This is a genomic window from Methylobacterium sp. Leaf361 (assembly GCF_001424445.1).
Lineage (GTDB): Bacteria > Pseudomonadota > Alphaproteobacteria > Rhizobiales > Beijerinckiaceae > Methylobacterium.
This window is the reverse complement of record NZ_LMPY01000045.1, coordinates 1-111,673: the sequence shown is the minus strand read 5'-3', so window position 1 is coordinate 111,673 and position 111,673 is coordinate 1. Positions and strand designations below refer to the sequence as shown.

106 protein-coding genes and 3 pseudogenes (1 of these 109 cut by a window edge) are annotated in these 111,673 nt (G+C 71.1%); 57 read left to right on the top strand and 52 right to left on the bottom strand.

All coding sequences use genetic code 11. The features are described 5' to 3' along the window. On the bottom strand, positions 1-11 hold the beginning of the coding sequence (locus tag ASG32_RS24260) for a bifunctional ADP-dependent NAD(P)H-hydrate dehydratase/NAD(P)H-hydrate epimerase (protein ID WP_056531534.1). It extends 1,492 nt beyond the left edge of the window; only the first 11 of its 1,503 coding nucleotides appear in the window; the start codon lies at positions 9-11; its stop codon lies off the left edge, out of view. A gap of 194 nt (positions 12-205) precedes the next feature. Here ASG32_RS24260 and ASG32_RS24255 point away from each other — a divergent pair, with 194 nt between their 5' ends. Further along, a complete protein-coding gene (locus ASG32_RS24255) occupies positions 206-544 on the top strand; it encodes a P-II family nitrogen regulator (RefSeq protein ID WP_003600526.1) in 339 nt (112 codons plus the stop codon). Between the two features lie 183 nt (positions 545-727). Then, on the top strand, positions 728-907 hold the full coding sequence (locus ASG32_RS24250; protein WP_056531532.1) for a DUF2735 domain-containing protein: 180 nt from the start codon (positions 728-730) through the stop codon (positions 905-907). Positions 908-1,173: 266 nt separating this feature from the next. Here ASG32_RS24250 and ASG32_RS24245 read toward each other — a convergent pair whose 3' ends face one another. Further along, entirely contained in the window at positions 1,174-2,208 is a 1,035-nt protein-coding gene (locus ASG32_RS24245; RefSeq protein ID WP_012322031.1) for a glutamine synthetase beta-grasp domain-containing protein, read from the bottom strand. Positions 2,209-2,540: 332 nt separating this feature from the next. On the opposite strand from ASG32_RS24245, the gene glnA reads away from it, so the two are divergent. Further along, a complete protein-coding gene (glnA, locus tag ASG32_RS24240) occupies positions 2,541-3,950 on the top strand; it encodes a type I glutamate--ammonia ligase (RefSeq protein WP_012322030.1) in 1,410 nt (469 codons plus the stop codon). 218 nt (positions 3,951-4,168) lie between these two features. Then, a complete protein-coding gene (locus ASG32_RS24235) occupies positions 4,169-4,807 on the top strand; it encodes a VOC family protein (protein WP_056531531.1) in 639 nt (212 codons plus the stop codon). A 164-nt stretch (positions 4,808-4,971) separates the two neighbouring features. On the opposite strand, the gene ASG32_RS24230 is transcribed toward ASG32_RS24235, so the two are convergent. Next, on the bottom strand, positions 4,972-5,595 hold the full coding sequence (locus tag ASG32_RS24230; protein WP_020090768.1) for a ribonuclease D: 624 nt from the start codon (positions 5,593-5,595) through the stop codon (positions 4,972-4,974). A gap of 99 nt (positions 5,596-5,694) precedes the next feature. On the opposite strand from ASG32_RS24230, the gene ASG32_RS24225 reads away from it, so the two are divergent. Both ASG32_RS24225 and ASG32_RS24220 read left to right on the top strand, forming a co-directional pair. Next, positions 5,695-6,123 carry a cupin domain-containing protein gene (locus ASG32_RS24225; protein WP_056531529.1) on the top strand — a complete coding sequence of 143 codons (429 nt, stop codon included), beginning with the start codon at positions 5,695-5,697 and terminating at the stop codon, positions 6,121-6,123. A 95-nt stretch (positions 6,124-6,218) separates the two neighbouring features. After that, positions 6,219-7,445, top strand: a complete 1,227-nt coding sequence (locus ASG32_RS24220) for a glycerophosphodiester phosphodiesterase family protein (RefSeq protein ID WP_056531528.1) — start codon at positions 6,219-6,221, stop codon at positions 7,443-7,445. A 220-nt stretch (positions 7,446-7,665) separates the two neighbouring features. Here the strand turns inward: ASG32_RS24220 and ASG32_RS24215 are convergent, their stop codons facing one another. The 4 genes from ASG32_RS24215 to ASG32_RS24200 all read right to left on the bottom strand — a co-directional run bounded on the left by ASG32_RS24215 (position 7,666) and on the right by ASG32_RS24200 (position 10,851). Beyond that, positions 7,666-7,905 carry a hypothetical protein gene (locus tag ASG32_RS24215; RefSeq protein ID WP_056531526.1) on the bottom strand — a complete coding sequence of 80 codons (240 nt, stop codon included), beginning with the start codon at positions 7,903-7,905 and terminating at the stop codon, positions 7,666-7,668. 21 nt (positions 7,906-7,926) lie between these two features. Next, positions 7,927-8,403 (bottom strand): hypothetical protein, encoded by a 477-nt coding sequence (locus tag ASG32_RS24210; protein WP_107351999.1) that lies wholly within the window; start codon positions 8,401-8,403, stop codon positions 7,927-7,929. A 420-nt stretch (positions 8,404-8,823) separates the two neighbouring features. Beyond that, positions 8,824-9,552 (bottom strand): acetoacetyl-CoA reductase, encoded by a 729-nt coding sequence (phbB, locus tag ASG32_RS24205; RefSeq protein ID WP_020090774.1) that lies wholly within the window; start codon positions 9,550-9,552, stop codon positions 8,824-8,826. 114 nt (positions 9,553-9,666) lie between these two features. Beyond that, complete coding sequence (locus tag ASG32_RS24200; protein WP_056531524.1) at positions 9,667-10,851, bottom strand: acetyl-CoA C-acetyltransferase; 1,185 nt, start codon at positions 10,849-10,851, stop codon at positions 9,667-9,669. 325 nt (positions 10,852-11,176) lie between these two features. Here ASG32_RS24200 and phaR point away from each other — a divergent pair, with 325 nt between their 5' ends. Then, on the top strand, positions 11,177-11,773 hold the full coding sequence (phaR, locus tag ASG32_RS24195; RefSeq protein ID WP_056531522.1) for a polyhydroxyalkanoate synthesis repressor PhaR: 597 nt from the start codon (positions 11,177-11,179) through the stop codon (positions 11,771-11,773). A gap of 93 nt (positions 11,774-11,866) precedes the next feature. Beyond that, positions 11,867-12,181: a hypothetical protein gene (locus tag ASG32_RS24190; protein WP_056531520.1), complete on the top strand. Its 315-nt coding sequence runs from the start codon at positions 11,867-11,869 to the stop codon at positions 12,179-12,181. A gap of 19 nt (positions 12,182-12,200) precedes the next feature. Here the strand turns inward: ASG32_RS24190 and rpmF are convergent, their stop codons facing one another. Next, positions 12,201-12,389, bottom strand: a complete 189-nt coding sequence (gene rpmF, locus ASG32_RS24185; RefSeq protein ID WP_003601373.1) for a 50S ribosomal protein L32 — start codon at positions 12,387-12,389, stop codon at positions 12,201-12,203. A 225-nt stretch (positions 12,390-12,614) separates the two neighbouring features. Here rpmF and ASG32_RS24180 point away from each other — a divergent pair, with 225 nt between their 5' ends. Beyond that, entirely contained in the window at positions 12,615-12,974 is a 360-nt protein-coding gene (locus tag ASG32_RS24180; RefSeq protein WP_056531519.1) for a helix-hairpin-helix domain-containing protein, read from the top strand. A gap of 3 nt (positions 12,975-12,977) precedes the next feature. On the opposite strand, the gene ASG32_RS24175 is transcribed toward ASG32_RS24180, so the two are convergent. Next, a complete protein-coding gene (locus ASG32_RS24175; RefSeq protein ID WP_056531517.1) occupies positions 12,978-13,694 on the bottom strand; it encodes a hypothetical protein in 717 nt (238 codons plus the stop codon). Next, positions 13,691-13,993: a hypothetical protein gene (locus tag ASG32_RS24170; protein ID WP_056531515.1), complete on the bottom strand. Its 303-nt coding sequence runs from the start codon at positions 13,991-13,993 to the stop codon at positions 13,691-13,693. Before ASG32_RS24170 ends, ASG32_RS24175 begins: the two co-directional genes overlap by 4 nt. A gap of 243 nt (positions 13,994-14,236) precedes the next feature. Between ASG32_RS24170 and ASG32_RS24165 the strand changes: the two genes are divergently transcribed. Next, positions 14,237-17,116, top strand: coding sequence for a phosphoenolpyruvate carboxylase (locus ASG32_RS24165; protein ID WP_056531513.1), 2,880 nt, complete (start codon positions 14,237-14,239; stop codon positions 17,114-17,116). 9 nt (positions 17,117-17,125) lie between these two features. On the opposite strand, the gene ASG32_RS24160 is transcribed toward ASG32_RS24165, so the two are convergent. Next, the gene (locus ASG32_RS24160; protein WP_056531510.1) at positions 17,126-17,581 is read right to left on the bottom strand and encodes an NfeD family protein; all 456 of its coding nucleotides are present in this window, start codon (positions 17,579-17,581) and stop codon (positions 17,126-17,128) included. A 5-nt stretch (positions 17,582-17,586) separates the two neighbouring features. Beyond that, on the bottom strand, positions 17,587-18,567 hold the full coding sequence (locus ASG32_RS24155) for an SPFH domain-containing protein (protein ID WP_056531508.1): 981 nt from the start codon (positions 18,565-18,567) through the stop codon (positions 17,587-17,589). Between the two features lie 330 nt (positions 18,568-18,897). On the opposite strand from ASG32_RS24155, the gene ASG32_RS24150 reads away from it, so the two are divergent. The 3 genes from ASG32_RS24150 (at position 18,898) to ASG32_RS24140 (ending at position 22,225) form a co-directional block, all read left to right on the top strand. Beyond that, a complete protein-coding gene (locus ASG32_RS24150; RefSeq protein WP_056531507.1) occupies positions 18,898-19,992 on the top strand; it encodes a glycosyltransferase family 4 protein in 1,095 nt (364 codons plus the stop codon). A gap of 107 nt (positions 19,993-20,099) precedes the next feature. Then, a complete protein-coding gene (locus tag ASG32_RS24145; RefSeq protein WP_056531505.1) occupies positions 20,100-21,194 on the top strand; it encodes a glycosyltransferase in 1,095 nt (364 codons plus the stop codon). Next, positions 21,191-22,225 carry a glycosyl transferase gene (locus ASG32_RS24140; RefSeq protein WP_056531503.1) on the top strand — a complete coding sequence of 345 codons (1,035 nt, stop codon included), beginning with the start codon at positions 21,191-21,193 and terminating at the stop codon, positions 22,223-22,225. Before ASG32_RS24145 ends, ASG32_RS24140 begins: the two co-directional genes overlap by 4 nt. Before the next feature lie 72 nt (positions 22,226-22,297). Here ASG32_RS24140 and ASG32_RS24135 read toward each other — a convergent pair whose 3' ends face one another. Then, entirely contained in the window at positions 22,298-22,480 is a 183-nt protein-coding gene (locus ASG32_RS24135; RefSeq protein ID WP_020090787.1) for a hypothetical protein, read from the bottom strand. 177 nt (positions 22,481-22,657) lie between these two features. Between ASG32_RS24135 and ASG32_RS24130 the strand changes: the two genes are divergently transcribed. From ASG32_RS24130 to ASG32_RS24115, 4 genes are all read left to right on the top strand, one after another. After that, positions 22,658-23,941 (top strand): efflux RND transporter periplasmic adaptor subunit, encoded by a 1,284-nt coding sequence (locus ASG32_RS24130; RefSeq protein ID WP_082558052.1) that lies wholly within the window; start codon positions 22,658-22,660, stop codon positions 23,939-23,941. 21 nt (positions 23,942-23,962) lie between these two features. Further along, complete coding sequence (locus ASG32_RS24125; RefSeq protein WP_056531500.1) at positions 23,963-27,100, top strand: efflux RND transporter permease subunit; 3,138 nt, start codon at positions 23,963-23,965, stop codon at positions 27,098-27,100. A 119-nt stretch (positions 27,101-27,219) separates the two neighbouring features. Next, positions 27,220-27,777 carry a DUF4337 domain-containing protein gene (locus ASG32_RS24120; RefSeq protein ID WP_020090790.1) on the top strand — a complete coding sequence of 186 codons (558 nt, stop codon included), beginning with the start codon at positions 27,220-27,222 and terminating at the stop codon, positions 27,775-27,777. A gap of 123 nt (positions 27,778-27,900) precedes the next feature. Further along, positions 27,901-28,428, top strand: a complete 528-nt coding sequence (locus ASG32_RS24115; protein WP_056532064.1) for a phosphate-starvation-inducible PsiE family protein — start codon at positions 27,901-27,903, stop codon at positions 28,426-28,428. Between the two features lie 187 nt (positions 28,429-28,615). On the opposite strand, the gene ASG32_RS24110 is transcribed toward ASG32_RS24115, so the two are convergent. Further along, on the bottom strand, positions 28,616-29,134 hold the full coding sequence (locus ASG32_RS24110) for a TspO/MBR family protein (protein WP_056531498.1): 519 nt from the start codon (positions 29,132-29,134) through the stop codon (positions 28,616-28,618). Positions 29,135-29,265: 131 nt separating this feature from the next. Here ASG32_RS24110 and ASG32_RS24105 point away from each other — a divergent pair, with 131 nt between their 5' ends. Both ASG32_RS24105 and ASG32_RS24100 read left to right on the top strand, forming a co-directional pair. Further along, positions 29,266-30,468, top strand: coding sequence for an aminotransferase class V-fold PLP-dependent enzyme (locus ASG32_RS24105; protein ID WP_056531496.1), 1,203 nt, complete (start codon positions 29,266-29,268; stop codon positions 30,466-30,468). Between the two features lie 92 nt (positions 30,469-30,560). Further along, a complete protein-coding gene (locus ASG32_RS24100) occupies positions 30,561-31,040 on the top strand; it encodes a hypothetical protein (protein ID WP_056531494.1) in 480 nt (159 codons plus the stop codon). Between the two features lie 15 nt (positions 31,041-31,055). Here the strand turns inward: ASG32_RS24100 and ASG32_RS33510 are convergent, their stop codons facing one another. After that, positions 31,056-31,205 carry a hypothetical protein gene (locus tag ASG32_RS33510; protein WP_199866158.1) on the bottom strand — a complete coding sequence of 50 codons (150 nt, stop codon included), beginning with the start codon at positions 31,203-31,205 and terminating at the stop codon, positions 31,056-31,058. 95 nt (positions 31,206-31,300) lie between these two features. Between ASG32_RS33510 and ASG32_RS24095 the strand changes: the two genes are divergently transcribed. Next, the gene (locus ASG32_RS24095; RefSeq protein ID WP_020090796.1) at positions 31,301-32,230 is read left to right on the top strand and encodes an AEC family transporter; all 930 of its coding nucleotides are present in this window, start codon (positions 31,301-31,303) and stop codon (positions 32,228-32,230) included. Positions 32,231-32,343: 113 nt separating this feature from the next. Beyond that, entirely contained in the window at positions 32,344-33,573 is a 1,230-nt protein-coding gene (locus tag ASG32_RS24090; protein WP_056531492.1) for an acyl-CoA dehydrogenase, read from the top strand. Between the two features lie 151 nt (positions 33,574-33,724). On the opposite strand, the gene addB is transcribed toward ASG32_RS24090, so the two are convergent. Together addB and tcuA are read right to left on the bottom strand one after the other, a co-directional pair. Beyond that, a complete protein-coding gene (addB, locus tag ASG32_RS24085; RefSeq protein WP_056531490.1) occupies positions 33,725-36,889 on the bottom strand; it encodes a double-strand break repair protein AddB in 3,165 nt (1,054 codons plus the stop codon). A 117-nt stretch (positions 36,890-37,006) separates the two neighbouring features. Further along, a complete protein-coding gene (gene tcuA / locus ASG32_RS24080; protein ID WP_056531488.1) occupies positions 37,007-38,503 on the bottom strand; it encodes an FAD-dependent tricarballylate dehydrogenase TcuA in 1,497 nt (498 codons plus the stop codon). Between the two features lie 116 nt (positions 38,504-38,619). On the opposite strand from tcuA, the gene ASG32_RS24075 reads away from it, so the two are divergent. Further along, positions 38,620-39,273: a GntR family transcriptional regulator gene (locus ASG32_RS24075; protein WP_056531487.1), complete on the top strand. Its 654-nt coding sequence runs from the start codon at positions 38,620-38,622 to the stop codon at positions 39,271-39,273. A 13-nt stretch (positions 39,274-39,286) separates the two neighbouring features. Here the strand turns inward: ASG32_RS24075 and ASG32_RS24070 are convergent, their stop codons facing one another. The 11 genes and pseudogenes from ASG32_RS24070 to ASG32_RS24030 all read right to left on the bottom strand — a co-directional run bounded on the left by ASG32_RS24070 (position 39,287) and on the right by ASG32_RS24030 (position 49,732). Further along, on the bottom strand, positions 39,287-40,594 hold the full coding sequence (locus ASG32_RS24070) for an MFS transporter (RefSeq protein WP_056531485.1): 1,308 nt from the start codon (positions 40,592-40,594) through the stop codon (positions 39,287-39,289). A gap of 24 nt (positions 40,595-40,618) precedes the next feature. After that, the gene (locus tag ASG32_RS24065) at positions 40,619-42,001 is read right to left on the bottom strand and encodes a 2-hydroxycarboxylate transporter family protein (RefSeq protein ID WP_056531483.1); all 1,383 of its coding nucleotides are present in this window, start codon (positions 41,999-42,001) and stop codon (positions 40,619-40,621) included. Positions 42,002-42,309: 308 nt separating this feature from the next. Continuing rightward, a complete protein-coding gene (locus tag ASG32_RS24060; RefSeq protein WP_056531481.1) occupies positions 42,310-43,905 on the bottom strand; it encodes a porin in 1,596 nt (531 codons plus the stop codon). Between the two features lie 860 nt (positions 43,906-44,765). Then, positions 44,766-45,980, bottom strand: a pseudogene (locus ASG32_RS24055) (porin); the annotation flags it as partial. 1 nt (position 45,981) lies between these two features. Next, positions 45,982-46,254: porin (locus ASG32_RS34725; protein ID WP_206780038.1), on the bottom strand; the 273-nt coding region annotated here is incomplete at its 3' end. Positions 46,255-46,295: 41 nt separating this feature from the next. Continuing rightward, positions 46,296-46,680 (bottom strand): annotated as a pseudogene (locus ASG32_RS35360) (porin); the annotation flags it as partial. 1 nt (position 46,681) lies between these two features. Further along, positions 46,682-46,938 (bottom strand): porin (locus ASG32_RS35355; RefSeq protein WP_244492169.1); only part of this gene is annotated, 257 nt, incomplete at its 3' end. A gap of 384 nt (positions 46,939-47,322) precedes the next feature. Next, positions 47,323-48,012, bottom strand: a complete 690-nt coding sequence (locus ASG32_RS24045) for a hypothetical protein (protein WP_056531477.1) — start codon at positions 48,010-48,012, stop codon at positions 47,323-47,325. A 121-nt stretch (positions 48,013-48,133) separates the two neighbouring features. After that, positions 48,134-48,457, bottom strand: coding sequence for a LysR family transcriptional regulator (locus ASG32_RS24040; RefSeq protein ID WP_199866160.1), 324 nt, complete (start codon positions 48,455-48,457; stop codon positions 48,134-48,136). 62 nt (positions 48,458-48,519) lie between these two features. After that, entirely contained in the window at positions 48,520-49,128 is a 609-nt protein-coding gene (locus ASG32_RS24035; RefSeq protein WP_056531475.1) for a HupE/UreJ family protein, read from the bottom strand. A gap of 112 nt (positions 49,129-49,240) precedes the next feature. Next, positions 49,241-49,732, bottom strand: a complete 492-nt coding sequence (locus tag ASG32_RS24030; RefSeq protein WP_244492167.1) for a PilZ domain-containing protein — start codon at positions 49,730-49,732, stop codon at positions 49,241-49,243. A gap of 440 nt (positions 49,733-50,172) precedes the next feature. Here ASG32_RS24030 and ASG32_RS24025 point away from each other — a divergent pair, with 440 nt between their 5' ends. The 6 genes from ASG32_RS24025 to ggt all read left to right on the top strand — a co-directional run bounded on the left by ASG32_RS24025 (position 50,173) and on the right by ggt (position 57,338). Continuing rightward, a complete protein-coding gene (locus ASG32_RS24025) occupies positions 50,173-51,660 on the top strand; it encodes an ABC transporter substrate-binding protein (RefSeq protein WP_056531473.1) in 1,488 nt (495 codons plus the stop codon). Next, positions 51,660-52,604: an ABC transporter permease gene (locus tag ASG32_RS24020; protein ID WP_056531470.1), complete on the top strand. Its 945-nt coding sequence runs from the start codon at positions 51,660-51,662 to the stop codon at positions 52,602-52,604. The genes ASG32_RS24025 and ASG32_RS24020 overlap by 1 nt, the downstream gene beginning before the upstream one ends. Continuing rightward, positions 52,601-53,530, top strand: a complete 930-nt coding sequence (locus tag ASG32_RS24015) for an ABC transporter permease (protein ID WP_056531468.1) — start codon at positions 52,601-52,603, stop codon at positions 53,528-53,530. The genes ASG32_RS24020 and ASG32_RS24015 overlap by 4 nt, the downstream gene beginning before the upstream one ends. 8 nt (positions 53,531-53,538) lie before the next feature. Continuing rightward, the gene (locus tag ASG32_RS24010) at positions 53,539-54,555 is read left to right on the top strand and encodes an ABC transporter ATP-binding protein (protein ID WP_244492165.1); all 1,017 of its coding nucleotides are present in this window, start codon (positions 53,539-53,541) and stop codon (positions 54,553-54,555) included. After that, positions 54,552-55,475, top strand: a complete 924-nt coding sequence (locus tag ASG32_RS24005) for an ATP-binding cassette domain-containing protein (protein WP_056531460.1) — start codon at positions 54,552-54,554, stop codon at positions 55,473-55,475. The genes ASG32_RS24010 and ASG32_RS24005 overlap by 4 nt, the downstream gene beginning before the upstream one ends. Before the next feature lie 261 nt (positions 55,476-55,736). Continuing rightward, positions 55,737-57,338, top strand: a complete 1,602-nt coding sequence (ggt, locus tag ASG32_RS24000) for a gamma-glutamyltransferase (protein ID WP_056531458.1) — start codon at positions 55,737-55,739, stop codon at positions 57,336-57,338. Between the two features lie 181 nt (positions 57,339-57,519). Here the strand turns inward: ggt and prfB are convergent. Then, positions 57,520-58,648 (bottom strand): peptide chain release factor 2 gene (prfB, locus tag ASG32_RS23995; protein WP_107351995.1). Its coding sequence is split into 2 segments (ribosomal slippage): positions 57,520-58,578 and positions 58,580-58,648, totalling 1,128 coding nucleotides; the frame shifts between segments, so codons are not numbered across the junction. A 244-nt stretch (positions 58,649-58,892) separates the two neighbouring features. Here prfB and ASG32_RS23990 point away from each other — a divergent pair. Next, positions 58,893-59,228 carry a DUF3140 domain-containing protein gene (locus ASG32_RS23990; RefSeq protein WP_056531456.1) on the top strand — a complete coding sequence of 112 codons (336 nt, stop codon included), beginning with the start codon at positions 58,893-58,895 and terminating at the stop codon, positions 59,226-59,228. Positions 59,229-59,249: 21 nt separating this feature from the next. On the opposite strand, the gene ASG32_RS23985 is transcribed toward ASG32_RS23990, so the two are convergent. The 4 genes from ASG32_RS23985 to ASG32_RS23970 form a co-directional block, all read right to left on the bottom strand. Beyond that, entirely contained in the window at positions 59,250-59,609 is a 360-nt protein-coding gene (locus tag ASG32_RS23985) for a hypothetical protein (protein ID WP_020090817.1), read from the bottom strand. A 113-nt stretch (positions 59,610-59,722) separates the two neighbouring features. Then, positions 59,723-59,935: a hypothetical protein gene (locus ASG32_RS23980; protein WP_020090818.1), complete on the bottom strand. Its 213-nt coding sequence runs from the start codon at positions 59,933-59,935 to the stop codon at positions 59,723-59,725. A 134-nt stretch (positions 59,936-60,069) separates the two neighbouring features. Continuing rightward, on the bottom strand, positions 60,070-61,287 hold the full coding sequence (locus ASG32_RS23975) for an LL-diaminopimelate aminotransferase (protein ID WP_026604561.1): 1,218 nt from the start codon (positions 61,285-61,287) through the stop codon (positions 60,070-60,072). A 110-nt stretch (positions 61,288-61,397) separates the two neighbouring features. Beyond that, positions 61,398-61,784, bottom strand: coding sequence for a hypothetical protein (locus ASG32_RS23970; protein WP_244492163.1), 387 nt, complete (start codon positions 61,782-61,784; stop codon positions 61,398-61,400). 156 nt (positions 61,785-61,940) lie between these two features. Here ASG32_RS23970 and phaC point away from each other — a divergent pair, with 156 nt between their 5' ends. After that, positions 61,941-63,782, top strand: a complete 1,842-nt coding sequence (phaC, locus tag ASG32_RS23965; protein ID WP_107351994.1) for a class I poly(R)-hydroxyalkanoic acid synthase — start codon at positions 61,941-61,943, stop codon at positions 63,780-63,782. A gap of 99 nt (positions 63,783-63,881) precedes the next feature. Here the strand turns inward: phaC and ASG32_RS23960 are convergent, their stop codons facing one another. Beyond that, a complete protein-coding gene (locus ASG32_RS23960) occupies positions 63,882-65,195 on the bottom strand; it encodes an OmpP1/FadL family transporter (RefSeq protein ID WP_056531452.1) in 1,314 nt (437 codons plus the stop codon). A gap of 414 nt (positions 65,196-65,609) precedes the next feature. Here ASG32_RS23960 and ASG32_RS23955 point away from each other — a divergent pair, with 414 nt between their 5' ends. The 3 genes from ASG32_RS23955 to bioB all read left to right on the top strand — a co-directional run bounded on the left by ASG32_RS23955 (position 65,610) and on the right by bioB (position 68,871). Beyond that, complete coding sequence (locus ASG32_RS23955; RefSeq protein ID WP_056531450.1) at positions 65,610-66,494, top strand: fumarylacetoacetate hydrolase family protein; 885 nt, start codon at positions 65,610-65,612, stop codon at positions 66,492-66,494. 189 nt (positions 66,495-66,683) lie between these two features. Beyond that, a complete protein-coding gene (locus ASG32_RS23950; RefSeq protein ID WP_082558036.1) occupies positions 66,684-67,826 on the top strand; it encodes a methyl-accepting chemotaxis protein in 1,143 nt (380 codons plus the stop codon). Between the two features lie 31 nt (positions 67,827-67,857). After that, the gene (bioB, locus tag ASG32_RS23945) at positions 67,858-68,871 is read left to right on the top strand and encodes a biotin synthase BioB (RefSeq protein ID WP_020090825.1); all 1,014 of its coding nucleotides are present in this window, start codon (positions 67,858-67,860) and stop codon (positions 68,869-68,871) included. Positions 68,872-68,906: 35 nt separating this feature from the next. On the opposite strand, the gene ASG32_RS23940 is transcribed toward bioB, so the two are convergent. The 4 genes from ASG32_RS23940 to mnmA all read right to left on the bottom strand — a co-directional run bounded on the left by ASG32_RS23940 (position 68,907) and on the right by mnmA (position 73,238). After that, positions 68,907-70,394, bottom strand: a complete 1,488-nt coding sequence (locus tag ASG32_RS23940) for a HAMP domain-containing sensor histidine kinase (RefSeq protein ID WP_056531448.1) — start codon at positions 70,392-70,394, stop codon at positions 68,907-68,909. Positions 70,395-70,604: 210 nt separating this feature from the next. Beyond that, positions 70,605-71,408, bottom strand: a complete 804-nt coding sequence (locus ASG32_RS23935) for a TVP38/TMEM64 family protein (protein WP_056531446.1) — start codon at positions 71,406-71,408, stop codon at positions 70,605-70,607. Beyond that, positions 71,405-72,058 (bottom strand): class I SAM-dependent methyltransferase, encoded by a 654-nt coding sequence (locus tag ASG32_RS23930; RefSeq protein WP_056531444.1) that lies wholly within the window; start codon positions 72,056-72,058, stop codon positions 71,405-71,407. The genes ASG32_RS23935 and ASG32_RS23930 overlap by 4 nt, the downstream gene beginning before the upstream one ends. 25 nt (positions 72,059-72,083) lie before the next feature. After that, entirely contained in the window at positions 72,084-73,238 is a 1,155-nt protein-coding gene (gene mnmA / locus ASG32_RS23925) for a tRNA 2-thiouridine(34) synthase MnmA (protein WP_056531442.1), read from the bottom strand. 239 nt (positions 73,239-73,477) lie between these two features. Here mnmA and ASG32_RS23920 point away from each other — a divergent pair, with 239 nt between their 5' ends. The 8 genes from ASG32_RS23920 (at position 73,478) to ASG32_RS23885 (ending at position 81,632) form a co-directional block, all read left to right on the top strand. Continuing rightward, positions 73,478-75,034, top strand: a complete 1,557-nt coding sequence (locus ASG32_RS23920) for a flagellar hook-length control protein FliK (protein ID WP_056531440.1) — start codon at positions 73,478-73,480, stop codon at positions 75,032-75,034. A gap of 89 nt (positions 75,035-75,123) precedes the next feature. Continuing rightward, on the top strand, positions 75,124-75,810 hold the full coding sequence (locus tag ASG32_RS23915; protein WP_020090831.1) for a flagellar hook capping FlgD N-terminal domain-containing protein: 687 nt from the start codon (positions 75,124-75,126) through the stop codon (positions 75,808-75,810). Positions 75,811-75,901: 91 nt separating this feature from the next. Further along, the gene (locus ASG32_RS23910; protein WP_007569077.1) at positions 75,902-76,177 is read left to right on the top strand and encodes a DUF1153 domain-containing protein; all 276 of its coding nucleotides are present in this window, start codon (positions 75,902-75,904) and stop codon (positions 76,175-76,177) included. 369 nt (positions 76,178-76,546) lie between these two features. Then, positions 76,547-78,178 (top strand): flagellar basal-body MS-ring/collar protein FliF, encoded by a 1,632-nt coding sequence (fliF, locus tag ASG32_RS23905; protein ID WP_056531438.1) that lies wholly within the window; start codon positions 76,547-76,549, stop codon positions 78,176-78,178. Positions 78,179-78,203: 25 nt separating this feature from the next. Beyond that, on the top strand, positions 78,204-79,262 hold the full coding sequence (gene fliG, locus ASG32_RS23900) for a flagellar motor switch protein FliG (RefSeq protein WP_020090834.1): 1,059 nt from the start codon (positions 78,204-78,206) through the stop codon (positions 79,260-79,262). Then, a complete protein-coding gene (locus ASG32_RS23895; protein ID WP_020090835.1) occupies positions 79,259-79,870 on the top strand; it encodes a FliH/SctL family protein in 612 nt (203 codons plus the stop codon). Before fliG ends, ASG32_RS23895 begins: the two co-directional genes overlap by 4 nt. A gap of 10 nt (positions 79,871-79,880) precedes the next feature. Continuing rightward, positions 79,881-80,213, top strand: coding sequence for a flagellar motor switch protein FliN (gene fliN, locus ASG32_RS23890; RefSeq protein ID WP_012321962.1), 333 nt, complete (start codon positions 79,881-79,883; stop codon positions 80,211-80,213). 57 nt (positions 80,214-80,270) lie between these two features. After that, positions 80,271-81,632 carry a sigma-54 dependent transcriptional regulator gene (locus ASG32_RS23885; RefSeq protein WP_020090836.1) on the top strand — a complete coding sequence of 454 codons (1,362 nt, stop codon included), beginning with the start codon at positions 80,271-80,273 and terminating at the stop codon, positions 81,630-81,632. A gap of 112 nt (positions 81,633-81,744) precedes the next feature. Here the strand turns inward: ASG32_RS23885 and ASG32_RS23880 are convergent, their stop codons facing one another. Continuing rightward, positions 81,745-82,029, bottom strand: coding sequence for a hypothetical protein (locus ASG32_RS23880; RefSeq protein ID WP_020090837.1), 285 nt, complete (start codon positions 82,027-82,029; stop codon positions 81,745-81,747). Positions 82,030-82,132: 103 nt separating this feature from the next. Then, on the bottom strand, positions 82,133-83,443 hold the full coding sequence (locus ASG32_RS23875) for a capsule polysaccharide transporter (RefSeq protein WP_020090838.1): 1,311 nt from the start codon (positions 83,441-83,443) through the stop codon (positions 82,133-82,135). A gap of 191 nt (positions 83,444-83,634) precedes the next feature. On the opposite strand from ASG32_RS23875, the gene ASG32_RS23870 reads away from it, so the two are divergent. The 3 genes from ASG32_RS23870 to fliP are packed head-to-tail and all read left to right on the top strand — an operon-like array spanning position 83,635 to position 85,986. Beyond that, complete coding sequence (locus ASG32_RS23870; protein ID WP_056531436.1) at positions 83,635-84,075, top strand: hypothetical protein; 441 nt, start codon at positions 83,635-83,637, stop codon at positions 84,073-84,075. 55 nt (positions 84,076-84,130) lie between these two features. Next, complete coding sequence (locus tag ASG32_RS23865) at positions 84,131-85,198, top strand: lysylphosphatidylglycerol synthase domain-containing protein (RefSeq protein ID WP_056531434.1); 1,068 nt, start codon at positions 84,131-84,133, stop codon at positions 85,196-85,198. Between the two features lie 29 nt (positions 85,199-85,227). Beyond that, on the top strand, positions 85,228-85,986 hold the full coding sequence (gene fliP, locus ASG32_RS23860) for a flagellar type III secretion system pore protein FliP (RefSeq protein WP_020090841.1): 759 nt from the start codon (positions 85,228-85,230) through the stop codon (positions 85,984-85,986). A 19-nt stretch (positions 85,987-86,005) separates the two neighbouring features. Here fliP and ASG32_RS23855 read toward each other — a convergent pair whose 3' ends face one another. The 4 genes from ASG32_RS23855 to ASG32_RS34595 all read right to left on the bottom strand — a co-directional run bounded on the left by ASG32_RS23855 (position 86,006) and on the right by ASG32_RS34595 (position 90,983). Continuing rightward, positions 86,006-86,485, bottom strand: coding sequence for an AAA family ATPase (locus ASG32_RS23855; RefSeq protein WP_056531432.1), 480 nt, complete (start codon positions 86,483-86,485; stop codon positions 86,006-86,008). Beyond that, positions 86,482-89,826: a hypothetical protein gene (locus ASG32_RS23850; protein WP_244492161.1), complete on the bottom strand. Its 3,345-nt coding sequence runs from the start codon at positions 89,824-89,826 to the stop codon at positions 86,482-86,484. Before ASG32_RS23850 ends, ASG32_RS23855 begins: the two co-directional genes overlap by 4 nt. 188 nt (positions 89,827-90,014) lie before the next feature. Next, positions 90,015-90,704: an invasion associated locus B family protein gene (locus ASG32_RS23845; protein ID WP_056531428.1), complete on the bottom strand. Its 690-nt coding sequence runs from the start codon at positions 90,702-90,704 to the stop codon at positions 90,015-90,017. A 102-nt stretch (positions 90,705-90,806) separates the two neighbouring features. Next, positions 90,807-90,983, bottom strand: a complete 177-nt coding sequence (locus ASG32_RS34595) for a hypothetical protein (RefSeq protein WP_020090845.1) — start codon at positions 90,981-90,983, stop codon at positions 90,807-90,809. Between the two features lie 377 nt (positions 90,984-91,360). Between ASG32_RS34595 and ASG32_RS23840 the strand changes: the two genes are divergently transcribed. After that, complete coding sequence (locus tag ASG32_RS23840) at positions 91,361-92,806, top strand: saccharopine dehydrogenase NADP-binding domain-containing protein (protein WP_056531426.1); 1,446 nt, start codon at positions 91,361-91,363, stop codon at positions 92,804-92,806. A gap of 181 nt (positions 92,807-92,987) precedes the next feature. Here ASG32_RS23840 and ASG32_RS23835 read toward each other — a convergent pair whose 3' ends face one another. The 3 genes from ASG32_RS23835 to ASG32_RS23825 all read right to left on the bottom strand — a co-directional run bounded on the left by ASG32_RS23835 (position 92,988) and on the right by ASG32_RS23825 (position 95,512). After that, complete coding sequence (locus ASG32_RS23835) at positions 92,988-93,881, bottom strand: transporter (RefSeq protein WP_020090847.1); 894 nt, start codon at positions 93,879-93,881, stop codon at positions 92,988-92,990. Between the two features lie 141 nt (positions 93,882-94,022). Further along, positions 94,023-94,874: a metallophosphoesterase gene (locus ASG32_RS23830; RefSeq protein ID WP_199866157.1), complete on the bottom strand. Its 852-nt coding sequence runs from the start codon at positions 94,872-94,874 to the stop codon at positions 94,023-94,025. A gap of 32 nt (positions 94,875-94,906) precedes the next feature. Continuing rightward, positions 94,907-95,512, bottom strand: a complete 606-nt coding sequence (locus ASG32_RS23825; RefSeq protein ID WP_056531423.1) for a cation transporter — start codon at positions 95,510-95,512, stop codon at positions 94,907-94,909. A 189-nt stretch (positions 95,513-95,701) separates the two neighbouring features. On the opposite strand from ASG32_RS23825, the gene croR reads away from it, so the two are divergent. From croR to ASG32_RS23790, 7 genes are all read left to right on the top strand, one after another. After that, a complete protein-coding gene (gene croR / locus ASG32_RS23820; protein WP_020090850.1) occupies positions 95,702-96,175 on the top strand; it encodes a 3-hydroxybutyryl-CoA dehydratase in 474 nt (157 codons plus the stop codon). A gap of 1 nt (position 96,176) precedes the next feature. Then, positions 96,177-97,004 carry an RNA methyltransferase gene (locus ASG32_RS23815; protein WP_199866156.1) on the top strand — a complete coding sequence of 276 codons (828 nt, stop codon included), beginning with the start codon at positions 96,177-96,179 and terminating at the stop codon, positions 97,002-97,004. A gap of 186 nt (positions 97,005-97,190) precedes the next feature. Further along, entirely contained in the window at positions 97,191-98,192 is a 1,002-nt protein-coding gene (locus ASG32_RS23810) for a helix-turn-helix domain-containing protein (protein ID WP_056531421.1), read from the top strand. 232 nt (positions 98,193-98,424) lie between these two features. Continuing rightward, positions 98,425-100,014, top strand: a complete 1,590-nt coding sequence (gene crtI, locus ASG32_RS23805) for a phytoene desaturase family protein (protein WP_056531419.1) — start codon at positions 98,425-98,427, stop codon at positions 100,012-100,014. Between the two features lie 44 nt (positions 100,015-100,058). Continuing rightward, a complete protein-coding gene (locus ASG32_RS23800; RefSeq protein ID WP_056531417.1) occupies positions 100,059-100,478 on the top strand; it encodes a DUF2141 domain-containing protein in 420 nt (139 codons plus the stop codon). Between the two features lie 4 nt (positions 100,479-100,482). Continuing rightward, on the top strand, positions 100,483-101,460 hold the full coding sequence (locus ASG32_RS23795; protein WP_056531415.1) for an ABC transporter ATP-binding protein: 978 nt from the start codon (positions 100,483-100,485) through the stop codon (positions 101,458-101,460). Continuing rightward, a complete protein-coding gene (locus ASG32_RS23790) occupies positions 101,457-102,665 on the top strand; it encodes an ABC transporter permease (protein ID WP_056531413.1) in 1,209 nt (402 codons plus the stop codon). Before ASG32_RS23795 ends, ASG32_RS23790 begins: the two co-directional genes overlap by 4 nt. Positions 102,666-102,691: 26 nt before the next feature. Here the strand turns inward: ASG32_RS23790 and ASG32_RS23785 are convergent, their stop codons facing one another. Together ASG32_RS23785 and ASG32_RS23780 are read right to left on the bottom strand one after the other, a co-directional pair. Continuing rightward, on the bottom strand, positions 102,692-103,270 hold the full coding sequence (locus ASG32_RS23785; RefSeq protein WP_244492159.1) for a cache domain-containing protein: 579 nt from the start codon (positions 103,268-103,270) through the stop codon (positions 102,692-102,694). Next, positions 103,248-103,562: a hypothetical protein gene (locus ASG32_RS23780; RefSeq protein ID WP_056531411.1), complete on the bottom strand. Its 315-nt coding sequence runs from the start codon at positions 103,560-103,562 to the stop codon at positions 103,248-103,250. Before ASG32_RS23780 ends, ASG32_RS23785 begins: the two co-directional genes overlap by 23 nt. Positions 103,563-103,759: 197 nt before the next feature. Between ASG32_RS23780 and ASG32_RS23775 the strand changes: the two genes are divergently transcribed. The 4 genes from ASG32_RS23775 to ASG32_RS23760 all read left to right on the top strand — a co-directional run bounded on the left by ASG32_RS23775 (position 103,760) and on the right by ASG32_RS23760 (position 108,293). Then, positions 103,760-104,608, top strand: a complete 849-nt coding sequence (locus ASG32_RS23775) for a type 1 glutamine amidotransferase (RefSeq protein ID WP_056531409.1) — start codon at positions 103,760-103,762, stop codon at positions 104,606-104,608. 97 nt (positions 104,609-104,705) lie between these two features. Beyond that, entirely contained in the window at positions 104,706-106,235 is a 1,530-nt protein-coding gene (gene crtI, locus ASG32_RS23770; RefSeq protein ID WP_020090860.1) for a phytoene desaturase family protein, read from the top strand. A 95-nt stretch (positions 106,236-106,330) separates the two neighbouring features. Next, complete coding sequence (locus ASG32_RS23765) at positions 106,331-107,089, top strand: lysophospholipid acyltransferase family protein (protein WP_056531407.1); 759 nt, start codon at positions 106,331-106,333, stop codon at positions 107,087-107,089. 67 nt (positions 107,090-107,156) lie between these two features. Continuing rightward, positions 107,157-108,293: a glycosyltransferase gene (locus tag ASG32_RS23760; protein WP_056531405.1), complete on the top strand. Its 1,137-nt coding sequence runs from the start codon at positions 107,157-107,159 to the stop codon at positions 108,291-108,293. A gap of 46 nt (positions 108,294-108,339) precedes the next feature. On the opposite strand, the gene ASG32_RS23755 is transcribed toward ASG32_RS23760, so the two are convergent. Both ASG32_RS23755 and ASG32_RS23750 read right to left on the bottom strand, forming a co-directional pair. Then, positions 108,340-108,918, bottom strand: a complete 579-nt coding sequence (locus ASG32_RS23755; protein WP_244492157.1) for a hypothetical protein — start codon at positions 108,916-108,918, stop codon at positions 108,340-108,342. 325 nt (positions 108,919-109,243) lie between these two features. Next, positions 109,244-110,190, bottom strand: a pseudogene (locus tag ASG32_RS23750) (transposase); the annotation flags it as partial. Positions 110,191-110,194: 4 nt separating this feature from the next. Here ASG32_RS23750 and ASG32_RS35695 point away from each other — a divergent pair. Beyond that, positions 110,195-110,320 (top strand): hypothetical protein, encoded by a 126-nt coding sequence (locus ASG32_RS35695; RefSeq protein ID WP_280141609.1) that lies wholly within the window; start codon positions 110,195-110,197, stop codon positions 110,318-110,320. A 243-nt stretch (positions 110,321-110,563) separates the two neighbouring features. Here the strand turns inward: ASG32_RS35695 and ASG32_RS32880 are convergent, their stop codons facing one another. Continuing rightward, positions 110,564-111,508 (bottom strand): glycosyltransferase, encoded by a 945-nt coding sequence (locus ASG32_RS32880; RefSeq protein ID WP_082558034.1) that lies wholly within the window; start codon positions 111,506-111,508, stop codon positions 110,564-110,566. Positions 111,509-111,673: the final 165 nt, after the last annotated feature.

Genomic DNA, 111,673 nt, shown 5'->3' with positions numbered 1-111,673 from the left:
AGCAACCGCATATCCGTCTCCGCCTCTGCCCGTGCACCGATCAGCCCTGACTAAAATCGCGCCAGATTCCGGTGAAGCGCTCTAAGGATGTGCGTGCATCGCACAGCAAATAGGCACTATGGTCGGACGCGCCACGAAAACGGCGTGGCGAAGGCGTCACGAGGATGTTAGAAATGCCAGGTACCGCAGCGCAGGCCCGAGCGGCATGAAGAAGATCGAAGCGATCATCAAGCCTTTCAAGCTCGACGAGGTGAAGGAGGCGCTCCAGGAGGTCGGCCTCCAGGGCATCACCGTCATCGAGGCGAAGGGTTTCGGCCGTCAGAAGGGCCACACGGAGCTCTACCGGGGCGCCGAGTACGTGGTCGACTTCCTGCCCAAGGTGAAGCTCGAGATCGTCCTGTCCGACGCCCTAGTCGAGGGCGCCGTGGAGGCGATCCGCAAGTCGGCCCAGACCGGGCGCATCGGTGACGGCAAGATCTTCGTCTCGACGATCGAGGAGGCGATCCGCATCCGCACCGGCGAGACCGGCACGGACGCGATCTGACCCGAGCCCGCCCGCGGTCCAGGACCGCCGGCGGCCGCGCACCGCGCGACACTGCCTAAGATTTCGCACTGCGCGAATGTCCGGCATCGGCGCTTCCGGCCCTGGAGCGCCGCTTCCCGCACCCCACATCATCGGGAACGGCCGGCCCGATCGGCCGCTCGAACCGGTGCAGGAGGAAGTGCGATGGCCGCCACGGACCCGCGCGAGACCGCCAAGATCTACGATCTGTCCGCGTTCCGACGCGCGCGCGAGACCGCCCGGGCGGCTCCGGAGGCGAAGCCCGCGCCCGTGCCGAGCTTCGGCGGAGGCGCGTGGTACCACGAGGCCGCCATCCGCGAGGACGAGCGCCCGCGGCAGTCCTGAGGCGGAGGAATTCGGGAACGATGGCGCCCCTGCGGCCGTCGAGCAGGCCCGACGGGCTCCCTCACCCGACCCACTCATCCTGACGTGCCCGCGCCAGCGGGCCTCGAGAGGGCGCCCGGCGGTCCGCGCGATCCCCGGAGGCCTCCGTCGAGGCCTGCGCCGCGCTCCAACCCCGAGGACGTGGTAGATCGGAAGCCCGTTACCCCGGAAACGGCGAAGCCGGACCCGAGGGCCCGGCTTCGCACCGTCTGTCGAAGCTCCGCGTCTTACGCGGCTGCAGCGGCCTCGGTCGGCACGGAAGCGATCGTCTTCAGCACCTGCGAGGCGATCTGGTAGGGGTCGCCCTGCGAGTTCGGACGGCGGTCCTCCAGGTAGCCCTTGTAGCCGTTGTTCACGAAGGAGTGCGGCACGCGGATCGAGGCGCCGCGGTCGGCCACGCCGTACGAGAACTCGTGGATCGAGGCGGTCTCGTGCTTGCCGGTCAGGCGCATGTGGTTGTCCGGACCGTAGACGGCGATGTGCTCCTCGCGGGCGTTCTTGAACGCCTCCATGAGCTTCTCGAAGTAGGCCTTGCCGCCGTGCTCGCGCATGAACGCGGTCGAGAAGTTGCAGTGCATGCCCGACCCGTTCCAGTCGGTGTCGCCGAGCGGCTTGCAGTGGTACTCGACGTCGATGCCGTACTTCTCGCAGAGGCGCTGCAGGAGGTAGCGGGCCATCCACATCTCGTCGGCGGCCTTCTTGGAGCCCTTGCCGAAGATCTGGAACTCCCACTGGCCCTTGGCCACCTCGGCGTTGATGCCCTCGTGGTTGATGCCGGCGTCGAGGCAGAGGTCGAGGTGCTCCTCGACGATCTTGCGGGCGACGTCGCCGACGTTCGAATAGCCGACGCCGGTGTAGTACGGGCCCTGCGGCGCCGGGTAGCCGGAGGCCGGGAAGCCGAGCGGGCGGCCGTCCTTGTACAGGAAGTACTCCTGCTCGAAGCCGAACCAGGCGCCGGCATCGTCCAGGATCGTGGCGCGCTTGTTGGACTCGTGCGGGGTCACGCCGTCCGGCATCATCACTTCGCACATCACCAGCACGCCGTTCTTGCGGGCCGGGTCGGGGAAGTGGCGCACGGGCTTGAGCATGCAGTCGGAGCTGCCGCCCTCGGCCTGCTTGGTGGACGAGCCGTCGAAGCCCCACATCGGGAGCTGCTCGAGGGTCGGGAAGCTGTCGAATTCCTTGATCTGCGTCTTACCGCGGAGGTTCGGGGTCGGCGTGTACCCGTCGAGCCATATGTACTCGAGCTTGTATTTGGTCATTCCGGTTCTCTCGTCCGTATCGATGCGCGACCTGGGCAACCCGGGAAGACGCGAACGGCTTGCCGCCTCGTCGACGGCTGCGGCCGCAATTGCATGGATCGTGCCAGGAAGGCCATTGCCGGAGAACAACGGTGCCCTAGAAACGGAGCTGCCGATCACGGTTACGAGATCGGGTGCGTGAACGGGCCGATCGTTTCATCCGTCGGCCGATTCCGCTGCCCGGCGGGTGGCAAGGCACGCCCGCGCCGGATATCAAGCGCCGCTTGCCGGCGCGCGACCGCGTGCGGGTGCGCCACGAGAGCCGATTCAGAGATCCCTGGAGGATGCCCACGATGACGACTGCGGCCGAGGTGCTGAAGACGATCCGGGACAACGACGTGCGTTACGTGGACTTCCGGTTCACCGACCCGCGCGGCAAGTGGCAGCACGTCACGTTCGACGTGTCGCTCATCGACGAGGAGATCTTCGACGAGGGCACCATGTTCGACGGCTCCTCGATCGCCGGCTGGAAGGCGATCAACGAGTCCGACATGCTGCTGATGCCGGATCCCGTCACCGCCACGCTGGACCCGTTCTTCTCGGCCGCGACCATGTCGATCGTCTGCGACGTGCTGGAGCCGGCCACCGGCGAGCCCTACGGCCGTGACCCGCGCGGCACCGCCAAGCGCGCCGAGGCCTACCTGCAGCAGACCGGCATCGGCGACACGATCTACGTCGGCCCCGAGGCCGAGTTCTTCGTGTTCGACGACGTGAAGTTCGGCGCCGACCCGTACCGCACGGGCTTCGAGCTCGACTCCACCGAATTGCCGACCAACGGCTTCACCGATTACGAGGGCGGCAACCTCGGCCACCGGGTCCAGACCAAGGGCGGCTACTTCCCGGTGCCGCCGCAGGACTCGGCGCAGGACATGCGCGGCGAGATGCTCGCGGCCATGCAGTCCATGGGCGTGAAGGTCGAGAAGCACCACCACGAGGTGGCCTCGGCCCAGCACGAGCTCGGCATGAAGTTCGACACGCTGACCCTGCTCGCCGACCACATGCAGATCTACAAGTACTGCATCCACAACGTCGCGCAGAGCTACGGCAAGTCCGCGACCTTCATGCCCAAGCCCGTCTACGGCGACAACGGCTCGGGCATGCACGTCCACCAGTCGATCTGGAAGGACGGCAAGCCGGTCTTCGCGGGCGACAAGTATGCCGGCCTGTCCCAGGAGTGCCTCTGGTACATCGGCGGCATCATCAAGCACGCCAAGGCGCTGAACGCCTTCACCAACCCGTCGACCAACTCGTACAAGCGCCTGGTGCCGGGCTACGAGGCGCCGGTGCTGCTCGCCTACTCGGCGCGCAACCGCTCGGCCTCCTGCCGCATCCCGTGGACCAAGAGCCCGAAGGCCAAGCGCGTCGAGGTCCGCTTCCCCGACCCGATGGCGAACCCCTACCTCGCCTTCTCGGCGCTGCTGATGGCCGGCCTCGACGGCATCCGCAACAAGATCGACCCGGGCCCGGCCATGGACAAGGACCTGTACGAGCTGCCGCCGCGGGAGCTGAAGAAGATCCCGACCGTGTGCGGGTCGCTCCGGGAGGCCCTGAACAGCCTCGACAAGGACCGGGCCTTCCTCAAGGAGGGCGGCGTGTTCTCGGACGACCAGATCGACTCGTTCATCGAGCTGAAGATGACCGAGGTGCTGCGCTACGAGATGACGCCGCACCCGATCGAGTTCGTGCAGTATTACTCGCTGTGATGTGAGAGCCGGCCGGGCACGAGGCCCGGCCCGGCACGCACTTCCGGGCCGGGGCCTCTCGCGGGGCCCCGGCCTTTTTCTTGGGGACGCTCAGACGTTACCCCTCGCCGCCTCACCCGAGGCAGCCCGTGAGCGCCGAGACCGGGTCGGGACCGGTGCGGTCCCGGGCATGCCCGGCGGCCGGCTGCATAGGTGCCCGCGCACACGGAGCCCGAACGATGCTCACCCTCGACCACCTCGTCGTCGTCGCGCCCGACCTCGCGGAGGGCGTGGCCCATGTCCGGGACTGCCTCGGCCTCGCCATGCCCGAGGGCGGTCGCCACCGCGAGATGGGCACGCGCAACCACCTGCTGCGCCTCGGCGACGCCCTGTTCCTGGAGGTGATCGCCGTCGATCCGGAGGCGCCGCCGCCGTCGGGCGCCCGCTGGTTCGGCCTCGGCGACGCGGCGCGGGTGCGGGCCGACTGGGATTCGGGCCGGCGGCTGCGCGGCTTCGTCGCCCGCGCGGACGATCTCGACGGCCTCCTCGCCGCGCACGGCGCGCTCCTCGGCGCGGCGGCGACGATGACCCGGGGCGACCTGTCCTGGCGCTTCGCGGTGCCCCCGGGCGGGGCGTGGCCGGCGGACGGGGCCGCGCCCTGCGCGATGGCGTGGGGACCGCGCGGCAATCCCGCCGCGACGATGCCGGATCTCGGCGCCGGTCTGGAGGCGCTGGTCCTAACGGATCCGGATCCCGCCGCCGTCGCGGGGCTTCACGCGGCGCTGAGCCTCGTCGCTCCACCGCAGGTTGTAGCCGGCCGGGGCCCGCGCTGGACCGCCCGGATCAGCACGCCGTCGGGCCCGCGGACCCTGACCTGAGGGCGACGGACCCTCCTCGCCGGCCTGATCGGGTGGGCGACCGGCGAGGAGGGCCTGGCCGGGACTCGGAAGCCCAGGCAGCCACAACCTACCAGCGACTTATCGCGGTGCGGTGACAGGAAAGTCTCACTCCGCACAGGAAGTGTGCAGGCCCCGCCGGACCCTCAGGTGTGCGCGAAGATGTCGGTCTCGGGCCAGCCGTCGAGATCGAGGCGCGCCCGCGTCGGCAGGAAGCCGAAGCAGGCGGACGCGAGGTCGGTGCGACCCTCCCGGGCCAGCATCGCGTCGAGCCGCTCCCGGGCCGCGTGGAGGTGGAGGACGTCCGAGGCCGCGTAGTCGAGCTGGGCCTGCGACAGGGTCTCGGCGCCCCAGTCCGAGGATTGCTGCTGCTTCGACAGGTCGACGCCGACCAGCTCGCGGACCACGTCCTTCAGCCCGTGGCGATCCGTGTAGGTGCGCGCGAGCTTCGAGGCGATCTTGGTGCAGTAGACCGGGCTCGGCATCACGCCGAGGGCCCTGTACAGGACCGCCACGTCGAACCGCGCGAAGTGGAAGATCTTCAGGATGCCGGGATCGGCCAGGACCCGCTTGAGCACCACCGGCTCCGGCCCGTCCTGCGGGATCTGCACCACGTCGGCCGTGCCGTCGCCGGTGGAGAGCTGCACCACGCAGAGGCGGTCCCGATGCGGGTTGAGACCGAGCGTCTCGGTGTCGATGGCCACCGCCCGCCCCGCGTCGTAGGTGGCGGGCAGGTCGCCGCGGTGAAGACGTACGGTCGGGCTCGGCATCGTTCTCGGACCTTGCGGGGTTTTCGGCCGGTAGCATCGGTGCCAAGTGCCGGCAAGCCGCGGACGATCCGCGCGGCCGGGACCGACAGGGAGCTGGACATGACGGCAGCCGAGGTGATCGCGACCCTGGGGTTGAAGCCCCATCCGGAGGGCGGCCATTACCGCGAGACGTTCCGCGATCCACGGACCGTCGACGGCCGTTCGGTCGGCACCGCGATCTACTTCCTGCTCGACCTCGGCGAGGTCTCGGCGTGGCACCGGGTCGACGCCACCGAGATCTGGCACTGGCACGCCGGCGCGCCGCTGGTGATCACCACGAGCCCCAACGGGCACGACGCCGAGGCCCGGCATCTCGGGCCGGACCTCGGCGCCGGGCAGCGCCCGCAATGCGTCGTGCCGGCCGGCCACTGGCAGACCGCCACCAGCCTGGGCGCCTGGACGCTCGTCGGCTGCACGGTCTCGCCGGGCTTCGACTTCGCCGGCTTCGAGATGGCGCCGCCCGACTGGCGGCCGACGCCGCGCGGATGATCCGCCGCTATCATGGCGGCGGCGCGCCGGGGCGTGCGGGGTCACGCCCCTGTCACCGTCCCCCTCTACCGGCGGCCTGAAACGGGAGGTTCGCGATGCGTGCGATCATGTTGGGGCTGGGGCTGCTTCTGGGAGCGGGCGCCGCGCTCGCCGGCGAGGCCGCCCAGCTCGGCCCCCGGCCCTTCTACCTCGTCGACCAGCTGAAGCCCGGCCCGCTCAAGGACAGGCTCGCCGCCTGCGGCGTCGACCGGACCTACACGCCCCGGACCTTCTCGATCTCGCACCGCGGCGCGCCGCTGATGTTTCCCGAACACACCCGGGAGGGCCTGCTCGCCGCGTACCGGATGGGCGCCGGGATCATCGAGTGCGACGTGGCCTTCACCAAGGACCGCCAGCTCGTCTGCCGCCACAGCCAGTGCGACCTGCACACGACCACCGACATCCTCGCCCGGCCCGAGCTCGCGGCGAAGTGCACGCAGGGCTTCACGCCGGCCGACCCGGCCACCGGGCGGAAGGCCTCGGCCAAGTGCTGCACCAGCGACCTGACGCTGGACGAATTCAAGTCGCTGAACGGGAAGATGGACGCGTCCGACCCGGACGCCACCACGGTAGCGGCCTACATGAACGCCACGCCGCGCTGGCGCACCGACCTCTACGCCGGCACCGGCACGCTGATGTCGCACAAGGAGTACATCGCGCTGGTGAAGGGGATGGGGCGGAAATTCACCCCCGAGCTGAAGGCGCCCCAGGTCCCGATGCCGTTCCAGGGCAGCTACACGCAGGACATGTACGCCCAGCAGCTGGTCGACGAGTACCGGGAGGCCGGGATCCCGGCCTCCGACGTCTACCCGCAGAGCTTCCAGCTCCGCGACATCCTCTACTGGCTGGAGAAGGATCCGGAATTCGGCCGCCAGGCGATCTTCCTCGACGACCGGGACGAGACCGCGAAGGGCTTCGACCCGGAGAAGCCCGCCACGTGGCAGCCCGGCATGGCCGAGCTCGCCCGGAAGGGCGTGAAGATCCTGGCGCCGCCGCTGTGGATGCTGGTCCGGCCGGGCCCGGACGGGACGATCGAGCCCTCGACCTACGCCCGGGAGGCCAAGGCGGCCGGGCTGGGGCTGATCGCGTGGTCGCTGGAGCGCTCGGGCCCCCTGAAGGGCGGCGGCGGGTATTATTACCAGTCGATCAAGCCGGTGGTCACCGGCGACGGCGACATCCTGCGGCTGCTCGACGTCCTGCACGGTCAGGTGGGCGTGCTGGGGGTCTTCTCCGACTGGCCCGCGACCACGACCTTCTACGCCAACTGCGTCGGCGCTCCGTAGCGCCGCCGCTCAGTCGGCCCAGAGGGCCACGAGGGAGAAGAGGCCGGCCATCACGAAGTTCACGATCAGGAAGCCGGTGATGATGAGGGCGAGCGTCATGGTGGCCTCGGAGGCGGAGCGGTCTGGGGGATGGGGGCGCGGCGCGGCCAGGTCTTCGTGGACCTGCGCCGCCCGCCGATGAGCCCCGCGGCGCGACCGCGGGGCCGTGCGCGGCGTCCGCCTAGTGCGGGCTCAGCACGTGGAGGAGGTTGAACAGGTACTCGCCGCTCAGCGGCTTCCAGCCGAGCCGCCGCCGGATCAGGCCGTAGCCCGCGCAGGTCAGAGCGGCGGAGCCGAGGACCGCGAGCGTGAACCAAGCGAGGCTGGCGGTCGCGAACCCGACGGCGCTGCCGAACAGGGCCACGGTCACGAAGATGATCCGGCTCGGGTTGCGCGGGCCGCGCGTCGTCATGTCGGACATGGGCACCTCCCTCGATCCGGATCAGCGGGCGCGGCAGTTCGGGCCGTACCAAGTCATGGTCCGGCGATCCATGCCGCCGTCCGAGGAGGCGCCGCAGACGGGGAACCGCGCGTCGCCGGTGCGCTGCAGGCTCATGACCTTGTAGAGGTCCTGCTGGGCCTCGCGGCGGCGGTTCTGCTCGGCGAGCTGCGCCTGCCAGTACAGGTTGCTGTTGGACTGGGCGACGGCGCGCTGCTGGTGGAGCCCCATCATGCACTCGGCGAAGCCGTCGGTGCCGGGCTCGAAGCCGAAAGCGTAGCACTGGTTCTGATCCAGCGCGTGGCGCTCTTGCGGGGTGACGCAGGCCGCCAGCCCCAGGGCACAGGCCGCCGCGAGCCCGAGCTTCGCGATTGCGGGCAGCCCGGAGCGGTCGTCACCGATCGCGGTCGTGCGGGAAGAACAATTCTGGCTCGCGCCGATAAACTGAACGCCGAATTTACCGTGAAACCAGTTGTTCATGATCCTCAGGACCTCGATTTCTATCGGCAGGACCATCCGTGAGCCGATGGAAGGAGGTCTATACGAGGCCGTTCGAATTGTTCGTGTCTCAGAACACGCGGGCCGGAGGCTCGATCGCTGCCCGCAATGCCCGTTATCCCGCCCGACGCGCGATTCCGCACGCGAGGAAGGACTTTCGTCACGCTTGATGGGTCGGATGGTGCGGGCCCGCGACCACGGCCGGCGGCGCGTGGGCCGGACCGGCGCGGCCCGGGACGGTCGCCGGCAGGCGGGGCCCGGCGCTAGGAGCGCCGTCGTCGGGCTCGGCCGCGCGGAGTGTCGGAAGGAACGCTCACCGGACGGAGAGTTGCGCGTCCGGCGCGGTGGGGCGGCTCGCCCACAGGGCGGGCGCGCCGGGTCGATCCGGCGCGCCCGCGGCGATCAGACGAAGTGCTGGCCGCCGTTGATGGTCAGCGTCGAGCCGTTCACGAAGCCGGCCTCGTCGCTCGCCAGATACTCGACCGCGTGGGCGATCTCGTCGGCCTCGCCGAGGCGGCCGGTCGGGATCGTGGAGATGATCTTGTTGCGGATGTCCTCCGCCACCGCCATCACCATCTCGGTGGCGATGTAGCCCGGCGCCACCACGTTGACCGTGATGCCCTTCGAGGCGCTCTCTTGCGCGAGCGCCTTGGCGAAGCCGATCACGCCGGCCTTGGCGGCCGAGTAGTTGGTCTGCCCGGCCTGGCCCTTCTGGCCGTTGATCGACGAGATGATGATGATGCGGCCGAAGTTGCGGCTGCGCATGCCCTCGATCAGCGGACGGGTGCAGGTGAACATCGAGTCGAGGTTGGTCTTGATGACCGCCTGCCACTTCTCGAACGTCATCTTGTGGAAGGCACCGTCCCGGGTGATGCCGGCGTTGTTCACCAGGATGTCCACCGGGCCGAGCTCGGCCTCGATCGCCTTGATGCCGGCCTCGCAGCTCGCGAGATCGCCCACGTCGAACTTGAAGACGGGGATTCCGGTCTCGGCCTTGAAGGCGTTGGCCGCCTCGTCGTTGCCGGCGTAGTTGGCGGCGACCTTGTAGCCCTTGTCCTTGAGCCGCTTCGAGATCGCCGCGCCGATGCCGCGGGTGCCGCCCGTCACGAGGGCGACGCGTCCTTGAGCCATTGTTTCCTCCTGTTCGCATCACTTGATGCCGCGTGCGGATGGCGTCCGCACGCGATTTTTTCTGACTTCGGCCTTAAGTCTATGTTGTGGGCCGATACTGTCGTGACAGACCGATCAGGTCCGCTCGACGCACATCGCCACGCCCATGCCGCCGCCGATGCAGAGCGTGGCGAGGCCCTTCTTGGCGTCGCGGCGCTTCATCTCGTGAAGCAGGGTGACGAGGACGCGGGCGCCCGAGGCACCGATCGGGTGGCCGATGGCGATGGCGCCGCCGTTGACGTTCACCTTCGCGTCGTCCCAGCCCATGTCCTTGTTCACGGCCAGCGCCTGGGCCGCGAAGGCCTCGTTCGCCTCGATCAGGTCGAGGTCGGACGGCTTCCAGCCGGCCTTCTCCAGGGCCTTGCGCGAGGCGGGGATCGGGCCGGTGCCCATGACCTTCGGGTCGACGCCCGCGGTCGCCCAGGACTTGATCCGGGCGAGCGGGGTCAGGCCGCGGCGCTCGGCCTCAGAGGCCGACATCAGCACCAGGGCGGCGGCGCCGTCGTTGAGGCCCGAGGCGTTGGCGGCCGTGACGGTGCCGTCCTTGGTGAAGGCCGGCTTCAGCTTGCCCATCGCCTCCAGGGTGGCGCCGTCGCGGATGTACTCGTCGGTGTCGACGACCGTGTCGCCCTTCTTCCCCGGCACCGTGACCGGGACGATCTCGTCCTTGAACCGGCCCTCCTTGCGGGCGGCCTCGGCCTTGTTCTGCGAGCGGGTCGCGAACTGGTCCTGCTGCTCGCGGGTGAGCTGGAAGGCCTGGGCGACGTTCTCGGCGGTCTGGCCCATATGGTAGCCGTTGAAGGCGTCCCAGAGCCCGTCCTTGATCATGGTGTCGACGAGCTTCACGTCGCCCATCTTCTGGCCGCCGCGCAGGTACTGCGCGTGGGGCGACAGCGACATCGATTCCTGGCCGCCGGCCACGATGACCTTGGCGTCGCCGTTGGCGATCTGCTGCATGCCGATCGCGACCGTGCGCAGGCCCGATCCGCAGACCTGGTTGAGGCCCCAGGCGGTGGCCTTCTCGGGGATGCCGGCCTTGATGGCCGCCTGCCGGGCGGGGTTCTGGCCGGCGCCCGCGGTGAGGACCTGGCCGAAGATCACCTCGTCCACCTCGTCGGGCGAGACCTTAGCGCGCTCCAGGGCGGCCTTGATCGCCGTCGCGCCGAGCTCGTGGGCCGGCACCGCCCCGAAGGCGCCGCCGAACGAGCCGACCGGCGTGCGCGCCGCCCCGACGATGACGATCTCTTCGCTGCCTGCCATGTGAACGTTCTCCTCTCGCGAGCCGGCGCGCCTTCCACGTCCCGGGGCGCGCTCTGTGCCGGCCCTGGGATGAAGGGCCTGAGGTGGGCGAAGTCAAGGTTGTGGATCAACGCGCCAAACGCGCCGATGACGCGACCGCGAGACTGAAATGGCGCGACCGCCCCGACCGCTCTGCATTATTCTGCGTTGAACAGCTGCAGTTTGCTGTTTTCTGCGCCCGGGGAAGGCTTTAAGGATCGTGTTGCGGGCGCGAAGACAGCCCCCGTCAGACAGCACCGCGCGTCTGCAACGCCCCCCGGTCCCGAGTCCAGAAAGGCCGTTCCCGATGGCGGATACCGTCAAGGCCACCCAGACCGTCATCAAGAAGTACGCCAACCGGCGCCTCTATCACACCGGCACCTCGACGTACGTGACGCTGGAGGACCTCGCCACGATGGTGCAGAACGGCGAGGATTTCGTCGTCTACGACGCGCGCACGGGCGACGACATCACCCGCTCGGTCCTGACGCAGATCATCTTCGAGCAGGAGAACAAGGCCGGCGCCGAGAACCTGCTCCCGGTGGCGTTCCTGCGCCAGCTGATCCGCTTCTACGGCGACAGCATGCGCACGATGGTGCCGAGCTTCCTCGAATTCTCGATGGCGAACTTCGCCAAGGACCAGGACGGCCTGCGCGAGAAATTCGCCCAGAGCTTCGGCCCGGCGGCGTTCCAGAACGCCATCGAGCAGCAGGTGCGCACCAACATGAACTTCTTCGGCGATGCCATGAAGATGTTCACGGGCTTCGCCCCGCCCGCGCCGGGAGCCCAGCCGACGGCGCCGGCCGCGACTCAGCCCGCGACCTACGGGGGCGGCGAGCTGGACGATCTCAAGCGCCAGATGCTGGAGATGCAGCAGCGCCTGGAGGCGCTCGCGAAAAAGTAATTCGGCCGGACCGATCGGACGAAGGGTTGACGATCGGTAAACGTCGGCCCCACCTTTGCGACACGGGCACGGAAACGTGCGGAGAATGTGCGCATGGTGCGTATCGGAACAGTCAGCCGTCTCGGCCCGACACAGGTCCGCTCCACCCGGCGCGCGCCGGTCCCGGACGCGGACGCCTCCCCCGAGGCGGCGCGGACGAAGGTCCAGGCGCTCGCCCTGATCGACGGAGGGCTGTCCGAAGCGCCGTCGAGCACCCAGACAGCAGAACGCGCGGCCGCGGGGAGACCCCGCGCCGGCTTCATCGCGCAATTGCTGACGGCCGACGATCCGACGCTGCTGCCGTCGCGCCTGGAACGGACCCGGATGGCCGCCGCGCGCTACGCGGACGCCGCGCGGCGCCTCGCCTGAGGCGCCGCCCTCGCGAGGTTCAGGCCTCGGCCGACTTCACCTTCAGGACCTGACGGCCGCGGTACATGCCGGTCTTCAGGTCGATGTGGTGCGGACGGCGCAGCTCGCCGGAATCCTTGTCCTCGACGTAGGTCGGCGCCTTGAGGGCGTCGGCCGAGCGGCGCATGCCGCGGCGGGAGGGGGAGGTCTTTCGCTTCGGAACGGCCATGGCAGGATCCTTCGTGACGCCGCGGACAAAGCGGCGCGCGGGCGGCTCCTCGATCGAGGATCGCCACGCACACCGCGGGATACGGATGAGGCCGGGCTTATAGCTCCGGCGCCGGCCCGTGACTAGGGGTGCCGGACCACAACCGTTAAGGGCGGGTTCAAGCGGAGCGGCGCAGATCTGGCCGGACGGCACCGCGGTGCGGGCCGCGCCTCTCGGGAGAACGCCATGGCTTCCTCCACCAAGACCCTCGCCCTCCTCGCCCTCCTGTCGAGCCTCGTCGCGGCCCCAGCCCTGGCGCAGGCGCCGCAGGCGCCGACGACCGCGGCACCGACGGCCCCCGCGAAGCCCGCCGCCCCGAGCGCGCCCGTCGCCGGATCGCCGAACGCCGCCAAGGGGGCGCTGATCGATCTCAACAGCGCCAGCACCGAGGAGCTCGACGCGCTGCCCGGCATCGGCGCGGCGCGCGCGGCCGCGATCATCAAGGGACGGCCGTATCGCGGGAAGGACGATCTCGTCTCCAAGAAGATCATCCCGCAGAGCGTCTACGACGGCATCAAGGACAAGGTCATCGCCAAGCAGAAGTAGCCGCTACTCCGCGATCGCCCCCTGGGGCATGGAGAAGCCGGGGGGCGTCTTCGGGGCCGCCGCCTTCGGTGCCGCCTGGCGGGGCGCCTTCTTGCGGGCCTCGGCCTTCGGCACCTTCGGCGCCTTGACGGCGGGCGCCGCCTCGCAGGCGCGGAAGGTCAGCTGCGCCAGGGGCGTCCCCTCCTCGCTGACGATCGCGATCGGGTCGGGGAAGGTCGGCAGCGTCGGCTCCCAGTGGATCGGGCTGCCCAGCATCGCCTCGACACCCGACGCGGCGCCGCCGCGCCGCAGCGTGGTGAAATCGGGCCCGTAGGCCGTGGCGACCTTTCCGGCGATCACGACCTGGAGAACCTCGTTCACCTCGGTCGTCAGCGGCCTGAGCGGGTTCGTCGTGCGGACCTGCCCGGCCCGCGTGATCACCATCTTGAACCCCTTGGCGCTCTCGAAGCGGGCCGCCTGCGTCCCGCAGGGCTGCTCGAGGGTCGGGCCGGCAGCGGGCGTGGGGCTCGCCGCCTGAGGCGCGGCTTGGCCCGGCGGCGCCGTCGCGGCGGGCGCGGCCGGCGCAGGCGCGGCCGGTGCAGGCGCGACTTGCGCGGGCGAAGCCTGGGGAGGCGCGGCCGGCGCCGGCTTGCCGGCAGGCGCGGCGGTCGCCTGCATCGTCGACAGGCAGAGAGGACCGGCGAGCAGCAGCCCGGCCACCCCGCGCGCACATCGCTTCATCGCCCGGCTCCCGGCGGATCTCCGCGGAGCGCCGCGTCGCGCTGCGTCCGGTCGAGGGCGCGGATCGGCTCCAGTTCGATCGCGTCCAGATCGAGCACGCGTGGGTCGAGCACCTGGGCGCTGCGGTCGATCGGGCTCTTGCGCGGTCCGACCGAGCCGAGGACGAGGTCCTCGTCCTCGATGTCGAGTTCGGAACCCATGCGCAGGGGCTCGCGTCGGCCGCGCGCCGCCATCGCGGCCACGGCGACGATGGCGACAGCGAAGACCAGAATAGCCAGGATGATGAACAGGCGCTCCATCAGGAGGTCAGCTCTAGCCTGCGGTTCAGGCCGCCGCCACCCCATCCCATCGTCGATATCGCCCCGCCGCGTCGCGGTTGTGTGTCCCCTCACGTCCCACGTCACGTCCCCGGTCACGTCCTCGGCCCCGTCTTCGGTCAGTAGCCGGTCAGTAGCCGGTCAGTCCCGGGTCACGTGCGGAACGCTCCTTGCGTGGGCCGCCGGACCGGGTAGATGCGGGCAGACCGGAGCCGGGACCGACCGATGCAGCACGAGCCGAGCCGCGAGCCCGAGGAACTGGAGGCGCACCTCCTCGGACTGATCGAGGCCGCCCGGGATCAGGCCCGGGAGGACCCGTTCCGCAACCCCGTCCTGGCGGTGACCCTGGCGATCACCCGGCGCTTCGACCGGAACGAGATCTCGACGGGCGACCTGGACGGCCTGTTCGTGCGCCTGCGTGCCGCAGCGCTGGCAGCGCGGGCGGAACGGCTGCGGGCCTATGTCGGGCTCGATGCCGGCCCGGAGGATCCGCAGGCGGCGATCCCCGCGCGGCTCGTGGCGGCGGCACCCGACCGGCCGGACGGCGTCGGGGCTTTCGCGGCCCTGATCCACCGCACCGCCTTCGCGGTGGTGTTCACGGCCCACCCCACCTTCGGCATGCCCCGAGCCGTCGCGGGCCTCCTCGCCGAGGCCGCGAGCCTGCCCGACGCCAGGGACCGCGCCGGGCTGGTCGCGCGCGCGGCGGCCCTGTCGACCCGGCCGGACGCGCCGATCACCCTGGATGTCGAGTTCGAGCAGGCCTGCGCGGCGGCCAATAACGGCCGGCTCGCCCTCGACGCCTTCAACGGCGCCCTGCTCGACGCCGCCCGCGCCCGCTGGCCCGACCGCTGGACCGAGCTGACGCCCCGCCCCTTCGCCATCGCCAGCTGGGTCGGCTGCGACACCGACGGGCGCACCGATATCGGCTGGTGGGACACCCTGCGCTACCGGCTGATCTCGAAGCGCATGCAGTTCGACCGGGTGATGCGCGACCTGCCCGAGATCCCGGCCTGCCGCGAGGTCCGGGCCCTCGCGGAGAACGCCCTGGCGGCGGTGAACCGCCAGCTCACGGTGGCGCCGCGCCTCGGCGACCAGCCATCGCTCGAGGCGGTGCACCGCTTCGCCCTGGCGCTCATCATCGAGCGCGAGCGCGCCCAGACCGACGCGGGCGCCCTCGTCGCCGCGCTGACCAAGGCCCTCGAGGCCGCCGACGACCCGGCCGACCAGCGCCGGATCGCCGTCCTGCGCGCGGGCGTCGCGACGCACGGCCTGTCGAACGCCCTGCCGCATTTCCGGCTGAACGCCAGCCAGATCCACAACGCGGTGCGGCGGGTGATCGACCTGGAGGGCGAGCCCACCGACGCGGCCCGCCGCCGCTCGCACCTCGCGACGATCCACACGCTGCTGAACGACGTCCGCCCGGTGGCGGTCGATTTCGGGGCGCTCGCGGCCGAGCGGGCCTCGGCGGCGCGGCTGATGATGACGATCGCCCAGATCCTCAAGCACGTCGACGGCACCCATCCGGTGCGCTTCCTCATCGCCGAGACCGAGACCGGCTACACCCTGCTCGCCGCCCTCTGGCTCGCGCGCCACTACGGCATCGCCGACAAGCTCGAGATCACGCCGCTGTTCGAGACGGCGAGCGCGCTGGAGCAGGGCATCCGGGTGCTCGACGACGCCCTGCGCAACCCGCACTGGCGCCAGTACCTGAAGCGCATCGGCCGCCTCACCGTGCAGTTCGGCTACTCCGATTCGGGCCGCTACGTCGGCCAGCTCGCGGCGACCTTCTGGATCGAGCGGCTGCGGCTGCGCATCACCGAGATGCTGGTCCAGAACGGCCTGTCCGACGTCGAGCTCGCGATCTTCGACACGCATGGCGAATCGATCGGGCGCGGCGCCCATCCGACCTCCCTGCGCGACCGCCTCGCCTACCTCGCCCCGGAGGATGCCCGGGACCGGGCCCGCAAGGCCGGCATCCGCGTCCGGCTCGAATCGAGCTTCCAGGGCACCGACGGCTACCTGCTGTACGGCACCGAGGCGCTGGCGCGCGCCAGCGTCGCCCGCATCGCGGAGCACGTCTACGCCCTCGACGTGACGGAGGAGGACTCGTTCTCGGACTACGCCCTGAACGACCGGCCGAAGGCCTCCGACGGCAAGGTCGACCCGATCTACGCCGAGCCGGATTTCGCCCTCGAATTCTTCACCGCAGCCCGCCAGGACATGGAGTCGCTGGTCGACGACCCGGGCTACGCGGCGCTCCTCGGCACCTTCGGCCCGAGCCTGATCGACCGGACCGGGTCGCGCCCGGTCGCGCGCCAGACCGACAACGGCGGCCCGGCGCGGATCACCCATCCGCGCCAGATGCGGGCGATCCCCAACAACGCGATCCTGCACCAGCTCGGCTTCCTGGCGAACTCCCTCCACGGGATCGGCCGGGCCGCGCAGCGCGGCCCCGACCTGTTCCGCGACATGCGGCGCGATTCGGTGCGCTTCTCCCGGGCCTTCCGGCTGGTCCAGCACGCCGCCTCGGTCGGCGACCTCGACGTGCTGCGGGCCTATATCGACACCCTCGATCCGGCCGTGTGGCTGGAGCGGGCGCGGCGCACCCAGAAGGATTTCCGCCGGGACGAACTGGTGGTGATCTCCGGGGCGCTGGAGCGCCTCGACCTCGCCCCCGCGCTGCGGAACCTGTTCGGACGCCTGACCCGGGACTGGCTCGCCCTGAGCGCTGCCGCCCCGGACCTGCCCGCCATGTCGGCCCGGCTGACGCTGCTCCACGCCCTGCGCCTCGCGCTGATCCACCGGATCTGGTTCCTGGCGGTGCATATCCCGGGCTTCCGACCGCAGGCGGGCATCTCCCGCGAGCAGCTGCTGGAGCGCTTCCTGCGGCTGGACATCGACGGCTGCCTGAAGCTCCTCGACGCGATCTTCCCGGTGACGCCGGACCCGACGCTGGGCCTGAACTTCGGCGAGGCGGCCGGCCCGCGCGACGTCGGCACCTACGAGGCGGAGCACGCCAACCTGTTCCAGCCGATCCGCCGGATGTTCGATCAGGTGCGGGAGATCTCGGGGATGATCCAGCACGAGGTCGGGGCGTTCGGGTAGGCGCGGCCCTCAGGCCGCCTCCACCCGAAGGACCGTGCCGCCGATCCCGGTGACGCGCACCCGGCGGCCCGCCGGCAGGTCGGGCCCCTCGACCCGCCACAGCGTGTCGTCGAAGCGGATCCGGCCCGCGCCCCGCACGATCGGCTCGTCGAGCACGCCCTCGCGCCCGATCAGGCCGCGGTCGGCGCGGTTCAGGTCCGGCCCGGCCCGCCTGCCGCGGTGCTGGAGGCGGGCCGCGAGCGCCACCAGGGCGACGGCGAGACCGGCGAACAGCAGGGTCTGGCCCTGCCAGGGCATGGGCAGCGCCGCGGCCGCGAGGCCGGTCGCGACGGCGGCGAGGCCGAGCCAGATCAGGAACACGCCGGGCAGCAGGATCTCGGCACCGGCGAGCACGAGGCCGGCGATGACCCAGCTCCAGGCCGCCCCGAGGGCCCCGAGGGTTCCGGCGAGGGAATCGAGCGTCACCGGCGTCAGGCCCGCGGCGCCGCGACGTTCGGCGGGGTCCCGGTGCGCCGGGGCGCGGCGGCGCCGTCGCCGAAGACCGTGCGGGTGAGCTCGCCGATGCCGCCGAGCGTGCCGGCGAGGGCCGCCGCCTCGATCGGCACCACCACGACCCGCTGGTTCGGCGCGGTGGCGATCGCCCGCACCGCGTCGACGTACTTCTCGGCCACGAGGAAGTTCGCCGCCGCGATGTCGCCCTCGGCGATCGCCCGGCTGACCATCCCGGTCGCCGCCGCCTCGGCCTCGGCCGAGCGCTCCCGCGCCTCCGCGTCGCGGAACGCGGCCTCGCGCCGGCCCTCCGCCTCCAGGATCGCCGACTGCTTGCGCCCCTCGGCCCGCAGGATCTCGGCGGCGCGCTGCCCCTCCGCCTCCAGGATCGAGGCGCGCTTCTCGCGCTCGGCCTTCATCTGCCGGGCCATCGCCCCGGCGAGGTCGGCCGGGAGCACGATGTCCTTGATCTCGATCCGGTTGATCTTGACGCCCCAGGGCGAGGCCGCCGCGTCCATCACCCGGAGCAGGCGCTCGTTGATCTCGTCGCGGTGGGCGAGGAGCTGGTCGAGATCCATCGAGCCGACCACGGTGCGGATGTTGGTCATGGTCAGGGTCGTGGCCGCGAGGTCGAGGCTCGAGACCTCGTAGGAGGCGCGCGCCGCGTCGAGCACTTGGTAGAACACCACCGCGTCGATGGTGACGCCGGCATTGTCGCGGGTGAAGGCCTGCTGGCTCGGCACGTCGATGACCTGCTCCATCACGTTGACCTTGCGGCCGATCCGCTCGACGAAGGGCGTGATCAGGCCGAGGCCGGCGTCGAGGCTGCGGGCGTAGCGGCCGAAGCGCTCCACCGTGTAGACATGGCCCTGGGGCACGATCTTCACGCCCGCGGCCAGGGTGATGATCGCCAGCACCGCCAAGCCCACGGCGAACACGCTTAGCCCCAACGGAAGCCCCATCGACACCCCTCCCCTGACGGCGCCACGGCCGGCGCGGCCGCGCAGCCTAACAGGCCGATCGGGGCTCCGCGACCGCGTGTCCGCGGGGCACCCCGGAGGCGTGCCGCGCCGCGGCGTGAACGGTCACCCGCGGATGTCGATCATCAATGGTTCAGGCCGCCGCGCTTAGGAAGCCGGCAAGCGTCGCGTTCGTCGTCGCTCGGACCCCGTCAACGCAACGCTTGTTGAAGAAATATTCGGCATGATCCCCGCCACCCTCGCTGCGGAAAGAAGTCCTTTCGCGCCGCTGCGGGCGGCAGAAATCCCCACCCAACCGGACTCGGTGCGCGCGTGAAGATCGCTGTCCTCGCACATCTGAAATACCCGATCGGCCAGCCCTACGCCGGCGGCCTGGAGATGCACACGCATCTCCTGACCGTCGCGCTGAAGCGGCACGGGCACGACGTCACGCTGTTCGCGAGCCGCGGGTCCGACCCGGCGCTCGACCCGGTCATGCTCTGCGATCCGACCGGGGACGCGCTCCTCGACCCGGAGCGGGAGGAGGCGATCGACCGGGAGGAGGAGGACGCCTACCGGCGCATGATGGAGATGGTCGCGGCCGGAGGCTTCGATCTCGTCCACAACAACGCGCTGCACGCCCTGCCGCTGCGCGAGAGCGCCCGGCTCGGCCTGCCCTGGGTCACCGTGCTGCACACGCCGCCCTTCGACTCCCTGGTCGGCGGCGTCGTCCAGGCCGACCCCGACATGGCCTTCCTGGCGGTGTCCCCGTCGCTGGCGCAGGAATGGGCGCATCTCGTGCCCGGCGCCCAGGTGGTCGACAACGGCGTGGACCTCTCGACCTTCGCGTTCTCACACGCTGCCGACGATACGCCCTTCGCCTTCTGGTCGGGCCGGATCGTGCCCGAGAAGGGGCTGCACCTCGCGATCGACGCGGCGCGCGCCGCCGGGCTGCCGCTGACCTTCGCGGGTCCCAAGCTCAATCCCGGCTACTGGGCCGCCGAGATCGCCCCGCGTCTCGGGCCGGACCTGACGCATCTCGGCCATCTCTCCCACCGGGACCTCGCCCACCATCTCGGCCGGGCCCGCGTGGCGATCGTCTCGCCCCGCTGGGAGGAGCCCTTCGGCCTCGTCGTGGCAGAGGCCCTGGCCTGCGGCACGCCGGTCGCCGCCTTCCGGCGCGGCGCCATGCCCGACATCCTGGACGCGTCCTGCGGCCGCCTCGCCCGCCCGGACGACCCGCAGGATCTCTCGGTGGCGATCCGGGAGGCCGCCGACCTGTCGCGCCGGGCCTGCCGCGACCGCGCCGAGGCGCTCTACGACGCCGCCGCCATGACCGGGCGCTACCTGGAGGCCTACGACGCCGTGATCGCGCGCTGCGCCGAGCGGGCGCGGCCGGCCCTGCGCGTCGCCGGAGGACGCGGCTGAACGGCGCGGATCGGCGCGCCGCAATCCGCACCCGAGCCCGGAGCCCGGCGGCATGACGGGCCGCCCCCGACCTCCGCGGCGCACGAGGGTGCCACGGGAGACCTGTCATGACCACCGACGCCGACCATCCGGCCCCGCCCCCCTGCGTCGTCTGCATTCCCGCCCGGAACGAGGCCGAGCGCCTGCCGCGCCTGCTCGCCTCCCTGGCCGCGCAGAACGGCGTCTCGGCGCGGGCGCCCCTGCGCGTCGTGGTGCTGGCCAACAATTGCACGGACGGGACCGTCCAGGCGGTGCGAGACGTCGAGGCCTCGGGCATCCTCGCCACCCTGACCCTCCGGCTGATCGCGGTCGAGCTCGGCGGCGCGGACGCCCATGTCGGCACGGCGCGGCGCATGGCACTCGATGCCGGTGCCGACTGGCTGGAGGCGGACGGTGAGCCGGACGGCATCCTCCTGACCACCGACGCGGATGCCCGCCTGCCGGCCGAGTGGGTCGCGGCCAACCTCCGCGCGCTGGAGGCCGCCGACATCGTCGGTGGCCGGCTGGTGATCGACGACGACGGCACGCCGGACCCCGCCCTGACGGACCTGCACGCGCGCATCGAGCGCTACTGGTCCGGCGTCCGACGCCTGGAGGACCTGCTCGACCCGCCGCCCTACGATCCCGCCCCCCGTCACGGCGACCATACCGGCGCGAGCCTCGCCGTGCCCGCGATCCTGTACCGGGCGGTCGGCGGGCTGCCGGCGCTGCCCTGCGGCGAGGACAACGCCCTCGTCGGGCTGCTGCGCGCCAACGGCGCGCGCCTGCGCCACTGCCCGAACGTGCAGGTGCTGGTCTCGTCCCGCCACCAGGGGCGGGTCTCGGGCGGCATGGCCACCGAGATGCTGCGCCGGACCCGCGTCCTCGACGGGGAGGCCTACCTGCTGCCGGAGGCCGCGCACTGGCAGGCGCTGATCCTGCGCCGCGCGGCCCTGCGCCGGGCCTTCCACCTCGACCCGCAGGCCCGCGCTGCGGCCTGCGCGCGGCTCGGTCTCGACGCCGACGACCTCGCCGTCGTCGGGGCCTGCCCGAACGACATCGCCTTCGTGGAGCGGGCCGACCGGATCCTCGAATCGCGCAGCCCGCCCGCGCGGGACTGCGCCCTCGATCAGGCAGTCGCCGATCTCGACGCCCTCGCCTCGTCCCTGAGGGACGCCGCGTGACCCGCGGCATCGGCTGGTACGTCCATCACCAGGGCGCCGGCCACCTCCAGCGAGCCCGGGCCGTCGCCGCTGCCCTGGACCGGCCCTGCACGATCCTCGGGACGCTGGCCGGGTTCGACACCGCCGGCCTCGACACCGTCGACCTGCCCGACGACCGCCCCCTCGGCGACGCGGCCTTCGACGGCCGGGACGGCGCGACCGAGCGGCCCGAGGCCCTGCACTACGCGCCGCTCAACCATCCGGGGGTCCGCGCGCGGATGGCGCGCATCGCCGCCTGGGCGGAGCGAGCCGAGCCGGCCCTCCTGGTCGTCGACGTCTCGGTGGAGGTGGCGCTCCTGGCGCGCCTCCTGTCGGTGCCGACCCTGGTGGTGCGACTCGCGGGGACCCGGACCGACCGGCCGCATCTGGAGGCATTCCGCGGCGCGACGCGGCTGCTGGCCCCCTTCCCCGCGGCACTCGACGGCGCGGCCGTGCCGGACTGGGTCCGGGCCAAGACGCTGTACACGGGCTTCCTGGGCGCGCCGGCGCAGGCCCCGATCGAGGCGGGACGCGAGATCTTGGTCGTGTTCGGCCGCGGCGGCGCGGGGGGCGATCTCGCGGATCTCGCCGCGGCCGCGCGGGCGGTGCCGGACCGGCCGTGGCACGTCCTGGGGCCGGTCTCAGGCTCGGGCGCCGTCCCCGGCAACCTGCACCTGCACGGCTGGGTCCCGGACGTCGAGGCGCGGGTCGCTCGGGCGGCTTTGCTGGTGGGCGGCGGCGGCGACGGCGTGGTCGCCCTGGCGGCCGCGCAGCGGAAGCGCTTCGTCTGCCTCCCGGAGGAGCGTGCCTACGGGGAGCAGACCGAGAAGGCCGAGGCTCTGGCCCGGCTCGGGGCCGCGATCGTTCATCCCGGCTGGCCCTCGGCCGCGGCGTGGCCTAGCCTCATCGCGGCGGCCCTCGCCATCGACCCATCGGTGATCGGCGGCCTGCACGACCCGGACGCGGTCCGGACCTGCGCAGCGACGATCCAGACCCTGGTCGCGGATCTCTGAACGGCCGGGCCGCGACGGAGCGGGCGGTCGCCGCGCCGGCGCGGGTGCCTCAGTCCGCACTCAAGTCCGCACTCAGGAGATCAGGTCGAGCTTCGCGGCCTCGATCCCGTCGGCGCGGATCGTGTCCGGCAGGGACGAGAAGTCGCGATAGCCCGCCTCGCGCGCCATGGCGTCGAGGGCCGTCTGCTCGTCATCGGCCGCCCCCGTCCAGAGCACCGCGCCGCTCTTCGTCTGCCTAATCTGGAAAATGCTCATCGACCCCTCCCCGGTCCCGAGAAGACCATCGGCCTATTAACGTCGCTATTCGTGGCTGGTTGCAGGTTGAGCGCCGTGAACGGCCGCGCTCCGGCCGCGCCGATCACCTGCGGCGCGAGGCCCGGCGACGGCCCCGCCGGATGGCGCTATGCTCGACCTCCGGTGGAGTGGCTCGCCATGAAAACGCCGACCTGCCCAGCGAGGGAGAGGCACTACCAGTCCAGCGCCGATTGCGAGGCCCCCGTCGTGAACTCCGTCCGTTGGCGCGCGCCCCGCCTCAGTCTCCTGTGCGGGCTCGCGATCCTCGCCGGGGCGCCGGCCAGGGCCGTCGAGACCGCCGCCGTTCCCGACGCGGCCGCCATCGCGCCCGCCGTCACCGTGGTCCCGGCCGAGAACCGCGAGATCGTCGAGCGGGCCGTCGTTACCGGCACGCTGGTCCCACGCGACGAGATCCTCGTCTCCCCAGAGGTCGAGGGCCTGCGCATCACCGATCTCCTCGTCGAGGAGGGCGACCGCGTCACCAAGGGACAGGTTCTCGCCAAGCTGTCGCTGGAGATGATCGTCACCCAGGAGGCCTCGAACGCCGCGGCGATCGCCCGGGCCGAGGCGGCCATCGTCCAGGCCCAGAGCCAGATCGTCCAGGCGGAGGCGGCCAACGTCGAAGCCAAGCAGTCGCTGGAGCGGGCCCAGGCGCTCGCCAAGACCGGGAACGCAACCGCGGCCGTGCTGGAACAGCGCGTCTCGGCGGCGCAGGGGGCGGAAGGGCGCCTCGCCGCCGCCAGGGGCGGCCTGCAATCGGCGCAGGCCGACCTCGCCACCGCCCGGGCGGCCGGCGCCGAGATCGCCCTGCGGCGTGCCCGCACCGATATCCGGGCGCCGGAGGCCGGCATCGTCAATCGCCGCACCGCCCGGATCGGCGCCACAGCCACCGCGGTGGGCGAGCCGCTGTTCCGGCTGATCGCCCGGGGCGAGATCGAGTTGGAAGGCGAGGTGCCGGAGACGTCGCTGGCGCGCATCCACGTCGGCAACCCGGCGAGCCTCGACCTCGATGTCGGCCGCCGCCTCGCCGGCAAGGTGCGCCGGGTCTACCCAGAGGTCGACCGGGCGACGCGGCTCGGCAAGGTGCGCATCCGCCTCGGCGACGATCCGGCCCTGCGCATCGGCGCCTTCGCGCGCGGCAACGTCGAGATCGCGCGCCGCACCGGCGTGGCCGTGCCGGTCTCCAGCCTGCTCTACGCGGCCGACGGCCGCGCCAGCGTCCTCGTGGTGAAGGACGGGCGCGTCGAGGCGCGGCCCGTGGCCGCGGGGCTCTCCGCCGACGGCTTTACGGAACTCCGCTCCGGCGTCGCGGCCGGCGAGAGCGTCGTGGCCCGCGCGGGGAGCTTCCTGCGCGACGGCGACCGGGTGCGCCCCGTGCCGGCGCCCACCAGCACGCCGATCGCCGACGCGGCCCCGCGGTAGGACGAGTCGAAGGATCCGGCCATGCGCCTCAACGTCTCCGCCTGGGCGATCCGCAGGCCCCTGCCCTCGGTGGTCCTGTTCCTGGTCCTGATGATCCTCGGGCTGGTGAGCTTCCGCGCGCTGCCGATCACGCGGTTCCCCAACATCGACATCCCGATCGTCTCGGTGACGATCACCCAGTCGGGCGCCGCGCCCGCCGAACTCCAGACCCAGGTCACCAAGTGGGTCGAGGATTCGGTCGCCGGCGTGAAGGGCGTCAAGCACATCCTCTCGACGATCACGGAGGGCACCTCCACCACCACGATCGAGTTCCGCCTGGAGGTGAACCAGGATCGGGCGACCAACGACGTCAAGGACGCGATCGCCAAGATCCGCCAGAACCTGCCGCGGACGATCGACGAGCCGATCGTCTCGCGCGTGGAGATCGCCGGCCTGCCGATCATGGTCTACGGCGCCTCAGCGCCCGCCATGACGCCCGAGGACCTGTCGTGGTTCGTGGACGACGTCGTCGCCCGGGGCCTCCAGAGCGTGAAGGGCGTCGGCGGCGTCGAGCGCCTCGGCGGCGTCGCCCGCGAGATCCGCGTCACCCTGAAGCCCGACCGCCTGCTGGCGCTGGGCATCACCGCCGCGGACGTGAACCGGCAGCTGCGCCTGACCTCGGCCGACATGGCCGGCGGCCGGGCCGAGGTCGGCGGCCAGGAGCAGTCCATCCGGGCGCTGGCCGCCTCGGCGAGTCTCGAGACGCTGGCCAAGACCTCCATCGTGGTGCCGGGCAACCGCAAGGTCCGCCTCGACGAGCTCGCGACCCTGTCGGACACCGCCGAGGAGCCCCGCACCTTCGCGCGCTTCAACGGCGAGCCGGTGGTCGCCTTCGCGATCTCCCGCGCCAGCGGCGCCAGCGACGCCGACGTGTCGGCGGGCGTCGCCAAGAAGATCGCGGCGCTGCACGCGGCCAATCCCAGCGTGCGGTTCGACCTGATCGACACCAGCGTCGTCAACACGATCGGCAACTACCACTCGGCCATGATGGGCCTGATCGAGGGGGCCCTCCTCGCCGTCGTGGTGGTCCTGCTGTTCCTCCGGGACTGGCGCGCGACCCTGATCGCCGCGGTGGCGCTGCCCCTCTCGGTGCTGCCGACCTTCTGGGTGATGAGCGCCCTGGGCTTCTCGCTCAACGCCGTCAGCCTGCTGGCGATCACGCTCGTCACCGGCATCCTGGTGGACGACGCGATCGTGGAGATCGAGAACATCGTCCGGCACATGCGGATGGGGAAGTCGCCCTACCGCGCGTCCCTCGAGGCCGCCGACGAGATCGGCCTCGCGGTCATCGCCATCACGGCGACGATCATCGCGATCTTCTCGCCGGTGTCGTTCATGGGCGGCATCGCCGGCCAGTACTTCAAGCAGTTCGGCCTGACCATCGCGGCCGCGGTGTTCATGTCGCTGCTCGTGGCGCGCCTGATCACGCCGCTGCTCGCCGCCTACTTCCTGCGCGACCACGGGCCGGACCACGAGCGGGACGGCGTCATCATGCGCGGCTACACCCGCCTCGTGGCGTGGTCGGTCCGGCACAAGTTCATCACGCTGGTGCTCGGCCTCGCGTGCTTCGCCGGCTCCATCGCCTCCACGGGCCTGCTGCCCGCGGGCTTCCTGCCGGCCGAGGACCAGGCCCGCACCCTGTTCGTGGTGGAGCTGCCGCCGGGCGCCCGGCTCCAGGACACGGTCCGGGTCACCGACCGCATCGAGGAGAAGATCCGCGCGCTGCCCGAGGTGAAGAGCGTGTTCGTGGACGGCGGCCGTCAGCTGCCGGCCAAGAAGGAGGTGCGGCTCGCGAGCCTCACCATCAACCTCACGCCGAAGAACAGCCGCGACAAGACGCAGAAGCAGATCGACGCCGAGGTCGCGGCGATCCTCCGAGAGGAGCCGGACCTGCGCTTCTGGGCCCTGCGCGAGGGCGGCCAGCGCGACCTCGCGCTGATCATCGCCGGCCCCGACAAGGCCGTGGTGGCCGAGACGGCGGCCAAGCTCCAGCGCGAGGCCCAGCAGGTCCCGCACCTCGTCAACGTCATGTCGACGGCCCCCCTCGACCGGACCGAGGTCCGGATCCGGCCGAAGCCCGCCGTGGCGGCCGATCTCGGCGTCAGCACCGACACCATCGCCGAGACCGTGCGGGTCGGGACGATCGGCGACATCGGCATGAACCTCGCCAAGTTCAACGCCACCGACCGGCAGATCCCGATCCGCGTGCAGCTCCCCGAGAGCGTGCGCGGCCGGCTCTCCGACCTCGAGACCCTGAAGGTGCCGGTGAAGGGCGGGACGGCCGTGCCGCTCGCGACCGTGGCCGACATCAGCCTCGGCCAGGGCCCGACCGGCATCGACCGCTACGACCGCGCCGTGCGCGTCGCCCTGGAGGGCGACATGCAGGGCACCGACGCGCTCGCCGCGCTGATCGGCCAGGTGATGAACCTGCCGACCGCCAAGAACCTGCCGCCCGGCGTCACGATCAGCCAGACCGGCGACGCCGAGGTGATGGGCGAGGTCTTCGAGGGCTTCGCGCTGGCCATGGGCGCCGGCCTGATGATGGTCTTCGGCGTGCTGATCCTGCTGTTCGGCAACTTCCTGCAGCCGCTGACCATCCTGTTCTCGCTGCCGCTCTCCATCGGCGGCGCGATCCTGGCGCTGCTGATCTGCCACATGCCGATCTCGATGCCGGTGGTGATCGGCATCCTGATGCTGATGGGCGTCGTGACCAAGAACGCCATCATGCTGGTAGACTTCGCCGTCGAGCAGATCCGCGCCGGCGTCGATCGGAACGTCGCGATCGTCGATGCCGGCCGCAAGCGCGCCCGGCCGATCGTGATGACCACCATCGCCATGGCGGCCGGCATGGTCCCCTCCGCGATGGCCTACGGGATCGGCGGCGAGTTCCGCTCGCCCATGGCGGTGGCGGTGATCGGCGGCCTGATCGTCTCGACGGTGCTGTCGCTCGTCTTCGTGCCGGCGATCTTCGTGCTGATGGACGACCTGTCCCGCCTGCTGACGCGGCTGTTCGGCCGCTTCATCGGCGAGCGCGACGATCCGGAGGATGCCCCCGTCTTCGATCCGGCCCATCCGGCCAATGACGGGCACCCGCCGCCGCCGCGGATCGCCGCGGAGTAGAGCGGGTCGGCGCGGAGAGCGGGTGCCGGATCGGCGGCGCGGATTGCGTCGCGGATTGCGTCGCGCGCCGCGATGGGCTGTGACTCGGCCCCGCCGAATCAACGGAGACGAGCGAGACGATGTCGGGTGGTCACGGGGCGGTCGAGGGGTCGAACAAGCGCGTGGCGCTGCTGATCTCGGTGCTGGCGCTGTTCCTCGCGTTCAGCGAGACACTGGGCAAGGCGTCCCAGACGGATTCGATCGGCGCCAACGTCGAGGCCGCGAACCAGTGGGCCTATTTCCAGGCCCGCACGATCCGCGCGACGGTGCTCAAGACCGCCGACGAGGCCCTGGCGCTGGTGCCCCCGGGACCGAACCAGGAGGCCATCGCCGCCAAGCGCGCCGAGTGGTCGAAGACGCTGGCGCGCTGGGATTCGGAGCCGTCGACCGGCGAGGGCCGCAAGGAGCTGTCCGAGAAGGCCCGCGCCTCGGAGGGCCGGCGCGACCTCGCGCTGCTGCGCTACCACCACTACGAGCTGGCCTCGGCGGCCTTCCAGATCGGGATCGTGCTGGCCTCGGCCGAGGTCATCACCGGGATCAGCCTGCTGGTCTTCGCCGGCGGCTTCCTGGGCCTCGCCGGGGCGGCGCTGCTCGGCTTCGGCTACCTCGCGCCGCACGCCCTGCCGTTCTTCCACTGAGCGGCCCCGGCCGCCGGCAGCGACGTAACGCCACCCCCGATCCCGATCGATCGAGCACAAGCGTCGCCGCACTGGACGCGCGGTCCGGAAGCTGATCGTCTCGGCGCATTCCAGGGGGGAATGATGTCGGAACACTCAGAAGACCAGGGACGCCTGACGAAGGTCGCCAGCGCGATCTTCCTGCACACCGAGCACGCGATCTACGCGGCGCTCGGCATCCTGCTGGCGCTCACCGCCCTCGTGGCGCTGATCGAGGCCGCCGGCATGACCTGGGAGGCGATGCGGGCGCTCGGCGGCGCTCAGCAGATCCTCGAGGTGATCGACCGGCTGCTGTTCCTGCTGATGCTGATCGAGATCCTGCACACGGTCCGGGTCTCGATGCGGTCGGGGACTCTGACCTGCGAGCCGTTCCTGATCGTCGGGCTGATCGCCTCGATCCGGCGGGTTCTGGTGATCACCCTGCAATCGTCGGAGATCATGCACGCCAAGGACTGGTCGCCGGAGAAGCAGGCGCTGTTCCAGGCCTCGATGATCGAGCTCGGCGTGCTGGCGGGTCTGATCCTCACGATGGTGTTCGCGATCTTCCTGCTGCACCGCGCCCGCGACGACGGCAGGCCGGCCGGCGAGGAGAAGCCCGAGCACGTGTCCTGAGAGCCGCGCGCCTTCGCGGCGTTCACGAAGGACCTGCACCGATCCGTACGCCTGACGGCGTCCGGATTGCCCTGACCGTCCTTACGAGCGCAGCGAAGCAATCCGGTTGCGTCACGCCGACCGAGGTAACGCTGCACTGGGTCGCTTCGCTCGCGATGACGGAAGGAAACCGAACCGGAATTGGAAATCAGTTCATCCGCAGGATCGCGGCGTTGAGGAGCGTCGCGAAGGCGACCCAGGCCGCGTAGGGGACGAGGAGCCACGCCGCGAGCCGGTCGAACCGCCAGGTCAGCCGGATCGTCCAGAGCACCATCACCAGCAGCATCGCGACGACGATCAGGCCGGCGCCGATCGCGTGGGCGGTGAAGAAGACCGGCGTCCAGGCGGCGTTGAGCGCGATCTGCACCAGGAACGCCGCGAGGGCGAGCCACCAGCCCTGGCGGCTCGGTCCCGTGCGCGGCATGGCGCCGAGCAGGCGCCAGAGCGAGACCGCGATCATCGTGTAGAGGATCGTCCAGGCGACCGGGAACACCCAGTTCGGCGGGTTGAAGGCCGGCTTGTTCAGGCTCGCGTACCAGCCCGGGATCTCCGCCTGGGTCGACACCGAACCGACGGCGGCCGTGGCCGCGACGGGCAGGATCGCGGCGGCGAGGCGCAGCCAGCGCGGTAGGGGCGATCCCTCGGGGACCTGTGTGGCGGCGGCCATGATCGTCTGTCTCCACGGGGCGCGGCATGTGGCGTGGCATGTGGCCCGGCATGTGGCGCGGCATGTGGCGCGGCTTGCCGGCACCCGCGCGCCGTGGCACGCGCCCGTCTCCATCCGCCGAGAATCGCCAGATGTCACAGCCTTACGCGCCGCCGGGTCCGTCGGATACCCGGAGCGACGCCGAGCCGGAATACACGCGCCGGAGCCTCGCCGCCCAGGCCATGGGGCGGATCGAGCCGGAGACGCGGGCGGTGGTGATGCCGCTCCACGTCGCCACCACCTTCATCCGCGATCCCGACAACGGCTACAGCTCCGGCTACAGCTACGCGCGGCCCGACAACGCCACGGTGCGCGAGGCGGAGTCGGTCCTGGCGATGCTGGAGGGCGCCGCCGCCGGCGCGCTGCTGTTCGGCTCGGGGATGGCGGCGGCGACCGCGGTGTTCGGCGCGCTGGAGCCCGGCGACCACGTGGTCGCCGGCACGGTCATGTACTGGGCGCTGAAGCGCTGGCTGCGCGAGGAGGCGCCCCGGCGCGGCCTCACACTGAGTTTCGTGGACACGGACGACGCGGGTGCCCTGCGCGCCGCGATCGAGCCCGGCCGGACCAAGCTCGTCTGGATCGAGACTCCCGGCAACCCGCTCTGGACCGTCACCGACATCGCCGTGGCGGCCGAGATCGCCCACGCGGCGGGGGCGCGGCTCGCCGTCGATTCGACGGCCGCCTCACCGGTGCACACGCGCCCTCTGGAACTCGGCGCCGACATCGTGATGCACTCGGCCACCAAGATCCTGAACGGTCATTCCGACGTGGTTGCGGGCGTGCTGGCGGGGGCGCGGGCCGACGCGTTCTGGGAGCGGATCCGGGGGATCCGCGCCGGCAGCGGCGGGATCCTCGGGCCGTTCGAGGCCTACCTGCTGATGCGCTCGCTCCGGACCCTGCACCTGCGGGCGGCCGCGCAGGCGGCGGGCGCCCTGCGCCTCGCCGGGCGCCTGAGCGGGCACCCGCACGTGACCCGGGTCCTCTACCCGGGCCTTCCGGACGATCCCGGCCACGCGGTCGCCTGCCGGCAGATGCGGGACGGGTTCGGCTTCATGCTGTCGATCCGGGTCGCCGGCGGCGAGGCCGGCGCCATCGCCACGGCGGCGCGGGTGCGGCTCTGGAAGCGGGCGACCTCGCTCGGCGGCGTCGAGAGCCTCATCGAGCACCGCGCCTCGGTGGAAGGCCCGGGCAGCCCCTGCCCGCCGGACCTGCTGCGCCTGTCCACCGGCATCGAGGACACGGACGACCTGTACGGCGATCTCGACCAGGCCCTGCGCGGCGCCCACGCGGGCTGATCGTCACGGGCGCTTGGTGCCGAACCGGCTCCTGGCGCGTTGTGCCGGCAGTTCCGGCGGCGCGAACCGCCACAGATCGCGAGTCCGACGACATGACGACCCGTTCCCGCACGATGGTCCCCGGCACCTTCGCGCTGCTCATCCTGGCGCTCGCGCCGGCCTCCGCCCGGGCCGACGCGGTGCCCGATCTCGACGTCGAGCGGACCTGCCGGTCGGCTCAGGTCGCCAACACGAGCATCAGCGACAAGGCGAATTACGACGGCTGCATCCGCTCCGAGCGCGACGCCAAGAAGGAGGCCGAGCGCCACTGGAGCAGTTACACGCCCGCCGCGAAGAGCCAGTGCCAGAACCAGTTCAAGGCGGGCGGCTTCCCCTCCTACGTCGAGATGGTGACCTGCCTGGAACTGGCGTCCGGCACGGTGCCGACCCAGAGCGCCGAGGGCGGCCGCGCGGTGGGCGGGCCGGGTGCGCCGAAGGACGTCAAGGTGCAGCGGGAGGGCGGCGCCAACCTGACCAAGGAACCGCCCGCGAGCCAGCGCACGGATCCGATCCAGGTGCTGGAGAACAAGTAGGCGGCGCGGGCGCCGTCACGCGCCGCTGTCGGCCGTGGTGATGAAGGGGAGGTCCACGGTCTCGCGGCCGGCGCGTTGCCGGGTGCCCGCGATGAGGGCCCGCACCGCCGCGGCGACCCGGGCGCGCTCGGCGGCGCGGTGATTCTCCCCCCTCTCGTCCGGCATGCCAGCACAGCTTCCGACGGGGCGCGACGCGGCGCGCGGGCGTGCTATGGGCCGAATCCTCCCCCCGCGCATCAGCCCTCGCTCCCGCCGGCCCCGTGAACGCCCTCGCCATCATCGCCCCGATCTTCGGGATCGTCCTGATCGGCTGGGCCGCCGCCCTCGCGGGGCTCCTCTCCGACAAGGTCAGCGACGGGCTGTCGGAATACGTCTTCGCCGTCGCCGTCCCGGCGCTGATCATCGCCACGCTGACCAAGCCCGGGATGAGCGGGACCATCGCGTGGTCCTACTGGGTCGCGTATTTCGGCGGCGCGGCGATCTCGTGGTCCGTCGGCACGCTGATCGCCCGGCGGCGGGCCGGGATCGAGCGCCGGGGTGCGATCCTCCACGGCTTCGCGGCGAGCCAGTCGAACACGGTGTTCGTGGGCGTCCCGATGATCCTCCAGGCCTACGGCGAGGAGGGCGCCTTCCCGCTGTTCATGCTGCTGGCCGTCCACCTGCCCCTGATGATGGGCAGCGCCACTTTCCTGATCGAGTCCGATTCCGGCCTGCCGGTCCTGGCGCGGATCCGCGGGCTCGCCCTGGTGCTGCTGCGCAACCCGATCTTCGTGGCGCTGCTGATCGGCATGGCCATGAAGGCCCTCGGCCTCGCGCCGGTCGGCATCGCCCAGTCGCTGATCGACGCCTTCGCCGGCACGGCCTCCACCTGCGCCCTGGTGGCGCTGGGCGCCGGCCTGAAGCGCTACCGGGTGCTGTTCGACCTCAAGGGTGCGCTCGTGATCGCGCTCCTGAAGAACCTCCTGCACCCGCTGGCGGTCTGGGTCCTGGCCTTCCACGTCTTCGCGATGCCGGCCGCCTACGCGGGCGTCGCGACCCTGTTCGCCGCCATGCCGGTGGGGATCAACGCCTACCTGCTGGCGGCGCGCTACCGGACCGAGACTGGCATGGTCGCGGCCTCGGTCCTGGTCTCGACGCTGCTGGCGCCACTCACCACGCTGCTCTGGCTCATGCTCCTCGGCCGGGCGTGACGGCGGCGCCCCGGCGTCACCGCGCGCGTTGGACCGGGCGGCGCGCGGGTCTAGGGTAGGGTCAAGCGCGCGGGCCGCGAAGACCCGCGCCACCCTGCAGGCGAGGAATCTCGATGAACGCTCCGATGCGCCCTCCGGGCAGCGCCTCCCCGTCGGCCCCGGCCTCGGCCCGCTTCGTCTGGGACGATCCCTTCCTGCTGGAGGATCAGCTCACCGAGGACGAGCGGGCGATCCGCGACGTCGCCCAGAGCTTCGCGCAGGAGCAGCTCCTGCCCGGGATCGTCGAGGCCTACGCCGACGAGAAGACCGATCCCGGCCTGTTCCGGAAGATGGGCGAGCTCGGCCTGCTCGGCGTGACCCTCCCCGAGGAGTACGGCTGCGCGGGCGCCTCCTACGTGGCCTACGGGCTCGTGGCGCGGGCGGTCGAGGCGGTGGATTCCGGCTACCGCTCGATGATGAGCGTGCAATCCTCCCTCGTGATGTACCCGATCCACGCCTACGGCTCGGAGGAGCAGCGCGAGAAGTTCCTGCCGAAGCTCGCCTCGGGCGAGTGGATCGGCTGCTTCGGCCTCACCGAGCCGGATGCCGGCTCGGACCCGGCCGGCATGAAGACCAAGGCCGAGAAGATCGACGGCGGCTACCGGATCTCCGGCGCCAAGATGTGGATCTCGAACGCCCCCTTCGCGGACGTGTTCGTGGTCTGGGCGAAGTCCGACGCGCACGAGGGCGCGATCCGCGGCTTCGTCCTCGAGAAGGGCATGAAGGGCCTGTCCGCCCCGACGCTGAAGGGCAAGCTGTCCCTGCGCGCCTCCACCACCGGCGAGATCGTCATGGAGGGCGTCGAGGTCGGGGAGGACGCGCTGCTGCCGAACGTCTCGGGGCTGAAGGGGCCGTTCGGCTGCCTCAACCGGGCGCGCTACGGCATCTCGTGGGGCGCGATGGGCGCCGCCGAGGATTGCTGGCACCGCGCCCGCACCTACACGCTGGAGCGCAAGCAGTTCGGCCGGCCCCTGGCGCAGACCCAGCTCGTCCAGAAGAAGCTCGCCGACATGCAGACCGAGATCGCGCTGGGCCTCCAGGCCTCGCTCCGGGTCGGGCGGCTGATGGACGAGGGCAAGATGGCGCCCGAGATGATCTCGCTGGTCAAGCGCAACAATTGCGGCAAGGCGCTGGACATCGCCCGCACCGCCCGCGACATGCACGGCGGCAACGGCATCATGGGCGAGTACCACGTGATGCGCCACGCCCAGAACCTCGAGACGGTGAACACCTACGAGGGCACCCACGACGTCCACACCCTGATCCTGGGCCGGGCCCAGACGGGGCTGCAGGCGTTCTTCTGAGGCGCGGAGGACGCGCCTCCCACCGGGTCACCTCATCCTCAGGTGCGGCGCAGCCGCCTCGAAGAAGTCCCCCGGGATCGCGGCGATACCGGGAGGCTTCCTCGAGACCTCCGCTGCGCTTCGGCACCTCAGGATGAGGGCGCGGGCGGGGTCACTCCCCGCCCTCGTCCCCGGCGAGCGACCACTCGAGCACCCGGGCGAGGTGGTCGTAGGCGCCGTACCGGCTGGCATATTGCGGGTAGGGCCGCGCCGTGTAGGCCGCCTCGCCGGTCATGAACCGGGCTACCAGTCCCCGGAGCCGCGCGGCGTGCTCGGCCACGATCGCCTCCACGCCGCGCTCCTCGCCCCGGGGCGGCTTCACCGGGATCGGGACGAAGGGCTTCCGCCCGCCCGAGGCGTGGACGTAGAGCAGGTCCGGCGTCGTCTTCACGGCCGGCAGTTCCGCGAAGGCGCCGTGCATCAGCATCGCCGCCTCCAGGGTGAGCTGCGGCGAGAACCCGGAGAAGATCATCTTGCCCGAGGGCGGCGTCCCGGTCTTGTAGTCGACGATGCAGGCGGTGCCGTCCGGCCGCAGCTCGATCCGGTCGGCCCGGGCGCGCAGCGTGAAGGTCTCGCGCCCCATCGGGATCGCCCAGCGCCCGGAGACCTCCGGGTAGACCCGGGTCAGGCCGGGCCGGCGCCGCGCCTCCCAGTCGAGATAGGCCGAGGCCATGCGTTCGTAGCGCGGCCACCACTCGGCGTAGAGGTTCGGGTACTCCGCCTCGATGTCGCCGAAGGCGTTCACCGCGAAGTTCAGCAGCCGCTCCGCGGAGTCCGGCGGCAGGTCCTTGGGATGGCGACTGGCGAATTCCGCGAAGACGTCGTGCACCAGGGAGCCGCGGGTGGCGACGCCCGGCGCCGCCGCCAGCGGGTCGAGCGGGTCGAGCCCGAGCACGTGGCGGGCGAAGATGCTGTAGGGATCGCGCACCAGCGTCTCGATCTCGGTGACGCTGAGCGAGCGCGGGAACAGGGCCGGGTCCGGCTTCGGCGCGGGGCGCTTCAGCCGCGGCTCCGCCGGCGCCGTGTCCAGCCGCGCGGCGAGGCCCGCGAGCCGGCGCCCCGCGTGCAGGACGGCGTCCCAGCGGGCGTCGCCCGAGAGCGCGCGCAGGCGCTGGATCAGGCGCGACGGCACGGTCGGGGCGCCCTCCCGCTTCAGCGCCCGGGTGATCACCGCGTCGCGGCAACCGAGCGCCTGCACGAAGTCGTGGGCCATCTGCCCGATCCGCCGCTCGGGCGGGTTGAGGCCGACCCGCTCGCGCATCGGCCGGTTGAGGAACGAGTCGGTCAGCGTGCGCACCGGCCAGACGCCCTCGTCCAGCCCGCCGAGCACCACGCGATCCACCGACAGGAGGCGCGCCTCCAGCAACCCGAGGATGCGCAGGCGCGGATGCGGCGCCTCGCCCGAGCAGGCGACTTTGCGCTCCCGGGCGAGCGACGTGAAGAAGGTGGCGTAGTCGTCGAACCGCCCCGGCATCAGGCCGGGCTCCGCCATCTCCAGGTCGTCGAACAGGGCGTCGAGGCAGGACAGGGATCCGTCCGTCTCGACCGGGGGACCCTCCTCCGGCCCGGCGATCAGCCGGTCGCACGCCTCACTGTGACCCGCGGCGGTGGTGACGAGGTCGCATTCCCCCGCCCCGTCCGGTCCCGGGAAATCCCGGAACACCAGATCGAGCCGGTCCAGCAGGTTCGCGGCCAGCTCCCAGTCGACGTCCTTCAGGCGGCGCTTGGCCCGGGGCCGGTGCTCGGGCGGCCCGGCGCGCTCGGCAGCGAGGGCCTTGCGCAGGCCGTCGAAGCCCGGGGCCGGAACGGGGCCGCGCAGCAATCCGATCTCCAGGGCGGCCGCGCCCCGGACCACGTCGGGACGCGGCAGGCCGAGATGGACCATCGGATGGGAGAGCAGCGCGATCAGCCGGGCCGGGATCGCGTCGGCCTGATCGCGGGCAAGGTCGGCGGCGAGTTCCGCCGCGAGCCGGGCGAGCCGCCCGGCCGGGCTCACGGCCAGGGACAGCCCGGCGGAATCCTCGGCCACGATGCCCCAGCGCAGCAGCTCGACGGCGACCCGGCCGGCGAGCCCGCGGTCGGGCGTGATGAGTGCCGCGGTGGCACCGGGGGTCTGCAGGGTCTCGCGCAGCGCCAGCGCCGCGACCAGCGCCTCCTCGCGCTCGTCGGCCGCTTCGGCGAGCGCGAGCCCCTCGAGGCCGAGGCGGGCGACGGTGTCGCGCTCGGCCGGGTCGAGGGCGGCCCACGCGTCGGTGGTGTCGGCCGGCCGCAGGGCCTGCGACAGGAGCGCGGCTCGCGCCGCCTGGCCGGGGTCGGGCTCGCCGAGGGCGACGACCTCGGCGCGGTCGAGGTTGAGGTTCTCCGGTCCGAGCAACCGGTGCAGCACCGCCTGCGGATGGCCGTGCGCGATCACGCGGGAAAAACCCTCGCCGGTGTCGATGCCGTCCCAGCCGGCCCCGTCGAGGTCGAGATCGAGCCCGGGCAGGACCACGGCGCCGTGGGGCAGCTTGGCCACGGCGGCGATGAGCCGGGCCGTGGCGGGGACGGAGCCCAGCGAGCCGGCGACGATCACCGGGTCCGGCGTCGCGCCGCGCGACAGGCGCCTCTCCTCGGCGAGCACGAGCCCGCGGGCGCGGGCGACGGGATCGGCGAGGCCCCGCTCGGCCAGGAGCTTCGGCCAGTTCTCGGCGGCGATCTTCACGAAGTCGAGGGTCAGGCCGAAGTAGCGGGAATACTCGGCATCGACGGCCGCGCCGATCTCCGACCAGGGCAGGCCCTCGACGGTGAGCGCGTCCATCAGGCGCTCGAGATCGCCGGCGAGCCCGACCGCGTCGGCAGGGGAGGACGGCACCAGGAACGGCACCTCGGCGTCCAGCGGCAGCAGCGTCCGGTCGACGGTCCTGGCCCAGGCCTGGACGAGGCGGGCCAGGATCAGCCGGCGCTCCAGCGGCGGCATCGGGATGCTCAGGGGGTCGGCGTTCTCCTCCAGCAGCGGCTCGGCGGCGAGGTCGAGCTCGGCCTCGTCGGCCTCGCCGAGCGGCACCATCCGCGGCAGCAGCGTCGCCTGGCCGGGCGCGTCCCGGCCGAGCCTCTCGGCCAGGATCGCGCCGAGCGCCCGGGCCGCGCGGCGGGTCGGCAGGTAGATCGTGACGGAGGCGAGCGCCAGCGGATCGTCCGCCACCGGCCCGACCAGGCGGCCGGAGAGCAGCGCCTCGGCGAGCGTCGGCAGGAACGGGACGCCGCGGGAGATGGTGAAAACGGCCTGTCGGGCGGGCATGGCTGGGCTTCTACGCTCGCGCCGGGGCGGCGGACAGGGGACGATGGGCCGCTGGGGAACGATCGCGCGGCTTCCCTCCCCGCATCGGAGGAGTTCGGTCGCGCTCCGCCGCTGTCCTCAGCCCTTCGCCCTCGCGGCGGCGCCGTAGCCGGCGCGGCGGCCGAACACGACGCCGGAGGTCAGCCCCGAGCCGCCGGGATAGCCGTTGAAGAACACGCCACCGACCATCTCGCCGCAGGCGTAGAGGCCAGGAATCGCGCCGCCGTCCGCGCGCTTCACGCCGCCGTCGTCGCCGACCTCGACGCCGCCGTAGGTGAAGGTGATGCCGCCCGTGACCGGGTAGGCCTTGAACGGCCCGGTCTCGATCCTCTGCGCCCAGTTCGACTTCGGCAGGTCGAGCCCCTTCGTGCCGCGCCCGTCCTTCACGGTCGGGTCGAAGGGCACGCTCTCGTCCACGGCGGCGTTGAACGCCGCGATGGTCCGCCGCGCCGCCGCGCGGTCGATGCCCTCGAGCTTGTCGAGGAGCCCGTCCAGGGTGTCGGCCTCGACGAAGTGCGCGTCGTGGAACCGGTACTCGCTGTAGAGCAGGTGATCGACCTTGGCGTCGAAGATCTGCCACGCCACGTGCCCGGGCTGCTCCATGATCGAGCGGCCGAACTGGGCGTAGGTGTAGTTGCGGAAATTCTTGCCCTCGTCGACGAACCGCTCGCCGTCCGCGTTCAGCATGAGGCCCAGGAAGTAGCAGATCTTCCGGTAGTGCTTGCGCTCGCCGTGCGGCAGCTCGAGGTTGCCGTAATCGGGGGTGTGCAGGTCCATCGGCGTGGCGTGGCAGCCACCGTAGAAGCCGTGGGCCTTCGCGCCGAGGTCGAGCGCCATCTGCAGCCCGTCGCCCTGGTTGTGGGGTGTGCCGCGCACCCGGGCCTTGTCCCAGCCCTCGCCGATGAAGCGTGTCCGGAGGGCGGCGTTCGCCTCGAAGCCGCCGCAGGCCAGCACCACGGACGTCGCCCGGACCGGACCCTGCGGCGTCTCCACGCCGACGACGCGCCCGTCCTCCACGATCAGGCCCCGGGCCGGGCAGCCGTAGCGGATCTCGCCGCCGGCCCGAGTGAAGGCCTCCAGCTCGGCCCGGGCGAGGCCGAAGCCCTCGTCGTGGGTGGCGAGCGTCAGGCCGCCCCAGAACACGAAGCGCCCGTCCTTCTCGAACGATTGACGGGAGTAGATCGGCTCGAACTTCACCCCCTGCGTCGCCAGCCAGCGCAGGGCCGCGCCGCTCTCGTCGATCAGGATGCGCTGCTCGCGCGAGAGCGGCCGCCCGTCGTTGAAGCCGAGCAGGTCCGCCTCGAATTTCTGTGCCGTGTAGGCACCGAAATCGGTCCGCGGCAGGCGCGGGTCCTCGGGATCGACCAGCAGCGGGATCAGGTCGTCGTTGCCCGCGTAGACGAAGCGCATGGCCCCGGCCGTGTAGGCGGTGTTGCCGCCGGCGAGGTCCCGCTCGGCCTTCTCGATCATCAGCACAGAGGCGCCGCGCTCCAGGGCGGCGAGGCCGGCGCTCATGGCAGCGTTGCCCGACCCGACCACGACCACGTCCCACGGCGCATCGTCCGGACGCTGCATGCTTGCCTCCTCTCCAACAGCTGCTCTCGGAGCATTGTATACGTTTGCATGCAATTCTTCGCAAGCGTTTCAGGCGTCACGCTTTCGCGCTATGGCCGAGCCGAGGAGAGCCGGACATGAAGGCCAGCGAAGCGGAGCGCTCCAGCGGCGCCGGCGCCTACGAGCGGCTGCTGCGGGCGATCGAGGAGGGCGAGCTCGCCCCCGGCAGCCGCCTGCGCGAGGCGGAGCTTGCCGAGCGGTTCCAGATCAGCCGCACGCCGGTCCGCGAGGCGCTCGGCCGGCTGGAGGCGCAGGGACTCGTCGCCCACGAGCCGCACCGGGGCGCCAGCGTGGCGCAGCTCGACTACGGGCAGGTGAGCGAGCTCTACGACCTGCGCGAGGTGCTGGAGGGGACGGCCGCGCGCCTCGCGGCGATCCACGCCAGCACGGTCGAGACCGAGATCCTGGAGGAGATGGTCGCCCGGGACCGGACGCTGCTCGGCGACGCGCCCGCGCTGGCACGGACCAACCGGCTGTTCCACCGCCAGATCCACGGGGCGGCGCGCAACCGCTTCCTGCAGGGCACGCTGGAGACGATGCGCCTGTCGCTGGTGCTGCTCCCGGGCGCCACCACACTGGCGGCGCCCGACCGCGCCGCGGAATCGCTCGCCGAGCACGCGGCGATCGTGGCGGCGATCCGGGCCCACGACGGGGATGCTGCCGAGGCCGCTGCCCGGGCCCATATCCGCGCCGCCTTCAAGGCGCGGATCCGGATCTGGCAGGAGAGTTGAGGGCCCCAGACCCTCAGGCGTGGGCCGGCACGCGCTCCAGACTGGGCCGGCCGCGGAACAGGGCGAGCGTCGCGACGATGCCGCAGGCGGCTGCCGCCATCAGCCAGTAGCTCGGCGCCGCCCGGTCGCCGGTCTTCTCGATCAGGAAGGTCGAGACCATGGGCGTCGCCGTGCCGAACAGCGCGGTGGCGAGGCTGTAGGCCAGCGAGAAGCCGCTGGCGCGGACATGGGCCGGCACGACCTCCGAGAGCGAGACCACCATCGCGCCGTTGTAGACTCCGAAGAAGAACGAGAACCACAGCTCGACAGCGAGCATCTTGCCGAAGGTCGGGTCGGCCACGAGCCAGTGCAGCGCAGGGTAGGTGGTCAGCAGCGACAGGGTCGAGATCGTCAGCAGCACCGGCTTGCGGCCGATGGCGTCCGACAGCGCTCCGCCCACGGGCAGCCAGACGAAGTTGGTGATCGCCACGAACAGCGTCACGATCAGGCTGTCGGTCTCGGTGAGCTTGAGGACGTTCTTGCCGAAGGTCGGGGTGTAGACGGTGATCATGTAGAACGTCACCGTCGTCATCGTGGTCAACATCATGCCGAGCAGCACGATCCGCCAGTTGGCGGCCACCGTGGTCAGGATCTCGCGGGTGGTCGGGTGGCGGGTCCGCTTGGCGAATTCCTGCGTCTCCTGGAGCGACCGCCTGATGAAGAAGATGAACGGCACGATCAGGCAGCCGATGAAGAACGGGATGCGCCAGCCGAAATCGCCGAGTTGCTGCTTGGTCAGGAAGGCGTTCAGCCCGTAGCCGATGAGGGCGGCGAACATGATCGCCACCTGCTGGCTCGCCGACTGGAACGACGTGTAGAAGCCGCGCCGCCCCGGCGTGGCGATCTCGAACAGGTAGATCGAGACGCCGCCGATCTCGACGCCCGCCGAGAACCCCTGCAGCAGGCGTCCGGCGAGCACGATCAGCGGGGCCGCGACGCCGATCGTGTCGTAGCTCGGGCAGAAGGCGATGAGCACCGTGCCGCTCGCCATGATGGCGAGCGTGATGATCAGGCCCTTCCGGCGGCCGATCCGGTCGATATAGGCGCCCAGCACGATCGCCCCGAGCGGCCGCATCAGCGCCCCGAGCCAGAACGTGCCGAAGGTCAGGAGCAGCTCGGTGGTCTCGTTGCCCGAGGGGAAGAACGCCCGCGCGATGTAGGTGGCGTAGAACCCGAACAGGAAGAAGTCGAACATCTCCAGGAAGTTGCCGCTCGTCGAGCGGAGGATCGCGCCGATCCGCGACTTGAGCGTGGCCCCGACGGCCCCGGGATCACCGGCCATGACGACGTCCTTTCCGGGTGCCCGTCAGGCACCGATCCACTTCATGGCGACGATCGTGCCGGTCACCGTCAGCGCGCCGCCGATGCGGGTGGCGATCTGCGCGAAGGGCATCAGGGCCATGCGGTTCGCCGCCGTGAGGATCGCCACGTCGCCGGTGCCGCCCTGGCCGCTGTGGCAGGCGTTCACGATGGCGGTCTCGATCGGATACATGCCGAGCCAGCGGCCGACGAAGAAGCCGACCGTCATCAGGGTCACGACGGTCGACACGATCGTGATCAGGTTCACCAGAGTGAAGGCCGCCATCAGCTCGTGCCAGGGCGTCAGCGCGACGCCGATGGCGAAGAGCAGCGGGTAGGTCATCGAGACCTGGACGAACTTGTAGACCACGAAGCCGCCGGCCTGGAGATGGGGCGACACCGCGCTGGCGAGCTTCGCCAGGACCGCGAGGAACAGCATCGCCACCGGCGCCGGCAGGCCGACGAGGTGGTGGGCCATGACGCCGAGCAGGTATAGCGTGATCGCCGTGAGCCCGGCCGCACCGATCGTGGCGGGGTCGATCTGGCCCTTCGCCGCCTCGGCCTTGGCCTGGGCGTCGCTCGACTTGATGCCGTCCGAGTCGGGCTGGAGCCGCCCCTCGCCGGTGAGGTGCGGGTAGCGCTTGCCGACGGAGTTGAGCGTGCCCGACAGGATGATCGCGGTCAGGGAGCCCAGCATCACCGGCGGCAGCACCTGGGCGAAGACCACGCCCTGCTGCATCCCCAGGATCGCCGCGTAGCCGATGGAGAGCGGGATCGCCCCCTCGCCGACGCCGCCCGCCATGATCGGCACGACGATGAAGAAGAACGTCTTGTAGGGGCCGAGGCCGAGGAGCGTGCCGACCAGCGTCCCGACCAGGGCCGCCGCCACCGAGCCGAGGGCGAGCGGCGCGAAGATCTTGAGGAAGCCCTTGATCAGGACCTCGCGGTCCATCCCGAGAATGGAGCCGACGATGATCGTGGCGATGTAGATGTAGAGGAAGTTGGTGAACTTGGTGAAATCGGTGATCGCCTTGACCATCTGCGGCGGCACCAGGGCGTAGTAGACCAGCGCCGAGGGGATGAAGGTCGCGAAGATGGCCCCGGCACCGATGTTCTTCAGGATCGGGATCCGCTTGCCGATCTCCGCGCAGGTGAAGCCGCCCATCACCAGCACGGCGATCATGGTCGGCCCGTCGGGCTTGATCTCGCCCTCCTGGACCAGGACGGTGAGGAGGATCGCCAGCACGACGAAGATCGGGAGCGGTATGATGCCGATCTTGAAGTCGATCAGCCGCCACCAGACGTCCGGCCAGAACCGGGCCGCGCGCCCGTCCTCGGCCCGGCCCTCCGCCGGCGACGGGATCGGGCTCGGTGAAACGGTGCTGGTCATGGCGTCCCCCCGGATCTCTGACCGCTCGCGGGCCGCTTCGCCGCGCCCTCGCGACCGCGCGCCGGGCCGCGATCCATCGGGTCGCGCACGATCGGCGGCGATAAAGTGACATCCGGCGTATCAGCGCGGATGAAGGGCGGCAACGCGATCCAGGGAACAAAGGACGCGACCTGTCCCGTCGGCCGGGATTAAGATCCCGTCTCCGTCGTGATCACAGCTCAGAGAATTGGCCAAGCGGCCGACCGGGCCATGACGGCATCGGACGGGGACAGGCGACGGGACCGAGGCCCCGCCGCCGGGATCGTCGATCAGAAGTCGCGCTGGACGCGGAAGCGGACCTGCGAGACCGAGTCCTGCGTCACGGTGCGCGGGACGAACGTGCCGCTGTTGATGCCGGCGACGTTGGCGTAGGCGGTGGGACTCTTGTCGGAGTCGATCGCGCGACCGTGCTTCACGCCGATCTGGGTGTAGAAGGCCTCGACGCCGATATCGAGGTCGCGCACGGGCGACCAGATGATGCTGCCGCCCGCGACGAACTGATAGGTGTCGCGCAGCGCTTGGCTCAACTGGTAGAAGCGGGTTCCGGGCGCGCCGACCGCGTTGGAGCCGAGATTGGCGGCGCCGTTGAAGCTCAGGACGTTGTAGAGCGCGCCCTGGGCGAGGCGCGCGTTGCGGGAGAAGTCCTGCTCTCCGTAGGCGCCGAAGACCGCCGAGCGCCATTCCGGCGTCCAGTAATGCAGGAACGACGCGACCGCCGAGAAGGATTGCGATGTCTGCAACTGGCCGGTGAAGGGGTTGACCGTCGCGTCCGAGAAGCTCTGGTAGATCTTCTGGCCCTGGAAGCCGTTGTTGAGCTGCGTGTAGCAGCCGGTGAAGGCGCAGTATCCCGTATACATCTGCGCGCCGTCGGCGTAGGCGCTCTGGAGATAGAGGGCGTCCCCCGGCGCGACGAAGGGGGCGTTGATCTTCAGGCCGCCCTGCACCGCCCAGCCCTCGACGCTCCTGGTGTGCGCGACGCTGACGTTGGCGCCCGCCGCGGGCGTCGCCGCGATGTTGCCGACGTTCAGTTCGTGAACCGCGGCGGAGAGCTGCGCCGAGCCCCAGCCCTGATCGACGCGCAGGACGCCGACGACATCGGGCAGCCGCTCGCGCTGGATGCTGTCGACGCCGCTGACCCCGATCGGTGCGCCTCTGAAGTAGCCGACGAAGACCGGGCTGACCGGCGACGCGGTGCCGGCCGGCGCGTAGATCGGGCTGCGCCGGAAGACCGGGTCCTCGACCGACAGCGTGGCCGACAGCCCGGCGCCGGCCGTCACCGTGTAGGCGAGGAGGTTGGTGGAGGAGACGTCCGAGCCCGCGGTCGCGCCGTAGATCTCGAAGTCGTGGGCGTAGAAGTCGAAGAACGACGAGGCGCGACCGGCGGTCAGGCCGGCGAACTGGATGAACGCCTTGTCGACGTTCATGAACTGCTGCGCATGCCCGGCCTGGTCGACGCCGGTGGCGTCGTAGGCCTGCCCGATGCGCGCCTGCGTCCCCGAGCGCGCGTAGCCGGTGCGGGATCCCGCATCGAGGCGGACGAAGGCGCGCAGGGTGCCGTAAGCGGTCTGCGTGCGGGCATCGAGGTTGATGCGCAGACGCGCCTGATAGCCCGCGCTGTCGCCGGCGTTGGTGCCGGCCTGCCGCGTCGACGCCGTCATGTACCCGCCCTCGTACCGGGCGCGGCCCGAGATGCGCAGGCAGGTGTCGGTGCCGGGGATGTAGAAGAAGCCGGCGCCGTACGCGCCGCAGACGCGGACGTACTCGACCGGGACGGCCTTCTTGACCGGCAGGTCGGCGGCGTGCGCGGCGCCCATTGTCGCGAACGCGGCGGCAGTCGCCAGCAGCGATAATCTCAGTAATGTCATCGATGTCTCCGGAATTTGAAGTTCAATTCTCGCAAACGGATGAGCGAGACCGGACACACCAAATATAATCCACGATTTATTCGCAGATCATCGGCATGTTCTCGCTCGCCACGGCGGTTTGGAGGCCCATTTGCCCGGCGACGATGTGCAGCGGCCCCACCGCGCGCAACAAAGATTCGGATTTATCTTCAATCCTGCAGATGAACGTTGCGAGTCCGCAACAAAATGTTATCTAATAATGCAAAATCGGAGATAATTACTCAGTATATCTGTATATTATCAGGTTAGATGCACGGATGAAATATTGCTAAAACCGGCTCGTTCGAACGACCAGCACCAATCGAGAGGCGATGGCCCGGAAGTCGACTCGGAGCCGTCGTGCGGGCCGTCTCTGACCGGACAGGCGTGGCGGATGCAGTCAGAACCGCCTGGGTGCCCCGCGAACGGCACGCGGTCGCCGGCGAGCGATTCGACGCGCGGGTCCTGCCCGTCCGACGCGTCGGCCGGAGGCTCGGCTCATTTGCGGGATGGCACGTGTCGCACGGCGCGGCGGCGTTTGCCCGGCTCAATGGACGCGGCGCGCGCCGGGAAAGCGGGTCCGAACGAACGATGGCGCGCACCGGCGGCGCCCTGCGCGCGGGGCGGCGCATCGCCGGACCCTATCATGGGTCGGCCGGAGCGGGCGGGATCGCGGCGCGGAACGCACTGGTCGCGTGGCCGACCGCGCGCTGGCGGCCGGAGGCGTTACGGATTCAGGGCGGCCCGGCACAACGAAAAAGGCCCGGCCGAAGCCGAGCCTTGAGGTTCCTGAAGCACGGGGACCGGCGCGGAGGCCGAGGCCCCGGCGCCGGTGGAGTGGCTTAGAAGTCGCGCTGGACGCGGAAGCGGAAGGTGGAGACGCTGTCCGCCGTCGTGGTCCGCGGCACAAAGGTGCCGTTGTTGATGCCGGCGACGTTGGCGTAGGCGGTCGGGCTCTTGTCCTTGTCGATCACGCGACCATTCTTGACGCCGATCTGGGTGTAGAAGCCCTCGACGCCGATATCGAGGTCCTTGACCGGCGACCAGATGATGCTGCCACCCGCCACGAACTGGTAGGTGTCGCGCAGCGCCTCACTCAGGTTGTAGAACCGTGTTCCCGGCGTACCGACGGCGTTGGCACCGAAGTTGATCAGGCCGAACGGATTGGCGACCGCGTAGGCGATGCCCTGAGCCGCACGAGCCGCCCCCGAGAAGTTCATTTCACCGTACGACCCGAAGAAGGCCGAGCGCCACTCCGGCGTCCAGTAGTGGAGGTACGAGGCCGTCGCGCTGAAGCTCGTCGACTGCTGCATCTGACCCGTGAACGGGTTGATCGTAGCGTCATTGAAGAACTGGCTGAACTTCTGACCCTGGATCGTGGCCGGGCTCTGCGCGTACGAGCCGCTGAACTGAGAGTAGCCGGTGTAGAGCTGAGCGCCGGAGCCGTAAGCGCCCTGCAGGTAGAGGGCGTCGCCCGGCGCGATGAACGGCGTGTTGATCTTCAGGCCGCCCTGCACCGCCCAGCCGTACGAGTTGCTGGTGTGCGGGATGCTGATGTTCGAGCCGGAGCCCACACCGGCGCCATTCGCCACGTTGCCGACGTTCAGCTCGTGGACCGCGGCCGACAGCTGAGCCGAGCCCCAGGCCTGATCGAGGCGCAGGGCGCCGACGAAGTCGGGCATGCGCGTGCGCTGGATCACGTCGACGAAGCTGTACCGGGTCGGCTGACCGTTAGTGTAGCCAATGAAGACCTCGGCCGGCGAGTTCGACTGAGCGAAGTTGGCAATGTTCGAGTTATTGACGATACCAGCGCCAGTCGTATTCGAAGGCGAGAAGATCGGGCTGCGGCGGAAGACCGGGTCTTCGGCCGAGATCGTGGCGGACAGGCCGTTGCCGAGCGTGGCCGTGTAGGCGAGCAGGTTGGTCGAGGCGAGATCCGAGCCGGCAGTGGCGCCGGCGAACTCGAAGTCGTGGGCGTAGAAGTCGAAGAACGACGAGGCGCGACCGGCGGTCATGCCGGCGAACTGGATGAAGGCCTTGTCGACGTTCACGAACTGNGAACTCGAAGTCGTGGGCGTAGAAGTCGAAGAACGACGAGGCGCGACCGGCGGTCATGCCGGCGAACTGGATGAAGGCCTTGTCGACGTTCACGAACTGAGAGTCACGGCCGAATGCGTCGATGCCGAGGCCCGGGAAGGCCTGGCCGATGCGCTGCTGGGTGCCGGACTGGCCGACGCCGGAATAGCCGGTGCGGGCGCCGGCATCGAGGCGGACGAAGGCGCGCAGGGTGCCGTAGGCGGTCTGGGTGCGGGCATCGAGGTTGATGCGCATCCGGCCCTGGTAGCCCGACGTATCACCGACGTTGGTGCCGCGAACTCGAAGTCGTGGGCGTAGAAGTCGAAGAACGACGAGGCGCGACCGGCGGTCATGCCGGCGAACTGGATGAAGGCCTTGTCGACGTTCACGAACTGCGAGGCGCGACCGAACTGGTCGATGCCGAGAGCCGGGAAGGCCTGGCCGATGCGCTGCTGGGTGCCCGACTGGCCGACGCCGGAATAGCCAGTGCGGGATCCGGCATCGAGGCGCACGAAGGCGCGCAGGGTGCCGTAGGCGGTCTGGGTGCGGGCATCGAGGTTGATGCGCATCCGGCCCTGGTAGCCCGACGTATCACCGACGTTGGTGCCGTTCTGCCGCGAGTAGCTGGTCATGTAGCCGCCCTCGAACCGGGCGCGGCCGGAGAGACGCAGGCAGGTGTCGNCCCGACGTATCACCGACGTTGGTGCCGTTCTGCCGCGAGTAGCTGGTCATGTAGCCGCCCTCGAACCGGGCGCGGCCGGAGAGACGCAGGCAGGTGTCGGTGCCGGGAATGTAGAAGAAGCCGGCGCCGTACGCGCCGCAGACGCGGACGTACTCGATCGGGACCGCCTTCTTGACCGGGAGGTCGGCGGCGTGGGCTGCGCCTACCGCCGCGAACGCAGCAGCAGACCCGAGCAATGAGCTCTTCAAGAGCTTCATAGACATCTCCAAAGCTTCGAGACCCAATGATGCGGACCTGCCCGGTTATCCGGGTCTAGCCGCACGTTCTGTAGGTTTGGCCTGCGTCTTAGGTGGCAGGCTCCTGCGGGCTCTCGCTTGGCGATGCCCCCGTGCACGATCACCATGTGCGAACGGGTTTCCGCGAGCAACGAGGATTCGCGGCTGCCTTGGCAGTTCCAGCGCGATGTTGCGGCCTGGCAACATTCTCGGGGCGCTTTAGTCGGCAACGGTCCGCCGAATGTGCACGAATGCTGTCCTGAGCGGCTGAGCTGCCGCGCCGACGGGCAGCCTTTCGCCCGGCCCCGACCCGGGACCGGGCGGCTCACGCCGTCCCAGCCGATTCGCCGGCGCCGGACGGGCGCCTTACATGGGCGGCGTCAGCCCGTCCTTTCCGACGGCGACGCGCCGCGCCGTGATGCGGCCGTCGTCCCCGCGCGCGGCGATCACGAAGACCTTGGCGCCGGGCGCTACGGCCGCGGCGCTGGCGGGCTCGAAGCTGACGACCGGCGCCTGTGGCGGCACCAGGATCTGCAGCGACTGGCCCTGACCGTAATCGACCGTGAGGGTCCGCTCCGCCCCGCCGCGGCTCGCCTTGACGGTCCCGTTGGTCATCGCGCTCTTCACGCGGGGCGCGTCGGGAGCGGTCGAGCGCACGTCCGCCTTCACGGTTCCGTTGGTCATGGCGCTCCGCACCGGCGCCCCGCCCGCCGTGTGGTCGGGGATCATGTCCCAGTCGTAGTGTCCCTCGCCGGTGCCGCGCATCGCCTCGGGGAACAGCACCACCTCCAGGGCCACCGGCGGCTCGCCCTTCGTGGCCGTGCCGATGAAGACCCCGTCCCTGATCGCGTCGAGACTCGACGGGACCACCCAGGAAACCTTGGCGTCGGGGGCGAGCGCCACGGTCTCCGACGCGCCGTCCCGTGTCTTCAGCGTGAAGCCGCCGCCCGCGACCGCCTCGACTGTCCCGCGCAGGCGCTCGACCTTCGGCGCCGCCTGCGCACCGGTGGTGACGGCCAGCAGCCCCATCAGGGCGAGCGTCGTGAGTTTTGCCATGGGGGTTCTCTTCCTGGTGCCGGGATTGTCGCGACCGGCTGGACGTGGGGCGGGATGATGGGATGTCAGCCCACGAGGGCCTGTGACATCGCATCCGGGTTCGCGCCCGTGCCCGGCCCGGTTACGCGTCCCCGGCCTGTCCCAGACAGATCAGGAACGGCGCGGCCGCCGCCTCCGCGGCCGCCTCGACGGCCCGGTAGCGCCGCACCACGTCGGCGCCGAAGGCCGAGAGGCGCGCGCCCCCGCCGGCCCGGCCACCGGTCTGCGCCTCGACCACGGGGCGGCCGAAGCCGGTGTTCATCGCCTCGACCAGCAGCCAGGCCCGGCGGTACGACATGCCCAGCGCGCGGCCGGCGCCCGCGATGGAACCGTGCTCGGCGATCATCTCCAGGAGCCGCACCTTGCCGGGGCCGAGGCGGTGCCGCGGCCCGAGATCGATGCGGATGCTCAGCCGGGGCGCCGCGCCCGCGGCCCGGGCGGGGCTCCGGAGCGGGTCGGGTACGGCGCTCAGGCGGGGAGCGCCAGCAGCGCGAGACCGGCCGCGGCGAGGCCGGCACCGAGGGCCGGGGCGGCCCGCGTCGCTCCGATCCGCGACGCCGCGGCGCCGAGTCCGATCCCCGCGGCGTGCAGGAGCGCGGTGGCCGCGAGGAACCCGAGGCCGAAGGACAGGCCGGAGGCGGTCTCGGGCATCTCGGCGCCGTGGGCGTAGCCGTGGAACACCGCGAAGACCCCGACCAGCGCAGCCAGCAGGGCCACCGGCGCGCGCAGGCCGACGATGGCGGCGAGGCCGAACACGACGATGGACAGCGCGATCCCGAGCTCGACATGCGGCAGCACCGCGCCGGCCATGCCCAGCCCCGCCCCCACGCTCATCAACGCCAGGAACGACAGGGGCAGCGCCCAGAGCGCCCGTCCGCCGCGCAGGCTGGCGAGGAGGCCGACCGCGACCATCGCGAGAACATGGTCGGCGCCCATGAGCGGATGGAGGAACCCCGCCTCCGCGCCCGTCGCGGTGCCGTGCCCCGGATGGGCGAAGGCCGCCTGGGGCAGCAGGACGAGTGCGGCCGGCAGGAGCGCCAGGGATGTGGCGGAACGGGCGGAGAGCGGTCGCTTCATCGGTGATCCTTCGCTGGACCCGCGAAGTTGTAGCGCCCTTCCGCCGCCTCTGCGAGGGGCGGGTGGCCGATGATCGCCGCACCGCGGCGGCGCCGGGATCCGCGGGCGGCCCTCAGAGCGACATCGCCTCGTGGACCGCGGACGGCGCGAACGGCTCCGAGAAGGCGGCCCCGACACCGTGGGTGAAGTGGCGCATCACGGTGGCGGTCTTTCGCCCGACGCGGATCATCGCCCCGATCTCCAGCGCGTGATCGACGAGCAGGGCGACGCCGGAGGCCGAAACGTTGAGGACGTGTCCCTGGAGGGCCTCGCCCGATGAAGTGGTGATCTGGACGATCTTCTGCTTCGGCACGATCCGACGGTGCGCGCGGATCGGTTCGGGTTGCAGGTCCTGGGCCTTTGCCAGCGTCACGAACTGACGGGCGACGTCAGTGAGAGTCGCGCGCCCACCGCGGACACAGACAACGAACTCCTGACCGGCCACGCGGGCGATGCGGGCCTCGAGCGTGCCGATATGGCGGATGCTGCAGGTGAGATGCTCACCCGGCACCAGGAGCGACGAGGAGCGGAACCGGATGCCCTCGGTCGAGACGTCGGCGGTCACGGCGTAAAAATCGCGACGCCGCTGGTTCCAGCACAACGCGGGCAACATGACGATGTGCCGCCGGACCATCACACCCGCATCATCATAAAGAATACATCGGCGACCTTCTGGGGCCGAAGTTTCTTCTGGCCTGTTCAAGCAATACGTAAAATTGGACTTATCCCGATCTAAGTCGCACCGCAGAACCGGCGCTCACGGAACTGGTCGAAGGCCGATCTCGACCTTGGCGCGGTCGCGCCGTCATCGAACGCCGCCGGCCGGCTCGAAACGGCGGCCTCAGAGGCTCGCGGCGCGGATTGAATAAAAGATGCACCCTGATTGTATGGCATGGATGCTGCCTGGGATTGTGCATGCCAAACGGCCGCGCAACACTGCCGGCCGCCTCCGGAACGGACCGGCCGGTCCGCTCCGCTTCTCCCGCCTCCACCCGGATCGGTCTCATGTTGCGTTACGCCGCCTGTCTCCTCGCCGGGCTCGCCCTCACCGGGCCCGCCGCCGCGCAGACCCTGCGCTACGGCATGATGGAGGATCCGGACGCCCTCGACCCGACGCTCGCCCGGACCTTCGCGAGCCGGATGGTGTTCGCCGCGCTCTGCGACAAGCTCGTGGATATCGGCCCGGACCTGAAACCGGTGCCGCAGCTCGCCACCTCCTGGGAGCTGTCGCCCGACGAGAAGGCGCTGACCATGCACCTGCGTCCGGGTGTGCTGTTCCACGACGGCGAGAAGCTCGACGCCGCCGCCGCCAAGTTCTCGATCGAGCGGCACATGAAGATGCCGGGCTCGCAGCGCCGCTCGGAGATCGCGCCGATCGACTCCGTGGACGTGGTCGACGACCTGACCTTCCGCATCAACCTGAAGCAGCCGTTCGCGCCGCTGCTGGCGCAGTTCACCGACCGGGCCGGCATGATGGTCTCGCCCAAGGCCGCCGAGCGGCTCGGCGACAAGTTCGCCTCCGCGCCGGTCTGCGCCGGTCCGTACAAGTTCGTCGAGCGGGTGCCGCAGGACCGGATTGTGGTCGAGCGCTTCCCCGACTACTGGAACAAGGCCGCGATCCACATTCAGCGAATCGAGTTCCGGCCGATCCCCGACGCCACCGTGCGGCTCACCAACCTCCGCGCGGGTCAGCTCGACCTCTTGGAGCGCCTCGCCCCCACCGACGTGGCGCAGGTGAAGCGTGACGCCAAGCTGAAGCTCGACTCAACCTACGAGCTCGGCTTCCAAGAGATCTTGTTCAACCCCCACAAGGCCGGTTCGCCGGTCTCCGACCCGAAGGTGCGCGCCGCGTTCGAGGCGGCCATCGACCGCAACGCCATCAATCAGGTGGTCTACAACGGCGAGTTCCTGGCCGGGAACCAGTGGGTCAACCCGAAGAACCCGAACTACGTCGCCGAGTACCCGATCCCGAAGCGGGACGTCGCCAAGGCCAAGGCGCTGCTGGCCGAAGCCGGGAAGCCGAACCCGCAGATCACGCTGACCGTCTACGCCAACAGCGAGTCGCCGCAGGTCGGCCAAGTGATCCAGGCGATGACCAAGGAGGCCGGCTTCGACGTGAAGATCCAGGCGGTGGACTTCACGACCGCGCTCGATGCCGCCGACAAGGGCAACTACGAGGTGCAGCTCTATTCCTGGAGCGGCCGCTCGGACCCGGACGGCAACACGTTCAGCTTCCTGGCCTGCAAGGCGGCGCTGAACTATCCCAAGTACTGCAGCCCGGAAGCCGACGCGGCCCTCCAGGCGGAGCGCGGGACGGTGGATCCGGCCAAGCGCAAGGCCGCCTGGAAGGCCCTGGCCGATCAGGTCCTGAAGGACCGGCCGGGCATCTACATCCTACACCGCAAGCTGCTCTGGGCCTACAGCCAGAAGATCACGGGCTTCGTGCCCTACCCGGACGGGCTCGTGCGCTTCACCGGGCTGAAGCTGAACTGATGCTGCGGTTTCTCGCACGGCGCCTTGCCCTGGCGGTCCCGACCCTGATCCTAGCCTCGATGATCATCTTCGCCCTGCAGCAATTGCTGCCGGGCGACGTCGCCACGGCGCTCACCGGCGAGGAGCGTGATCCGCAGGTGATCGCGTTCATCCGGGAAAAATACCACCTCGATGAGCCCCTGCCGGTGCGCTACGCCTACTGGGCCGGCGGCGTGCTGCGGGGGGATCTCGGCGAGTCGATCCGGCTGCAGAAGCCGGTCTCCGAGCTGATCGTCGAGAAGCTGCCGGTGACGCTCGAACTCGCCTGCCTCGCCATGCTGGTGGCGCTGGCCATCGGCGTGCCGATGGGCGTGCTCTCGGCGGTCAAGCGCGGGCAGGCCGCCGACACGATCGCCAACGGCGTGGCCCTCTGGGGCCTGTCGGTGCCGAATTTCTGGCTCGGGATCCTGCTGATCCTGCTGTTCTCGGTGGAGCTCGGCTGGTTACCGGCCTCGGGCTACATCTCGCCCTTCGAGAGCCTGTCGGAGAACCTCGCCGCCATGGCGATGCCGGCCTTCGTGCTCGGCAACGCCATCGCGGCGGTGATGATGCGCCACACCCGCGCGGCGATGCTCGGCGTGCTCGGCTCCGACTACGTCCGCACCGCGCGCGCCAAGGGCGTCTCGCCGCTGCGGGTCACCCTGCGGCACGCCCTGCCCAACGCCGCGATCCCGATCATCACCCTGGGGGCGCTGGAATTCGGCCAGCTCCTCTCCGGAGCGGTGCTCACCGAGCAGGTCTTCTCCGTGCCGGGCTTCGGCAAGCTGATGGTCGATGCGGTGTTCAACCGGGACTTCGCCACCGTGCAGGGCGTCGTGATCTGCACGGCCGCCACCTACATCGCCCTGAACCTCGCCGCCGACCTGCTCGCGGCGGCCGTGAACCCGAAGCTGAGGCGGGCATGAGCACCGGCAGCGAGATCGCCCGCGCCGAGGCGGTCGGCCTGGAGGCCGCCCCGTCCGGCGCCCCCGCCAACGGGCTCATCCAGGAGCCCGGCACCCTCGCGGCCTTCTGGCGACGCCTGCGCGCGCGCCGGAGCGCGGTCGTGGGCCTCGTCATCGTCGGCCTGCTGGTGCTGATGGCGGTGTTCGCGCCCTGGATCGCTCCCTACGACCCGACAGCCACCGACTGGGGCAACGTCCGCGGGCCCCCGAGCCTCGCGCACCCGTTCGGCGGCGACGAGGTCGGGCGCGACGTGCTCTCGCGGATCATCTTCGGCACCCGGGCCTCGCTCGGCGCCGGCCTCGTCTCGGTGGCGCTGGCGGTGTCCCTCGGCCTGCCCCTGGGATTGCTCGCCGGCTACGCGGGTGGCTGGATCGACGGCGCGATCTCCCGGCTCACCGACGCGCTGCTGGCGATCCCGTTCCTGATCCTGGCGATCGCGCTCGCCGCCTTCCTGGGCCCGAGCCTCGTCAACGCGATGATCGCGATCGGCCTCTCGGCGACCTCGACCTTCATCCGGCTGACCCGGGCGCAGGTCCGCGCCGTGGCGGCGGAGGAGTTCGTCGAGGCCGCGCGCGCCATGGGCAACCCGCCCTGGCGGATCGCCCGGGTCCACATCCTGCCCAACATCGTCCCGGCGATCCTCGTGCAGGCGACGCTGACCATCGCGGCGGCGATCATCGCGGAGGCGAGCCTCTCGTTCCTCGGCCTCGGTCAGCAGCCGCCCGAGCCGTCCTGGGGGGCGATGCTCAACACCGCCAAGAACTTCATGGACGAGGCGCCCTGGATGGCGATCTGGCCTGGCCTGTCGATCTTCCTCGCGGTGCTCGCCTTCAACCTGTTCGGCGACGGCCTGCGGGACGCCCTCGATCCGAGGCAGCGCACATGACGGCCGCGATGACGAAGCCCCTCCTCGACGTCCGCGACCTCGCGGTCGCCTTCGACACCGACGGCGGCGCGGTCCACGCGGTCAACGGCGTGTCCTACACACTGCACGAGGGCGAGACGCTGGGGATCGTCGGCGAGTCCGGCTCCGGCAAGAGCGTGCACGTGCTGGCCATGCTGGGTCTGATCCCGCGCCCGCCCGGCCGCATCACCGGCGGGCAGGTGCTGTTCGAGGGGCGCGACCTCCTCGCCCTGAAGGAGCGGGACCTGCGCAAGATCCGCGGCGGCGCGATCGGCTTCGTGTTCCAGGACCCGATGAGCTCGCTCAACCCCGGCATGACCGTGGCGGCGCAGATCGTCGAGCCGCTGCGCATCCATCTCGGCCTCGACGCCCGCGCGGCCCGCGCCCGGGCCCGGGAGCTGCTCGACCTCGTGCGCATTCCGAACGCGGCCGCGCGCCTCGACCAGTACCCGCACGAGTTCTCCGGCGGCCAGCGCCAGCGCGTGATGATCGCGATCGGCCTGAGCTGCCGGCCGAAGCTTCTGATCGCCGACGAGGCGACCACGGCGCTCGACGTCACCGTCCAGGCCGAGATCGTCGCCCTGGTGCAGGAGCTGAAGCGTGAGCTCGGCATGGCGATCATCTGGATCACCCATGATCTCGGTGTGGTGGCGGGCATCAGCGACACCGTGCAGGTGATGTATGCCGGCCGGATCCTGGAGCGCGGCCCGGTCGACGACATCTTCGCCGATCCCCGCAACGCCTACACGCTCGGCCTGCTGCGGTCCCTGCCGAATCTCTCCGGCGGCCGCGCCGGGCGGCGGCGCCTCCACCAGATCGAGGGCGCGCCGCCGGACATGCGCCATCTCCCGCCGGGCGACCCGTTCGCGCCGCGCAACGCCTACGCGACGCCGCGCTGCCGGGCCGAGATGCCGCCCCTGGCGCAGGCGCCCGGCGCCGCTCCGGGCCACCTCGTCGCCGCCTGGTACGACTTGCCGAAGCTCCTGGGAGAGGAGGCCGCGCGATGAACGCGTCGCAGCAGCCGGTCGTCTCGGTGCGCGACCTGTCCAAGCATTATCCCCTCCGCTCCTGGTGGGGCGGCAAGAGCGCGGTTTTCCGCGCCGTCGAGGGCGTGAGCTTCGACATCCGCCCCGGCGAGACCCTGGGCCTCGTGGGCGAGTCCGGCTCCGGCAAATCCACCATCGGCCGGGCCGTGACCATGCTCAACCCGCCGACCTCGGGCACGATCGCCTTCGAGGGCACCGACCTCGCCAAGCTCTCGGCGGGCGCCATGCGCAAGATGCGCGCGCGGATCCAGACCGTGTTCCAGGATCCCTACGCGGCCCTCAACCCGCGGATGAGCGCCGGCGAGTACGTCGCGGAGGCATTCAAGCTGCATCGGCGGGACATGCGCGGCCCGGAGCGGCGGGAGGCGGTGGCGGCCCTGTTCCAGCGGGTCGGGCTCGATCCGCGGTTCATGGGGCGCTACCCGCACCAGTTCTCGGGCGGCCAGCGCCAGCGCATCTGCATCGCCCGGGCGATCGCCCTGAAGCCCAGCTTCATCGTCGCCGACGAGCCGATCGCGGCGCTCGACGTCTCGATCCAGGCGCAGGTGGTGAACCTGCTGCAGGACCTGCAGGACGAGATGGGCCTGTCCTACCTGTTCATCTCGCACGACCTGCGCATGGTGCGCTACCTCTGCCACCGGGTCGCGGTGCTCTGGCGCGGGCGGATCGTCGAGGTCGCCGAGGCCGACGCGCTCTACGAGGATCCGCGCCACCCCTACACGCGCCGCCTGCTCGCCGCGGTGCCGGTGCCGCACCCGGCCGAGGAGCGCGCCCGCCTCGCCGCGCGGGACCTCGCCGGCCACGACCAGCCGCCCGACGGGCCGCTCACCGAGGTGGCGCCAGGGCACTGGGTGGCGCTGCCGAGAGGGCAGCACGCGTGATCGTCCAGGCGATCCTCGATCGGAACAACCGGTCAGCCCGGCCTCCGCCGTCATCAGGAGCGCAGCGAAGTGACCCAGGGCAGCGCGAGGTTGCTCAGCGTTGCGGCGACTGGATTGCTTCGCTGCGCTCGCAGAGACGAGGCGACGAAGCCATCCGTCATGGACGAGGCCGCGCCGTCATCTCCGTCACCGCCTCATCCCGAGGTGGCGATATGCATCAAGCGGTGATTCTTTAAGTCGCCCAGCAGAGCAGGACATCCCGTGAGAGACTTCTCCGCCCCCGGCCGCTCCCCGGTCTACGCCGCCAACGCCGCGGTCGCGACCTCGCACCCGCTCTCGACGCTCGCCGCCATCGAGGTGCTGCGCGCGGGCGGCAACGCCGTCGATGCCGGTATCGCGGCGGTGGCCGTGCAGTGCGTGGTCGACCCGCTGATGACCGGGATCGGCGGCGACTGCTTCGCGCTCTACGCCCCCGCGGGCGCCACCAAGCCCATCGCCCTCGATGGCTCGGGCCGCGCGCCCGCCGCCGCGACGCCCGACTGGTACGCCGAGCACGGCGTCGCGATCACGGCCACCTCCCCCCACGCCGTGACGGTGCCGGGCGCGGTCGCGGCCTGGGACCTGCTGGTGCGCGAGCACGGCACCCGGTCGCTAAGCGAGCTGCTCCAGCCGGCGATCCGCTACGCGGAGGACGGGTTCGTCGTCCAGCAGCGGGTCGGCTGGGACTGGCTGCGCGGCGCCGAGCGCGTCGCCGCCGATCCCCACGCCGCCGCGACCTACCTGCCCGGCGGAGAGGTGCCGGCGATCGGCAGCGTCGTCCGCTTGCCGAAGCTCGCGGCGACGCTCCGGGCGATCGCCGAGGCGGGCGCGCGCGCCTTCTACGAGGGCCCCGTCGCCGAGGACATGGTGAGCCGGCTGAACGCCCTCGGCGGCCTGCACACGCTGGACGACTTCGCCGCCGCGCGGCCCGACGTGGTCGCGCCGGTCTCGACCCGCTACCGCGGCTACGACATCTACGAGTGCCCGCCCGCCGGCCAGGGTCTGGCGGCGCTGATGATGCTGAATGTGCTGTCGCACTACGACGTCGGCGCGCTCTCCGACCTCGACCGGCTCCACGTCTTCGCCGAGGTCTGCAAGCAGGGCTACCATCACCGCGACGTGCTGTTCGGCGACGCGGCCCTCGCCAACGTGCCAGTCGAGCACCTGCTCTCCGACGCCTGGAAGGCCGCCGCCCATGGGGCGATCGACATGGGCCGGGCCCGCGAGCCGGAGATCTATCCCGAGATCGCCCGCGAGATGGCCGAGGGCCGCGCCCACAAGGACACGGTCTACCTCTGCGTGGTCGACCGGGACGGCAACGCGCTGTCGCTGATCAACTCGATCTTCCAGGGCTTCGGCTCCGGCATCCTGGCGCCCGAGAGCGGCGTGCTGCTGCACAACCGCGGCCTGTCGTTCCGCACCGAGGGCGGCCACCCGAACAGCGTCGGCCCGGGCAAGCGGCCGATGCACACGATCATCCCCGGCATGCTGATGAAGGACGGGCAGGCGGTCGCGCCGTTCGGCGTCATGGGCGGCCATTACCAGGCCATGGGCCATGTCGAGCTGCTGTCGGGCCTCCTCGACCGGGGCCTCGACGTGCAGGAGGCCCTCGATGCCCCGCGCAGCTTCGCCTACGGCGGCAGCCTGGAGGTGGAGGGCGGGGTCTCCGACGCGGTGATGGCGGGACTCGAGGAGCGCGGCCACCCGGCGATCCGCGCGCCGCTGCCGCTCGGCGGGGGGCAGGTCATCTGGATCGACCGGAAGACCGGCACGCTGGCGGCCGGCTCGGACCCGCGCAAGGACGGGGCTGCGCTGGGGTATTGAGAGGCGTGGGAGGATGGGCGCCGCCGGCGCTCATCCTTCGGCCTCAACGGCGCTCTCTGTCAGCACCGCCGTCATTGCGAGCGGAGCGAAGCGATCCAGGGTAGCGCCACGCTGATCGATCGCGCGCCGCCCTGGGTCACTTCGCTGCGCTCGTGATGACGGGGAGGCAGCTCACGCCGCCTCAGTCGATATCCTCGACCGCCTCGCCGCCGCCGTAGACCCGCTGCGCGAGCGAGGCCTCCATGAACGGGTCGAGGTCGCCGTCGAGCACCTCGTCCGGATCGGTGGACTGGGTGCCGGTGCGCAGGTCCTTCACCAGCTGGTACGGCTGCAGCACGTAGGACCGGATCTGGTGGCCCCAGCCGATATCCGTCTTGGCGGCGGCCTCGGCGTTGGCCTTCTCCTCGCGCTTCTTCAGCTCCAGCTCGTACAGGCGGGCGCGCAGCATGTTCCAGGCGGTCGCCCGGTTCTTGTGCTGCGAGCGCTCCTGCTGACACGCCACCACGATCCCGGTGGGATTGTGGGTGATGCGCACCGCCGAGTCGGTGGTGTTGACGTGCTGGCCGCCGGCGCCGGACGACCGGTAGGTGTCGATCCGGCAGTCGGATTCCTTGATCTCGATCTCGATCCGGTCGTCGATCACCGGGTAGACCCAGACGCTGGCGAAGCTGGTGTGCCGCCGGGCGCTGGAATCGTAGGGCGAGATCCGGACCAGACGGTGCACGCCGGACTCGGTCTTGAGCCAGCCGTAGGCGTTGTGGCCCTTGATCAGGAGCGTGGCGCCCTTGATCCCGGCCTCCTCGCCGTCGGTCATCTCGACGACCTCGACCTTGTACTTCCGGCGCTCGGCCCAGCGGGCATACATGCGCTGGAGCATGTTGGCCCAGTCCTGGCTCTCGGTGCCGCCGGCCCCGGCATGGACCTCGAGATAGGTGTCGAAGCCGTCGGCCTCGCCCGACAGAAGCGTCTCGACCTGCCGGCTCGCGGCCTCCTTCTCGACGGCGAGGATCGCCGCCTCGCCCTCGCGGATCGAGGATTCGTCACCCTCCATCTCGCCGAGCTCGATCAGCGTGGCGCCGTCCTCGAGGTCGCGCTCCAGCTTCTTGATCGCCGTGACGGCCTCGTCGAGCTGCTGGCGCTCGCGCATGACCTTCTGGGCGGCCTCGGCGTCGTTCCAGAGGTCGGGGTTCTCGGAAGCCGCGTTCAGCTCCGCGAGGCGTTTATCGACTGTATCCCAGTCAAAGATGCCTCCTCAGCAGCCCTATAGACTGCTTGGCGGCATCCGAGGCTTGCTCGATCTCGGCGCGCATCTGGCTTTTCGGGAATGGGGTGTGGGGAGAGAATGGAAGCTCGTCGGGTCGGGGTGATACCCCCCGTGACCCGGCCTGTAAACGCTTCCCCGCCACGTCGCCCGCCACGTCGCCCGCCACGTCGCCCGCCGCGTCGCCCGTTGTCCGTGCGGCGCCCGACCGCAGGGATGGCGGCGAGCCGGCGAGCCTCGGGCGCGTTGTCGGGGTTGTCGAGGACGAGCGACACGGCCCGGGAGGCAGGCGGATGGCGGACGATCACGCGGCGACGTGGAAGGACTTCAACGAGGCCGTCAACATGACGCCGGCGGCGCTGAGGAAGCACCTCGACAGCGCGGCGAGCCGGGAGGTGGGCCAGAAGAAGGACGGCGGCGAGTCGACCGGGCACGAGATGGGCCGGCGGATCCTGGCGATCAAGGACACCAAGAAGGCCGACCTGACGGACGACGACTACGCCGCCATGCGCAAGGTCGTGGGCTACGTCCACCGCCATCTCAAGCAGGGCGGCGAGGCCCGGAAGGACCCCGACTCCCCGTGGCGGATGTCGCTGATGAACTGGGGCCACGATCCGCAGAAGGATTGAGGCCCCGGAACGCCCGGCGGCTCAGTAGCGCGGCGGCACGATGTAGGACGGAGCGATCACGTACTCCCGCGGCCGCTTGCGCGCGCCGAACCGCCCCTCGGTGATCTGGTCGTTGTAGTAGTCGAACCCGGTGTAGCCGAAGCCGCCGCCGTTCATCACCTCGGCCACCGGCACGGCGGGCTGGGCGAGATCGGGCCGGCCCGGCGGCACCACCACCTGGCAGCAGCCCTCGGTCTGCAGGACCGTCGGGCCGTTCGGGGCGGTGAACACGAAGGCGCGGGGCTGGTAGGGCGCCGGCGGGTAGGCGGCGTCGGAGGCCGAGGCGCCCTGCCCCGCCAGGAGGGCGAGCAATCCGGCGGCGATCAGGGTCTTGGTGCTCACGCGATGCTCCGTCAGGGGGCCGGGCGGGCCGGCATCTGGCCTACAGTCTAGCTGATCGCGGGCGGCTTGTCCGGCCCGTCCGAATCGACCGGTTACCGAAATTCCGGGCGGGTTCAGCCCCGCGCGCGCAGCACGACCTGCGGGCTCGCCGGGACGGGGCGGCAATCGGTCGTGAAGGCGTTGACCGGCAACGGCTTCGAGTCGCACGCGTACACGTCCGCCGGTCCCGGCGCGGGGATCGGGTCCCGGGCGATGATCGGGTTCGGCGCGCAGGCCGAGGCCGCGGCGGCGAGCAGCAGGGCGGCGATGAGGTTCAGGCGGCGCATGCGAGACTCGGGACGCGGGAAGACCCCCGCACCTGACCCTGGCCATCGCGCCCCGCGCTGACAAGCGCCGGCGCGGGGCGCCGACACCTTTGACGGCGCCTGTCGCCCCGCGGCAACAATTTGCGCGGGCCGGTCTAGCCGGTCCGGGCCATCGGCAGGACGTTGTGCAGCGTCTTGTCGGTGCCGTCGAAGAACCGGCGGATATTGCGCGCCGCCTGCCGAATGCGCTGCTCGTTCTCCACGAGCGCGATGCGGACGTACTCGTCACCGAACTCGCCGAAGCCGATGCCGGGCGCGACCGCCACGTCGGACTTCTCCAGGAGCAGCTTGGAGAATTCGAGGCTGCCGAGTTCCCGGTACCGCTCGGGGATCGGCACCCAGGCGAACATCGACGAGGCGGGCGACGGGATAGTCCAGCCGGCCTTGCCGAAGGACTCCACCAGCGCGTCGCGACGCTTCCTGTAGATGCTGCGCATCTCGTGGATGCAGTCGTCCGGGCCGTTGAGGGCGGCCGTCGCGGCGACCTGGATCGGCGTGAAGGCGCCGTAATCGAGGTAGGATTTCACCCGGGTGAGCGCCGCGAGCAGGCGCTCGTTGCCCACCGCGAAGCCCATCCGCCAGCCGGCCATCGAGTAGGTCTTCGACAGCGAGGTGAACTCCACCGTGCAGTCGATAGCGCCGGGCACCTGCAGCACCGAGGGCGGCGGGTTGTTGTCGAAATAGACTTCCGCGTAGGCGAGGTCCGACAGCAGGATCAGCTCGTGCTGCTTCGCGAAGGCCACGAGGTCGCGGTAGAAGTCGAGGCTCGCCACGTAGGCGGTCGGGTTCGACGGGTAGCAGACGACCAGCGCCACCGGCTTCGGGATCGAGTGGCGCATGGCCCGCTCCAGGGCGGGGAACATCGCCGGGGTCGGCTCGGCCGGCACGGAGCGGATGACGCCACCGGCCATCAGGAAGCCGAAGGCGTGGATCGGGTAGCTCGGGTTCGGCACCAGCACGACGTCGCCCGGCGCGGTGATCGCCTGGGCCATGTTGGCGAACCCTTCCTTGGACCCGAGAGTCGCCACCACCTGGGTGTCGGGGTTCAGGGTCACGCCGAAGCGCCGCTGGTAATAGCCCGCCTGGGCCTTGCGCAGGCCCGCGATGCCCTTGGAGGCCGAGTAGCGATCCGTGCGCGGCCGCCCGGCCGTCTCGCACAGCTTGGCGATGACGTGCTTCGGGGCGTCCAGATCGGGGTTGCCCATGCCGAGATCGATGATGTCGGCGCCCTGCGCGCGGGCGGCAGCCTTGATCCGGTTGACCTGCTCGAAGACGTAGGGCGGCAGTCGCTTGATGCGGTGGAAGTCGGTCATGGGCGTGTCCATCGGCGCGTCCCGGATCCGGCGTCTCTCGTCTGGGCCGGTCGGGCGAACCACGTGCTCTACCAGAGTTGCGGGCCGCCGCCGACCCTGAAAAAGGGCCGCTACTGCGACGCCGCCGGAGCCGGCTTGACGGTGGCGGCCGCGCCCCGCCCGGCACTCTCGGCGGCCCGCCCCCGGGCCTCGTTGCGGCCGCGGGCACCTTCCAGCTCCGCCTCCAGGGCCTTCTGGCCCGTGACCGACTTGGCCCGGACCGGCCGCTTCGGCGCGTCGACGCCCACCGGCATGAAGTCGGGCTGCGCCTTGCTGCGGGTGTCCGTGACGAAATCCGGGGCCGCGACGACCCGCGGCCCGTAGCCTGCATCGGAGGCCAGCGAGCGGACGACGTCGCCCGAGCAGGCCCCGAGCGCGCCGACCAGCACGCCCAGGCCGGCCGCGCGCGTCAGGCGGCGCAGCGGACCGGCGCGATGCGGGCGGATAGCGGGGTTCAAAATGGCACGATCCATCGTCACATGCGTATGAAAAGATCGGCCGGATGTTTCGGCGACGTCCTGAGCCGGGCTGGCGAAAACTCTGGCTCGCTCCTTATTTTGTCGGAAACGAGGCCCGCGCCATCGGGTCAACAGATGAAGCACAGGGAGGCACGTTTGACGAGCCCGCAGGCGCCGGATCGGACCGCCCCTCCGAAGTCGGTCTCGAACGGCGCGATGCCGGACGGCACGGTCGCCCCGATGCCGGATTTCGAGGCGATTTCCCGCAATGCCGGTCAGTTCGTCGAGGCGATGGGGCGCAACGTCGCCCGCCTCCTCGGGCCCGAGGGCCAGGCGGGCGCACCCGGCAGCGAGATGAACGAGGCGGCCAAGGTGCTCGGCCAGGTGGCCGAGGTCTGGCTCGCCGATCCGAACCGCAGCGCCGAGGCGCAGGCGCGCCTGTCGCAGGCCTTCCTGTCGCTCTGGGGCTCGACCTACCTGCGCCTGCAGGGCCAACCCGCCGATCCGGTGGCGCTGCCCGAGCCCCGGGACGCGCGCTTCGCCCACGCCGAGTGGACGACCAACCCGTATTTCGACTTCCTCAAGCAGGCCTACCTGCTCGCCACCCGCTGGGCGGAGAGCCTCGTCGATGAGGCCGAGGGGCTCGACGCGCACACGCGTCACAAGGCGCAGTTCTACCTGCGCCAAGTGACCAGCATGCTGTCGCCCTCGAACTTCCTGCCGACCAACCCGGAGCTGATCCGCCACACCCTGCAGGAGAACGGCGCCAATCTCGTCCGCGGCCTCAAGATGTACGAGGAGGATCTGGCGGCCGGCGGCGGGCAGCTGCGCGTGCGCCAGACCGACCCGAGCGGGTTCGAGGTCGGGCGCAACATGGCGGTCACCCCCGGCGAGGTGGTATTCCGCAACGACCTGATCGAGCTGATCCAGTACGCGCCCACCACCGAGACCGTGCTGCGGCGCCCGTTCCTGATGGTCCCGCCCTGGATCAACAAGTTCTACATCCTCGACCTCAATCCGCAGAAGAGCTTCCTGAAGTGGATGGTCGACCAGGGCCTGACGGTCTTCTGCATCTCCTGGGTCAATCCCGATTCCCGCCACGCCGACAAGGACTTCGAGTCCTACATGCGCGAGGGGATCGAGGCGGCCATCGACGCGATCGGCGTCGCCACCGGTGAGAGCGAGGTCACGGCGGCGGGCTACTGCGTCGGCGGCACGCTGCTCGCGGTGACGCTCGCCATGCAGGCGGCCACCGGCAACCGGCGGATCAAGAGCGCGACGCTGCTCACCACACAGGTCGACTTCTCCCACGCGGGCGACCTGAAGGTCTTCGCCGACGAGGAGCAGATCCGCCAGGTCGAGGCGCGCATGGCCGAGCAGGGCTACCTGGAGGGCGCCCGCATGGCGAACGCCTTCAACATGCTCCGGCCGAACGACCTGATCTGGCCCTACGTCGTGAACAACTACATCAAGGGCAAGGCACCCTCGGCCTTCGACCTGCTGTACTGGAACTCCGACGCCACCCGGATGCCGGCGGCCAACCACTCGTTCTACCTGCGCAACTGCTACCTCGACAACACGCTGGCGCAGGGACGGATGGTGCTCGGCAACGTCCGCCTCGACCTCAGGAAGGTCCAGGTGCCGATCTTCAACCTCGCGACCCGCGAGGACCACATCGCGCCGGCGCTGTCGGTCTTCGAGGGTTCGAAGGTCTTCGGAGGGAAGGTCGATTTCGTCCTCGCCGGCTCCGGCCACATCGCCGGCGTGATCAACCCGCCGTCCAAGCCGAAATACGGCTACTGGACCGGCGGCCCCGTGAAGGGGACGCTCGAGGAGTGGATCAGGGCCGCGGTCGAGACCAAGGGCTCGTGGTGGCCCTACTGGTTCCAGTGGATCGAGGCGCAGGCCCCGGAGCGGGTGCCGGCCCGGCAGCCGGGCGGCGACGCGCTGCAATCCTTAGGGCCGGCGCCCGGCACATACGTGCGGATGCGCGCCTGAGGCGCGCGACGCACGCGGATCGATGGGTGAACGGCCGCGACGATCACGGAGCCGCCCAGTCATCACGAGCGGAGCGACGGACGCGACCGGAGCTGCCCGTCAGTACTTCCGCACGAGCGGCGCCGGGGCCGGGGCCGGCGGCGCGCCGAAGACGTAGCGGAAGCCCACCGAGACGATGTCGGCGCTGGAATCCACCACGCCCGCGAAGGCGATGTTGCTGATGTTGTAGTCGCGGCCGATGCCCGCGAGGATCCGCGAGCGGTCCAGGAAGAAGTGCGAGTAGGCGAGGTTCAGCGTCAGCTGCTGGCTCCAGCGGTAGCTGGCGCCGACCGAGACGTTGTACCGGTCGCCGTCCGGCAGGCGCACCGAGCGGTTCCGGAAGTCGATGGGCGAGGTCTCGTAGGCGAAGCCGGTCCGCAGCGTCAGGTTCGGCGACGCGTCGTACTCGGCGCCGACCGCGTAGGTGAACCCGTCTTTGTAGTTGAGCGGCAGGTTGTTCACCGGCAGGCCGATCGTCTTCGACACGATGCCGATGGTGCCGAGCCTCGACCAGTTGTCCCACTCGAAGCCGAGATTCACCCGCGCCACCGGCGAGACCGCCTGGGTCAGGCCGACGCTCAGCTTCTCGGGCGTGTTCAGCTTGGCGCGGACCTGTCCGGCCAGCGGCGCCAGGGCGACGAGCGGGACGCCGATCGAGCCGTCGATGTCGTGGTGCACCGAGGAGCGGTAGCCGATGCCCAGCACGGTCCCGTCGCGGGGCGTGAGCGTGGCGCCGGCGGTGAAGCCCGCGCCCCAGGACTCACCCTTGAGGAAGGAGCTCGGATACGAGGTCGGCAGGATGCCGGGGATCGGCAGCGCCTGCCGCAGGGTCAGGCGGAAATACTCGATGTTCGGGCCGGCCGCGATCGAGAGCCACTCGTTGACCTTGAAGCCGATGACCGGGTTGATCGCCAGCGAGAAGATTCGCGACGAGCGTCCGTAGACCTCGCCGGCCCACACGTCCCGCGGCTTGGTGACGAGGCCGAAGGGAGCACCGGTCGAGAGGCCGAGCCACAGGCGGTCGTTCAGCTGGTACGAGGTCGCGCCCGCCGGCACGACGGCGCCCTGGCCGATATCGCCGGAGCCGCCCAGCCGCGCGAAGCCCGGATTGGTGCCGGCATCCGGACGGATCGTCGAGGAGAGGCCGATATAGGTGAAGTTCTGCTCCGCGACGAAGCCCGGGTTCATCGTGATCGTCGCGGGGTTCCAGAACATCGACGAGACGCCGCCCGACCCCGACGCCGCGCCCGCGAAGGCCAGCCCCTGGGCCTCGGTGCTCTGCTCCCGGATCCCGAACGCCCCAGCCTGCACCTGCCCGGCGCCGAGGATCACCGCCGTCGCCGCCAGCAACGCAGCGCGAACCGTCCCGCCCATCTCTATCCCCCAAGCCTGCTCGTTCTGCGGGGCGCCGTCGATTGTTCGAGACCCGTTATGCGGCGACCTTTCGTGCATGGTGCCGGTTTCGGGGGCAGAACCGCAATGACCTCGATGGTTTTCGGCACCAAGAAGAAGAGTAGTAGAGCGGAAATGGTAAACGGCATCTCCACGTGTGAAAGCACCTGGTCGGCGTCGCATTGCAGTCTTGATCCTCGCTGCCCCACCGAGAAGGCGACAGGAACAATATATCCGAATGTCGCCGACCCTGCACTTTTCCGCCGTCCTGTTGCCCGGCGGCGACACCCGGCGGACCGACACGCCGACGCGGCCGGCCTTGCACCCGGGTCGAGGCCCGGCCATGGTCCCGGCGTCCGGCGCAGACCGGTTCAGGGAAGGATGAGGAGTGCGGCCATGAAGCTCTTCCGGCACGGCCCGAGCGGCGACGAGAAGCCCGGCCTCGTGGATGCCAGTGGGGGGCTGCGCGACCTGTCGGGCATCGTGCGCGACATCGCCGGGCCGGCCCTCGCGCCCGACTCGCTGGCGCGTCTGCGCGCCCTGGATCCCGAGACCCTGCCGAAGCTGCCCCCGGACGTGCGCCTCGGCCCCTGCGTCGGCGGCACCCGGAACGTCGTCGCCATCGGCCTGAACTTCGCCGACCACGCCGAAGAGACCGGCTCGCCGATCCCCGCGGAGCCGATCATCTTCAACAAGGCTCCGTCCAGCCTGTGCGGGCCGAACGACACGGTCATCATCCCCAAGGGATCGCACAGCACCGACTGGGAGGTGGAGCTCGCCGTGGTGATCGGGCGGCGCGCCAGCTACGTCCACGCCAACGAGGCGCTGAGCTACGTTGCGGGCGCCTGCATCTGCAACGACGTCTCCGAGCGCGAGTGGCAGATGAACCGCGGTCCGACCTGGACCAAGGGCAAGAGCGCGCCGACCTTCGGCCCCCTCGGCCCCTGGCTGGTCACCCTCGACGAGATTCCGGACCTGAAGAACCTCGCCATGAGCCTCGACGTGAACGGCGAGCGCCGTCAGACCGGCTCGACAGCCACGATGATCTTCGACGTTCCCCAACTCGTCGCCTACGCGTCGCACTTCATGCTGCTGGAGCCGGGCGACGTGATCACCACCGGCACGCCGCCGGGCGTCGGCCTCGGCATGAAGCCGCCGCGCTACCTCAAGGCCGGGGACGAGATGGTCCTGCGCATCGACCGGCTCGGCGAGCAGCGGCAGAAGGTCATCGCCTTCGACGACTGGACCGCCAAGGTCTCGGCCGGCGAGCCGACGCACTGACAGACGGGCTGCCGCCCGCGTCCGGGCGGCGGCCCCGCGTCCAGGCAACGTCATCGATATTGGCGAGCGCCCAGCACCCGCGACCGACGGGACCTATATACTCTCGATTGAATTATGGATTGATTTTAGTATTGTAAGTTATATCGCCGGCCTTGATCGGTTAAGACTGTATTATATTCTAGCTGTAAAATGCTCGCCTCGTCGCTCGGGCCCGGCATGACTGCGAAAACTGATTTCCCCAATGACCGGACCTCCGGATCGGAGTCCGAGCCGCCGACGCTCAGGTCGATCGAGATCTTGGCCGATGCCGTCAAGCAGGCGGCGCAGGAGAAGACCGGCCGGATCCGGCGGATCACGGCGCAGACCAAGATCCTCGCCCTCAACGCGCTCATCGAGGCCGCGCGGGCCGGAGATGAGGGACGCGGCTTCGCGGTCGTCGCCCAGGAGGTGCGCGCCCTCGGCGAATCCGTGGACGTCATCGCCGGCGAGCTGGAGCTTCACCTGTCCGGCCGCATCGTCGAGCTGCAGCGCACCGTCGAGACGATGGCGGGCCGCGTCCAGGGAGAACGCCTGGTCGATCTCGCGCTCAACGCGGTCGAACTGATCGATCGCAACCTCTACGAGCGGACCTGCGACGTGCGCTGGTGGGCGACCGACGCCGCCGTCGTCGCCTGCGCGGCCGATCCCGGCCCGGCCGCGGCGGCCTTCGCGGGCGACCGCCTCGGCATCATCCTCTCGGCCTACACGGTCTATCTCGATCTCTGGATCTGCGGCCTGGACGGCCGCATCCTCGCGACCGGCCGCGCCGACCGCTACCCGGGACTGCAGGGCCGGAGCGTCGCGGGCGAAGCGTGGTTCCGGGAGGCGCTCGCCCTGGAGAGCGGCGACGCCTTCGTCTGCGCCGACGTGCGGCAGGAGGATGCGCTGGGCGGCGCGCAGGTCGCCACCTACGCGGCGAGCGTGCGGGCGGGCGGTCAGGCGACCGGCGCACCGCTCGGCGTCCTGGCGATCCACTTCGACTGGGCACCGCAGGCCCACGCCATCGTTTCGGGGATCCGGGTCGCGCCGGAAGATCGGGGGCGCACCCGCGCCCTGCTGGTCGATGCCGGCGGCCGGGTGCTGGCCGCCTCGGATCAGATCGGCCTCCTGACCGAGCGGGTCTCCTGCCGGATGGACGGCGAGACGAGCGGAGTCGTGCGGGATCCGCGGTCGGGCACGGTCACGGCCTTCCATCGGACACCGGGATACGAGACCTATCGCGGGCTGGGCTGGTACGGCATGATCGTCCAGACCGACCCCTCGGTCGGAGGTTCGGGCGCGAGGCCCGCTTGATTTCTGTCCGCCGATCCGGCTCAAACACCGCATGAGCGCGACTTCCCTCCCCGGTTCCCAGCAGCCCGACCTCGGCGACATCCGCCACGACTGGAGCGTGGCGGAGATCCGCGCGATCCACGACCTGCCGCTGATGGACCTCGTGTTCCGGGCCGCGCAGGTGCACCGCCGGCACAACGACCCCGCCGACATCCAGCGGGCCTCGCTCCTGTCGATCAAGACCGGCGGCTGCCCGGAGGATTGTGCCTACTGCCCGCAATCGGCCCATCACAAGGGCGCGGGCGTCGCGCGCGAGCGGCTGATGCCCGTGGAGACGGTGCTGGCCGAGGCGGCCGCCGCCAAGGCCGCCGGCGCCCAGCGCTTCTGCATGGGCGCCGCGTGGCGCCAGCCGAAGGACGGCCCGGAATTCGACGCGGTGCTCGCCATGGTTCGCGGCGTGCGCGGCCTCGGCATGGAGGCCTGCGTGACGCTCGGCATGCTCACGCCCTCGCAGGCCGGACGCCTCGCCGAGGCCGGGCTGACCTCCTACAACCACAACCTCGATACCGGGCCGGATTTCTACGAGGACATCATCTCCACCCGCACCTACGACGAGCGCCTGCAGACCCTCGCGAACGTCCGCGAGGCCGGGATCGGCGTGTGCTGCGGCGGCATCGTCGGGATGGGCGAAGGTGTCACCGATCGCGCCGCGATGCTCCAGGTTCTGTCCAACCACGCCCCCCATCCGGAAAGCGTGCCGATCAACGCCCTCGTGGCGGTGCCCGGCACCCCGCTGGAGGACCAGCCGGCGGTCGACCCGTTCGATCTGGTGCGCATGTGCGCCACGGCGCGGATCGTGATGCCGCGCTCCCGCGTGCGGCTCAGCGCCGGCCGCAAGAGCCTCACCCGCGAGGCCCAGGTGCTGTGCTTCCTCGCCGGCGCCAACTCGATCTTCTACGGCGAGCGGCTGCTCACCACCGCCAATAACGGGCAGGACGACGACGCGGCGCTGCTGGCCGATCTCGGCATCCGGGTCGGGGAGCCCGTCAGGGCCGCGGCCGAGTAGCGGCAGCGGGGCACCGTCTCGCGGGTCCGGTCCCGTCAGCCCTCCGGCAGCACGATCCGGAAGCGCGCGCCGCTCAGCCCCTCGGCCTCGCAATCGTCGAGGGTGAGGGTGCCGCCGTTGATCCCGATCAGCTCGGCGGCGATCGGCAGCCCGAGGCCCGTGCCACCGGACCGCATGGATCCCTGGAACGGCGCGAACAGGTTCTCCCGCGCGCGCGCCGGGAGACCGGGACCGTTATCGGCGACCAGGATCGTGACCCGGCCCGGTGCCGCGCGGGCGGCGACCACGCTCACGGCGGCCTCCGGCACGGCCGCCCCGTCCAGCGCCTGCACGGCATTGCGCACGAGGTTGGCCAGCGCCCGCCCGAGCTGCTCCGGATCGGCCTGCACGGAGAGATCGCCCGCCGCGACCTGGACGCTGACCGGATGCGCCGCCAGCGCGGCGAGATCCGGAAGTTCCGCGAAGACCGGTGCCAGCGGCGTGCTGGTGAGGAGCGGCGTCCGCTCGGAGACGCGCCCGTAGGCGAGGGTCGCCTCGCAGAAGCGGATCGCGCGGGCCAGCGTCCCGACGAGGCGGGGGGCCACGCGCTGCACGGTCGGATCCTCGGTCCCCTCCAGGCGGTCGCCCAGGAGCTGCGCACCGGTCAGCAGGTTGCGCAGTTCGTGGCTGATCTTGCTGACCGCTAAGCCCAGTTCGGCGAGTCGCCGCTTCTGCCGGAGCTGGTCGGCGAGGCTGCGCTGCATCCGCCCGAGCGCCCGCTCGGCCTGGCCGATCTCGTCGCTGCGGCGGGACGGCGCGATGATCCGCCCGGCATCCTCCGGATCGTCCGCGAAGGCCGTGATGCTGGTGGCGAGCCGCCGCACGGGGCGAACGATCAACACCTGCAGCACCACGAAGACGAGACCGGCGGCGGCGGCCGCGATGATCAGCGAGGAGACTAGCAGGCGCAGCGCGTAGTCGATCATGGCGGTGCGCAGCGGCGCCTCATCGAGCAGGATCTCGACCCGGTCGAAGCCGATGCCGCCTTCCCCGACCACACGGATCGGCTCGTGGACCGGCGCCACGAGGGTGCGCCACGCGCCCCGGATCGCCGACAGGGCCGTGACGTCGCGCAGGTCGACGGTGTCGGCGACCTGCTCGGGCATGGGCTCGATGGCGAGCAGACGCTGGGCGCCGCCGCCGCGGACGGCGATGGCGCGGGCGTTCACGCCGGCCAGGAGCCGGCTCTCGAGCGGCTCGGAGACCGGCTCGCCGGTCCGCCCGTCGAGTACCAGAGCGGCGACTTGCGCGGCCGCCAGGCGGTCGGACATCCATTCGATCCGGTAATTGGCCACCGCCGGCACGTAGGTCAGCACCTCGGCCACCACCACGAACGCGACGGTGACGAGGAACAGGCGCCCGGACAGGCCGAGGCGCGCGGTGCGCCGCTCGGGGACGTCGCGGGCCGGTGCGGGCGCCGGCGTCGCCGGTGCCGCGGCCTGATGGGACTCGAGGGACACGCCGGTCACGCTCCGCGCCGGCATCGCGGATGAGGATCGGCGGAGAGAGGATTGAGAAAGCTCGAGCCGGGTTCGGCCTTCGCGGGATACATGTTCGCAAGCCACAGATTCGCAGGCGGGAATACAGGCTCCCGGCGGCGAGCACTATACGATATCCCCCTCCAAGCGGTTGCACGCGCCCTCAGACACCGAAAAACACAGCCGGTGGCGGATCGTGCGTCTCGGCGGCGCATCTCAGCCGCGTCGGGCGCGGCGGCTCAGCAGCATGCTGACCAGGGCGAAGACGGCAAGCATCGCGAGACCTGCAACCATCTTGGGCGTGACCAGGGCGCGCAGGGTCAGGGCCTGGTCGCAGCCGCCCGCCCCCGTCGCGAGGCAGGCGGTCCTGGCGGCCTCGTGGGCGGCGACGACGTCCTCGATGCCCGCGCCCGTGGTGGCGTACACGACCGCGCCCGGCAGCAGCCCCAGGAACGTCGCGAGCACGAAGACCCGCATCTTCACCCCGAAGGCGGCGGGCGCGAGGTTGGTCACCCAGAACGGGAACAGCGGCAGGAGGCGGAGCACCGCGATGTAGCCGAAGGCGTCGCGCCGGAAGCCCTCGGCCAGCCCGGCGAGGCGCGTGCCGCCCATGCGCCGCAGCAGGTCGGCGCCGGGCCCGCGGCCGATCGCGAACACGATGGCCGCCCCGGTCGTGGCCGCACAGACCGCGGTGAGCGCCCCCGGCACGATGCCGAACAGGAAGCCGCAGACCATCGTGAGGATCAGCGTGGCCGGTACCGACACGACGACGGCCCCGACATAGAGGCAGTAGGCCGCGACCAGCGCGCGGAGATACCCGGCCTCGACGAAGCCGCGCAGCCAGAGGCGGGACGCGAGCAGGCGGTCGAGGCTGAGGAGTTGCGCGGCTCCCGAGACCAGGACCACCGCCGACACCGTTAGGAGCAGCGCCAGCGGGAGCCAGCGCCGCAGGCGCTTCCAGCGCCCCTCGCGGTTCTCGACGCAGCCTTCGGCGACGGGGGCGTTGCCGGTCTCGCTCACCCGGGCTTGCGCATCCGCAGGATCTTGAAGAACCCGCCCGGGAAGGTCGGCTTCAATCCCAGGACCTCGACGCCGTTGCGCCGCGCCCAGGCCTCGATCCGCGTCGCCTTGAAGTCCGACGACCAGCCGATCTTCGTGCAGAGCGGTGCCACGACCTCCTCGACCCGGGCCAGAGGCCCGTCGCTCTGGCCGAAATGGTTGGCGAGCACGATGCCGCCGCCCGGGCGCACCACCCGCAGGAACTCCGACATCGCGGCTTCGGGGTCGGGCACCAGGGTGATCAGGAACTGGGCCACGACGGCGTCGAAGCTCGCGTCGGCGTAGCCGAGGTGGCAGACGTCCATCACTTGGAGGCCCTTCACGTGGGCCAGGTTCCGGCGCCGGACCTTGGCGCGGGCGCGCTTGAGCATGTCCTCGGAGAGGTCGACGCCGCAGACGAAGCTGGCCTTCGGATAGTAGCCCAGCGCCAGCCCGGTGCCGACGCCGGCCTCCAGGATCCGCGGCCCGTGCTCGGCCGCCGCCTCGACGGCGGCGCGGGCCGCGGGCTCGGTGAGCTTGTCGTAGACCACGTCGTAGACGGGGGCCCAGCGGGCATAGGCCTTGCGCATCAGGGCCGTGCTCGGCCCGGCCATCTGCGGCTCGCTCAGCATCGTTCGAAGGTTCCAGAGGTTGAGATCAGGCGGCCTCGCGGGGCCGGGCCGACAACGCGTCGACACGCCGGATGGTGCCGCCGCCCAGGACCCGGGCCCGGGGGCCGTCATCCGCGTAGATCGCGCAGGCCTGGCCCGGCGACACGCCGTCCTCGGGCTCGGCGAGCACGACCTCGGCCGCGCCGTCCGGCCCGACCGTCAGCGTCGCCGGGCGCGGCGGACGGGTCGAGCGCACGCGGACCGCCACCGGCAGGTCGCGCACGGCCGCCACCGGCCCCTCGCCGAGCCAGTTGAGGTCCGAGAGGCGGATCCGGGTCGTGGCCAGCGCCGTGCGCGGCCCGACCACAACGCGGGCCGAGTCCGGCTCCAGCCGCACGACGTAGAGCGGCTCGGGCCCGGACAGGCCGAGGCCCTTCCGCTGGCCCACCGTGTAATGCACGATCCCGTCGTGCCGGCCGAGGACGTGGCCGGCGAGGTCGACGATCTCGCCGGGTCGCGCCGCGTCGGGGCGCAGACGCGCGATCACGTCGCTGTAGCGGCCCTGCGGCACGAAGCAGATGTCCTGGCTGTCCGGCTTCTCGGCGAGGGACAGGCCGAGATCCTTCGCGAGCGCGCGGGTCTCGGTCTTCTCCATCTCGCCCAGGGGGAAGCGCAGGAAGTCCAGCTGCTCCGCCGTGGTCGCGTAGAGGAAGTAGCTCTGGTCACGGGCGGGATCGAGGGCGCGGTGGAGCGCGCGGCCGCCGCCCGGGAGCGCCCGGCTGGCCACGTAGTGGCCGGTGGCGAGCGCGTCGGCGTCGAGGTCGCGGGCGAGGCCCAGCAGGTCGCGGAACTTCACCGTGCGGTTGCACTCGACACAGGGGATCGGCGTCTCGCCCGCGAGGTAGCTCTCGGCGAACTTCTCGATGACTTCGTCGCGGAAGCGATCCTCGTAGTCGAGGACGTAGTGCGGGATGCCGAGATGCTCCGCCGCCGCCCGGGCGTCGTGGATGTCCTGGCCGGCGCAGCACGCGCCCTTGCGGTGGCTCACCGCGCCGTGGTCGTAGAGCTGGAGCGTGACGCCGACCACGTCGAAGCCCTGCCGCTTCAGCAGGCCCGCGACCACGGAGGAATCGACGCCGCCCGACATGGCGACGACGACGCGCGTCTCGTGGGGGGCTTTGGGAAGATCGAGGGCGTTCATCGCGAGGGTCCGCAGCCGCCGGCCCGGAAGCTCCCTGGCTGCACGGGCCGTCTATAGCGGGACTTCGCCCGGCTTTCCAGGGCGGCCGGACCGGACACTCGGCAGATCCTGCCGGGCGGGCGGCAGCTTCGATCAGGTCCGACCCGCGTGCTGCAAGCAGAGAACGAGCTTTTTCAGAGACTTATCCGGCCGGCACGGTGGCGCGCGCCTTGCTGCTGAGCGGCCCAGAGGAGTCCGGAATGGCGAGCGGCGCGGCGGATCGTTTGGATGTCACCACGTGGATTCCGTCCGCGCGGAACGCGCAGGCGCAGCGTTCGGGCTGGGAGGCCGCGGGCGTGGCGGCCCGCGCCGGCAATTCCGCGCAGGACCGCTTCGGCGCCGCCCTGAGCGCGGCCCAGGCCCGCGACGACGCCGCGACGGCGCGGGCCCGCGCCGCCGATCAGCGCGACATCGCCGCCTCGGCCCGCGCCCGTCAGGCCGACCTGCGCGATCAGGCCGACGCCGCGCGGCTGGCCGGCGACCGCGCCCGGGATGCGGCGCTTCAGACCGAGGCCCGGGTCGCGGACAAGAGGGTCAGCCTCGCCAAGCCGGCGGATGCGCCGGCCTCGGCCGCGCGGGCCGAGGGATCGCTCTCCGCCGCGGGCGCGCGCGCCGAGGCTCCGAAGGCGGGCGCGGCGCGCACCGCCGAGACCGGCCGGACGGGAGCCGCCGGGCAGCAGGATTCCGAGGCCGTCGCGGCCGGGCAGGATCCGGCCGCCGAGGCGGCCGGCACCGCAGGCCCCGAGGCCGACGCGGCGGTGCCGACGCAGAAGGCCGAGGCCCCCGCGCAACCCGCGGCCTCAGGGCCGTCCGCCTCCCTTCTGGCCCTCATCGCCGCGCTGTCCGAGGGGGGCGGCGCGACCGGGACGGTCAAGACCGAGGCCGAGGCTGAGACGGATGCGGGTACCGGCACGGCACCAGCGCAGGACGGCTCGGCGGCTCTCTCCGGAACCGGCGCAGCCGCGGGCCCTTCCGGCACGAACACTCAGGGCGGCGACCGCGCGGCCGGAACCGTCCCCAGCATCGCCGGGACCGCCACGGCGTCGGCAGGCGCCGGTCACGAACCCGGCAAAGTCGGGCCGGGCAGCGTCCCGGTCGACGGCCTGACGGCCGGCGGCGCGGCGGCCGCGACGTCCGATGCGGCGGCCCAGGATTTCCTCACCGCCCTGACCGACGTTGGCCAGGGCGCAGGTCCGCTTCAGACGCTGCCCGCGGCGGCGCAGGGTGGTCCGGCGCCGCCCGCGACATCCGGCCAGGTCGTGGACACGACGCGCGCCGCCCAGGAGACCGCCGCGCCGACGCAGACCGCGTCGCTCCAGACCGACCCACCCATCCCGATCGGCCAAGTGCCGATGACCATCGGCCTGAGGTCGCTGCGCGGATCCAACGAGTTCCAGATCCGGCTCGACCCGGCCGAGCTCGGGCGCATCGACGTCAAGCTGGAGATCGACAAGGCGCACGGCCGCGTCATGACCCACTTGGTGGTCGACCGGCCCGAGACCCTCGCGCTGCTCCAGCGCGACGCCGGCCAGCTGCAGCAGGCGCTGACCCAGGCCGGCTTCGATCCCTCGGCCGGCGGGATCAACCTGTCGCTGCGGGGCGACGGAAGCGCCCAGAGCGGCGGCAGCGGCGGTCAGCCGGGCGATTCCCCGCGCGGGGGCGGCACGGGCTGGTCGCGCGATCAGGCGGAAGCCCCGCACGAGGTCGCCCCGATCCGCGTCCTACGCGGCTACGGCGGCCTCGACATGAGGATCTAGGCGGTACGCGCGGCGCCCGCATCGCGGACCCACACAGACACGACGCGCATCCGGCCCCTGAGCCAGGACGCGGCACAGGAGAGATCAGCATGACGAGCGGCATATCGAGCCTGACGAGCACGACGAACACGACGGGCTCGTCCACGAGCAGCAGCGGCAACGCCACCGAGATCGCCAGCAACTTCACGCAGTTCCTGACGCTGCTGACCACGCAGCTCAAGAACCAGAACCCCCTCGACCCGATGGACACCAACCAGTTCACGCAGCAGTTGGTGCAGTTCGCCGGCGTCGAGCAGCAGCTCAAGACCAACGACCGCCTCGACAGCATCCTGAGCGCCTCGCAATCGGCGAGCTCGGCCTCGGCCACGAGCTACATCGGGAAGACCGTGTCGGCCGACGGCAGCGCCTCGCAGCTGTCCGGCGGCTCCGCCTCCTGGACGCTGAACCCGGCCCGGGCCGCCTCGAAGGCGGTGATCACGGTCCTGGACTCGAAGAGCAACGTCGTGGCCACGCAGACCACCGCGCTCAATGCCGGCAGCCAGACCTACACGTGGAACGGCAAGACCTCGGCCGGCCTGACCGCGCCCGACGGGAACTACTCGATCAAGGTGGCGGCCACGGATGCCACCGGCTCGAGCGTTTCGGTCGATACGAGCCTCACGGGCACGGTCGACGAGGTCGATCTCAGCGGAACGTCGCCGGTGCTGGTGATCGGTTCGCAGCGCGTGCCGCTGTCCAGCGTGCAGACCATCGGGTTGTCCACAAGTGGCACTTAACGAATCACATCCGAGTGACTCGCTTCAACATCTCTTAAGCGGGCACAAGTACCTTCAATGCTCGACAGGTCAGTCGAGTGTAGAGCGTATCATGACCGAACCGAGCCGCCCGAGAGTGAAGTACGTGATCGGGCCCGACGGCAGCCCCCTGACGATCGCGGACCTTCCGCCCCCGAGCACCCGTCGCTGGGTGATCCGGCGCAAGGCCGAGGTCGTGGCCGCGGTGCGCGGCGGTCTCCTCAGCCTGGAGGAGGCGTGCAAGCGCTACACGTTGACCACAGAGGAATTCCTCAGCTGGCAGTTCTCCATCGACCAGCACGGCCTCGCCGGCCTGCGGACGACCCGGATCCAGCACTACCGTCACTGATCCGCGGCGCCCGTGCCGGGCGCCCCTATCCCGGGACGCCGCCGGCGCTTCCGGGTCTCATCGAGGCCGCGGGTGCCGGACCCGGCGCGTCGGCGACTCTGGTCGAGGGACCCGCTTCGCGGCCCCGGACCGACGCGAAGGCCACCCGCCCGCAGCGACGACCTCAGACGGCGCCGAGGGGCTGGCCCGGTCGAATCCGAGGACTCACGAAGCCGCGTCCGGACCCCGGGCGCGGCTTCGGTCGTTCCGGCGCCCGCATCCGAGCCCGCGGGACGCCCCCGCATTAACGACCCGCTAACCACGACCTGGGCAATTTCTGCCGAGCGGGCCGCCGGGGTCCGCCAGCGTTAGAGTGCAGCGAATCCTCCCGTGAAGCCGGTTCTCGATCTCGTCACGAAGTTCGGACCGGCCCGAATCGCCGCCATGGCGGCGGTGACGCTGACGCTCATCGGCTTCTTCGCCTTCATCATCCTGCGGGTCTCGCGCCCCGACATGGGCGTGCTGTTCTCCGACCTGTCGATGCAGGACTCGGCCTCCGTGGTCCGGGAGCTGGACAGCCGCGGCATCCGCTACGAGACGCGGGGCGATGCCGGGCAGACGATCCTGGCCCCCCGCCCGGACCTCGCCAAGCTGCGCATGGACCTCGCCGGCAAGGGTCTGCCGACCCAGGGCGGCGTCGGCTACGAGATCTTCGACAAGGGCGACGCGTTCTCGTCCACCAACTTCGTTCAGAACGTGAACCACCTGCGTGCCCTGGAGGGCGAACTGGCGCGCTCGATCCGGGCGATCGGGCGGGTCCAGGCGGCCCGCGTCCATCTCGTGCTGCCGGAGCGCCGCCTGTTCGAGCGGGACCGGGAGAGCCCGAGCGCGGCGATCGTGCTGAAGCTGATGGGCGATCTCGATTCCGGGCAGGTCCGGGCGATCCGCCATCTCGTGGCCTCCGCGGTGGAGGGCCTCAAGCCCGAACGGATCTCGATCGTCGATGAGCGCGGCCGGCTTCTGGCCGACGGCGCCCGGGACGCCGCGGCCGACGTCGCCGGCGGGTTCGAGGACCGGCAGGTCGGCCTCGAACGGCGCCTGCGCGGCCAGATCGAGGACGTCGTCGCCGGAATCGTCGGCCCGGGCCGGGCCCGCGTCCAGGTCAACGCGGAACTGGACCTCAACCGGGTCGAGAGCCGCTCCGAGACCTTCGATCCCGAGAGCCGGGTCGTGCGCTCCGCCCAGACCCGCACCGAATCGGCGGTCACCGGCAATGCTGAGGGACAGGTCAGCGTCGGCAACGAGTTGCCCGGCGCCAATGGCGGCGACAAGACGCCGACGCCCAAGGACGCGACCAACAAGAACGAGGAAACCACCAACTACGAGATCTCGCGGGTCACCAAGACCGAGATCGCCGAGAGCGGCCGGATCAAGCGCCTGTCGGTCGCCGTGGTGCTCGACGGCGTCTACGCCACCGCCCCCGACGGCAAGCAGACCTACAGCCCGCGCACGCCCGCCGAGGTCGAGAGGATCACCGCGCTGGTGCGCGGCGCCGTCGGCTTCGACAAGGCCCGCGGCGACCAGATCGAGGTGGTGAACCTGCGCTTCGCGGAGGCGCCGAGCGTGCCGCAATTCACCGAGCCCACGCTGATCCAGTCGCTGCTCGCCCCCACCAAGGAGGACGTGCTGCGCATGGCCGAGCTCGCCGTCCTGGCGCTGCTGACGCTCATCGTCCTGCTCACGGTGGTCCGCCCCCTGGTGCGCCAAGTGCTCGCGCCGGTCCCGGATGCCCCGGTCCTGACGGCGTCCGGAATGGCGCTCCCCGGCGACGCCGCCGCGGTCGCGGGTCCGGGCCAGACCGTGACGGTCATCGACCGCGACAACCCGACCGCGCGGCTGATGGAGTTCGCCAAGATCAACGGCCAGGTCCAGGCCGAGACGGTCCAGCGCGTGGTCGACATGGTCCGGGCGAGCCCGTCCGAGACCGTCGAGGTGCTGCGCACCTGGATCCAGGAAGAGTGAAGCGTAGGGCGTCGAGGGCAACACGATGGCGGCAGGTGCGGCACTGGGTCTGGCGAACACGCTGGCGACGGCGGGCGGCGATTCGTTCGCGTCGATGCCCGGTCCGCAGCGCGCCGCCGCGCTCCTGCTGATGCTCGGGGAGGAGGAAGGCGCCCCGATCTGGCAGATGCTCGAGGAGGAGGAGATCAAGAAGGTCAGCGCCGCCATGGTCCAGCTCGGCACGCTGGAGGCGCAGACCGTCGAGAAGCTCATCATCGAGTTCGTGACCAAGCTCGGCAACAGCGGCGGCATCTCGTCGAACTTCGAGCGGACCGAGGCGCTGCTCCTCAAAATCTTCCCCAGCGATCAGGTCTCGCTGATCATGGCGGAGATCAAGGGCGCGTCGGGCAAGCGCGTCTGGGCCTCGATCGCCCAGGTCGACCCGGAGATCCTCGCGTCGTTCCTGCGCAACGAGTACCCGCAGACGGTGGCGGTGGTGCTGTCGCGGGTGCGCGCCGACTACGCGGCCAAGGTGCTCACCATCCTGCCGGAGGACTTCGCCATCGACGTCCTCAACCGGATGCTGCGCATGGAGACGGTGCAGAAGGAGGCGCTGCGCCACATCGAGGAGACGCTGCGGGTCGAGTTCGTGTCGACCATCGCCCAGACCCAGCGCCGCGACGCCCACGAGATGATGGCCGACGTGTTCAACGCCTTCGACCGGCAGACGGAGGGCCGCTTCCTCGCCGCCCTCGACCAGGCGAACCGCGGCTCGGCCAAGCGGATCCGCGAGCTGATGTTCACCTTCGAGGACCTGCTGAAACTCGATCCGGGCAGCGTCCAGACCTTGCTGCGCAGCATCGACAACGAGACCCTGTGCCGCGCGCTCAAGGGCGCCAACGAGCCGACCCGCGGCTTCTTCCTGAGGCAGATGTCGACCCGCGCGGCCAAGAATCTCACGGACGAGATGGCCTCGCTCGGGCCGGTCCGCCTCAAGGAGGTGGATGAGGCGCAGGCCAAGATGACCGAGATCGCCAAGGACCTCGCCGAGAAGGGCGAGATCATGATCGCCAAGAATAGCGCCGAGGAGGAGCTGGTCTATTGAGCGCCCAATCCGCCCGGAGCGCGAAGCCGTTCCTGTTCGAGACCGACTTCCGCAGCGGCCGCCCCAGCGCCGAGGCCCTGCGCGCCGCCGAGACCGCGGCCCGCTCCGAGGCCGAGGCCCATGCCCGCGGCATGCAGGAGGGCCGGGTCCAGGCCGAGGCGCAGGTCCAGGGCCGGCTCGCCGACGCCATGACCCGCCTGGCGCTCGCCGCCGCGGGCCTGATCGCCCAGGCCGACGCGCGCGACGCCGAGCGCGAGGCGCAGGCGGTCGAGGTGGCGATGCTGATCGCCCGCAAGGTCGCGGGCGACGCCCTCGACGCCGCCCCGCTCGCCGGCATCGGCGAGGCGGCCCGGACGGCGCTCCAGCACCTGCGCGGCGTGCCGCACTTGGTGGTGCGGGTGCACGACGGCTTGGTCGAGGAGGCCGAGACCCTGGTGAAGCGCCTCGCGCGCGAGCGCGGCTACGAGGGCCGGCTCGTGGTGCTGGGCGACCCCGACATGGCGGCGGGCGACGCCCGCATCGAGTGGGCGGACGGCGGCATCGTTCGGGAGCGCGCCCGCATCGAGGCGGCGGTGCTCGACGCCCTCGGCCTGCCGACGGGCCCGTGAGGAGATCCTAATGTCCGACGATTTCAGCCTGCCCCAGCTCGGCGAGCACGACACCGACTACGCCGCGGGCTCGATCCGCGACGCGCCCACCACCCCGAAGACCGCGGCCGACCTGGAGCAGCTCTTCGACGTGCCCGTGATGGTCTCGGCGGTACTCGGCTCCGCCCGGATGCCGATCGGCGACCTGCTCCGGCTCGCGCCCGGCGCGGTGCTCGAACTCGACCGGAAGGTCGGCGAGGCGATCGACGTGTTCGTCAACAACCGGCTGGTGGCCCGCGGCGAGGTCGTCCTCGTCGAGGACCGGCTCGGCGTGACGATGACCGAGATCGTCAAGGGTGAGTGATTTTCAGCCGCGGACGCCGGTGTGCTGTCCGCGCGCGGGTTTTGAGAGGGACGAACCATGCGGCTCCTGATGATCGGGCGGCTCAACGGCGAGCTGATCACCGCCTCGAAGATCGCGATGCAGCGCGGCGCCGCCGTCACGCAGGCCGACGCCGTGCCGCAGGGCCTCACCGTCCTGCGCGCGCGGGGCGCCGATCTCATCATGATCGACGTGGGTCTGCCGATCCGCGACCTCGTCACCGCGCTGGAGGGAGAGCGGATCCGCACGCCGGTGGTCGCCTGCGGCGTCTCGGCGGACGCCTCGGCCGCCGTGGCGGCGATCCGGGCGGGCGCCAAGGAGTACATCCCACTCCCGCCCGATCCCGAGATGATCGCGGCGGTGCTGGAAGCGGTCGCCACCGACCGCGCCGCCTTCGTCTGGCGCGACCCGTCCATGGAGCGGGTGGTCAAGCTCGCCGAGCAGGTCGCCCGCTCCGAGGCCTCGGTGCTGATCACCGGCGAGAGCGGCACCGGCAAGGAGGTGCTGGCCCGGCATGTCCACCAGAAGTCCAACCGGGCGGGCAAGCCCTTCGTCTCGGTGAACTGCGCGGCGATCCCCGAGGCCCTGCTCGAATCCGAGCTGTTCGGCCACGAGAAGGGCGCGTTCACCGGCGCGGTCGCCCGGCGCATCGGCCGGTTCGAGGAGGCCAACGGCGGCACGCTGCTCCTCGACGAGATCTCCGAGATGGACGTGCGCCTGCAGGCGAAGCTGCTGCGCGCCCTGCAGGAGCGGGTCATTGACCGGGTCGGCGGGACCGCCCCGGTACGGGTCGACATCCGCGTGCTCGCCACCTCGAACCGCAACCTCGCCGAGGAGGTCCGCAAGGGCACGTTCCGGGAGGACCTGCTCTACCGGCTCAACGTCGTCGGCCTGCGGCTCCCGCCGCTGCGCGAGCGCCCGGCCGACATCCTCGAACTCGCCACCCACTTCGCCCGGAAATACGCCGCGGTGAACGGGATGCCGGTCCGCCCGCTCTCCGCGGAGGCCCGGGCGCTCGTGCTGCGGAACCCGTGGCGCGGCAACGTGCGCGAGTTGGAGAACACCCTGCACCGGGCGGTGCTGCTCGCCTCGGGCGACGCGATCGGTCCGGAGGCGATCCTGTCGCCCGAGGGCGAGACCTTCGCGGTCGAGGGGCCGGCCGCGCGCGCCGCCCAGGTCGCCGAGGCCGCCACCCGCGGGCTGGTGGGCCGGACCGTGGCGCAGGTCGAGTGCGACCTGATCCTCGACACGCTGGACCACTGCCTCGGTAACCGGACCCACGCGGCCAAGATCCTCGGCATCTCGATCCGGACCCTGCGCAACAAGCTCAACGAGTACGTGTCGGCGGGCCTCGACGTGGCCGAGCCCGGCAGCGTCCGGGCGAGCGTCGCCTGCGGCTGACGCGCATCCACGCAGCGGCCCCGGCGCGGACGCGCCGGGCGACGGCGAACGTCACGGATGTGAAGGGCCGGGCGTACCCGTGCCGTGACGGAGGCGGACCGGCAGTGACGCCCTAGCGCCGCCCGCTCTGGGCCGCCTTGTGGGCCTCGGCCTGGGCCGCGAAGGCCGCGTCGAGCTTGCGCAGGGATTCGTAGCGGGCGACGTCGCCCTCGACGTCGCGGATCGTCTCCTCGACGAGGTGGCGCTGGAGGGCGACCCGCGGGTCGTCCGGCGGGAACGCCTCCCGCTCCTGCAGCCGGAGCACGGCCTGTCGCACGACCGTGTAGACCGCCTCGCGCTCCTCACGGGTCATCGACGGCTGGATCGCCTTCGCGACGAGATCGGAGAAATCCGACATGGACCGTTAGACTTCGCTCATCCAGGTGCGCCCGGTTGGCCGGGCCGCCTCCCTCTACAGATCGCGCGGCCCGGGATCCAGATCCCGGGAGCCGCGGATGCCGCTACATCCTCTGGTCGCGGATGCCGGCGATCAGCAGCGCGGACGAGCTCCAGATCACCAGGAAGCAGAAGAACGACACCAGGAGGGAGTGGCCCCGCTCGGGATAGAGGCTGTCGGTCGGCAGGACCGGCGGCACGAACGTGGCCAGGAAGATGTGCTGCTTGCTCGCCGAGATGCGCGCCCGGTCGAGCAGGCTGTGGGCCGATTCCTCCAGCTTCTCGGCGATGGTCCGCTCGACCAGCAGGCCCTCATACTGGAGCAGCGCCTCGGTCATGTTCTGGCCGCCGGCGGCGGCGTTGGCGCTCGTCAGCTCGTCCTGGAGCGACTTCATCTGCTGGTCGATGGCCGCGATGTTGGCCACCAGCGTCTGGATCGAGCGCGAGCGCTCGTCGAGGCTGGAGCCGCGCAGGACCTGCAGGTCGTTCTCGGCCTTGAGCTTGTCCTTCCGCAGTAGGGTCAGCGTGGTCAGCGTGCCCTCGGCGGTCTTGATCGGATCGATCACACCCCACTGATTGCGGAATGCCTGCAGCGCCACGTGCGCCTTGCGCAGCCGGTCCTGGGCGACCTTCGCGTCGGCCTCGGCCTGGGCGACCATGTCGGCCTGGGCGCGCTTGGAGATGTCGTTGATCAGCGCCTCGGAGCGCGACACCACCGCCTGGGCGATGGTCAGGGCGTCCTCCGGCGTGAAGGCGCGCACGGACAGGCGGATCACGCCCGAGATCGAGTCGATATGCGCCTCGACGTGCTTGCGCCAGTATTTGGTCAGGTCCTCGATCGGATCACTGGGGTCGAAGCGGGCCCAGAAATCCGCCTCGGACCGCGAGAACATCTTGGAGATGCCGATACTCTTCTCGAGCGCCTCGACCAGCGTCTGGCTGTTGATGTAGTCGCGGACGATGAAGCTGTCCTGGCTGTTGTGCTTCTGGATGAGGTTCGTGTACTGGCCGAGCGAGATGTTCTCCATCGGCTCGACGTTGCCGCGGACCGCGAACTGGGCTTCCGCAACGTACTGATTGGACGCGAACGCGAACAGGTACAGGCCGACCACCAGGGTCGGCAGGAGCACGAACAGGCCGACGCGGCGGATGATCCGCGCGCCGTAGGTCGAGGTGTCCTCCTCGCGGGGACGCAAGCCCGGCAGACGGCTCCAGTCGAGGCGCTGCCGCACGGTCGCCACGAGGGCCCGGGCGGTCCGCTTCTCCGGCACCGGCCGGATCGTCTCCGCGCTGCGCCGCAGCTCCGTCATGGTCGGAGCGGCGAACGTCACGATCTCGCCTTCGCGCGTGTCGTCCTTGACGTCGTCGAAGCTCATCCGCTCTTTGTTCCTGGGTCTGCGCCGGTTCCGCTGCCGCGGCGCCGGCCGAGGGGCGGCCCGTGCGCGGTTACCGGAATCCCGTTCTTTTAGGCCCTTTTTATGGCGCCCAGCCCGCCCGCCGCCCGGCTGCTGCACCGCGGCGACGGGCGCCGTAGCCCGGGGCCGGTATCGCGTCCTACAGTCTCTGAATGATGACAGAACCGCGTGCCGCGGCCCCGGATGGCTCCCCTGATGGCTGCCCGAGCGGCCGCACGGCCAAGACCAAACTCTCCGAGATCGTCGTCGTCTGCTCGAAATGCGCGAAGCGGCAGGGCCTGCGCGGGCGGGACCTCCGCGCGCTGCTGAAGAAGGCCGGGAAGCGGGCCGCCCGCGACGGCGGCGGACGCCGGCGGAAGTTGTGCATCGTGGAATCGGGCTGCCTCGGCCCCTGTCCGAAGCGCGCCGTGGCGGTCGCGACCGGCGCGAGCCTAGCAGAGGGCCGGGTCGTCCTGCTCGATCCCGCCGCCGGGCCCGCCGAGGCGCTCGCCGCGGTGCTCAATCCCGTCCTGCCACGTCGCAGGGTCCCCGAATTCGGCCCCAATACCGCTCTAGCGGCGATACCACCCGACGAATCGCCGCCGGTCCGCTGACCGGCACAACTTGGAGCGCGCTCTTGCCCGCCTCTCGACGCGAGGCCCGCACACCGTGACCGGCGACCCTGTTTCCCGGAAGCGGCGGGCGGCCCACGCCGTGCTGCGTCGCCTGCCGCTGTTCGGCACCCTGATCGGCCTCGGCCTCGCCGTCTGGCTCGTGGCGACCAACGATCTCGCCGCGGTGGCCGCGGCCTTCGGACGGATCGGCGTGGCGGGCTTCGCCGGCGTCACGCTGGTGCGGATCGTGGTGATCCTGCTCTGCGGCCTCGCCTGGGCGCGCATTCTCGACGGGCTGGCGCCCGCGACGGCTTCGGCCTGCATGATCCTGCGTTTCGTCCGCGAAGGCATCAACGTGCTGCTGCCCGTGGCCTCGGTGGGCGGCGACGTGCTGGGCGCCCGCCTCCTCACCTTCTGGGGCGTCGCCGGCTCCCTGGCGGCCGCCTCCGTGCTGGCCGACATGCTGTTTCAGGTGGGAACGCTCGCCCTGTTCGCGGGCCTCGGCGCCGGCCTCCTGAGCCGGGTCGAGGGCGCCGAGGCGGCCGCCCTCGCCAGCTGGACGCTGCGGACGCTCGTCGTGGCCGGGTTGGCGGTGGCGGCCTTCTTCGCCTTCCAGCGGACCGGCATCGTGCGAGTGCTCGAGGATCGCCTCGCCGCCCTCGGCCGGCGCTTCGTGCGCGACGCCGAGGCGCGCCCCGAGCCGAACCGCCGGATCCAGGGCGCCCTCGACACGGTCTGGGCTCCGGGCCGCCGGGGACACCTCGCTCAATCGTTCGCGCTCCACGCCCTGGCCTGGCTGCTCGGCACGGTCGAGGTCGCGGTCGTCCTCGCCTGCATCGGCGTGGACCATGTCGGCTGGGCCGACATTCTGGTGATCGAGGCGCTGAGCCAGGCGATCAAGGCCGCCGCCTTCGTGGTCCCGAGCGGCCTCGGCGTCCAGGAGGGCGGACTGGTGCTGGTCTGCGGCCTGTTCGGCATCGACGCGGGGACCGCCCTCGCCCTGTCGCTCGCGCGCCGCGTGCCCGACGTGGTGCTCGGCCTGCCGGCCCTCCTCGTCTGGCAGAATCTCGAGGCCCGCCGCGCCGGCGTTCGCCCGGCCACACCCACCTGCGACCGTCCGTGACCCGAGACCTTCCCGTGCCGACACGCCCGATGCGCCAGGTCCCGAATCTGCGCCTGCCGCCGGTCGCGCTCGCCGCACTGGTCGCGCTGGCCGGCGGAGTGCTTGCCGCCGGTCCGGCCCTCGCGCAGAGCGTCACCCTCGATCTCGGTGCCGGCGGCACCACCGAGCGCGCCCTCCAGCTCGTGGCGCTGATCACCGTCCTGGCGGTGGCCCCCTCGGTGCTGGTGATGGCCACGGCCTTCACCCGCATCGTCGTCGTGCTGTCGATCCTGCGGTCGGCGCTGGGCACCCAGACGGCGCCGCCGACAGCGGTGCTCGTCAGCCTCGCGCTGTTCCTGACCGCCTTCGTGATGGCCCCGACCGGCCGCGCCGCCTACAGCGCCGGTATCGAGCCGCTGATCGCCGGCCGGATCACGCAGGCGCAGGCGTTCGAGCGCGCCTCGGCGCCGTTCAAGACCTTCATGCTCCGCAACGTCCGCGAGAAGGACCTGAAGCTGTTCCTCGACCTCGCCAAGGTGCCGACGCCGAAGGGCCCCGAGGATGTCGGCCTGGAGATCGTCACGCCGGCCTTCATGATCTCGGAGCTGCGCCGCGCCTTCGAGATCGGCTTCCTGCTGTTCATCCCGTTCCTGATCATCGACCTCGTGGTCGCCTCGGTGCTGATGGCGGTCGGCATGATGATGGTCCCGCCGGCCACGGTCGCGCTGCCGTTCAAGCTGATCTTCTTCGTGCTGGTCGACGGCTGGACCCTGGTGGCCGGCTCCCTGGTCCAGAGCTACGGCGGCTGACGGCGGCCGTGCCGGGCCGTCAGCCGGCGCGGGACGTCGCGTCGACGATCCGGACCGCCGCGAAGCCCTCCGCGCGCGACGGCGGCTCGAACAGACGGTCGACGGAGCGGATGCTCTCTTCGGGAACCTGTCGGTCGGCGGCGCGCCGCCGGTTCCCCTCGAGGGCGACCGCGAGCGGCGCGCGGATCCAGATCGCCTCCGCGGCGACGCCGCAGGCTCGCGCGATGGCGAGGATCGGCGCACGGTGCCGCCGGCCGGGCAAGGCGGCGTCGAAGTAGACGCGGCCGAGCCGGGGCCGCTGCCGGGCGATCCAGGTCGATTTGCCGGCCCCCTGCAGCCCGCACACGACCATGAGCCGCTCGACCGAGTCCGCGGCGAGCGCCGCGCGCAGCGCCGCGAGGGCCAGCCGCCACGCCTCGGCGTTCCGTTCGGGCGTCCAGACGCGGCCGCGCTCGGTATCGAGGAAGGCGTCCGGGTCGACGACGACCGCCGCGCTCACCCGGGCGGCGCACCGGGTGTCCCGGCGCTGCTCTGCTGCTGTCCGCCCTGGGCACCGGCGGCGGGCGCCTCGCCGCCCGCACCCGGCGCCTCGGGTCGACCGCGCGCGGGCGCGGCGGCATCCGGATAGCGCTTGCGATACTCGGCGAGGAAGGCCGACAGCGTCTGGACCTTCGTGGCGCGCGCCGCGATGTCCCGGAAGCCCGGTGCCCGGGTCGGGTCGGTGCCGGTCAGGAGCGCGAAGGTGCGGGCGTCCGGGCTCGCCGCCATCCCCTCAGAGAATTTCGCCTTCAGCCGCTCCAGGCCCACGGCCTCGTGCGCGAGATCGTAGGCGATCGCGGCGCGCACGATGTCGGCGCGCGCCTGATCGTCCAGCGGCTGGCCGGACTGCCACGTATCGCCCAGCAGGGCCTCGTGGGCCTCCCCGGCCTCGCGCCAGCGGCGCGCGCCCCAGTAAATGTCGGCGCGAAGACGCTCGATATCCGGACCGCTCTCGTCCTCGATCGTTTCCAGCGCGAGGTCGGTGCGGGTCAGGTCCGACAGGGCCCTGGCGCGGACCAGCCCGCGGGCGCGCTTGAGTTCGCCCGGAAGCTCGGGCAGCTCGGTGGCGTCGAGGACCTTCAGGGCCTCCATCGGCTTGTCGTCCATCAGCCGGACCGTCGCGAGCCGCGCCGCCACCGCGGATCGCGCCGGGCCGGTGAGGCGGTTGTCGATCTGGTACTGCAGCAGGTCGGCGGCCGAATCGAGGAGGTCGAGGGTCACGAGGCGGTCGGCCAGACGGCGCACCACCTCGTCGCCGCGCCGCCCGATCGGGCTCAGCTCACGGAAATCGAAGAAGAGCGACACGGCCTCGATCCCGGAGAGCTTGTTGCCCTTGTCGGTGAGGTAGAGGTTCTCGAAGGCCGTCTGCGCGTCCCGCGCCAGCGCCGCGGTCGCTGGGGCGTTCGGCGCGAAGACGTTGGCCCGGCGCACCACCGTGAAAGCGTCGCGCCACCGGCCGGCGGCGAGATAGAGGCGGGCGAGACCGGCGGTGATGCCGTCCTCGACCGGGCCCCCGTGCCAGGTCAGGGCGAGCCGCTCCAGCCGCTCGATGGCGGCATCGGGCGCGAGCTTGCCGGAGGCCTGCGCCAGGAGCGCGCCCCTCAGCGCGGCCTCGACCGACACCGGGCGGACGGCCGAGCCGTCGAGGCGCGCGTAGGCGTCCAGGGCCGCCTCGGTCTGGCCGGTCGCCTCGGCCAAGCGGGCGCGGACCATCGCCAGCCGGTCACGGATCCAGGGCGGCAGGTCGCGCTCGGCCTCGGCGCGCGCGGCAGCGGTCTCGGCATCGCCGTTCTCGATCGCCGATTCGGCGGCCCGGGCCCGGATCGTCTGCGCGACGTCCGCGGGATAGCCGTCGGCCAGCGGCAGCACCTTGAGGAAGCCCGTTTCCGCCGTCTTCCAGTCGCCGGCCCCGGCCGAGGCCATCGCGCGCCACAACGCGGCCTCGCGATCGTCGCTCAGGAGCGGGACGCTGAGGGCCTTCAGCGCCTCCGCGCTCCGGCCGATCCGGACCAGGGCGATGCCCCGCAGGACGGCGGTATCGCGCTGGATGGCCAGGAGCGGATCGTCGGCGGCCGCGATCTCCAGTGCGGTGAGGCCCTCGTAATCGAGGCCGTTGGCGAGATTCGCGCGGGCCAGCGCCAAGCGGGCCGGACCGCGCTCGGTCGGCGTCGCCGCGACGGCCGCGTCGAAGAGTCCGCGCAGGGTCGCACGGACATTCCCCATCCTGGCGCGCTCCCAGGGCTCCTTCGCGATCGCGAGGGCCCCCGCGTCGACGAGCGCCACGTCCGGCTTGCGCGCCGCCATGGACGCGGCGAGCCCGCCCTCGCGGCCGATCGAGACGCCGTCGAGTTCGGGCCGCACCGCCAGATCGTCGGCGCCGGCGAGCACCGCGAGGCCGTGCCGGCTCGGCAGGATCTCGAAATCGACGAAGCGACGGTTCTTCGGATTGCCGACGGGGCGCTGCGCGGCCGACGTGACCACCGCGATCCGCTCATCGTCGAGGGCGAGCCACGTTGCCGATCCGGGATGCGGCAGCGTCAGGGTGACGGCGATGCGGCCGGACGGATCGGGCTTGCGGACGGGATCGATCGTGTCGCTCGGACTGAGCGCACTGCCCGCCGAGAGTTCCCAGGCCACGCCGGTCCCGGTGGTGACGGCGTTGAGATCGACGAGCCGACCCGGCGGAACCGGGAACCGCACGACCGTGAGCGGCCCCGTCCGGGCGGGTGCGCCCATCGGCGCGAGGCCCTGGCTCGCCGGCGGGAGGACCACCGGCTCGGCGGTCTCGAAGGCCAGCGTCGCGATCCCGCCGCGCTCGAACAGGACCGCCGGCGGGAGGGTCTGAAACGGGAAGAGCAAGCCGCCGCCGGCCCGGCGCGTCGGCGGCGGGTCGGGGGGGCGCGGCGCGACAGCCGGCGCAGTGACTGGCGCACTGGCCTGGGCCGGGCGCGACGCGACCGGCAGCGGCGGCGCCTGCTTCGCGGCGGCGGGACCCGGCACGTCGACGGCGGTCGCGGCCGGCTCCAGAGGCTTGGGGCGGACCACGTCCACGTACATGGCGCCGTCCTCGCGCTCGGTGCCGATCCTGAACCCGTCCTCGGGCGTGATCAGCAGACTCGCCGAGTTCGCGTCGGTCTCCGTCGCCAGCTTGGCGATTCCGGGGCGCGGACGGCCGCGGGTGCCGCTCGGATCGATCGTCCAGGCGCCGATCACCCGCACGCGCGTCACGGGTCCCTCGGCGGTCACCGTGGAGACGGCCTCCGCGGGGAGGCGCAGCGACAGCCGCGTCAGGGTCGGAAGCAGCGCGAGCTCGAGCGACAGCGCCCGGCGCACCGGCTCCGGCGTGCGCGCCCTGAGCGCCTCCTCGGCCGCCCGGGCCCGGCGGGCGAGGTCGGCAATCACCTCGGCCGGCAGGGGCGGCATGAGGCCGGACCACCCCTCCGGAAGCAGGTCCACGAACACGCGCTCGCCGGCCGACTGGACGTTGGCCCGGTAAGGGCGCTGCAGGGCGAGGCGGAGCCCCGTGCCGTCGGGATCGCGGCGGACGCTGGCGATGAAGGCCGGCATCTCGTCCGTGAGGTGCTCGGGCCCGGGCGCCACCCGCTCGCCGTAGCTCAGGAGCAGGACGCCGCCGGCGAGCTTCGCCTTGACCGCGACCGGCTTGTCGAAGGTGAGCACGATCCGGCCGTAGCCGCCGGCCCCGGTGCCGACCTCGCTGCCCTTGGTGCTGACGAGCCGCGCGGCCAGCGCGGGCGCGATCCCTGCCAGAAGGGCGAGCAGCGCCAGCGCCGCGGTCAGCACCCGCGCGCCGCGTCCTCGACCGTTCCGGGGTCGCCCGCCCACCGATCCCATCGCCTCGCCGATCCGAACCCGGCGCGCGGCACCCGAGGGACCGCGGCGCGCGGCGCCACTTCTCGGCGGGATCCTGCTCGACCGCGGCTAACGCTGGCTTAACCGTAACCGGAAAAGGCCGCGGGCCGCCGCGCGGCTCAGCCGCCGAGGGCGACGGCGCGATCGAAGGCCTGCGAGAAGCCCGTCAGGGGCACCGTGACGGTGGCCGGCTCGGTCCCGCCCGCCTTCTCGCCGGTCACGGTGAGGGCCTTGGCGGTGCGCATGCCGTCGAGGGCGAGCGTCGGGAAGCTGATCGCCACGATGCAGCCCTCGGCGCTGCAGGTCGTGTAGGGGGCGCCCTTGCCGAGGGTCTGCTCGTCGAGCTTGAAGGTCACGCCCGGCTCGATAGCGAGCCCGAAGGGCATCAGCACAATCCCCTCGGCCCGGCCGTTCGCGGGCGTCTGCAGTTCGAAGCCGAACTTGCGCCGGCCGGTCCGCGAATCGCCCTGGGACTGGGCCACGATGCAGGTGACCTTGTCGCTCGGGCGCGTGCAGGTCATCGTCCAGTCGCCGTAGCTCTCGCTGACGGTGCTGGCGCCGGCGGGCCACACGGCGTGCGCCGCAGCGGCCGCCGGCGTCGCGGCCTCCTCGGGCTTCGCCGCCTCGGTAGGCTTGGCCGCCTTGTGGGGAGCCGGCTTCGGCCGCGGCTTGGGCTTCGGCTTCGCGGGCGCCTCGGCGGCCGGAGCGGCGTCGGGTTCGGCATCCTGCGCGCGCGCCGCCAGGTTCGGGACCGCCGCAAGCGACGTCGCGATCAGGCTGAGACGCAGAAGCGCACGAAATGTCGACATGGAATCACGATCCCCCGGAGAGCCATTGGGCGGCAGTGCCGCCTAATGCCCAAGCCGGGGCGACGCAATCGCCGGAGGCGGCGCCGGTGGGTTGCGCGCGTCTCAGAGAGGATTCGGGCCACCGATCGAGCGCGCGAGCGCGCAGCGGCGGGCGAAGGCACTCTCCGCGCCGACGCGCAGCGTGCGGGCGACCGCGAAGACGAGGGTCAGGAAGCCGGGATCGCGATCGGCGGTCTCGACGGCAGGGCCGGGGATCCGGGCGGTGATGAGCGCGAGCATGACGGACTCCAGGTGCGAGGTCCCGGGCGTTTTTAAGCTCCCCAACTTTCTGCGGCCCTCTGCGCGACCTTGCTGCATTGCAATATGAGGCCCGCGTCCCGAGCTTGCCACTGAGCAGATGATAGGGGACGCATGCGCTGGATTCATACTTCGCGCGACGTTTCGGTGAGGGCTCGTTAACGAAGGGTAATGGGCGCGCGGTTGACCGGCGACAGGCAAGCCGCCATTGAGCGCGTTTCCGGCGACTCGGGCCCTGGACCGCACCGGCACCGCTCCGGCGGCGCGGGCCTGTCGCCGCACTGTCACACGCGCGCCATAACCCGCCCGCGAGCAGATGAGCGGACGCGCCCGGCGTCCGCCAGACGAGGATATCCCGCATGACCGACCAGCCGACCCATCACCCGATCCATGGCCGGATCACCGGCCCCATCGTGATGATCGGCTTCGGCTCGATCGGCCGCGGCACCCTGCCGCTCATCGAGCGCCACTTCGAGTACGACCGCGCCCGCTTCACCGTGATCGACCCGGTCGACACGCATCGGTCCCTCGCCGAGAAGCACGGACTGCGCTTCGAGAAGGTGGCCCTGACGCCGGAGAACTACCGCGACGTGCTCACCCCGCTCCTCACCGAGGGCGGCGGCCAGGGCTTCTGCGTCAACCTGTCGGTCGACACCTCCTCGCGCGCCATCATGGAGCTCTGCCGCGAGCTCGGCGCCCTCTACATCGACACCGTGGCCGAGCCCTGGCCGGGCTTCTACTTCGACAAGACCAAGAGCCAGGGCGAGCGCACCAACTACGCGCTCCGCGAGAACATCCTCGACGCCCGCGCGCAGAAGCCCGGCGGCACCACGGCCGTGTCATGCTGCGGCGCCAATCCCGGCATGGTCTCGTGGTTCGTCAAGCAGGCGCTCCTGAACATCGCCCAGGATACCGGCCTGCAGCGGCCCGAGCCGAAGACCAAGGCCGAGTGGGCCGCCCTGATGAAGGATCTGGGCGTGAAGGGCGTCCACATCGCCGAGCGGGACACGCAGCGCGCCAAGAATCCGAAGCCGCGGGGCGTCTTCGTGAACACGTGGTCGGTCGAGGGCTTCGTCTCCGAGGGCAACCAGCCGGCCGAGCTGGGCTGGGGGACGCACGAGACCTGGAAGCCCGCCAACGCCCGCGAGCAGGAGAAGGGGTCGCGCTGCGCGATCTACCTGCTGCAGCCGGGCGCCGACACGCGGGTGCGCACCTGGGTGCCGACCGCCGGGTCGCAGTTCGGCTTCCTCGTCACCCACAACGAGGCGATCTCCATCTCCGACTACTACACGGTGCGCGAGGGCGATAAGCCGGTCTTCCGGCCGACCTGCCACTACGCCTACCACCCGGCCGACGACGCCGTGCTGTCGCTCCATGAGATGTTCGGCAAGGCGGCCCAGGTGCAGGAGCAGCACCACATCCTCGACGAGACCGAGATCGTCGACGGCATCGACGAGCTCGGCGTGCTCGTCTACGGCCACAAGAAGAACGCCTACTGGTACGGCTCGCAGCTCTCCATCGAGGAGACCCGCCGGGTCGCCCCCTACCAGAACGCCACCGGCCTGCAGGTGACCTCGGCGGTGCTCGCCGGCATGGTCTGGGCCCTGGAGAATCCGGAGGCCGGCATCGTCGAGGCCGACGAGATGGACTTCCGCCGCTGCCTGGAGGTCCAGACCCCGTATCTCGGCCCGGTCGTGGGCGTGTACACGGACTGGACGCCGCTCACCGACCGCCCGGGCCTGTTCCCGGAGGACATCGACACCAGCGATCCCTGGCAGTTCCGCAACGTGCTGGTGCACGGCTGAGGCTTCCGCCGCGCCCCGTCAGTCGGGGCGCGGATCCGCGCCGGATCGGCGGCGCCGTCCTGAACGCACGAAGGGGCCTCCGAGATGCGACGATCTCGGAGGCCCCTTTCGTAAGGCCCCCGCCCGGCTCCGCGGCCTATGCCCGGGATGACACCGGCCCCGACAGTTTCAGCCGGCTCGGCTACTCGGCCTGCCGCCGCGTCACGAGGGTGCGGCCCGGCTCGACTTCGTTCTTGTCCTGATACAGCGGCACGATCGCGCGCAGCCAGCCGCGAACCTCGCGGCCGCCGTAATTGCGCTCGACCACGTCGTGCGTGAGGTAGGCCTGCAGGTTCACGGGCCCGAAATTGTAGCCGACGAGACCGCCCACCGCGATCTGGCCCTGCGGACGGTAGCTCGCCACGCCGGTGGGAAGGTCCGTCGACCCGAAGGCCACCGCGCCGATCTGCCAGGAGCCGAATTTCTTCGTCATGGTCAGGTCGAGGTTCATGTAGTCCGGATAGAGGGTGCCGCTGGGCGAGCGCGTGTCGAGGAAGACGCCGTAGAGCAGGTTCGCCGTGAGGTTCCAGCCCTGGCCGGTGTAGCTCAGCGCGAAGCGGTGGGTCAGCGAGGCCGACTGCGTCAGGAACCGCGTCTGGATCGGCAGGTAGCCGCCGAACAGGTAGCTGAAGCCGACGTCGCCGCCGAGGTCCCAGGCGAGCTGGGCCGCCAGCAGCTGCTGCCCGACGCCGCTCTGATAGGGTGCCCCCTGGCTGCTCGCCGCCGCGACCGGCTGGGTGAAGAAGAACTGCAGGCGCGCACCCGCGACATCCCAGGGCGTCGCCCACGCGAAGGTCGGCAGGTTGACGTTGGTCGACGAGTCGCGCGGGAGCGTGCCGCGCACGCCGAAGCTCGACAGGTTCACGAAATACAGGCCGACCGGCAGCTGGTCGCCCACCGGCAGGCCGACCGTCTGTCCCGGCTGCGCCGCGGACGCCGCCCGCGCGGTCGTGGCCGTCGACGCGGCGGCGATCGGGGCCGAGACGGCAAGAGCCGCCGCCGCGACCCAACGTGACGTCAGGCTAAATCCGGCCATGAAAACCCCGAACCTGAGCCCCGTCATTCGGGGCCGATCAGGGTTTGACGGGCGTTCACTCCGACAGCATCCCGCCGTTACGGCCAAGCCGTGCGCGATCGCACGGCGTCGACAGACCGTTCTCTTGGCGAGGGGACTAAATCACCGCTCCTCGACTTCGACGACGAAGTCGCCGCGGTAGGTCGTGCCCTCCACCGGGTTCGAGATCCAGCGGCAACGGCCGATCCGCAGGTCGTGGCCGGCGTGGAAATGCCCGGAGATCCACAGCTCCGGCCGCTCGGCCTCCGCGAGGTCGTCGAGTGCCGTGCTGGCGTAGAAGGCCGGCACCCACCAGGGGACGCCGGGCGCGTCCCGGAAGCGGTCGGCCGCGAGCGGGCTCGCCGGGTGATGGGTCACCACCACGGTCGGTCCGTCGTGCGGGGTCCGGAGCGCCGCGTGCAGGGCCGCCCGCTCGATCCGGTGTTCCGCCATCGCGTCCGCCGGCAGCCAGGGGCTGCCGGCGGCCTTGCGGATCGAGCCGCGATATTCCCGGGAGCCCGTCACCGGGTCGGTCATGCGCGACGCCGCGTAGGCCACCGGATCGTCGGGCCGGTTCGGCGCGTCCGGTGCGAGCCAGCGCCCCGCGAGGGTCCAGTCGCTCCACAGGGTGGTGCCGACGAAGCGGACACCGTCGATGACGCAGCTCCGCGCGTGCTGGAGCAGATGAATCCGCGCGCCGAGCCCGTTGAGGCGACCGACCTCGGCCTCGAGGGCGGCGATCAGCTCCGGCGCGGTCCGCCGGTCCCCGGTCGGCGCGTAGCGCTCGTGGTTGCCCGGCACCAGCACGATCGGCCGTCCCTGCGCGAGGTGCAGCAGCGCCGCGAGCCCCCGCTCGGGATGTCCCTCGTGGAGGTCGCCTGGGCAGGCGAGCAGGTCGAACGGCTCCGCGGGCGGCGCGATCCGGTCGAGGGAACGCCGCTCCAGGTGCAGGTCCGAGATGGGGAAGATGCGCATAATGGTCGCTGCCGTGTCGCCGCTCGGGACCGCTACCGCGCGGCTCTGCGCTCGGCCGCGGCTGCCTTGAGGATGTCGGCGGCCGAGTCGGCGTTGAGGATCGCGATCCCGGCCGCCACGACGAGGTCGGGCCAGGGGGACGGGTGGAGGGCCGTCACCAGGCCGGCGGCGATGATCGCCAGGTTGGCGACGGCGTCGTTGCGCGCCGAGAGGTAGGCCGCCCGGGTCAGGCTGCCCGAGCCGGAGCGGTGCCGGGCGAGCATGAGCGCGCAGGTGAGGTTCACGGCGAGCGCCCCGAGCCCCGCGAGGGTCAGGGGCAGTGCCGCGGGGGCGGTGAAATCGGCGATCTTGCCGTAGGCCGCCCAGGCCCCCGCCAGCGCCGGCAGGAGCAGGATCCCCGCCATGGCGGTGCCGAGCCGGGCGCGGTTGCGCGCGCTCCAGCCGAGGCCCGCGAAGATCAGCAGGTTGATCGCCGCGTCCTCGAGGAAATCGAGGCTGTCGGCGATCAGCGCCACCGAGCCGATGGCGAGCGCCACCGCGATCTCGATGCCGAAATAGCCGAGGTTGAGCGCCGCCACGCGGGCGACGATCGGGCGGAGGGCGGGCGGCGCGGGCCGGGGCGCATCATCGGCGATCACGGGACGCCTCTTCGCCGACGCGCGCGGCGCTGTCGAGCGGCCGTTGAGAAAAGCCTGTCCGCGGCTCAAGAAAGTTCGACGCCGTTACGCCTTTGTCCGGGTGGATTCGCCGCCTGGATCGTGCGACGCCGTTGCCGGAGCCGGCTGCACGAGACGAATGACCGGCCGGAACCGGAGGTCTGCCGCGTCATGCTGCCCGAACTGCGCGTGCTCTATTTCGAGGATCTCGAGGTCGGCCTGTCGGAGACCCTCTCGAAGACCATCGCCTCCTCGGACGTGGTGGGCTTCGCCGAGATCACCGGCGACCGCAACCCGATCCACCTGTCCGAGCACTTCGCCGCGCGCACGCCGTTCGGCACCCGCATCGCCCACGGCCTCTACACGGCCGGGCTGATCTCGGCGGTGCTCGGCACCCGCCTGCCGGGGCCCGGCGCCGTCTACATCTCCCAGACCCTGAACTTTCGCGCCCCGGTGCGGATCGGCGACGTCGTCGACGTCACCGTGACGGTGGCCGAACTCATGCCCGAGCGGCGGCGCGCGCGCCTCGCCTGCAAGTGCTCGGTGGGCGGTGAGACGGTCCTCGACGGCGAGGCCCTGGTGAAGGTGCCGACCAAGGCCGAGGCCGACCCGCTGGCGAACCGCTCCGACCGGTCCCAGGGCTGAGGTGCCTCCGGTCCCGGAGCTCCTCGCTGACCCGGACGATCCCCGCCTCGAGCCCTATACCCGGATGCGCGAGCGCGACCTCGTGGGCCGCGCCGGGCGCTTCATCGTCGAGGGCGAGGTGACCCTGCGGCTGCTCCTCGGGCGCCGCAGCCGCTTCAGCGCCGAATCGATCCTCCTCGCGCCCGAGCGCTGGCCCGGGCTCGCCGCCGACGTCGCCGCCGCCGCGGAGCCGCCGCCCGTGTTCGGCGCCTCGAAGGCGGTGATGAGCGCCGTGACGGGCTTCCCGATCCACCGCGGGGTCCTCGCGGTCGGCCTGCGCGGGCCGGAGCCCGGCGCGGCCGACCTCGTACCGCCGCCGCCCGCCCCCGCCCTCGTGGTCGGCCTCGCGGGCCTGACCAATCACGACAATGTCGGCGCCGCCTTCCGCAACGCGGCGGCCTTCGGGGCCGACGCCGTGCTCCTCGACGGGGCGAGCTGCGACCCGCTCTACCGCAAGAGCATCCGCGTCTCCGCAGGGGCCGCCCTGATCCAGCCTTTCGCGCGGCTGCCGGAAGGGCAGGACTGGCTGCGGCTCGCCGAAACCCTCGATCTCCAGCCGCTGGCCTTCAGCCCGGGGGCGACCGAAACTCTGGACACGCTCGACGTCCCGGCGCGCGCGCTCCTGATCCTCGGCACCGAGGGACCCGGCCTCGATGCGGCGACGCTGGCCCGGTCGCGTCCGATCCGGATCCCGATGGCCGCCGGCTTCGACTCGCTCAACGTCGCCACCGCGGCGGGCGTCGCCCTCTACACCATCGCGCACGGCCAGGGGCGCCTCGGCAGGACGTGAACGCGCCGCGACGACAGCTCCCTTCGCCCGGGCCGGCCGTTTCCTGAACTCAGTATTCTCCGCGCGGACGCCGCCAAATAGGGCCGGCGCACAATCGTCCGCCTGCAACACATGGACATCTCGACGCCACGCGCGGGTGTGCGCAAGCTGAGATCTCAAGACCGTCACGACGCCGCGCCGGATCGCATGTCGAGTCTCCCGACGCTTCACTTCAACACCGATCCCCTCGAACCCGCGCAGGCCTTCGCGGCCTGGCGCGATCTGATGGCACCCATCGTTCGGATCGAGCAGATCAAAGGGGCTCCGGTGCCGCGCGGGAACCTGTCCTGCACGGTCCTGGGGGACATCCTCGCCAGCCGGATGGTCTTCTCGGCCCAGCACATGGTCCGCGATCGCCGCCACGCCGCGGCGACGCCGGATCACTTCACGTTCATGCTCTACGTGTCGGGTGGCCTGTCCGGGGACGTCGCGGGCAGCCCGGTGGTGCAGCAGCGCAACCGGATCATGGCCGCCAATATGGGCCGGGAACTCGATACCCGCGGGGTGAGCTCCAGCGCGATCGGGCTGACCATCCCGCGGCGCCTGCTGGCCGACTGCGCGGTCGAGCGGATCCCGATCTTCCTCGACAGGGAGCGGAACCGTCTGCTCGTCGCCCGGCTGCACGCCCTGTACCGCCGGCTGCCGACGGCCACCGCCGACGACGAGCCGGCGATCGCGGGTGAGTTGACCGGTTTCGTCCGCCGCCTGTTCGATCCGTCCGCGGCCTCGGACGTGCTGCAGGGCCCGGAATTGGATGCCGGCTTCGTCGCCCTCGTCGAGCACCTGATGGATCTCCACCTGGCCTCGCCCGACCTATCGCCGGACCGCCTCGCCGACGGGGTGGGCGTCTCGCGGACCGTGCTGTACCGCGCCTTCCAGAACGTCGGCGGCGTCATGCACCGGGTCTGGGAGAAGCGGTTGGAGGCGATCCGGATCGCCCTGGAGGATCCGCTCGAGACGCGGGCGCTCGCGCGCTTGGCGAGCGAGCACGGCTTCAAGGATCCCGCCCACCTGAGCCGCGCCTTCCGCGCTCGATTCGGGGTGACGCCGCGGGAATGGCGCCAGACGCGGAGGCCCCACGGCACCCGGACGTTCGAGCAGACGCCCGCCCAGGCCCACGCCTGGTACGAGCGTCTGGGCCAGCGCTGACGCGCCCGCTCCACCGAGGACGGCCCGACACGCGATCCGGCGCTGGCGAGGCCGCCGGTGAGGCCACGGGCGGTCCGCGACGCGGCTCGCCTCGAGAAACCTTGCGGATGTGTATCGACGGTATGATCGTATACAGCGTTGTGCGCGCGACAAACGGCTGCAATTGCCGCGCGATGATGCGAAGCTAGCTTGGCTGCACGGGGTATCGGGATTCTGTGAGGAGTCGGGGACGTTGCTTCAGTCTGGGGATGGGTTGCGGGCGCTGACCGGACGCCGGGTGGCCGTGGTCGGGGCCGGACCGGGCGGACTGGCCGCCGCCCTGCTGCTCGCGCGGGCCGGGATCCACGTCAGCATCTTCGAGAAGGACCCGCAGGTCGGGGGTCGGACGAAGACCGTCGAGGCTCCCGGCGGTTACCGGTTCGATATCGGCCCGACGTTCTTCCTCTATCCACAGATTCTTGCGGATATTTTCGCGAGCTGCGGCGAGCGGCTGGAAGACCACGTCAAGCTCGAGCGGCTCGACCCGCAGTACCACCTCGTGTTCGAGGGCGCGGAGGGGATCTCGGGAACGATCCGCGCGACCGGCGACGTCGAGCGCCTGGAGCGCGAGATCGCCCGCCTCGCGCCGGACGACGCCAAGAACGTCAAGGCCTTCTTCTCCGAGAACCGGACCAAGCTGAACTACTTCAAGCCGGTCCTGGAACAGGCCTTCCACACCCTGCGCAGCATGGCGAGCCCGGCCATGCTGGCCGCCCTGCCCTACCTGCATCCGGGCCGGAGCGTGGACCGGGACCTCAAGCGCCACTTCGCCGACCCGCGGGTGCGCCTCGCCTTCTCGTTCCAGACCAAGTATCTCGGCATGTCGCCGTTCCGGTGCCCGAGCCTGTTCACCATCCTGTCGTTCCTCGAATACGAGCACGGGGTCTATCACCCGGTGGGCGGCTGCGGCGCCGTCTCCGAGGCGATGGCGGGCTTGGCCGGCCGCATGGGAGTGGACCTTCGGCTCAACAGCAACGTCGAGGAGGTGCTGTTCGACGGCAAGCGCGCCACCGGTTTGGTAGCGGACGGCGAGACTTTCAACGCCGACGCGGTGCTGATCAACGGTGACTTCGCGAAGGTCGTGCGCGCCCTCGTCCCGGAGCGGCACCGGCCGCGCTGGCGCGACGCCAAGATCCGGAAGGCTCGGCTCTCCTGCTCGACCTTCATGCTGTATCTCGGCCTCGAGGGGAAAATGCCCGACAGCCTCGGGCATCATACGATCCTCCTGGCCGACGGCTACGAGAAGAACATCCGCGAGATCACGGAGGGCACGCTGCCGATGCAGCCGTCCCTGTACGTGCAGCACGCGGGCTACACGGATGGCGGGATGGCGCCGCCCGGACACACGGCTCTCTACGTGCTGGTGCCGGTGCCCAACCTGAAGGCGGGGATCGACTGGGCGGCGATGCGGGAGACCTACCGCGCCCTGGTCCTGGAACGGCTGAAGCTCCTCGGGATCGACGATCTCGAGTCCCGCATCCGCTACGAGCGGATCATCGACCCGACCCAGTGGGAGGAGGATTTCGCCGTCCACGAGGGCGCCACCTTCAACCTCGCCCACGACCTGATGCAGATGCTGTATTTCCGGCCGCACAATCGTTTCGGACCGGGGCTCTACATCGTCGGCGGCGGCACCCATCCGGGCTCGGGCCTGCCGGTGATCTACGAGGGAGCCCGCATATCGGCCCGGCTGCTGATCGAGGAGCTTGCCGGTGCCCGCGCCGCCGCCGCGGCCGGCATCCCCGACACCGCCCCGCTGGCCACCTCCAGCGAGGCCTCGTGAGCGCGGCGACCGACCGGAGCCTTCTCCGGAGGCCGAGAGGACGCGTGACGGTTGCCGTGGCGGCCTGGTTCTGCGCCGCGGCCGTGCCGGCATGGGCCGCCGCCGTCCAGGTCGAGGTCGACGGCATCGAGCCCGGGGGCGGCCAGGTGCGCGTCGCGCTCTGTCAGGGTGGTCTCTCGGAGACGTCGTGTCTCAGGGGGGACGACGCGCCGGCCACCGCTGACCGGGCGCGGTTCACCTTCCGGGATGTCCCGCCGGGAACCTACGCGGTGGCGGCCTACCAGGACGCCAACGGCAACGGGCGCCTCGACCGCACCGGCCTCGGCCTGCCGCTCGAGCCCTACGGCTTCTCCGGGGCCGTCGGGCGGCGGGCGCGACCCGACTTTGCCGAGGCGGCCTTCGCTCTCCGGGAGCCCGGCGCCGCCGTACGGGTGCGCCTCGGCCGTGCCCTGCCGGGTCGGTGAACCGATGGACGCCCCCCTCGTCCGGCTCGCGGGCGTCGGCCTCGACCTCCGCGGCCGACGGGTGCTGGATCAGGTCGATCTCGACCTCGGCACTGGCGACACCTTGGCGCTGCTCGGACCGAACGGGGCCGGTAAGTCCTCGCTGATGCGCCTCGTGGCGGGGCGCCTCGCCCCGAGTGGGGGATCGGTGCGCGTGGCCGGAGCGGACCCGTACCGCGCGGGACAGGCCCGCCGCGCCATCGGATGGGTGCCGCAGGAGATCGCCCTCTACCCGCGGCTGACGGTGTCGGAAAATCTCGGTGTGTTCGGGCAGCTGGCGGGGGTTTCCCGCCGCGACCGGAAGGCGGCCGTGGAGGCCGCCCTGGCCATGGCCGACATCGGCGACGTGGCGCGACGTCCGGTCGGCGTCCTGTCGGGCGGGTACCGGCGCCGGGTGAACATCGCCGCGAGCCTGATGAACCGGCCCCGGCTGGTGCTCCTCGACGAGCCGACCAGCGGCGTCGACCTTGCCGCGCGGGCCGCGATCCACGCGGTGCTCGACCGCCTGAAGGCCGCCGGCACCGCGATCCTGATTGCCACCCACGATTTCGCCGAGGCGGAACGCCTCGCCTCCCGGGTCGCGTTCCTGGCCCAGGGCCGGGTCGTGCGTGCCGGCCGTCTCGCCGACCTGCTCGCGCAGTTGCGCACGGGCGCGCCCGAGCGGGAGCTGAGCCTCACCGGCGCGGTGACGGGACAGGCCGAGGGCGCGCTGCGCCGGGCCGGCTTCGTGCCCGCCGAGGCTGGCGGCCTCGTCTGGCGGTCGGTCGAACGGGCCGGCCTCGACGGCGCGGCACTGCTCGGCGCCCTGCGCGCCCAGAACGTTCCGGTGGCCGAGATCCGGGTGCGGGCGCCGCGGCTGGAGACGCTCTACCTCGACGCCCTCCGCCCGCGGGAACTGACGGATCCCGAAGCCACCCCGCTCCGGGTCGGGGCCGCCGGATGATCGCTGCCGCCTTCCGGGTTATGCTCCTGACCCTCCTGCGCGACCGGGCCGCGCTGGTGATGGCTTTCGTGCTGCCGACCGTGATCTTCTCGATCTTCGCGGCGATCTTCTCCGGTGCGATCGGCGACCGGATCCGCATCCATCTCGGCTTGGCCGACCTCGTCCACACCGCGGCGACACAGCGCCTCGCCGACGCGCTCGCGGCCGATCCCTCGCTCCGGGTGACGCGGCTGCCCGCGACCGACATCGACGCCGTGGCGCAGGCGGTGCGGGCCGGCGAGGTCGACGTGGCGCTGGTCCTGCGTGGAGACCTGATCGCCGTCCCTGCTGAGGCCGCGCCCGGTTCCGCGGACCAGCCGGTGGTGCTGGTCGAGAACCCCGCCAAGGCGCTGGCGACACCGATCGCCCTCGGCCAGCTCCAGCGGGTCCTGAACGAGGCGCTGCCCGACGTGGTCCTGTCGCGGGTCGTCGCCGACGTCGAGCGCACGGGCAAGATCGGTCCAGACGAGCGCCGGTTCCTCGACGAGGCCTTCGCCGAGCAGCGTGCCAAGAAGGAACCGTTCAGCTTCGCCTCCCTGGTGGAGCGCCGCAGCACCGCGTCCGGGACCGCCAATGCCCGGGTGAGCTACTACGCCGGCGCGATAACCGCGGTGTTCCTGCTCTTCGCCGCCATGCAGGGCGCCATGTCCCTGGTCGAGGAGCGCGAGACGGGCCTCACCGAGCGGCTGATGGCCGGGCCGGGTGGATTGCCCGTCGTGGTGCTCGGAAAGTTCGCCTTCCTGACGCTGCAGGGGCTCGTCCAGGCCGGACTGATCTTCCTGGCCGCCGCGCTTCTCTACGGCGTCGAGATCGGTCCGCACTGGCCGGCCTTCCTGGCCGCCTGCCTGCTGGTCTCCGCGATGGCGGCCGGTCTGGCGCTCGCGGCCTGCGCGCTCGCGGCCTCGCGCCAGCAGGCGCATCTCGCCTCGACCTTCGGGGTGCTGCTGCTCTCGGCGGTCGGAGGCTCGATGGTCCCGCGGTTCCTGATGCCGCCCTGGCTGCAGCAGGCCGGATGGCTCACCCCGAACGCCTGGGCGATCGAGGCCTACCAGAGCGCCCTGGGCGAGGGCTTCTCCGCCGCGGCCCCGGCCCTGGGCGTCCTGGCGGCGCTGACCCTGGCCGGTCTCGCGTTCGCCCTCGCGTTGGCGGCGCGGCGGACGGCCTAGGTCCCGGCGTGCCGATCCGGACGGCGCTACTCCACGTAGACGCCGGCACCGACCAGCGCCTCCACGCCGGCCACGCGCGTCGCGCAAACGTAGCTCCATTTCACGCTCGGCGCCGACTGGCCGGGCTTCGGGAACATGTAGTCGACCCATCCGGACCCGAACCGCGTGACGGCGTCGATGAGATCGTGGTGGAACTGCTTCCCGTCGGCGTCGCGCTCGTGGAGCAGGTCGTGGCCCTCGCGGTTCGGATGGGCGGCGTTGAAGAGGACGATCCCCCGCAGGTCGACGACGAACAGGTAGACGTCCCCGTATCGCCAGGTGCTCCCCTTGCGCCGGAACGCGTCGAACGCCCGCGCGCCCTCGGCCTCCAGCATGTCGGCCGCCCTGTTGACCAGGGCCTCGATCTCGGCCGCCTGGTGCAACGGCGGGGGTGCTCGCCGGGCGGTGGCCGGGATGGCCAACCCCAGGACGAGCAGCACGATCCCGACCAGCAGGGTCCTCGACAGGCCGTCGCACCGCCGCGTCGCCGGCAGCCGGGGATCTGCACGCCTCGCGTGGCTCGCCCGATCCTCCGGGGAAGCCTTAGGAATGCGCCTCGATGCCATGGCCCGCGTACCCGCCGCGCCGCCGGAGGAAGAGCAGCCAGTTCCGCTTCCGCGGAGGGGACGGAGGTGGGGACGGGCCGACCGCGTTGGGCAGGGCCAGGAACGCCAGCCGCCTGCGGTGCCGCTCGATGATGCGGTCGAGGTTCCGCAGCGCCGCGAGGCCCTGGTTCGCCATCAGGGAGTGCCCCTCGCAGGCACCTCTCCGGTCCAGGTCGGCAACGATGTTCTCCGCGTGAGCGAGGATATCCCGGGCTTCCGCGCAGTAGAGCTCCACCTCGGCGAGATCTGGCATCCTGTCCTCCGCGCTGATCGTTCCTCGGAGTCCGAGACGGCAGGGGTAAACCCGGCCTCGCGGGGCGCATCACCCGTTTGGAGGAGTCGGGCCCGATTTCAGCGCCCGCCTCCCGCGACGATCCGCGCCGTTCCTGCGACGCGGTGCGCACCGACATAGAGGCGCCTCCGCTACGGCCGCGCTCCCCGGTATCCCGCATGCTCCGCCTGCTCATCGCCGACGGCAACGATCGCGCCGCCCGCGACCGCCACGTCGCGGCCACCGGACGAACCTCGGCCGAGTCCTACGCGGCGGTGGTGCGGGACCTCGCGCCGGGCTCCGTCTGCCGGCACGTCAACGCCGCCGACGCCGACGCGGCCCTGCCGGCGGGTCTCGCGGAGTTCGATGGCCTGATCTTCACCGGCTCGACCCTCAAGGTCTCGGAGGGCACGCCGGCCGTGAACCGGCAGCTCGACCTGATGCGCGTGGCCTTCGAGGCCGGGCGCGCGGTCTTCGGCTCGTGCTGGGGCGTACAGGTCGCCGCCACGGTGGCGGGCGGGCGCGCCGCCGAGAACCCCCGCGGGCCGGAATACGGCTTCGCCCGGGCGATCACCCCGACCGAGGAGGGCCGAACTCACCCTCTGCTCGCCGGACGGCCGGCGACCTGGGACGCCCCGGCGATCCACTCCGACGCCGTCCTAGAGCCGCCCCCGGGCGCCCGCGTGCTCGCCGGCAACCGCGTTCTCGGCATCCAGGCCCTCGAGATCCGCCGGGATCGCGGCTGGTTCTGGGGGACGCAGTATCATCCCGAGCTCGACCTCGACGAGCTGGCCGCGATGCTGCGCCTCTGCGACACCGCCATCGTCGAGGCGGGACTCGCCGAGAACTCGCGGGCCGTAGCCGCTTATGCCGACGAAGTCGCGGCGCTCCAGGGCCACGACCCGGAGACCGCGCGCCGCCTGGCCTGGCGTCACGGCGTCGGGCCCGAGGTGCTGGAGGCCGGGCTCCGCCGGCGGGAGATCGGAAACTTCCTGGCGCGCCTGTCCACAGGCGAGCGCCGCCACTAGGCGACCGCGACCGGGTGGCGCGTTGACCCGCCCGGCCCCAGGTCTAGCTTCGCTCTGCGGGCCACGCCTTCCTCGGCCCGGGGAGCCAGCCAGCAGGATGAGCCAGGATTCCACGGTCGCCGTCATCGGCAGCGGGCTCGGCGGACTCGCCGCCGCGTGCGTAGCGGCCGCGCGGGGCCACCGCGTGACGGTCTACGACAAGAACGGCTGGCTCGGCGGAAAGGCGGCGGTGCTCCACGAGGGCGGCTTCCGCTTCGACATGGGGCCGACGATCCTGACCGTGCCCCGGGTGCTGGAGCGGATCTTCGCGGAGTCCGGCCGCTCGGTCCACGACTACATGGACCTGCGCCGCCTGGACCCGCAGTGGCGCTGCTTCTTCGACGACGGCACGCATATCGACCTGATGCAGGACGTCGAGCGGATGGCCGGCGACATGGAGCGCTTCGCCCCCGGCACCGGCGAGGGCTACAAGAAGTTCATCACCATCTCCGAGCATCTTCACGGCGTGTCCGAGAAATTCTTCTTCTGGAAGCCGGTCGAGGACCTGTTCGACACGATCAACATCCGCGCCAACATGAACCCGGGCACGCTGCGCGACGTACTGTCGCTGCGCATGCACGCCTCGGTGGCCTCGACGATCCGCGGCAAGGTCAAGGACGCGCGGCTCGCGCAGATGCTCGACCACTTCGTGCAGTATGTCGGCTCCTCGCCCTACGGCGCGCCGGCGGTGCTCTGCGCCATCGCCCACATGCAGACGGCCGACGGCGTCTGGTACCCGATGGGCGGCACCCGCGCCGTTGCCGAGGGGCTGGCGAAGCTCGCCCAGGAACTCGGCGCCACGTGCAAGACCGACACCGAGGTGACCGGGATCGAGACCGCCAACGGCGCGGTCCGGGGCGTGCGGACGGCCGCGGGGGTCACGCCCTACGACGCGGTGATCTCCAACATGGACTCGGTCCGCACCTACCGCGAGCTCGTGGGCGGCGAGGCCGCCAAGGCCTACGCCAAGAAGAACCCCGAACCGGCCTGCTCGGGCGTGGTGCTTTATCTCGGCCTGAACAAGCGCTACGAGCACCTCAATCACCACGACTTCGTCTTCTCCCGCGACCCGGAGGAGGAGTTCGACTACATCTACAACAAGGGCGAGCCGGCCCCGGACCCCACCGCCTATCTGGCAGCTCCCTCCTCCACCGATCCGAGCGTGGCGCCCGAGGGCGGCGAGGCGCTCTACGTCCTCGTGCACACGCCGTATCTGCGGCCGCACCACGACTGGCGCCCGGACGGGCCGCTGTTCCAGAACTACCGCCGCACGATCCTCGACAAGCTCAAGCGCACCGCCGGCATGCCGGACCTCGAAGAGCGTATCGTCGTCGAGCGCCACCTCACGCCGCAGGACATCCACGAGCGCTACAAGGTCCTGAACGGCGCGATCTACGGCCTCGCCTCCCACGGGCGCGTGATGGGGGCGTTCAAGCCCGGCAACCGGTCGCGGCAGGTGCGCGGCCTCTACCTCGCGGGCGGCGCCGCCCATCCGGGGCCCGGCATGCCGATGGTGATGATGTCGGGCTGGATCGCCGCCGACGCGCATGACCAGGACGCGCGCGGCGCCCTGCGCGCCTCGGCGTGACCGCGACGCCGCCATCTCCGCCCCCCGGTGCGGGGGGCGCGAGAGGCGCGCACGGCGCCCCCCTGCCCCCGGTCTCGCCCCGGATCCGCGCCTTCATGGTGGCGTGGTTCGAGCGATACCTGCACCGCCACCTCGACGCCCTGCGGCTGCCCCTCTGGAGCACGCCGCCTGACGCGAACCATCCCGGCGCGATCGTGGTCTACTGCAACCATCCGGCCTGGTGGGACGCCGCGCTGATCATCGTGCTGGGCGGCCGGCTCTATCCGGAGCGGGCGAGCCGCGCGCCGTTCGACGCCGCGATGCTGGCGCGCTACCGCATCTTCGAGCGGATCGGCGCCTTCGGCGTCGACCTCGACAGCCCGCGCGGGGCGGCACAGTTCCTGGCAGCCGCACGGTCGATCCTCGGAGCCCCCGACGGCATGCTCTGGATCACCGCGCAGGGCCGCTTCGCCGATGCCCGCGCGCGGCCGCTGGCCCTCCGTCCCGGCGTCGCGCGGCTCGCCGAGATCGCCCCCGACGCGCTCTTCGTCCCGCTCGCCGTCGAGTACACCTACTGGGACGAGCGCGGCGCGGGAGCCTTCGCGGCCTTCGGGCCGGGGATCGCCGGATCCGAACTCGCCGCGCTCCCGCGCGATCAGCGCCTCGCGCGCCTGGAATCCGAACTGACCCGAACCCTCGACCGCCTGAGCGCCGACGTGATCAGCCGGGAGCCTGGACGCTTCCGCACCCTGCTTTCCGGCCGGAAGGGCGTCGGCGGCCTCTACGACCTGTGGCGACGCCTGTCGGCCCGGCTCTCCGGCCGCCGGTTCGATCCGGCGCACCGCGCCGCGGGCGGCCAGGATCGCGCCGGATGAGACCGCCCGCGCGCGCCAGATCCCGCCCGATCCCCTATCGTGGCGCCCCCCCCTGCCGGCGCAGACGATGACCGACTCGATCCTCACGGCCCTGGCGTACCTCTGCCTCGCCACCGCCCTCCTGCCGGCCATCCTGGCGGCGGTGAATCTCGCGGTCCTGCGCCGGCCCGCGGTGGAGATCGGGGCCGGTCTCGTCTCGATCCTGATCCCGGCGCGCAACGAGGCCGGCAACATCGACGCCACCGTGCGGGCGGCGCTCGCCAGCGCCGCGGTCCCAGTGGAGGTGATCGTCGGCGACGACCATTCCACCGACGCGACCGCCGAGATCGTGCGCGCCGTCGGCGACCCGCGCCTGCGTCTCGTCCCGGTGCCGGCCCTGCCCGACGGATGGACGGGCAAGAACCACGCCTGCAGCCACATGGCCGGGCTCGCCCGCGGCGACCACCTGCTGTTCATCGACGCCGATGTGCGCCTCGAGGCCGGGGCAGCCGCCGCCCTCGCGGCGCAGGCTCGCCGCACCGGCGCGGCCCTCGTCAGCGGCGTGCCCCGGCAGCGGACCGACACGGTGGGTGAGATGCTGACGGTGCCGATGATCGACTTCCTGCTCCTCGGCTTCCTGCCCGTGCCGCTGATGCGCCGCCTGTCCGACCCGTCGCTCGGCGCGGCCTGCGGTCAACTGATCCTGATGGATCGGGGGGCCTACGCGGCCACCGGTGGCCACGGCGCGATCCGCACCTCCCTGCACGACGGAGTCCGCCTGCCCCGCTTGTTCCGGGCCGCGGGCTACCGGACGGATCTCGTGGCCGCCGCCGCGCTGGCCACCTGCCGGATGTACGACGGCTTCGCCCAAGCCTGGGCCGGCTTCTCCAAGAACGCCCACGAGGGCATGGCCACGCCCCGCGCCCTTCCGATCTGGACCTTGCTCCTCGGCTGCGGTCAGATCCTGCCGCCGCTCCTCGTCCTGGCCGGGCTGCTCGGGCTGCTGCCGGCCTCCGCCCTGACCCCGGCCGCCCTGGCCCTCGGCCTGTCCCTGGCGACCCGAACGGCCGTCACCGTCGCGGTCCGGGCCCCGTGGGCGACGATCCCGCTCCACCCCGCGGCGGTCGCGGTGGCCCTGGCGATCCAGTGGAACGTGCTCCTGCGCCGCGAACGGGCCGGCGCGGCGACCTGGAAGGGCCGCAGCTATCCGGTGAGCGGCGGCTGACCCGCGCGGGCCGGCGGAACAGAGGATGCCAGCCCGCGCCCGGACCTCACGGTTGGGACGGCTGGCACGGATCGGTGGAGCGGGCCTTTCCGACCTGCGGCTTCAGCGAGACGATGAGCTGCACGTTCGGCACGTCGCCGACCTGCCGGGTCAGGTGTCCGACATGGCTCTCAGGCCCCTGCGGTGTCGATCCCATATCGGCGTTGAATTCCACCTCGCCGGGGCCCTGCTCCAGCACCGACCCGTCCGTAGCCTCCACGGACCAGCGGCCCGACAGGGTGATCACCCATTGGGGACCCGGCGCCGTGTGCCATGTGCCGACATAGCCGACCGGCAGGACCGCGTACTTGATCGACGTCACCTCACCCGGCGGAAAGCCGACATATTGCGGCGCTGCCGGAGGCGCGTAGCTCTTGAAGATGAAGTTCTTCAGGTCGCAATACTGGACATGGCTGTGGCCCTTGTCATCGGCATAGAGGACACCGTACCGCAAGGCGGGCGGATCGGCCGATGCGAGGCCGGCGGGACCGGACGGCGCCGGAACGACGGTCATCAGCGGCTCGCTCTTCGGCGCCCCGGCTGCCTGAGCCCCCAACGCGCCCGCGACCGACGCGACCAGGGCCAACTCGACCCGCCCTACACACCTGAACCATCCCATGATCTACCCTCCACGTCGCTTCGTGTGCGGCGAACACACGGATGAGTTTCTAGGCTCCAACACCCGCCAATCTCAATCGTCCGCACCGTTAGCTCTGAAAGCACGCTTCGTCCAACAATGGTATTCTGAATATATACTTCGGAGACATGATATTTATTTATGCGGACATTTATTTTTCAAGCCGAGGTCGCGAGACCGTTCTCTGCCAGACCATCGGAGCGCCTGCACCGGCGATGCGCTGCTCTTGTCCACAGGCGTCTGGCGTGATTACCCAGGCCTGTGATGGCGGGGTTCAGGCGCCGATGGTTTTGAGGACGGTGCTGAAGGGGCTGCTGCCTGTGATGCGGGCGGTGTCGACGACGGGTAGCCGTTGGTCACCTTCCGCTGCACGACGGCCGGACGCAGCAGCCGCTCGGAGCCGTTATTGGTCGGCTCGACCTTTCCAGGATAGGCGAGGAACACCAGGAACTGATCGCGCGCGCGGCTGATCTTGGCCTGGAGCTCGCGGGTCAGGTCACAGCGGCTCGACGTGGCGAGGATGGCGCCGAGTTGCCGATCCAGGCTCCGGCGCTTGGCCGAGAGCGTCGAGGCAGCCAAGTGGGTGACGCGCTCGGCCAGGGCGAAGACGCTCTGTAGCCAGAGTTGCAGGCGCCAGGGGACGGGATCGTCGCTGACCTCGACGACGTAGGCGACATCGCGGGCCAGATGCGCCAGGCAGGTCTGGTGCTCATCCGCGTGGCCCTGTTGGGCGGTGTAGCGGTCCGAGATCCACACCSCGGGCCGGTGCCCGTCCATCATCTCGCGCACCACGACAGCACCGCGCGTCGGCGAAGCCGTGTGCACCACGGCCGCGGCTGAGTGGAACAGCCAGTGGTAAGCGTTCGAGCCCTCGATGCGCACGCCGGTCTCGAGGCGACGACCTCAGCCTTGCGCAGCATCGCGATGGCCGCGTCACGACCGGCACGGAAGCAGCCCTGCGCGCGGCGGAGCAGGTTCATCAGCCCGCCCTGGCTGAGGGTGAGGCCGAACAGGTCACACAGCACTGCCTGCAGCCGCTCGTAGGACAGGCTCCGGCACCGGTGCGACCACCCGCTCCCCACAGCGCGGGCAACGGACCGCGAGACGCTGGTGCTGCGTCACGATCGGCGCCACCGCGGGCAGCTCGATCTGCTCGGCGACGCTGACGACCTCTGCCGGAAGAGTGGCGTGCAGGCCGGCGCCGCAGCACGCGCACGCCTCGAAGGTGACCAACGGCTACCGCGCCATGTGGGCGGCCGAGGGCGAGGCCGCCATCCGCACCGTCGTCGACACTGCCCGCCTCACAGTCAGCAGCTCCTTCGGTACCATCCTCAAAACTGTCGACGCCTGAACCCCGTCATCACAGGGCTGGGTAATTACGCGTGAACCCCATCAGGTCGACTCAGACCGAACCGAAAACGCTCTAATTTTCCACCAAATCCAACGGAAAGCCACCCGGTAGGGGCTGATGAGGGAGAATTTTTATTAAACCTCAATTTTATCTTCTATTTAAGTGCGGGAATGTTACATAAACCCCTTAGTTATCCTACTATATACTGACGCGCTTATGCTGCTCAGTGCACGCTTTACTGACTCACCGAGTTAATCGCTTGAGCCGGTGCAACACAATAAGAATTGTTAGATGCAACAAACGAACCAAAGCGACCAAGGTCAGCATGAATAAGAGACTATATGCACCTCGGTGCACTAAGTAACGTCTTGCAGACGCTAGCTCGCGCAGAAAGCTGCGTAGGCTATCACCATGAACGTATAATAAGCGGCTCTTTTTCCAACCACTCAGGTAAGCAGCTCGGCACTCCCGTTTTAGCAGATATTTCGCGTAGTAAGCCCCGCGTCCATAGTCATAACTCTTCATTAAAATCGGAACGTCCGGCGCTTTGCGTCGGTGATGATGCCGGACTACTGGTCGGGGATCAAATGCTGAGCGTAAACCGGCCCATGCAACCGCCGCTACGACATCTACATCCTCGCAAGGAAATGGAGTCCCCGCTCCTAAGTCGCGATCAAAGCCACCAATCTGTTCTAGCGCTTTTCGACGCAGCGCAATGTTTGCGCCCTGCAACGTGCCGGCCGGTATAAATTGGAATGGAGCGATGTCGACGCGCACTTCACGCTCATCTATGGTAATTGGATAATCGTTGGGATCGTGCAGTAATATTCGACCACCAACGCACGCCAAGCCTGGGTCTTGATCAAATACTTTAAGAATCTTGTCAACATAGTCACGTTCAGGGTAGCAGTCATCGTCGGTGAAGGCGACAACTGCGCCGGATGTATTGCGCCATGCAATATCCCGGGCATTTCCTAGCCCAATCTCGAGAACTTGCATCGTTCGGAGGCGACCGCCTAAGTCATCGAAAGCCTCCAGAACATCCGCGGTGCCATCCGTCGACGCGTTATCAACGACCAGAACTTCCCAGCTTCGCTTAGTTTCTATTCGCGCGAGCGAGGAAAGCGTCTCGCCGAGATTTTGGGCGCGATTTCGGCTGCAGATCACTATCGAAAGCTCAACGCCCATTTAACCGCCCCACTGGAAAGTGTCGCTGGAGTTGCCCCTGTCAAACCGGACACGGGGCTGGTTGCATTGGCCTGCCCCCATGCGGTGGCCCAGGTTCGAAGTTAGTGCATCGTCGGTCGCGTGACGATGGCTGGGCGAGCGAGCGGCGCTGAAGTGCTCGGTTCC

Bases quoted from the DNA above. Each gene is read 5' to 3' on its own strand.
- ASG32_RS24165 (WP_056531513.1), top strand. From the start codon at position 14,237: ATGCAGCACGAGCCGAGCCGCGAGCCCGAGGAACTGGAGGCGCACCTC.
- ASG32_RS34595 (WP_020090845.1), bottom strand. From the start codon at position 90,983: ATGCTCGCGCTCATCACCGCCCGGATCCCCGGCCCTGCCGTCGAGACC.
- phbB (WP_020090774.1), bottom strand. From the start codon at position 9,552: ATGGCTCAAGGACGCGTCGCCCTCGTGACGGGCGGCACCCGCGGCATC.
- ASG32_RS23920 (WP_056531440.1), top strand. From the start codon at position 73,478: ATGGCGAGCGGCGCGGCGGATCGTTTGGATGTCACCACGTGGATTCCG.
- ASG32_RS24145 (WP_056531505.1), top strand. From the start codon at position 20,100: ATGACCACCGACGCCGACCATCCGGCCCCGCCCCCCTGCGTCGTCTGC.
- ASG32_RS24225 (WP_056531529.1), top strand. From the start codon at position 5,695: ATGACGGCAGCCGAGGTGATCGCGACCCTGGGGTTGAAGCCCCATCCG.
- bioB (WP_020090825.1), top strand. From the start codon at position 67,858: ATGAGCGCGACTTCCCTCCCCGGTTCCCAGCAGCCCGACCTCGGCGAC.
- ASG32_RS23880 (WP_020090837.1), bottom strand. From the start codon at position 82,029: ATGTCGGATTTCTCCGATCTCGTCGCGAAGGCGATCCAGCCGTCGATG.
- ASG32_RS24215 (WP_056531526.1), bottom strand. From the start codon at position 7,905: ATGTCCGACATGACGACGCGCGGCCCGCGCAACCCGAGCCGGATCATC.
- ASG32_RS24110 (WP_056531498.1), bottom strand. From the start codon at position 29,134: ATGGCCGCCGCCACACAGGTCCCCGAGGGATCGCCCCTACCGCGCTGG.
- ASG32_RS24250 (WP_056531532.1), top strand. From the start codon at position 728: ATGGCCGCCACGGACCCGCGCGAGACCGCCAAGATCTACGATCTGTCC.
- ASG32_RS24035 (WP_056531475.1), bottom strand. From the start codon at position 49,128: ATGAAGCGACCGCTCTCCGCCCGTTCCGCCACATCCCTGGCGCTCCTG.
- ASG32_RS23790 (WP_056531413.1), top strand. From the start codon at position 101,457: ATGATCGCTGCCGCCTTCCGGGTTATGCTCCTGACCCTCCTGCGCGAC.
- ASG32_RS23980 (WP_020090818.1), bottom strand. From the start codon at position 59,935: ATGCGCCGCCTGAACCTCATCGCCGCCCTGCTGCTCGCCGCCGCGGCC.
- ASG32_RS23760 (WP_056531405.1), top strand. From the start codon at position 107,157: ATGACCGACTCGATCCTCACGGCCCTGGCGTACCTCTGCCTCGCCACC.
- ASG32_RS24045 (WP_056531477.1), bottom strand. From the start codon at position 48,012: ATGGCAAAACTCACGACGCTCGCCCTGATGGGGCTGCTGGCCGTCACC.
- ASG32_RS24245 (WP_012322031.1), bottom strand. From the start codon at position 2,208: ATGACCAAATACAAGCTCGAGTACATATGGCTCGACGGGTACACGCCG.
- ASG32_RS24010 (WP_244492165.1), top strand. From the start codon at position 53,539: ATGACGAAGCCCCTCCTCGACGTCCGCGACCTCGCGGTCGCCTTCGAC.
- fliG (WP_020090834.1), top strand. From the start codon at position 78,204: ATGGCGGCAGGTGCGGCACTGGGTCTGGCGAACACGCTGGCGACGGCG.
- ASG32_RS24005 (WP_056531460.1), top strand. From the start codon at position 54,552: ATGAACGCGTCGCAGCAGCCGGTCGTCTCGGTGCGCGACCTGTCCAAG.
- ASG32_RS23950 (WP_082558036.1), top strand. From the start codon at position 66,684: ATGCTCGCCTCGTCGCTCGGGCCCGGCATGACTGCGAAAACTGATTTC.
- ASG32_RS23795 (WP_056531415.1), top strand. From the start codon at position 100,483: ATGGACGCCCCCCTCGTCCGGCTCGCGGGCGTCGGCCTCGACCTCCGC.
- ASG32_RS24020 (WP_056531470.1), top strand. From the start codon at position 51,660: ATGCTGCGGTTTCTCGCACGGCGCCTTGCCCTGGCGGTCCCGACCCTG.
- crtI (WP_020090860.1), top strand. From the start codon at position 104,706: ATGAGCCAGGATTCCACGGTCGCCGTCATCGGCAGCGGGCTCGGCGGA.
- ASG32_RS24230 (WP_020090768.1), bottom strand. From the start codon at position 5,595: ATGCCGAGCCCGACCGTACGTCTTCACCGCGGCGACCTGCCCGCCACC.
- fliN (WP_012321962.1), top strand. From the start codon at position 79,881: ATGTCCGACGATTTCAGCCTGCCCCAGCTCGGCGAGCACGACACCGAC.
- ASG32_RS24105 (WP_056531496.1), top strand. From the start codon at position 29,266: ATGTCACAGCCTTACGCGCCGCCGGGTCCGTCGGATACCCGGAGCGAC.
- mnmA (WP_056531442.1), bottom strand. From the start codon at position 73,238: ATGAACGCCCTCGATCTTCCCAAAGCCCCCCACGAGACGCGCGTCGTC.
- ASG32_RS24130 (WP_082558052.1), top strand. From the start codon at position 22,658: ATGAAAACGCCGACCTGCCCAGCGAGGGAGAGGCACTACCAGTCCAGC.
- ASG32_RS23830 (WP_199866157.1), bottom strand. From the start codon at position 94,874: ATGCGCATCTTCCCCATCTCGGACCTGCACCTGGAGCGGCGTTCCCTC.
- ASG32_RS24220 (WP_056531528.1), top strand. From the start codon at position 6,219: ATGCGTGCGATCATGTTGGGGCTGGGGCTGCTTCTGGGAGCGGGCGCC.
- phaR (WP_056531522.1), top strand. From the start codon at position 11,177: ATGGCGGATACCGTCAAGGCCACCCAGACCGTCATCAAGAAGTACGCC.
- ASG32_RS23930 (WP_056531444.1), bottom strand. From the start codon at position 72,058: ATGCTGAGCGAGCCGCAGATGGCCGGGCCGAGCACGGCCCTGATGCGC.
- ASG32_RS24155 (WP_056531508.1), bottom strand. From the start codon at position 18,567: ATGGGGCTTCCGTTGGGGCTAAGCGTGTTCGCCGTGGGCTTGGCGGTG.
- ASG32_RS24115 (WP_056532064.1), top strand. From the start codon at position 27,901: ATGTCGGAACACTCAGAAGACCAGGGACGCCTGACGAAGGTCGCCAGC.
- ASG32_RS24015 (WP_056531468.1), top strand. From the start codon at position 52,601: ATGAGCACCGGCAGCGAGATCGCCCGCGCCGAGGCGGTCGGCCTGGAG.
- ASG32_RS23955 (WP_056531450.1), top strand. From the start codon at position 65,610: ATGAAGCTCTTCCGGCACGGCCCGAGCGGCGACGAGAAGCCCGGCCTC.
- ASG32_RS23870 (WP_056531436.1), top strand. From the start codon at position 83,635: ATGATGACAGAACCGCGTGCCGCGGCCCCGGATGGCTCCCCTGATGGC.
- ASG32_RS24135 (WP_020090787.1), bottom strand. From the start codon at position 22,480: ATGAGCATTTTCCAGATTAGGCAGACGAAGAGCGGCGCGGTGCTCTGG.
- ASG32_RS24175 (WP_056531517.1), bottom strand. From the start codon at position 13,694: ATGAAGCGATGTGCGCGCGGGGTGGCCGGGCTGCTGCTCGCCGGTCCT.
- ASG32_RS24090 (WP_056531492.1), top strand. From the start codon at position 32,344: ATGAACGCTCCGATGCGCCCTCCGGGCAGCGCCTCCCCGTCGGCCCCG.
- ASG32_RS33510 (WP_199866158.1), bottom strand. From the start codon at position 31,205: ATGCCGGACGAGAGGGGGGAGAATCACCGCGCCGCCGAGCGCGCCCGG.
- ASG32_RS24065 (WP_056531483.1), bottom strand. From the start codon at position 42,001: ATGACCAGCACCGTTTCACCGAGCCCGATCCCGTCGCCGGCGGAGGGC.
- ASG32_RS23775 (WP_056531409.1), top strand. From the start codon at position 103,760: ATGCTCCGCCTGCTCATCGCCGACGGCAACGATCGCGCCGCCCGCGAC.
- ASG32_RS23990 (WP_056531456.1), top strand. From the start codon at position 58,893: ATGGCGGACGATCACGCGGCGACGTGGAAGGACTTCAACGAGGCCGTC.
- ASG32_RS24120 (WP_020090790.1), top strand. From the start codon at position 27,220: ATGTCGGGTGGTCACGGGGCGGTCGAGGGGTCGAACAAGCGCGTGGCG.
- ASG32_RS23975 (WP_026604561.1), bottom strand. From the start codon at position 61,287: ATGACCGACTTCCACCGCATCAAGCGACTGCCGCCCTACGTCTTCGAG.
- ASG32_RS24210 (WP_107351999.1), bottom strand. From the start codon at position 8,403: ATGAACAACTGGTTTCACGGTAAATTCGGCGTTCAGTTTATCGGCGCG.
- ASG32_RS23875 (WP_020090838.1), bottom strand. From the start codon at position 83,443: ATGAGCTTCGACGACGTCAAGGACGACACGCGCGAAGGCGAGATCGTG.
- ASG32_RS24060 (WP_056531481.1), bottom strand. From the start codon at position 43,905: ATGACATTACTGAGATTATCGCTGCTGGCGACTGCCGCCGCGTTCGCG.
- ASG32_RS24200 (WP_056531524.1), bottom strand. From the start codon at position 10,851: ATGGCAGGCAGCGAAGAGATCGTCATCGTCGGGGCGGCGCGCACGCCG.
- ASG32_RS23765 (WP_056531407.1), top strand. From the start codon at position 106,331: ATGGTGGCGTGGTTCGAGCGATACCTGCACCGCCACCTCGACGCCCTG.
- ASG32_RS24255 (WP_003600526.1), top strand. From the start codon at position 206: ATGAAGAAGATCGAAGCGATCATCAAGCCTTTCAAGCTCGACGAGGTG.
- tcuA (WP_056531488.1), bottom strand. From the start codon at position 38,503: ATGCAGCGTCCGGACGATGCGCCGTGGGACGTGGTCGTGGTCGGGTCG.
- ASG32_RS24075 (WP_056531487.1), top strand. From the start codon at position 38,620: ATGAAGGCCAGCGAAGCGGAGCGCTCCAGCGGCGCCGGCGCCTACGAG.
- ASG32_RS24170 (WP_056531515.1), bottom strand. From the start codon at position 13,993: ATGGAGCGCCTGTTCATCATCCTGGCTATTCTGGTCTTCGCTGTCGCC.
- ASG32_RS23785 (WP_244492159.1), bottom strand. From the start codon at position 103,270: ATGGCATCGAGGCGCATTCCTAAGGCTTCCCCGGAGGATCGGGCGAGC.
- croR (WP_020090850.1), top strand. From the start codon at position 95,702: ATGCTGCCCGAACTGCGCGTGCTCTATTTCGAGGATCTCGAGGTCGGC.
- ASG32_RS24180 (WP_056531519.1), top strand. From the start codon at position 12,615: ATGGCTTCCTCCACCAAGACCCTCGCCCTCCTCGCCCTCCTGTCGAGC.
- ASG32_RS24100 (WP_056531494.1), top strand. From the start codon at position 30,561: ATGACGACCCGTTCCCGCACGATGGTCCCCGGCACCTTCGCGCTGCTC.
- fliP (WP_020090841.1), top strand. From the start codon at position 85,228: ATGCGCCAGGTCCCGAATCTGCGCCTGCCGCCGGTCGCGCTCGCCGCA.
- ASG32_RS23910 (WP_007569077.1), top strand. From the start codon at position 75,902: ATGACCGAACCGAGCCGCCCGAGAGTGAAGTACGTGATCGGGCCCGAC.
- ASG32_RS23885 (WP_020090836.1), top strand. From the start codon at position 80,271: ATGCGGCTCCTGATGATCGGGCGGCTCAACGGCGAGCTGATCACCGCC.
- ASG32_RS32880 (WP_082558034.1), bottom strand. From the start codon at position 111,508: ATGGGCGTTGAGCTTTCGATAGTGATCTGCAGCCGAAATCGCGCCCAA.
- ASG32_RS23810 (WP_056531421.1), top strand. From the start codon at position 97,191: ATGTCGAGTCTCCCGACGCTTCACTTCAACACCGATCCCCTCGAACCC.
- ASG32_RS24025 (WP_056531473.1), top strand. From the start codon at position 50,173: ATGTTGCGTTACGCCGCCTGTCTCCTCGCCGGGCTCGCCCTCACCGGG.
- addB (WP_056531490.1), bottom strand. From the start codon at position 36,889: ATGCCCGCCCGACAGGCCGTTTTCACCATCTCCCGCGGCGTCCCGTTC.
- ASG32_RS23845 (WP_056531428.1), bottom strand. From the start codon at position 90,704: ATGTCGACATTTCGTGCGCTTCTGCGTCTCAGCCTGATCGCGACGTCG.
- ASG32_RS24235 (WP_056531531.1), top strand. From the start codon at position 4,169: ATGCTCACCCTCGACCACCTCGTCGTCGTCGCGCCCGACCTCGCGGAG.
- ASG32_RS23915 (WP_020090831.1), top strand. From the start codon at position 75,124: ATGACGAGCGGCATATCGAGCCTGACGAGCACGACGAACACGACGGGC.
- ASG32_RS23960 (WP_056531452.1), bottom strand. From the start codon at position 65,195: ATGGGCGGGACGGTTCGCGCTGCGTTGCTGGCGGCGACGGCGGTGATC.
- ASG32_RS23940 (WP_056531448.1), bottom strand. From the start codon at position 70,394: ATGCCGGCGCGGAGCGTGACCGGCGTGTCCCTCGAGTCCCATCAGGCC.
- ASG32_RS24070 (WP_056531485.1), bottom strand. From the start codon at position 40,594: ATGGCCGGTGATCCCGGGGCCGTCGGGGCCACGCTCAAGTCGCGGATC.
- ASG32_RS23835 (WP_020090847.1), bottom strand. From the start codon at position 93,881: ATGGCCGGATTTAGCCTGACGTCACGTTGGGTCGCGGCGGCGGCTCTT.
- rpmF (WP_003601373.1), bottom strand. From the start codon at position 12,389: ATGGCCGTTCCGAAGCGAAAGACCTCCCCCTCCCGCCGCGGCATGCGC.
- ASG32_RS23780 (WP_056531411.1), bottom strand. From the start codon at position 103,562: ATGCCAGATCTCGCCGAGGTGGAGCTCTACTGCGCGGAAGCCCGGGAT.
- glnA (WP_012322030.1), top strand. From the start codon at position 2,541: ATGACGACTGCGGCCGAGGTGCTGAAGACGATCCGGGACAACGACGTG.
- ASG32_RS24190 (WP_056531520.1), top strand. From the start codon at position 11,867: ATGGTGCGTATCGGAACAGTCAGCCGTCTCGGCCCGACACAGGTCCGC.
- ASG32_RS24125 (WP_056531500.1), top strand. From the start codon at position 23,963: ATGCGCCTCAACGTCTCCGCCTGGGCGATCCGCAGGCCCCTGCCCTCG.
- ASG32_RS23840 (WP_056531426.1), top strand. From the start codon at position 91,361: ATGACCGACCAGCCGACCCATCACCCGATCCATGGCCGGATCACCGGC.